The organism is Alistipes sp. An116, from assembly GCF_002161005.1.
GTDB lineage: Bacteria > Bacteroidota > Bacteroidia > Bacteroidales > Rikenellaceae > Alistipes > Alistipes megaguti.
This window is the reverse complement of sequence record NZ_NFLR01000004.1, coordinates 1-115,343: the sequence shown is the minus strand read 5'-3', so window position 1 is coordinate 115,343 and position 115,343 is coordinate 1. Positions and strand designations below refer to the sequence as shown.

General features: G+C 59.1%; 94 protein-coding genes, 1 tRNA gene, 1 other RNA gene and 2 pseudogenes (1 of these 98 running past the window's edge). 65 read left to right on the top strand and 33 right to left on the bottom strand.

Features of this window, described 5'->3' with window-relative positions; all coding sequences use genetic code 11:
- The 3 genes in view from B5E60_RS04055 to B5E60_RS04045 are tightly spaced (at most 2 nt apart) and all read right to left on the bottom strand, a layout consistent with a single transcriptional unit that may run on beyond the window.
- Positions 1 to 9, bottom strand: the beginning of a protein-coding gene (locus tag B5E60_RS04055) for a hypothetical protein (protein ID WP_087309606.1). Its footprint begins 972 nt before the window's first position; 9 of the gene's 981 nt are visible here — the first part of the coding sequence; it begins with the start codon at positions 7 to 9; the stop codon falls past the left edge of the window.
- Positions 6 to 890 (bottom strand): DUF58 domain-containing protein, encoded by an 885-nt coding sequence (locus B5E60_RS04050; protein ID WP_087309802.1) that lies wholly within the window; start codon positions 888 to 890, stop codon positions 6 to 8. The genes B5E60_RS04055 and B5E60_RS04050 overlap by 4 nt, the downstream gene beginning before the upstream one ends.
- Before the next feature lie 2 nt (positions 891 to 892).
- A complete protein-coding gene (locus tag B5E60_RS04045) occupies positions 893 to 1,891 on the bottom strand; it encodes an AAA family ATPase (RefSeq protein ID WP_087309605.1) in 999 nt (332 codons plus the stop codon).
- Positions 1,892 to 2,400: 509 nt separating this feature from the next.
- On the opposite strand from B5E60_RS04045, the gene B5E60_RS04040 reads away from it, so the two are divergent.
- The 7 genes from B5E60_RS04040 to B5E60_RS04010 all read left to right on the top strand — a co-directional run bounded on the left by B5E60_RS04040 (position 2,401) and on the right by B5E60_RS04010 (position 10,537).
- Positions 2,401 to 5,022: a UvrD-helicase domain-containing protein gene (locus B5E60_RS04040; RefSeq protein WP_087309604.1), complete on the top strand. Its 2,622-nt coding sequence runs from the start codon at positions 2,401 to 2,403 to the stop codon at positions 5,020 to 5,022.
- 143 nt (positions 5,023 to 5,165) lie between these two features.
- On the top strand, positions 5,166 to 6,074 hold the full coding sequence (locus tag B5E60_RS04035; RefSeq protein ID WP_087309800.1) for a glycosyltransferase: 909 nt from the start codon (positions 5,166 to 5,168) through the stop codon (positions 6,072 to 6,074).
- Entirely contained in the window at positions 6,071 to 6,754 is a 684-nt protein-coding gene (gene nth, locus B5E60_RS04030; protein WP_087309603.1) for an endonuclease III, read from the top strand. The genes B5E60_RS04035 and nth overlap by 4 nt, the downstream gene beginning before the upstream one ends.
- A gap of 60 nt (positions 6,755 to 6,814) precedes the next feature.
- Positions 6,815 to 7,285: a hypothetical protein gene (locus B5E60_RS04025; RefSeq protein ID WP_087309602.1), complete on the top strand. Its 471-nt coding sequence runs from the start codon at positions 6,815 to 6,817 to the stop codon at positions 7,283 to 7,285.
- 5 nt (positions 7,286 to 7,290) lie between these two features.
- Entirely contained in the window at positions 7,291 to 8,322 is a 1,032-nt protein-coding gene (locus B5E60_RS04020; RefSeq protein ID WP_087309601.1) for a DHH family phosphoesterase, read from the top strand.
- Between the two features lie 5 nt (positions 8,323 to 8,327).
- Positions 8,328 to 9,215 carry a LysR family transcriptional regulator gene (locus tag B5E60_RS04015; RefSeq protein WP_087309798.1) on the top strand — a complete coding sequence of 296 codons (888 nt, stop codon included), beginning with the start codon at positions 8,328 to 8,330 and terminating at the stop codon, positions 9,213 to 9,215.
- A 233-nt stretch (positions 9,216 to 9,448) separates the two neighbouring features.
- Positions 9,449 to 10,537, top strand: coding sequence for a YeiH family protein (locus tag B5E60_RS04010; protein ID WP_087309600.1), 1,089 nt, complete (start codon positions 9,449 to 9,451; stop codon positions 10,535 to 10,537).
- 88 nt (positions 10,538 to 10,625) lie between these two features.
- Here B5E60_RS04010 and B5E60_RS04005 read toward each other — a convergent pair whose 3' ends face one another.
- Entirely contained in the window at positions 10,626 to 11,195 is a 570-nt protein-coding gene (locus tag B5E60_RS04005; protein WP_087309599.1) for a GNAT family N-acetyltransferase, read from the bottom strand.
- A 279-nt stretch (positions 11,196 to 11,474) separates the two neighbouring features.
- On the opposite strand from B5E60_RS04005, the gene rnpB reads away from it, so the two are divergent.
- Positions 11,475 to 11,891: RNase P RNA component class A (rnpB, locus tag B5E60_RS04000), an RNA gene on the top strand.
- 66 nt (positions 11,892 to 11,957) lie between these two features.
- Here rnpB and B5E60_RS03995 read toward each other — a convergent pair.
- Positions 11,958 to 13,220 carry an anaerobic sulfatase-maturation protein gene (locus tag B5E60_RS03995; protein ID WP_087309598.1) on the bottom strand — a complete coding sequence of 421 codons (1,263 nt, stop codon included), beginning with the start codon at positions 13,218 to 13,220 and terminating at the stop codon, positions 11,958 to 11,960.
- A 104-nt stretch (positions 13,221 to 13,324) separates the two neighbouring features.
- Between B5E60_RS03995 and B5E60_RS03990 the strand changes: the two genes are divergently transcribed.
- Both B5E60_RS03990 and B5E60_RS03985 read left to right on the top strand, forming a co-directional pair.
- Positions 13,325 to 15,454 carry a Tex family protein gene (locus B5E60_RS03990; protein ID WP_087309597.1) on the top strand — a complete coding sequence of 710 codons (2,130 nt, stop codon included), beginning with the start codon at positions 13,325 to 13,327 and terminating at the stop codon, positions 15,452 to 15,454.
- A gap of 159 nt (positions 15,455 to 15,613) precedes the next feature.
- On the top strand, positions 15,614 to 16,462 hold the full coding sequence (locus B5E60_RS03985) for a helix-turn-helix transcriptional regulator (protein WP_087309596.1): 849 nt from the start codon (positions 15,614 to 15,616) through the stop codon (positions 16,460 to 16,462).
- Here B5E60_RS03985 and B5E60_RS03980 read toward each other — a convergent pair.
- Positions 16,428 to 16,922, bottom strand: a complete 495-nt coding sequence (locus B5E60_RS03980) for a DMT family transporter (RefSeq protein WP_239403221.1) — start codon at positions 16,920 to 16,922, stop codon at positions 16,428 to 16,430. The genes B5E60_RS03985 and B5E60_RS03980 overlap by 35 nt on opposite strands.
- A gap of 189 nt (positions 16,923 to 17,111) precedes the next feature.
- On the opposite strand from B5E60_RS03980, the gene aspA reads away from it, so the two are divergent.
- Positions 17,112 to 18,545 carry an aspartate ammonia-lyase gene (gene aspA, locus B5E60_RS03975; RefSeq protein ID WP_087309594.1) on the top strand — a complete coding sequence of 478 codons (1,434 nt, stop codon included), beginning with the start codon at positions 17,112 to 17,114 and terminating at the stop codon, positions 18,543 to 18,545.
- Positions 18,546 to 18,704: 159 nt separating this feature from the next.
- Here the strand turns inward: aspA and B5E60_RS03970 are convergent, their stop codons facing one another.
- On the bottom strand, positions 18,705 to 19,247 hold the full coding sequence (locus B5E60_RS03970) for a hypothetical protein (protein WP_087309593.1): 543 nt from the start codon (positions 19,245 to 19,247) through the stop codon (positions 18,705 to 18,707).
- Between the two features lie 438 nt (positions 19,248 to 19,685).
- Here B5E60_RS03970 and B5E60_RS03965 point away from each other — a divergent pair, with 438 nt between their 5' ends.
- The 12 genes from B5E60_RS03965 (at position 19,686) to mobV (ending at position 33,974) form a co-directional block, all read left to right on the top strand.
- Positions 19,686 to 20,873 carry a site-specific integrase gene (locus B5E60_RS03965; protein ID WP_087309592.1) on the top strand — a complete coding sequence of 396 codons (1,188 nt, stop codon included), beginning with the start codon at positions 19,686 to 19,688 and terminating at the stop codon, positions 20,871 to 20,873.
- A 31-nt stretch (positions 20,874 to 20,904) separates the two neighbouring features.
- Positions 20,905 to 22,185: a site-specific integrase gene (locus B5E60_RS03960; RefSeq protein ID WP_087309591.1), complete on the top strand. Its 1,281-nt coding sequence runs from the start codon at positions 20,905 to 20,907 to the stop codon at positions 22,183 to 22,185.
- Positions 22,186 to 22,247: 62 nt separating this feature from the next.
- Positions 22,248 to 23,171 (top strand): helix-turn-helix transcriptional regulator, encoded by a 924-nt coding sequence (locus B5E60_RS03955; RefSeq protein WP_087309590.1) that lies wholly within the window; start codon positions 22,248 to 22,250, stop codon positions 23,169 to 23,171.
- Between the two features lie 418 nt (positions 23,172 to 23,589).
- Positions 23,590 to 25,287, top strand: coding sequence for a hypothetical protein (locus tag B5E60_RS03950; RefSeq protein WP_143260650.1), 1,698 nt, complete (start codon positions 23,590 to 23,592; stop codon positions 25,285 to 25,287).
- A 103-nt stretch (positions 25,288 to 25,390) separates the two neighbouring features.
- Positions 25,391 to 25,705 (top strand): hypothetical protein, encoded by a 315-nt coding sequence (locus tag B5E60_RS03945; protein WP_087309588.1) that lies wholly within the window; start codon positions 25,391 to 25,393, stop codon positions 25,703 to 25,705.
- Between the two features lie 214 nt (positions 25,706 to 25,919).
- Positions 25,920 to 26,966, top strand: a complete 1,047-nt coding sequence (locus B5E60_RS03940) for a hypothetical protein (RefSeq protein WP_087309587.1) — start codon at positions 25,920 to 25,922, stop codon at positions 26,964 to 26,966.
- A gap of 790 nt (positions 26,967 to 27,756) precedes the next feature.
- Positions 27,757 to 29,070: a site-specific integrase gene (locus B5E60_RS03935; RefSeq protein ID WP_087309586.1), complete on the top strand. Its 1,314-nt coding sequence runs from the start codon at positions 27,757 to 27,759 to the stop codon at positions 29,068 to 29,070.
- Between the two features lie 78 nt (positions 29,071 to 29,148).
- Entirely contained in the window at positions 29,149 to 30,474 is a 1,326-nt protein-coding gene (locus tag B5E60_RS03930) for an ATP-binding protein (protein WP_087309585.1), read from the top strand.
- Between the two features lie 2 nt (positions 30,475 to 30,476).
- Positions 30,477 to 30,881, top strand: coding sequence for a hypothetical protein (locus tag B5E60_RS03925; protein WP_087309584.1), 405 nt, complete (start codon positions 30,477 to 30,479; stop codon positions 30,879 to 30,881).
- Positions 30,882 to 31,127: 246 nt separating this feature from the next.
- Positions 31,128 to 31,418 (top strand): helix-turn-helix domain-containing protein, encoded by a 291-nt coding sequence (locus B5E60_RS03920; RefSeq protein WP_087309583.1) that lies wholly within the window; start codon positions 31,128 to 31,130, stop codon positions 31,416 to 31,418.
- A gap of 2 nt (positions 31,419 to 31,420) precedes the next feature.
- Complete coding sequence (locus B5E60_RS03915; RefSeq protein WP_204246440.1) at positions 31,421 to 32,305, top strand: toprim domain-containing protein; 885 nt, start codon at positions 31,421 to 31,423, stop codon at positions 32,303 to 32,305.
- Positions 32,306 to 32,549: 244 nt separating this feature from the next.
- Positions 32,550 to 33,974, top strand: a complete 1,425-nt coding sequence (gene mobV / locus B5E60_RS03910; protein WP_087309582.1) for a MobV family relaxase — start codon at positions 32,550 to 32,552, stop codon at positions 33,972 to 33,974.
- A gap of 842 nt (positions 33,975 to 34,816) precedes the next feature.
- On the opposite strand, the gene B5E60_RS03905 is transcribed toward mobV, so the two are convergent.
- From B5E60_RS03905 to B5E60_RS03885, 5 genes are all read right to left on the bottom strand, one after another.
- Positions 34,817 to 36,124: a TlpA disulfide reductase family protein gene (locus tag B5E60_RS03905; RefSeq protein ID WP_087309581.1), complete on the bottom strand. Its 1,308-nt coding sequence runs from the start codon at positions 36,122 to 36,124 to the stop codon at positions 34,817 to 34,819.
- Positions 36,125 to 36,203: 79 nt separating this feature from the next.
- On the bottom strand, positions 36,204 to 37,805 hold the full coding sequence (locus tag B5E60_RS03900; protein ID WP_087309580.1) for a PKD-like family lipoprotein: 1,602 nt from the start codon (positions 37,803 to 37,805) through the stop codon (positions 36,204 to 36,206).
- A 20-nt stretch (positions 37,806 to 37,825) separates the two neighbouring features.
- Positions 37,826 to 38,626: a DUF4843 domain-containing protein gene (locus B5E60_RS03895; protein WP_087309579.1), complete on the bottom strand. Its 801-nt coding sequence runs from the start codon at positions 38,624 to 38,626 to the stop codon at positions 37,826 to 37,828.
- 15 nt (positions 38,627 to 38,641) lie between these two features.
- Positions 38,642 to 40,069: a RagB/SusD family nutrient uptake outer membrane protein gene (locus tag B5E60_RS03890; protein ID WP_087309578.1), complete on the bottom strand. Its 1,428-nt coding sequence runs from the start codon at positions 40,067 to 40,069 to the stop codon at positions 38,642 to 38,644.
- 10 nt (positions 40,070 to 40,079) lie between these two features.
- A complete protein-coding gene (locus B5E60_RS03885) occupies positions 40,080 to 43,196 on the bottom strand; it encodes a SusC/RagA family TonB-linked outer membrane protein (protein WP_239403220.1) in 3,117 nt (1,038 codons plus the stop codon).
- A gap of 934 nt (positions 43,197 to 44,130) precedes the next feature.
- Between B5E60_RS03885 and B5E60_RS14410 the strand changes: the two genes are divergently transcribed.
- Both B5E60_RS14410 and B5E60_RS03875 read left to right on the top strand, forming a co-directional pair.
- Complete coding sequence (locus tag B5E60_RS14410) at positions 44,131 to 44,424, top strand: nucleotide-binding protein (protein WP_087309577.1); 294 nt, start codon at positions 44,131 to 44,133, stop codon at positions 44,422 to 44,424.
- 149 nt (positions 44,425 to 44,573) lie between these two features.
- The gene (locus B5E60_RS03875; RefSeq protein ID WP_087309576.1) at positions 44,574 to 44,777 is read left to right on the top strand and encodes a DUF2188 domain-containing protein; all 204 of its coding nucleotides are present in this window, start codon (positions 44,574 to 44,576) and stop codon (positions 44,775 to 44,777) included.
- 122 nt (positions 44,778 to 44,899) lie between these two features.
- On the opposite strand, the gene B5E60_RS03870 is transcribed toward B5E60_RS03875, so the two are convergent.
- Positions 44,900 to 44,970 (bottom strand) — tRNA-Cys (locus B5E60_RS03870).
- Between the two features lie 205 nt (positions 44,971 to 45,175).
- Here B5E60_RS03870 and dprA point away from each other — a divergent pair.
- From dprA to B5E60_RS03830, 8 genes and pseudogenes are all read left to right on the top strand, one after another.
- Positions 45,176 to 46,276, top strand: a complete 1,101-nt coding sequence (gene dprA, locus B5E60_RS03865; RefSeq protein ID WP_087309575.1) for a DNA-processing protein DprA — start codon at positions 45,176 to 45,178, stop codon at positions 46,274 to 46,276.
- Positions 46,273 to 47,058 (top strand): annotated as a pseudogene (locus tag B5E60_RS03860) (TatD family hydrolase); the annotation flags it as partial. The gene dprA and the pseudogene B5E60_RS03860, both read left to right, overlap by 4 nt.
- A 137-nt stretch (positions 47,059 to 47,195) precedes the next feature.
- Positions 47,196 to 47,498: pseudogene (locus B5E60_RS14165) on the top strand (TIGR04076 family protein); the annotation flags it as partial.
- 216 nt (positions 47,499 to 47,714) lie between these two features.
- The gene (locus tag B5E60_RS03850; RefSeq protein WP_087309572.1) at positions 47,715 to 48,743 is read left to right on the top strand and encodes an asparaginase; all 1,029 of its coding nucleotides are present in this window, start codon (positions 47,715 to 47,717) and stop codon (positions 48,741 to 48,743) included.
- A gap of 428 nt (positions 48,744 to 49,171) precedes the next feature.
- Positions 49,172 to 49,918, top strand: coding sequence for a MotA/TolQ/ExbB proton channel family protein (locus B5E60_RS03845; RefSeq protein ID WP_087309571.1), 747 nt, complete (start codon positions 49,172 to 49,174; stop codon positions 49,916 to 49,918).
- Positions 49,919 to 49,946: 28 nt separating this feature from the next.
- On the top strand, positions 49,947 to 50,366 hold the full coding sequence (locus B5E60_RS03840; RefSeq protein ID WP_087309570.1) for a hypothetical protein: 420 nt from the start codon (positions 49,947 to 49,949) through the stop codon (positions 50,364 to 50,366).
- A gap of 13 nt (positions 50,367 to 50,379) precedes the next feature.
- The gene (locus tag B5E60_RS03835) at positions 50,380 to 50,985 is read left to right on the top strand and encodes an ExbD/TolR family protein (RefSeq protein WP_087309569.1); all 606 of its coding nucleotides are present in this window, start codon (positions 50,380 to 50,382) and stop codon (positions 50,983 to 50,985) included.
- Between the two features lie 7 nt (positions 50,986 to 50,992).
- Positions 50,993 to 51,475: an ExbD/TolR family protein gene (locus B5E60_RS03830; protein ID WP_446697991.1), complete on the top strand. Its 483-nt coding sequence runs from the start codon at positions 50,993 to 50,995 to the stop codon at positions 51,473 to 51,475.
- 470 nt (positions 51,476 to 51,945) lie between these two features.
- Here B5E60_RS03830 and B5E60_RS03825 read toward each other — a convergent pair whose 3' ends face one another.
- The gene (locus B5E60_RS03825) at positions 51,946 to 52,548 is read right to left on the bottom strand and encodes a ribonuclease HII (protein ID WP_087309792.1); all 603 of its coding nucleotides are present in this window, start codon (positions 52,546 to 52,548) and stop codon (positions 51,946 to 51,948) included.
- 129 nt (positions 52,549 to 52,677) lie between these two features.
- Between B5E60_RS03825 and B5E60_RS03820 the strand changes: the two genes are divergently transcribed.
- Both B5E60_RS03820 and B5E60_RS03815 read left to right on the top strand, forming a co-directional pair.
- Positions 52,678 to 53,682, top strand: a complete 1,005-nt coding sequence (locus B5E60_RS03820; RefSeq protein WP_087309567.1) for a hypothetical protein — start codon at positions 52,678 to 52,680, stop codon at positions 53,680 to 53,682.
- A 157-nt stretch (positions 53,683 to 53,839) separates the two neighbouring features.
- A complete protein-coding gene (locus B5E60_RS03815; protein ID WP_087309566.1) occupies positions 53,840 to 54,766 on the top strand; it encodes a helix-turn-helix domain-containing protein in 927 nt (308 codons plus the stop codon).
- A gap of 263 nt (positions 54,767 to 55,029) precedes the next feature.
- Here the strand turns inward: B5E60_RS03815 and B5E60_RS03810 are convergent, their stop codons facing one another.
- On the bottom strand, positions 55,030 to 55,473 hold the full coding sequence (locus B5E60_RS03810; protein WP_143260648.1) for a hypothetical protein: 444 nt from the start codon (positions 55,471 to 55,473) through the stop codon (positions 55,030 to 55,032).
- Between the two features lie 334 nt (positions 55,474 to 55,807).
- Between B5E60_RS03810 and lipA the strand changes: the two genes are divergently transcribed.
- The 3 genes from lipA to recJ are packed head-to-tail and all read left to right on the top strand — an operon-like array spanning position 55,808 to position 59,306.
- Positions 55,808 to 56,689 carry a lipoyl synthase gene (gene lipA / locus B5E60_RS03805; protein WP_087309564.1) on the top strand — a complete coding sequence of 294 codons (882 nt, stop codon included), beginning with the start codon at positions 55,808 to 55,810 and terminating at the stop codon, positions 56,687 to 56,689.
- Positions 56,690 to 56,691: 2 nt separating this feature from the next.
- Positions 56,692 to 57,531, top strand: coding sequence for a lipoyl(octanoyl) transferase LipB (gene lipB / locus B5E60_RS03800; protein WP_239403218.1), 840 nt, complete (start codon positions 56,692 to 56,694; stop codon positions 57,529 to 57,531).
- 8 nt (positions 57,532 to 57,539) lie between these two features.
- Entirely contained in the window at positions 57,540 to 59,306 is a 1,767-nt protein-coding gene (recJ, locus tag B5E60_RS03795; protein WP_239403217.1) for a single-stranded-DNA-specific exonuclease RecJ, read from the top strand.
- 99 nt (positions 59,307 to 59,405) lie between these two features.
- Here recJ and B5E60_RS03790 read toward each other — a convergent pair whose 3' ends face one another.
- Entirely contained in the window at positions 59,406 to 60,296 is an 891-nt protein-coding gene (locus tag B5E60_RS03790) for an SMP-30/gluconolactonase/LRE family protein (protein WP_087309563.1), read from the bottom strand.
- A gap of 121 nt (positions 60,297 to 60,417) precedes the next feature.
- On the bottom strand, positions 60,418 to 60,945 hold the full coding sequence (locus tag B5E60_RS03785; RefSeq protein WP_087309562.1) for a nitroreductase family protein: 528 nt from the start codon (positions 60,943 to 60,945) through the stop codon (positions 60,418 to 60,420).
- 80 nt (positions 60,946 to 61,025) lie between these two features.
- Between B5E60_RS03785 and B5E60_RS03780 the strand changes: the two genes are divergently transcribed.
- The 8 genes from B5E60_RS03780 to B5E60_RS03745 all read left to right on the top strand — a co-directional run bounded on the left by B5E60_RS03780 (position 61,026) and on the right by B5E60_RS03745 (position 66,797).
- Positions 61,026 to 61,865 (top strand): HAD family hydrolase, encoded by an 840-nt coding sequence (locus tag B5E60_RS03780; RefSeq protein WP_087309561.1) that lies wholly within the window; start codon positions 61,026 to 61,028, stop codon positions 61,863 to 61,865.
- A 5-nt stretch (positions 61,866 to 61,870) separates the two neighbouring features.
- The gene (locus B5E60_RS03775; protein ID WP_087309560.1) at positions 61,871 to 62,458 is read left to right on the top strand and encodes a hypothetical protein; all 588 of its coding nucleotides are present in this window, start codon (positions 61,871 to 61,873) and stop codon (positions 62,456 to 62,458) included.
- Entirely contained in the window at positions 62,445 to 63,101 is a 657-nt protein-coding gene (locus tag B5E60_RS03770; protein WP_087309559.1) for an ATP-binding cassette domain-containing protein, read from the top strand. Before B5E60_RS03775 ends, B5E60_RS03770 begins: the two co-directional genes overlap by 14 nt.
- A gap of 36 nt (positions 63,102 to 63,137) precedes the next feature.
- Positions 63,138 to 63,731: an RdgB/HAM1 family non-canonical purine NTP pyrophosphatase gene (gene rdgB / locus B5E60_RS03765; protein WP_087309558.1), complete on the top strand. Its 594-nt coding sequence runs from the start codon at positions 63,138 to 63,140 to the stop codon at positions 63,729 to 63,731.
- Between the two features lie 9 nt (positions 63,732 to 63,740).
- Positions 63,741 to 64,724, top strand: coding sequence for a Gfo/Idh/MocA family protein (locus B5E60_RS03760; protein ID WP_342394892.1), 984 nt, complete (start codon positions 63,741 to 63,743; stop codon positions 64,722 to 64,724).
- A gap of 19 nt (positions 64,725 to 64,743) precedes the next feature.
- A complete protein-coding gene (gene folE / locus B5E60_RS03755; RefSeq protein ID WP_087309557.1) occupies positions 64,744 to 65,352 on the top strand; it encodes a GTP cyclohydrolase I FolE in 609 nt (202 codons plus the stop codon).
- A gap of 154 nt (positions 65,353 to 65,506) precedes the next feature.
- The gene (locus tag B5E60_RS03750; protein ID WP_087309785.1) at positions 65,507 to 66,148 is read left to right on the top strand and encodes a DUF4136 domain-containing protein; all 642 of its coding nucleotides are present in this window, start codon (positions 65,507 to 65,509) and stop codon (positions 66,146 to 66,148) included.
- 22 nt (positions 66,149 to 66,170) lie between these two features.
- Entirely contained in the window at positions 66,171 to 66,797 is a 627-nt protein-coding gene (locus tag B5E60_RS03745; RefSeq protein ID WP_087309556.1) for an outer membrane beta-barrel protein, read from the top strand.
- An 88-nt stretch (positions 66,798 to 66,885) separates the two neighbouring features.
- On the opposite strand, the gene B5E60_RS14160 is transcribed toward B5E60_RS03745, so the two are convergent.
- Positions 66,886 to 67,206, bottom strand: coding sequence for a hypothetical protein (locus tag B5E60_RS14160; RefSeq protein WP_239403216.1), 321 nt, complete (start codon positions 67,204 to 67,206; stop codon positions 66,886 to 66,888).
- Positions 67,207 to 67,313: 107 nt separating this feature from the next.
- Between B5E60_RS14160 and B5E60_RS14155 the strand changes: the two genes are divergently transcribed.
- Positions 67,314 to 67,649 carry a RagB/SusD family nutrient uptake outer membrane protein gene (locus tag B5E60_RS14155; protein ID WP_239403215.1) on the top strand — a complete coding sequence of 112 codons (336 nt, stop codon included), beginning with the start codon at positions 67,314 to 67,316 and terminating at the stop codon, positions 67,647 to 67,649.
- Positions 67,650 to 67,719: 70 nt separating this feature from the next.
- Here B5E60_RS14155 and B5E60_RS03735 read toward each other — a convergent pair whose 3' ends face one another.
- From B5E60_RS03735 to sppA, 4 genes are all read right to left on the bottom strand, one after another.
- Positions 67,720 to 68,721 carry an aldo/keto reductase gene (locus B5E60_RS03735; protein ID WP_087309555.1) on the bottom strand — a complete coding sequence of 334 codons (1,002 nt, stop codon included), beginning with the start codon at positions 68,719 to 68,721 and terminating at the stop codon, positions 67,720 to 67,722.
- Between the two features lie 81 nt (positions 68,722 to 68,802).
- Positions 68,803 to 71,685 carry a DNA polymerase I gene (gene polA / locus B5E60_RS03730; protein ID WP_087309554.1) on the bottom strand — a complete coding sequence of 961 codons (2,883 nt, stop codon included), beginning with the start codon at positions 71,683 to 71,685 and terminating at the stop codon, positions 68,803 to 68,805.
- Between the two features lie 14 nt (positions 71,686 to 71,699).
- Positions 71,700 to 72,158, bottom strand: coding sequence for a 6-pyruvoyl trahydropterin synthase family protein (locus B5E60_RS03725; protein WP_197714849.1), 459 nt, complete (start codon positions 72,156 to 72,158; stop codon positions 71,700 to 71,702).
- 119 nt (positions 72,159 to 72,277) lie between these two features.
- Positions 72,278 to 74,053 carry a signal peptide peptidase SppA gene (gene sppA / locus B5E60_RS03720; RefSeq protein ID WP_087309552.1) on the bottom strand — a complete coding sequence of 592 codons (1,776 nt, stop codon included), beginning with the start codon at positions 74,051 to 74,053 and terminating at the stop codon, positions 72,278 to 72,280.
- 208 nt (positions 74,054 to 74,261) lie between these two features.
- Between sppA and B5E60_RS03715 the strand changes: the two genes are divergently transcribed.
- The 6 genes from B5E60_RS03715 (at position 74,262) to B5E60_RS03690 (ending at position 82,639) form a co-directional block, all read left to right on the top strand.
- Positions 74,262 to 75,314: an Mrp/NBP35 family ATP-binding protein gene (locus tag B5E60_RS03715; protein WP_087309551.1), complete on the top strand. Its 1,053-nt coding sequence runs from the start codon at positions 74,262 to 74,264 to the stop codon at positions 75,312 to 75,314.
- Positions 75,315 to 75,683: 369 nt separating this feature from the next.
- Positions 75,684 to 76,646 (top strand): quinolinate synthase NadA, encoded by a 963-nt coding sequence (nadA, locus tag B5E60_RS03710; protein ID WP_262481279.1) that lies wholly within the window; start codon positions 75,684 to 75,686, stop codon positions 76,644 to 76,646.
- A 58-nt stretch (positions 76,647 to 76,704) separates the two neighbouring features.
- Positions 76,705 to 76,977, top strand: coding sequence for a hypothetical protein (locus B5E60_RS03705; RefSeq protein ID WP_087309549.1), 273 nt, complete (start codon positions 76,705 to 76,707; stop codon positions 76,975 to 76,977).
- A gap of 25 nt (positions 76,978 to 77,002) precedes the next feature.
- Positions 77,003 to 79,138: a S46 family peptidase gene (locus tag B5E60_RS03700; protein WP_087309548.1), complete on the top strand. Its 2,136-nt coding sequence runs from the start codon at positions 77,003 to 77,005 to the stop codon at positions 79,136 to 79,138.
- A gap of 388 nt (positions 79,139 to 79,526) precedes the next feature.
- Positions 79,527 to 81,569, top strand: coding sequence for a methionine--tRNA ligase (gene metG / locus B5E60_RS03695; protein WP_087309547.1), 2,043 nt, complete (start codon positions 79,527 to 79,529; stop codon positions 81,567 to 81,569).
- A gap of 35 nt (positions 81,570 to 81,604) precedes the next feature.
- Complete coding sequence (locus B5E60_RS03690; protein ID WP_262481278.1) at positions 81,605 to 82,639, top strand: branched-chain amino acid aminotransferase; 1,035 nt, start codon at positions 81,605 to 81,607, stop codon at positions 82,637 to 82,639.
- Between the two features lie 470 nt (positions 82,640 to 83,109).
- On the opposite strand, the gene mnmG is transcribed toward B5E60_RS03690, so the two are convergent.
- From mnmG to pheS, 5 genes are all read right to left on the bottom strand, one after another.
- On the bottom strand, positions 83,110 to 85,152 hold the full coding sequence (gene mnmG, locus B5E60_RS03685) for a tRNA uridine-5-carboxymethylaminomethyl(34) synthesis enzyme MnmG (protein ID WP_087309545.1): 2,043 nt from the start codon (positions 85,150 to 85,152) through the stop codon (positions 83,110 to 83,112).
- Positions 85,149 to 85,580, bottom strand: a complete 432-nt coding sequence (gene ybeY, locus B5E60_RS03680) for an rRNA maturation RNase YbeY (RefSeq protein ID WP_087309544.1) — start codon at positions 85,578 to 85,580, stop codon at positions 85,149 to 85,151. Before ybeY ends, mnmG begins: the two co-directional genes overlap by 4 nt.
- A 178-nt stretch (positions 85,581 to 85,758) precedes the next feature.
- Positions 85,759 to 86,880 carry a murein hydrolase activator EnvC family protein gene (locus tag B5E60_RS03675; protein ID WP_087309543.1) on the bottom strand — a complete coding sequence of 374 codons (1,122 nt, stop codon included), beginning with the start codon at positions 86,878 to 86,880 and terminating at the stop codon, positions 85,759 to 85,761.
- A 10-nt stretch (positions 86,881 to 86,890) separates the two neighbouring features.
- Complete coding sequence (locus B5E60_RS03670) at positions 86,891 to 88,690, bottom strand: tetratricopeptide repeat protein (RefSeq protein ID WP_087309542.1); 1,800 nt, start codon at positions 88,688 to 88,690, stop codon at positions 86,891 to 86,893.
- A gap of 12 nt (positions 88,691 to 88,702) precedes the next feature.
- Positions 88,703 to 89,728, bottom strand: a complete 1,026-nt coding sequence (pheS, locus tag B5E60_RS03665; protein ID WP_087309541.1) for a phenylalanine--tRNA ligase subunit alpha — start codon at positions 89,726 to 89,728, stop codon at positions 88,703 to 88,705.
- Between the two features lie 76 nt (positions 89,729 to 89,804).
- On the opposite strand from pheS, the gene B5E60_RS03660 reads away from it, so the two are divergent.
- Complete coding sequence (locus tag B5E60_RS03660; RefSeq protein ID WP_087309540.1) at positions 89,805 to 92,108, top strand: patatin-like phospholipase family protein; 2,304 nt, start codon at positions 89,805 to 89,807, stop codon at positions 92,106 to 92,108.
- A gap of 297 nt (positions 92,109 to 92,405) precedes the next feature.
- Here the strand turns inward: B5E60_RS03660 and B5E60_RS03655 are convergent, their stop codons facing one another.
- From B5E60_RS03655 to B5E60_RS03640, 4 genes are all read right to left on the bottom strand, one after another.
- Positions 92,406 to 94,445 carry a M13 family metallopeptidase gene (locus B5E60_RS03655; RefSeq protein ID WP_204246439.1) on the bottom strand — a complete coding sequence of 680 codons (2,040 nt, stop codon included), beginning with the start codon at positions 94,443 to 94,445 and terminating at the stop codon, positions 92,406 to 92,408.
- An 88-nt stretch (positions 94,446 to 94,533) separates the two neighbouring features.
- On the bottom strand, positions 94,534 to 95,796 hold the full coding sequence (locus B5E60_RS03650) for a phosphoglycerate kinase (protein WP_087309538.1): 1,263 nt from the start codon (positions 95,794 to 95,796) through the stop codon (positions 94,534 to 94,536).
- 210 nt (positions 95,797 to 96,006) lie between these two features.
- Complete coding sequence (locus tag B5E60_RS03645; RefSeq protein ID WP_087309537.1) at positions 96,007 to 97,335, bottom strand: ABC transporter permease; 1,329 nt, start codon at positions 97,333 to 97,335, stop codon at positions 96,007 to 96,009.
- Between the two features lie 34 nt (positions 97,336 to 97,369).
- Entirely contained in the window at positions 97,370 to 98,296 is a 927-nt protein-coding gene (locus tag B5E60_RS03640) for an ABC transporter ATP-binding protein (protein WP_087309536.1), read from the bottom strand.
- 187 nt (positions 98,297 to 98,483) lie between these two features.
- Here B5E60_RS03640 and B5E60_RS03635 point away from each other — a divergent pair, with 187 nt between their 5' ends.
- The 3 genes from B5E60_RS03635 to B5E60_RS03625 all read left to right on the top strand — a co-directional run bounded on the left by B5E60_RS03635 (position 98,484) and on the right by B5E60_RS03625 (position 102,897).
- Positions 98,484 to 101,000 carry a hybrid sensor histidine kinase/response regulator gene (locus B5E60_RS03635; protein WP_087309535.1) on the top strand — a complete coding sequence of 839 codons (2,517 nt, stop codon included), beginning with the start codon at positions 98,484 to 98,486 and terminating at the stop codon, positions 100,998 to 101,000.
- Positions 101,001 to 101,004: 4 nt separating this feature from the next.
- Entirely contained in the window at positions 101,005 to 102,366 is a 1,362-nt protein-coding gene (locus B5E60_RS03630; protein WP_087309534.1) for a sigma-54-dependent transcriptional regulator, read from the top strand.
- A gap of 294 nt (positions 102,367 to 102,660) precedes the next feature.
- Complete coding sequence (locus B5E60_RS03625; RefSeq protein WP_239403214.1) at positions 102,661 to 102,897, top strand: hypothetical protein; 237 nt, start codon at positions 102,661 to 102,663, stop codon at positions 102,895 to 102,897.
- Positions 102,898 to 103,244: 347 nt separating this feature from the next.
- Here B5E60_RS03625 and B5E60_RS03620 read toward each other — a convergent pair whose 3' ends face one another.
- A complete protein-coding gene (locus B5E60_RS03620) occupies positions 103,245 to 104,237 on the bottom strand; it encodes a GNAT family N-acetyltransferase (protein ID WP_087309533.1) in 993 nt (330 codons plus the stop codon).
- Between the two features lie 37 nt (positions 104,238 to 104,274).
- On the bottom strand, positions 104,275 to 105,108 hold the full coding sequence (locus B5E60_RS03615) for an acyltransferase (RefSeq protein ID WP_087309532.1): 834 nt from the start codon (positions 105,106 to 105,108) through the stop codon (positions 104,275 to 104,277).
- Between the two features lie 94 nt (positions 105,109 to 105,202).
- Between B5E60_RS03615 and rsmH the strand changes: the two genes are divergently transcribed.
- The 8 genes from rsmH (at position 105,203) to B5E60_RS03575 (ending at position 115,135) form a co-directional block, all read left to right on the top strand.
- Positions 105,203 to 106,105 (top strand): 16S rRNA (cytosine(1402)-N(4))-methyltransferase RsmH, encoded by a 903-nt coding sequence (gene rsmH, locus B5E60_RS03610; RefSeq protein WP_087309531.1) that lies wholly within the window; start codon positions 105,203 to 105,205, stop codon positions 106,103 to 106,105.
- 4 nt (positions 106,106 to 106,109) lie between these two features.
- A complete protein-coding gene (locus tag B5E60_RS03605; RefSeq protein ID WP_087309530.1) occupies positions 106,110 to 106,637 on the top strand; it encodes an FtsL-like putative cell division protein in 528 nt (175 codons plus the stop codon).
- Positions 106,638 to 106,643: 6 nt separating this feature from the next.
- Positions 106,644 to 108,902: a penicillin-binding protein gene (locus tag B5E60_RS03600; protein ID WP_087309529.1), complete on the top strand. Its 2,259-nt coding sequence runs from the start codon at positions 106,644 to 106,646 to the stop codon at positions 108,900 to 108,902.
- Positions 108,903 to 108,906: 4 nt separating this feature from the next.
- Positions 108,907 to 110,391 carry a UDP-N-acetylmuramoyl-L-alanyl-D-glutamate--2,6-diaminopimelate ligase gene (locus B5E60_RS03595; RefSeq protein ID WP_087309528.1) on the top strand — a complete coding sequence of 495 codons (1,485 nt, stop codon included), beginning with the start codon at positions 108,907 to 108,909 and terminating at the stop codon, positions 110,389 to 110,391.
- A gap of 40 nt (positions 110,392 to 110,431) precedes the next feature.
- Positions 110,432 to 111,676, top strand: a complete 1,245-nt coding sequence (gene mraY / locus B5E60_RS03590) for a phospho-N-acetylmuramoyl-pentapeptide-transferase (RefSeq protein WP_087309527.1) — start codon at positions 110,432 to 110,434, stop codon at positions 111,674 to 111,676.
- A 10-nt stretch (positions 111,677 to 111,686) separates the two neighbouring features.
- The gene (gene murD / locus B5E60_RS03585) at positions 111,687 to 113,036 is read left to right on the top strand and encodes a UDP-N-acetylmuramoyl-L-alanine--D-glutamate ligase (RefSeq protein ID WP_087309526.1); all 1,350 of its coding nucleotides are present in this window, start codon (positions 111,687 to 111,689) and stop codon (positions 113,034 to 113,036) included.
- Positions 113,037 to 113,297: 261 nt separating this feature from the next.
- Positions 113,298 to 114,653: an FtsW/RodA/SpoVE family cell cycle protein gene (locus B5E60_RS03580; RefSeq protein WP_087309781.1), complete on the top strand. Its 1,356-nt coding sequence runs from the start codon at positions 113,298 to 113,300 to the stop codon at positions 114,651 to 114,653.
- Between the two features lie 80 nt (positions 114,654 to 114,733).
- Positions 114,734 to 115,135 carry an RNA-binding S4 domain-containing protein gene (locus B5E60_RS03575; protein WP_087309525.1) on the top strand — a complete coding sequence of 134 codons (402 nt, stop codon included), beginning with the start codon at positions 114,734 to 114,736 and terminating at the stop codon, positions 115,133 to 115,135.
- Positions 115,136 to 115,343 lie beyond the last annotated feature (208 nt).

Below are 115,343 nucleotides of genomic sequence, written 5' to 3'. Positions count from 1 at the left end.
ACGTTTCATCGCTGTTTGAAAAGTTTCATCAGTTCGGCGACGTAATCGCCGTCGGTGGAGATCGTAGCCGTATCGATGCGGTTGTGTTTGAGCGTGGAGTCGATCCGCTCGCTCAGCTCGCGCCACGAGGCGGCATAGTGGTCGCGCACGGCACGCGACGAGGTGTCGACCCAGACCTTGCGCCCGCTCTCGGCGTCACGCAGCTCGACGATCCCCACGTCGGGAAGCTCCGTCTCGCGGGGGTCGTAGACCCGGATGCCGACCAGATCGTGGCGGCTGCCGGCGATCTTCAGCGCATCGTCCAGCGCCGCACGGTCGTCCGACGAATCCATGAAGTCCGAGAGGATGAAGGTCGTGCAGTGCTTCTTGTTGACGTTCGTCAGAAAGCGGATCGGCTCCGAGAGCTTCGTCCCCGTGGACTGGGGTTGGAAGCCGATCAGCTCGCGGATGATCATCAGGATGTGGCTGCGCCCCTTCTTCGGGGGGATAAACTTCTCGACACGGTCCGAAAAGAAGATGCACCCCACCTTGTCGTTGTTCTGCGAGGCGGAGAAGGCCAGCACGGCGGCGATTTCGGTGATGATGTTCTTCTTCAGACGGTCGGTCGAGCCGAACATGCGCGAGCCCGAGACGTCGACCACGAGCATCATCGTCAGTTCGCGCTCCTCCTCGTAGACCTTGATGTGGGGTTTGCGCGAACGGGCCGTGACGTTCCAGTCAATGTCGCGCACGTCGTCTCCGGCGCGGTATTCGCGGACCTCGGAAAACGACATGCCCCGTCCGCGGAAAGCCGTATGGTACTTTCCGGCAAAGATCTCGTTCGACAGACCCCGGGTCTTGATCTCGATCTTGCGGACGCGTCTGAGAATATCGTTCTCGCTCTCCTGCATCATTAGGGCACGATTACGTTGTTCAGGATATCGGTGATGATCTCCTCGGTGGTGATGTTCTCGGCCTCGGCCTCGTAGGTCAGTCCGATACGGTGGCGGAGCACGTCGTGGCAAACGGCGCGCACATCCTCCGGAATGACGTACCCGCGGCGCCGGATGAAGGCGTAGGCACGGGCGGCCTTGGCCAGCGAGATCGACGCACGCGGCGAACCGCCGTAGGCGATCAGGTTCTGGAGCTTCTGCAGGTTGTACTCGGCCGGTTCACGCGTGGCGAAGATGATGTCGACGATGTACTTCTCGATCTTCTCGTCCATGTAGACATCCTCGACCACCCGGCGGGCCTTGACGATATCCTCCGGCGTAATGACCTTGTTGACCTGGGGCATGCCGGCTCCCGAGAGGTTCATGCGCACGATGTCGCGCTCCTCCTGCTTCTTGGGATAGGAGATCCTGGCCTTGAGCATGAAACGGTCGACCTGTGCCTCGGGCAGCGGATAGGTACCCTCCTGTTCGAGGGGGTTCTGCGTGGCCAGCACCAGGAAGGGCTGCGGCAGGGGGTAGGTGTTGTCGCCAATGGTCACCTGACGCTCCTGCATGGCCTCGAGCAGCGCCGACTGCACCTTGGCCGGCGAACGGTTGATCTCGTCGGCCAGCACGAAGTTGGCGAAGATCGGGCCCTTGCGGACCACGAAATCCTCGCTCTTCTGCGAGTAGATCAGCGTACCGATCAGGTCGGCAGGCAGCAGGTCCGGGGTGAACTGAATACGCGAGAAATCGGCGTCGACGGCCTTGGCCAGCGTCGTGATGGCCAGCGTCTTGGCCAGTCCCGGGACACCCTCCAGGAGGATGTGGCCGTTGGAGAGCAGACCGATCAGCAGCGTGTCGATCAGATGGCTCTGACCCACGATGACCTTGCCCATTTCGGTGCGCAGCGTGTCGACGAATACCGATTCGCGTTCGATGCGCTCGTTGAGTTCCTTGATGTTGATGACTTCGCTCATTGTCTTTTATGTATGTTCGTTGTTTGTTCTGGATCCGTCATGCAGGACCCCGGAGAACCTGTTCCGGCCGCCCTGTCCGGGAGGCGCCGAAGCCGTCGCGAGCGCACTGCGGCCGGGACCGCTCGGGGTCCTCCCGGCACGGGGTGTTGCGGAAGCTCCCGATCGCAGCGGAAGAACGGGTGCTGAGGGTGTCGTTGCAAAAGTTTTAACGATTCGGATGCAAAGTTATTATTTTCTTCGAAAAATATTCCTTCGGAGCCCCGTTTTTCGGCGGGGATCCGGGTGTGGCTCGGGCGCCTGCCGGATGAGAGCCGCCGGTTGTGCGGGGCGGCCGGGCGGGGAGGGCGGTGGCGGAGGTCCGGGACATCCGGCTTCGGGCGAGGGGGGGGGAGGGAGTCGGAGTGGCGCACCGGGAGCTGCGGCTGCATTCCGGCACACCCCGCCCCGCGGAAAGAAATAGTGACCCCTGAGGGAAAATTCTTCGTCGAATTCTTATTACCTTTGCGGTCATGGAATCCAACGAATCACCGATACTGCAGGGGCTCAATCCGGCCCAGCGGGCGGCGGTCGTCAACTACGACTCGCCGTCACTCATCATAGCGGGGGCGGGCTCCGGAAAGACCCGCGTGCTCACCTCGCGCATCGCCTACATGATCGAACAGGGGGTCAAGCCGTGGAACATCCTGGCGCTGACCTTCACCAACAAGGCCGCCGAGCAGATGCGCGAACGCATTGCCGGAATGCTGCCCGACAACCGCAGCCGATACATCCGCATGGGAACGTTCCACTCGGTCTTTTCACGCATCCTGCGCGAGAATGCCGAACGGATCGGATTCTCGGAGTCGTTCACCATCTACGACTCGTCGGACAGCCGTAACCTGCTCAAGACTCTCATCCGCGAGATGAACCTCCCGGACGAACGGTACAAGCCGGCCTCGATCGCCTCGCGCATCTCGCTGGCCAAGAACAAGCTCATTACCCCGGGGACCTATCTGGCCAACGCGTCGCTGGCGGCCGAGGACCGGCAGATGCAGATCCCCGAATTCGGCCATCTGTACAACACCTACTGCCAGCGCTGCAAGCACAACGGCGCGATGGACTTCGACGATCTGCTGCTGCAGACCAACATCCTGCTGCGCGACTGCCCCGACGTGCTGGCCCGCTACCAGGAGTTGTTCCAGTACATTCTGGTCGACGAGTACCAGGACACCAACTACGCGCAGTATGTCATCATCCGGCGGCTGTCGCAGCACCACTCGAAGGTGTGCGTCGTGGGCGACGACGCGCAGTCGATCTACTCGTTCCGCGGGGCAAAGATCGAGAACATCCTCTCGTTCCGCAACGACTACCCCGATGCACAGGTCTTCAAGCTGGAGCAGAACTACCGCTCGACGCGCACGATCGTCGAGGCGGCCAACTCGGTCATCGTCCACAACTCGAAGCGCATGGAGAAGAACTGCTTCTCCGAAGGACCCCGCGGCGAGAAGATCCGCATCCTGAAGGCCTACACCGACCGCGAGGAGGCCGAGATGGTGGTCTCGGACCTGCGCGACAAGGTGCGCGCCGCAGGCGACGAGTGGTCCGAGGCGGTGATCCTCTACCGCACGAACAACCAGTCGGCCGTACTGGAGGACAACCTCCGCCGCCACGGAATCCCCTACCGCATCTACAAGGGCTCGTCGTTCTACGACCACAAGGAGATCAAGGACATGATGGCCTACATCCGGCTGGTGATCAACCCGCGCGACGACGAGGCCTTCCGCCGCATCGTCAACTACCCGGCGCGCGGCATCGGCGACACGACCGTGCAGCGGATCGCCGATCTGGCCGCCGCACACGGCGTCTCGATGTGGGAGGCGGTCGACGCGCTGGCGGCCCGGCCGACGACCGACACCGTGCAGCGGGCCATCGCCCGCAAGGTGACCGAGTTCGTCGGGATGATCCGTTCGCTGTCGCTCTCGCGGGCGGACAAGAGCCTCTACGACTTCGGTCTGGAGGTGGCCACCCGTTCGGGGATCATCGCCGCCTACCGCGCCGAGAACACCCCCGAGGCGACTTCGGCGTTGGACAACATCGAGGAGCTGCTCAACTCGATGCAGGAGTTCAAGGAGCGTTGCGACGCCGAGATCCGCAACGGCGAACGCCAACCCGAGGACGAGGCGACGGTCGAGGAGTGGCTGCAGAACATGATGCTCATGTCGGACATGGACAAGGACGACCCCGAGAGCAGCAACAAGGTAACCCTGATGACGGTCCACTCGGCCAAGGGGCTTGAATACAAATATGTCTATATCGTCGGCATGGAGGAGAACCTCTTCCCCTCGCAACGTGCGGCGGAGTCGCCCGACGGCATCGAGGAGGAGCGGCGCCTGTTCTACGTGGCGCTGACGCGGGCCAAGGTCTCGGCGACGATCTCCTATGCCGAGATGCGCTTCAAGTGGGGCAACATGGAGTTTTCGCGTCCGAGCTGCTTCCTGCGCGAGATCGACCCGCGCTACGTCGAGTATGAGGCGGACCCCGACGAGGAGCAGGAGCGCCGTCCCGGCAGCGACGGCTCGTCGGCCATCGACGAACTGCGCCGCCGCTTTGACTACCGTTTCCAGCAGCAGCGCCAGGGCTTGCGCCCCGGCAGCGGAGCGCCGAACGGCTTCGGCCGCAGCGGAGGCGCCCCCTCGGGCACGTCGGGCTCCTACGGCCGCGGCGGAGGCTATGGCGGCGGATCGGAAGCCCGGCGGGCGGGCTTCGGCGGCGGGTACGGAGCCTCGCGCAGTACCTGCGGCACGCGGCCGGAGGGCGAATCGGGCCCGGCGCGCCACTTTGCCCGGGCCACGCAGCCGCAGCGACCGTCGGGACGTCCCGACCCGGCACTGGTCGAGCCGCTGCGCACCTCGACCGAGGGGATGCGGCGTGTCGGCGTGCGGCCGGCCGCGGCAGCCGATGCGGGAGCCCCCGCAGGCGGCGCCCCGACGGGCGGATATGTCGTGGGGCAGCGGGTCGAACACCCGAAGTTCGGCGTCGGCATCGTCGAGCGCATCGAGACCCTGGCGACGGATCACAAACTGGTGGTGCGCTTCGACAATGCGGGCGAGAAGACCCTGCTGGCGAAGTTCGCCAAACTGACCAAACTCTGAAACCCATGGAGGAGAAGATACGGCAAACGGAGGCGGCCCCGACAATCCCGACAACCCCGGCGGTCCCGGCAACCCCGGCGGCCCCGACAACCCCGGCAACCCCGGCGGCCCCGGCATCACAAACGCCGCTGGTGTCGGTCTGCATGACCACCTACAACCACGAGCGATATCTGGCCCGCGCCATCGAGAGCGTCCTCGAACAGCACACGACGTTCGGCGTCGAACTGGTGCTGGGCGAGGACTGCAGCACGGACTCCACGCGGGAGATCTGCATGACGTACGCCGCCCGCTATCCGGAGCGCATCCGACTGGTGACCTCGGACGAAAACGTCGGCTGGCGGGCCAACTACCGACGCACCTTCGAGGCGTGCCGCGGAGAGTATGTCGCCTATCTGGACGGCGACGACTGGTGGTGCGACCCCTCGAAGCTGCAGCAGCAGGTCGAACGGATGGAGGCGGACCCCGGCTGCGGGATGTGCTACACGCGGGCCTCGAACTACTGGCAGGCCGACGACCGCACGGAACCCGACCATCCGCAGCATTACACCGATTTCGACCACCTGCTCTGCAGCCTGACCATCGCCAACTGCGCCACGCTGGCCCGCCGCGAGCTGATCGCCCGCTACTATGCGGAGGTGCGCCCCGAGGAGCATCCCGAATGGATGACCGACGATGCACCGATGTGGCTCTGGTTCTCGGTCCGCAGCCGCATCGCCTTTCTGCCCGAGATCACGGCGGTCCACCGCCGCCTGCCCGACAGCGTGAGCCACAGCACGGCCTATCGCCGGCGGATCGCCTTCTGCGACTCGCTCATGGAGATCAGCCTCTGGTTCGAGCGGCACTACGGCACGGGGCGCAACCGCTTCCGCATCCTGCGGCGCCGTTCGTCGGTGGCGCTGTGGGTCCTCTCGTGGGAGGGGAGCGTCGGCGAGTATCTGACGCGCTGGTGGAGCGACGTGCGCCGCTGTCCGCGGCTGCTGCTCTGTCCCGAAGGGCCGGGGCTGCTGGTCAAGAAGATCCTCTTCCGACGTCATAAAACCAGAAAACCATGACAACCAAGGAACGTTACGAAGGCATCATCGCCTGGTTCTCGGAGCACATGCCCGTGGCCGAGAGCGAACTCCACTACGAAAACCCCTACCAGCTGCTGGTGGCCGTGGTTCTCTCGGCGCAGTGCACCGACAAGCGGGTCAACATGACCACCCCGGCGCTGTTCGAGGCCTTCCCCACGCCGCAGGCCATGGCCGCCGCCTCGGCCGAGGAGATCTTCCCCTACATCCGCAGCATCTCCTACCCGAACAACAAGGCGCGCAATCTGGCCGCCATGGCACGCAAGCTCTGCGCGGATTTCGGCGGCGAGGTGCCGAGCGATCTCGAAGCGCTGCAGACCCTGCCGGGCGTTGGCCGCAAGACGGCCAACGTGCTGGGAGCCGTACTGTGGCAGAAGCAGGTGATGCCGGTCGACACGCACGTCTTCCGCGTCTCGGAGCGCATCGGACTGACGACGCGTTCGAAAACCCCGCTGCAGACCGAACTGACCCTCGAAAAAAACATCCCCGGGCCGTTGCTGCCCATTGCCCACCACTGGCTGATCCTTCACGGGCGTTACGTCTGCACGGCGCGGGCCCCGAAGTGCACGGAGTGCGGCATTGCGGCGTGGTGCCGGTGGCATGCCTCCGCGCAGAAGAGGCGCACGACCGATGACAAACCGACAAAACAATCCTCGAAATGACGGAAAACACCCTGCTGAAAAAGCTCATCCGGGGAACATCACTGCTGATGCTACTGACCGGTGCGGGATGCACCGATCAGGCCCGCCGGGAAGACTCCGCACAGCAATGACGAAACGGAGATCACGCTCGGAAGCGAACAGGAGCTCAAGGAGTGGATGTTCGACTACATGAAGGGGAATTACCTGGGGAACGATGCCGTGAAGCAGGTGACACCCGATTATGCGCTCGGTTACCAGGCGTTTCTGGAGAGGATTCTCCTGGACGTTGCCGCGCAGGACGATGTCAACCACGACGACGGTCTGACGGCCCTGGCCCTGGAGTGGATCGACTCGGGACAGAAACCCGACGTGAAAACCCGTGCAACAGCGGCTCCCCGGCTCCATGCCCTCCCGATCCCCGGCAGAAGGCTCCAGGGCTCCATCGTGGAGCGGAATCCCGGAAGCCCGACAGGCGGCGGAACACCCCGAATCGGAAGTCGGTTTGCTATGTCTCTCTTTTTTTGTATCTTTGCCGGACCCACCAACGCGTAACTCCGATGGAACTGTCGAAAGAGCATATCATACGCCTGCGGGAACTGCTTGCACGCCCCGCACAGCATGTCGTCATCCTGTCTCATACCAACCCCGACGGGGATGCCGTCGGATCGTCGCTCGCCTGGGCCGAAGTGCTGCGGGAAATGGGACACTCGGTCACCTGCATCGTCCCGAACAAGTACCCCTACTTCCTCGACTGGATGCCCGGCATCGCCGAAGTCGTGGTCTTCAAGACCGATACCGAAGGCCGGGCAGCACGGGCCGTGGCCGAGGCCGACATCCTCTTCTGTTTGGATTTCAACGCCATCTCGCGGCTCGAAAACCTCAGCCAGACCATCGAGGAGAACACCTCGGCCGTGCGGGTGCTGATCGACCACCACCTCTCGCCGACCGAAGGCTTCAACCTGGCCTTCTCACACCCCGATTCGTCGAGCACCTGCTTCCTGGTCTACACCATCATCGAGGCGCTGTGCGGTACGCAGGCCATCACGCGCAGCATGGCCGAACTGCTCTACGTCGGCATGATGACCGATACGGGCAACTTCGCCTTCTCGTTCCTTACGCCCGAACTGTTCCGCGCCGTGGCCGTCCTCATCGAGAAGGGGATCGACATCCCCACGATCCATAACAACGTCTACAACGCCTACACCGAAGGCCGCGCCCGCCTGTTCGGCTACGCCATCAACCGCAAGATGCAGATCATCCAGAACGGCACGGTGGCCTACATGTCGCTGCTCGAAGGTGAGATGCGCCGCTTCCAGTTCCAGCAGGGTGACAGCGAGGGTTTCGTCAACTATGCCTTGACGATCAAGTCGGTCAAGATGTCGGCCATGTTCCTGGCCCACCGCAAGTTCATCCGCGTCTCGCTGCGGTCGCGCGGCGACGTGGACGTCAACCTCTTCGCCCGCAAATACTTCAACGGCGGCGGCCACAAGAATGCCGCCGGCGGCAAGTCGTTCGTCTCGATGCGCGAGACGATCGACCACTACATTCGCTCCGTGGCGGAGTTTGCCGCCGAAGGCCATCTGGGTTGACGGCCATGGACGACTTCCGCCTCAGGGTCTTCATCACGGCGTCCCGGACGCTGAGCTTCACACGCACGGCCGAGCAGCTGGACATCTCGCAGCCGGCCGTCAGCAAACACATCGGCGAACTGGAGGCCCGTTACGAAGTGCAGCTCTTCACCCGCCGGGGAAGCCGGCTGGAACTCACCGACGCAGGCCGTACGCTGCTCGACGCGGCCGAACGCGTGGCCGACGACTACCGCCGTCTGGAGTACGAAATGAGCCTCTGCACGGGCCAGACCGAGGGCGAACTGCGCCTCGGAGCCAGTACAACCATTGCACAATACCTCCTGCCGCCGATTCTGGCGCGCTTTACGGCCCGCTTCCCGAAGGTGCGCCTCTCGCTCCTCTCGGGCAACAGCGGTCAGGTCGAACAGGCGTTGGACGACCATCGGATCGACCTGGGGCTGGTCGAGAGCGTCAGCCGCCGACAGGGTCTCCACTACACGCTGTTCCGACCCGACGAACTGGTGCTGGTGGCGCGTCCCGCAGGGCGTTACGCCCGCACCGAGACGGTAACTCCCGAGGCGCTGTGCCGCATCCCGCTGGTGCTGCGCGAAAACGGCTCGGGGACCCTCGAGGTAATCTCCGCGGCGCTGGCCGAACGGGGCATCCGCCTCTCGCAGCTGCACGTCGTCATGCGGATGGGGTCGACCGAGGGAATCAAGGGCTTCGTGCGCAACAGCGACGCCATGGCCATCGTCTCGGCCTTCTCGGTGGTCGACGAACTGCGCAGCGGTGCGCTGCGGATCGTCGATCTGGAGGGTCTCACGCTGCTGCGCGACTTCGTCTTCGTCCACAGCGAGGCCCATCCGGTGCGGCTCGTGCGCCAGTTCATGGAGTTCGCTCTGGCAAACCTCTGAAGGATCGCCCGGTTCTTCCACCTCTCGAGTCCCCGTCCAGCACGAACCGGCCGTCCCGGCAAAACCGCCTCACCACGACGCCTGTTTTCGTCCCGGCAAATCGCTCCGCTTCCGGCCTTTGTCCGTTCTGTTCGACCTCGTTATAACCTGAAGTTATCAAAGATAACTCCCACTTGTTTGGTATCTCGATAAAAGATGCGATCTTTGCGGCCGGAAAAAGAAAAAGTTATCGCATGTTGGAAAAAGGCAATCGGGCAAACACCCTCCACGGCATTCTGCTGATCGCATTGTTCTCGTTCGCGGCGTTCTATATCGCCAGCTTCCCCATCGTCAAGCGGCTCTCGTTCAGCCCGCTGATCGTCGGTATCGTGCTGGGCATGCTCTATGCCAACAGCCTGCGCAACAAACTCCCCGAAACGTGGGTCCCGGGCATCAAGTTCTGCACGAAACAGGTGCTGCGCTGGGGTATCATCCTCTACGGTTTCCGTCTGACGCTGGCTCAGGTGGCCGCCGTGGGCGTTCCGGCCGTGGCCGTCGACCTGGTGGTGGTTGTGGTGACGATCCTCGGCGGCGTACTGCTGGGCCGTCTGCTGAAGATCGACCGCGACACGGCGCTGATGACCTCCACGGGAAGCGCCATCTGCGGTGCGGCCGCCGTGCTGGGCGCCGAACCCGTAGTCAAGTGCGAAGGCTACAAGACCGCCATCGCCGTCTCGACGGTGGTTATCTTCGGAACCCTCTCGATGTTCCTCTACCCGATCATGTACCGCACGGGAATGCTCGACGGACTCTCGGATACGGGCGTGGCCATCTACACGGGCAGCACGCTCCACGAGGTGGCCCACGTCGCCGGGGCGGGCAACGCCATGGACCCGACCGACTCGCTGGGCATTGCCGGCACGGCCACCATCACGAAGATGATCCGCGTGATGATGCTGGCTCCGGTGCTGGTGGTGATGAGTCTGGCGCTGGCCGGACGCCGCCGGGAGGATGCCGCCGCCGTTGCCGAGGGCGCCAAGGCCGAAAAGAGCCGCATCACGATTCCGTGGTTCGCCTTCGGATTCATCGCCGTCATCTGTCTCAACTCGCTGCTGCAGCACTGGTGCGGCGTGGAGAGCGTGCGCGAGATCCCGCTCAACGGCACGATCGAATACATCGACACCTTCATGCTGACGATGGCCATGACGGCACTGGGCACCGAGACGAGCCTCGACAAGTTCCGCCAGGCGGGTGCCAAACCCTTCGTACTGGCCGGGCTGCTCTACGTATGGCTCGTCGTGGGGGGCTACTTCCTCACGAAGTGGGTCGTCGGAATGATGTAGGCGGCCCCGCACCACTGCGCAAATCGCGAGAAGTCCGACAGAGAGTCTGCCGGACTTTTTTTGTGGCCGTACCCCCTGCTGCCGCCGTTCAGTCGATGCGCGGCAGTGCGGGATTCTCGTGATCGGAGTAGCTCAGCACGTGCCCGCGGATGAAGTCGGCGAAGCGGCGCGCTTCCCGGTCGGTGAGCGGCTCGGGACGGCTCATCAACACCAGACGGTGGGGATGGAACGGACTCCGGTACGAAGGATGGACGTAATTGTAGGGATTGGCGACGAAGCCCAGCCGTTCGTAGAAGTGCAGCCGGCGGATCGAGACCGTATCCTCGGGCGGATCGATCTCCAGAATGACCCGCCGGTCGCGGCAGAAGGCCTCCAGGGCCCGCGATCCGAGATGCTGCCCGCGCAGATGCGGCGACACGGCCAGGTGCTCGACGTAGTGGAATCCGTCGGACGTCCAGTGGAAGAGCAGCCCGACGAAGGCTCCGTCGAGGAGGATGGCGTCGGCTTCGAAGGCCGGATCGGCGAAAGCCCGGTCATAGGACGAAGCGTCCCAGCGTTCGCAGGCGGGAAACGAGGCTTCGTAAAGGGCCCAGGCTTCGGACCACGACCGGTCCTGCCGCGAGCGGAAGGGGATGAATTGCAGTTCGGAGTGATGCATGATGGCTCGTTTTTCCGCTAAGATACATCAAATTTTCCGAAAAACCAGAAACCGGCCGCCTATACGCCGGTTCCGGCCCTGGGGCTCTCGTTCGACATGAAGTATGACCGGGGGCACATGGAGAACCGGCTCTTCCTCGATGGCGGAGCGGGAACCTGGATCGACATCGAGTCGGCGCTGGGAAGCGATTGGTCCAACATGACCAATGCAGACGAAAGGCAAAAGGCGAAAAGAGCACGTTCCGCCGCAGGAATTCCCCGAAAAATCCCTATCTTTGCCCCGCAGGTCCGCTCTGTCGCTGCCGGCCGTCGGCCGGGGGAGGAAAGTCCGGGCAACGCAGAGCACCACGCAAGCTAACGACTTGATGGCCGTGAGGTCATGGGAGCGTAACAGAAAATAACCGCCGGTAAAGGCGTCCGGGCAAGGCCCCGTCCCGCAGGGAGGGGTGCCCGCGATCCGGAATTTCCGACCGGTAAGGGTGAAAAGGCGGGGTAAGAGCCCACCGCGGAGGCAGTGATGTCGTCCGGCCGTACGTCCCGTGGGTTGCAAGACCGTGTATACCGGCAATTAAGGGTTGCTCGCCCGATGCCGGGGGGTAGGTTGCTGGAGGCGGCAGGTGACTGCCGTCGTAGATAAATGACAGAGGCCCGGGGCTCGCTCCGGGAACAGAACCCGGCTTACAGGACCTGCACGTACAAAGGGCGCCTCTTCGGTGTGAAGAGGCGCCCTTTTCGATTCCGGACCGACTCCCGAAGGCCCGGGTCACATCAGCCCCATCCGCTTGCGGGCAAAGGGGATGACCCACGCCGGTGACTGCTGTCTGGACAGCAGATCGCGCATGTAATCCATATAGGGCTCCACGTGGCGGAAGTAGCGGAACAGCCCCTCGCAGAGCGAATTCTTGCGGCAGCCGTCCGCGCCCGTCTCGAAGCGGTGTTTCGGGCACTCGCCCCGGCAGGCGAAGTAGTATTTGCAGCGCAGGCATTCGGCCGGCAGCGCGTTGCGCTTCGCCAGGCCGAAGTCGCGGCGCTTCTTCGAGCGGTAGATCTCCGCAAGGGTCGTCTCGCGGATGTTGCCCAGCAGGTATTCCGGGTAGACGAAATGGTCGCACGAGTAGACGTCGCCGTTGTGCTCGACGACCAGCGCGTCGCCGCACGTCTCGCCCATCGAACAGACCCCCGGCTGCACGCCGCACCACTGCGCCAGCGTGGCGTCGAACATCTGCACGAAGGTACGCCCCACGTCGCTCACAACCCATTCGTCGAAAATATCACACAGGAAGCGGCCGTATCCCCCGGCCGTCACGGACCATTCGGCCAGCCGCGCCCCCTCGCGCTCGGGCGAAACGATCAGCGGGCGGTGGAAACCCTCGACGTCGACGACGTGTTCGACGGCCGGCAGGAACTGCATGTAACGGCTGTGCACCTCGTCGCGGAAAAAGCGGTAAATCTCCGCGCCACGCCCCTCGCACAGCCGGTTCACGACACTCAGCGTATTGTACTCCACGCCGCCGTGCCGGAACATCGAAATCGTCTGCATGACCCGTTCGAAGGTCGGCCGACCGCCCTTCGTCACGCGGAACGCATCGTGGATATCCTGCGGACCGTCGAGCGAGATCCCCACCAGAAAGTTGTTCGCGGCGAAGAGTTCGCACCACGCCTCGTCGACCAGCGTGCCGTTGGTCTGCAGCGTATTTTCGATCCGCTTGCCGTCGGCATACTTTTCCTGAAGGGCCATGGCTTTCCGGTAGAAATCGATTCCCAGCAGCAGCGGCTCGCCGCCGTGCCAGCAGAACTGCACCGTATCGACCTCGTTGGCCTCGATATACTGGCGGATGTAGCGTTCGAGCAGTTCGTCGCTCATGACGGCCTGCCGGCCGCCGTACTGCACGGCCTTGTCCAGGTAGTAGCAGTAGTGGCAGTCGAGGTTGCAGGTCGAGCCCGCGGGTTTGAGCATCGTCGTGAAGGCCACCGGCCCCACCTGCTTCTCGGCATCCCGGAAGGTGAAGATATCCTTGTTTTTCATCGACGGAGGTCTTTTCGGTGTCGTTTTTCCAGCCCCAAATATACGAAAAAGGAGGCGACGAACCCGCAAAAAACGCTATCTTTATCCCCTCAAAAACGCCAATCATGCCGCAAACCACCCTTGAGGAGATCATCTCCCGTCAGTTGCAAATCGCCCTGCCCCGGGTCGAAGGGGCCGTCCGCCTGCTGCGCGAAGGGGCCTCCATCCCCTTCATCAGCCGCTACCGCAAGGAGGCCACCGGCTCGCTCGACGAGGTGCAGGTGGCCGCCATCCGGGAGCAGCTCGAACGCCTCACCGAACTCGAAGCCCGCAAACGCACCATTCTCGAGACGATCCAGAGCCAGGGTGCCCTGACCGACGAACTGTGCCGCCGGATCGAGGAGTGCTGGGAGGCCGCTCCGCTCGAGGATCTCTATCTCCCGTACCGCCCCAAACGCCGCACGCGGGCCACGATCGCCCGCGAACGGGGGCTCGAACCGCTGGCCGACCTGCTCCAGGGACAGCGCACCCCGTCGCTCGAACGCGAAGCCCGGCGATTTGTCACGGCCGAGGTGCCGACCGTGGAGGAGGCCCTGGCCGGGGCCTGTGACATCGCGGCCGAACGCATGGCCGAGGACGACCACGCCCGGGCCGCCCTGCGGCGGATCTTCGCCCGCGAAGGGGTGATCCGTTCGCGGGTCGTACGCGGCAAGGAGGAGGCCGGTGTCAAGTATGCGGACTACTTCGACGCCTCGGCCCCCCTGCGCAGCATCGCCTCGCACCGCTATCTGGCCATGCGCCGCGGCGAGGAGGAGGGCTTTCTGCGTGTCGGGATCGAGGTCGATGCGGAGCGCTGCACCGGAGAGCTGTGCCGCCGCTTCATCCGGCAGGGATCAACCACCCGCCGATGGATGGAGGCGGCCGTCGCCGATGCGTTCAAGCGGCTGATCCGCCCCTCGCTCGAGACCGAACAGCTCACCGCGGCCAAGGAGCGCGCCGACGACGAGGCAATCCGGATCTTCGCCGAGAATCTGCGCCAGCTGCTGCTGGCTTCGCCCCTGGGGCAGAAGCGCGTGATCGCCCTCGATCCGGGTTTCCGCACCGGCTGCAAGGTGGTCGTTCTCGACTCGCAGGGCAACCTGCTCCACCACACGGCAATCTTCCCCCATCCGCCGCAGAACCGCCGCGAAGAGGCCGCCGCGACGCTCCGCACACTGGCCCGACGCTACCACACGGAGGCCTTCGCCGTGGGCGACGGAACGGCCGGCCGCGAAACGCTCCAACTGGTGCGCGAACTCGGGATCGAAGGGGTTGAGGTCTTCGCCGTGAGCGAGGACGGCGCCTCGGTCTACTCCGCTTCGGCCACGGCCCGCGAGGAGTTCCCGGATCAGGACGTCACGGTGCGCGGCGCCATCAGCATCGGACGACGGCTGATCGACCCGCTGTCGGAGCTGGTCAAGATCGATCCCAAGTCGATCGGCGTGGGGCAGTATCAGCACAGCGTCGACCAGACGAAACTCCGCAACCGACTGCAGGCCGTCGTCGAAAGCTGCGTCAACAGCGTCGGGATCAACATCAACACGGCCTCGAAACACATCCTCACCTACGTATCGGGGCTGGGACCGGCGCTGGCCGAGAAGATCGTCGCCTACCGCGCCGTCCACGGCGACTTCCCCACACGGCGGGCGCTGCTGCAGGTGCCGAGGCTCGGAGCCCGGGCCTTCGAACAGGCGGCCGGGTTCCTGCGGGTGGTCGGCAGCGAGAATCCGCTCGACAACAGCGCCGTGCACCCCGAATCGTACCGCATCGTCGAACGCATGGCCAAAGACCGGGGCGTCAGTGTCGAACGCCTGCTGGAGGATCGTTCGCTGCGCGAGGGAATCGAGCCCGAACGGTATGTCGACGAGCGCGTCGGGCTGCCCACCGTGCGCGACATCCTCGAGGCGCTGGACAAACGCGGGCTCGATCCCCGTCAGCCGCTTCACGGCTTCGCATTCGCCCCGGACGTCCACTCGATCGACGACCTGCGCCCCGGAATGGTGCTGCCCGGCATCGTCACGAACATCACCGCCTTCGGAGCCTTCGTCGACGTGGGGGTCAAGCAGGACGGACTGGTTCATGTCTCGCAGCTGGCCAACCGCTACGTCGCCTCGCCGGCCGATGTCGTCCGGCTGGGACAGCAGGTCGAAGTGCGCGTCACGGGGGTTGACACCCTCCGCGGGCGAATCTCGCTCTCGATGCGCCGCAACGGCTGACACCCTCTCCGCGCCCTCGAGAAGAGGAGTCGGCGCACGGAAGAAACTTCCGGAAACCACCTGTCGGAAGAGTCAAAAGATCAGCCATTTTTTGAAAAAGAGCCTCTAAACAAAATGTTTCTCATTCCGGCTCTCTATTTTTGTAAAAAAGAGCCCAGGATGGAACGACTCGACGTTTTCAAGGATTCGAACGTATGGATCGCAAGCTACTTTTCGGATGATTGCAGTTGCGCCCACGAGAATAACGAGCACACGCTGATCTATCTCTGTTCGGGATTGCTCGAAATCGAAGAACGCGGACACAGAACGCCTCTTCGCACCGGGGAGTGCGCCTTCATCCGTCGGGACAACCGTATCCGGCTTTGGAAACACGCCAACCCCCAACACCCCTATCACTCCATCGCCCTGAGATTCACGCGGAGTTTCCTGCGCGAATTCTACCTCACGCTCGACCCCTCGCAGATCCCCGCCGAATCCCGCCGCGACAAAACCAGTCTGCGGATCCTGCCCGCCCAAAGACCCGATATCCGGAATTTCTTCGAGTCGATCCAACCCTGTTTCAAAGCGGAAACCAAACCTTCGGAAGAGAAACTCAAACAGAGAATGGCCCAGGGTGTCCACCTCCTTCTCGAAACCGATCCGGCTCTCTACGCCTCACTCTTCGATTTCGTCGAACCCTGGAAGATCAACATCCTCGACTATCTGAACGAGAACTACATGTACGATCTATCGATGGGTCAGATCGCCGCCTACACGGGCCGTTCGCTGGCCACCTTCAAACGCGACTTCGCCAAGGTGAGCGAACTCACTCCCCAGAAGTGGATCCTCGCCCGACGCCTCGAAGCCGCCCGCGACCTGATCCGCAAGGGAGGCCGCAAGATCTCGGAGATCTGTTTCGACGTGGGGTTCCGCAACCTCTCCCACTTCTCGAAGCTCTACAAGACAACCTACGGCGTCGCTCCGAGCCGCGAGATCATTCCCGATCCCCAGCCTCTTCCCGAACCATAGCCTGTGCATCGCGTTCGAGCCCCGCACGGCTCTTGCTGACCGACACCAGGTAGACCCCGCCGAAGAGCAGACAGACGGCCAGCCCCTTGGTCAGGTTGAACGTATCGAGCCCCAGGCTGACGGTGACGATGCACGCCACCAGCGGCTGGATGTAGTTGTACATGCCGGCCACGGTCGGACACAGGTTCTTCTGTCCGACGACGATCAGCATGTAACTGATGAAGGTCGCACAGACGACGATGAAGAGAATGCCCAGCAGCACACGTTCCTTCAGGGCCTCCCATCGGGTGGCCATCAGATCGTCGTACGAGAAGGGCAGCGTGCAGAGAAAGGCGTAGAGGTGTCGCGTACGGCAATGCCGCCATGAGGCGCATTCGCTCTTTCTGATCCCGCCCGACACGGTCCACTGCTTCACGATCGACACCTGCAGCGGGTATCTCTTCCGGCGCTTCCACGACATGACGCCGCTGGAGTTCCGCCGCCGGCACCGGAACACTCCGCCGGACATTGCCGGAGAGCCGGCGGAAACCGCTTCCCGGGACAAATGAACCGTTGATTGAAAATCGGCGCCGGGCATTGTTTTGTTACCCGACTTGATGTATATTTGCTGAAAGCTCGATTTCGTTTTTTCGACATAAACACAACGATCATGGACATCGTGAACATCAAGTTGTCGGGCAAGACCCGGCGCGAACACGACCTGCTGGGCGAAATGGAGATCCCCGTCGAATACTATTTCGGCATCCAGACCATGCGGGCCGCGGACAATTTCCACATCAGCCGCGTACGGCTCAACTTCTTCCCCGAACTGATCCGCGCCCTGGCCGAGGTCAAGGAGGGGGCCGCACGGGCCAACCGGGACCTGGGGCTGCTCGATCCGCAGATCGCCGAGGCCATCGTCCGCGCCTGCGAGGAGCTGCGCGAGGGCAAACTCCGCGAACAGTTCGTCGTCGACATGGTGCAGGGCGGCGCCGGAACATCCACCAACATGAATGCCAACGAGGTAATCGCCAACCGCGCCCTCGAACTGCTGGGCCACACCAAGGGCGAGTACCAATACTGCCATCCGAACAACCACGTCAACCTCTCGCAGTCGACCAACGACGCCTATCCCACCTCGGTACGCATCGCCACGGTGCGCAGCATCGAGAAGCTCGTCGAGGCGCTCCGCCGGCTGATCGACGCCTTCCACGCCAAGGGCGCAGAGTTTGCCGGCGTCATCAAGATGGGCCGCACGCAACTGCAGGATGCCGTCCCGATGACCCTCGGGCAGGAGTTCGAGGCCTATGCCGCCACGCTGACCGAGGAGATCGACCGTCTCGAATCGAACATGCACCTCTTCTACGAGATCAACATGGGCGCCACGGCCATCGGTACGGGCATCAATGCAGACCCGGACTATGCCGCCCTCTGCACGAAACACCTCTGCCAGATCACCGGACTGCCGCTGCGCGAATCGTCGAACCTCGTCGAGGCGACGAGCGACACCGGCGCCTTCATCATGAACTCCTCGGCTCTGAAGCGGCTGGCCGTCAAGCTCTCGAAGATCTGCAACGACCTGCGGCTGCTCTCGTCCGGCCCGCGCTGCGGTCTGAACGAGATCAACCTCCCGCCACGTCAGCCCGGATCGTCGATCATGCCCGGTAAGGTCAATCCCGTCATTCCCGAGGTGGTCAATCAGGTGGCCTTCCGCGTCATCGGCAACGACCTGACCGTGACCTTCGCCGCCGAGGCCGGACAACTCGAACTGAACGTCATGGAGCCGATCATCGTCTATGTCCTCTTCGAGAGCATCGAGATGCTCATCCACGCCATCGACACCCTGCGCGAGAAGTGCATCGTCGGCATCACGGCCAACGAGGAGGTCTGCCGCCGCATGGTCCACGGCAGCATCGGGGTAGTCACGGCCCTGAACCCCTATCTGGGCTACGAGACCTCGAGCATGCTGGCCAAGGAGGCCCTCCAGACCGGCAAGGGTATCTACGAACTGGTGCTCGAGCACAAGCTGATGAGCCAGGAGGAGCTCGACAAGGTGCTCAGCCCCGAGCAGATGATCCATCCCCGCAAGCGCGTCGAAGAGTAGACGCCGGCAGGCCTGCATACGAAAAAGCCACGCCTATCCCCCCGTCGGGGAAGGGCGTGGCCTGTCGCCGCTGCAGTCGTAGACCAGGAGGTTGCCATTGGCCGTGCGCGCCTCGTTCAGATCGGCGAAACCGAGACGCAGAGCAGCATCCGCTCCGGATCAGCCACCACGTTGCAGGTCCGATAGCGGGCTTCGGGGACGTCGTCCTGGACGTGTATACTCCTCGACCTGCCACGTCGTGAGCGACACGCGGCTCACGGTCAGTGTCCCGGCCGCAAAGCAGAGGTAGTCGCCCGCCCGCATGATGCCCGACGAGGTCATCAGATCGGCCGAAATGTCGGCATTGATCGACTTCTTGCGCGTCTGGGTCATCGTCTCCGTATCGACGAAGGTCAGGCAGCTCTTCGTCTCGCCCGTGCGGCCACAGGTGCCCACCACGATCTCGTGGTCGCCCGTGCGACAGATGCCGCTGATGAACTCCCCCGAAAGGGGCAGCGAACTCGTCACCTCGTCGCGGCGCTTCGTGAATTCGAAGAGCCGGGTCTCGACCCAGAAACCGCCTCCGGCGCAGTAGAGGCGGTCACCGATGAGCGTCATGCCGCGCGTCGCCACAACGGTCTCGATCGTCTGCCCCTGGTTGCCGAAGTGGTAGCCCCCCTTGACCAGCGTCAGCACGCCGGTCTCGGTGTCGGGGCGGAACATCCCCTGCCCGTCGGCCAGGAAGAGGTTGTGTTCGTCGATGACGGCCAGATTCTCCGATAAATTGTGAGATTAGCGTGTATATGTGTATAAAAGAAAAATTGCCATCGTAAACTATTGATTTACAACGGAAATCTCAGAAATCTGAGGTCTGAAGCGAAGCTCACTATTCGTTGATTATATGATATTTACGATATTTTACCCTGTTGAATAATTGAATATAAGAACTATTGTAAAGTAAAGATACACTGAAAAATAGGGCCATTTATACCGGTGCGCCCCTATTTGCGCCCCCGAATCTTAAATCGGTCTATATCTCCTCGATTGGCCTTCTGCTTGTCTTTTTTAAGGAAAAGATAATTATTTATTGTAAATTCTTTATAATCAGATATTTTGTAACTTATTTAGTCCCTGAATATTACACTTGTTTTGGGGATTTAAATGGCGAACTACTCGATTTGTAAATGTATCCGAAATGATAAGCCCTTGAAACGGAACGGAAAGTATCCGATTTACCTGCGAATAAGAGTCGGAGACCGAAGTACGAAAATTCCGACGGGCTTGGAGGTATGGGACGGTCGCTGGGATGCTAAACGGATGGAACCGAAGGATAAAACCCTCGCTATCCAGTTGAACCGGAAAATTATGGAGCTCGATCTCTATATCAATCGGCTGTTGGCCGACGGTACGGAGTTGTCGATGGATCTGGTAAAAGAGTTCTATGACGGGAAACGGCGTGTGAAACCCGAAAATAGATCATTCTACGACTATTACCTCGACTTTGTAGAACGAAAACGAAAAGAGGGCTTGAATCCCGAAACGATCCGGGTCTATATGACGACCTTTCACGTCTTGAAAGCGTTTCGATCGGAGCTCCGCATCTCCGATATTTCGCTCCCGTTTATCGAAGATTTTGATAACTATATGCGCGAAGTAAACGGGAATTCGGCCGGAGGTCGGAACCCGAAGCATAAAAACCTGCGGACGGTGATTCTCGATATGCTTAAACGGAATATCCCGGTTGAAAACCCGTATAAGTGGTTCAAGATGCCGAATTTCGCGGTAAAAGAGGTCTATTTGGAGAAAGACGAACTCCTGCATTTGATCGACTACTCCGATAAGTTTGCGAGAGATACGAAAGAGTACCGGATTTTGAAAATGTATCAATTCTCGTGCTTCTGCGGTCTCCGCTTCTCCGACGTGCGCGACTTATGTTGGAAAGACGTGGATTTTTCGAACGGATTGATAAAAAAGCGGATGATTAAGACGAAATCCGAGGTGATAACCCCGCTTTTCCCGATGGCGCGGGAGATATTGGAAGAAAAATCCGAAAACGGGCGTTTGTTGGGAAGCGGTGATAAAATCTTCTATCCCTATACCGAACCGACCGTAAATCGAACGCTTCGTGAACACGTGAAACGGGCCGGAATCGATAAGCACGTAACCTACCATTCATCCCGCCACACCTTTGCTACGCTGTTAGTGCTGGATAAAGTGGATATATATACGATTTCGAAGTATTTGGGTCATAAGTCCGTGAATATGACCCAGCGCTATCTGAAATACGACCTCTCGATAGCCAAGGAATCGGCGAAGAATATCAAAACGTTCTCTGGTAGAAAAGGATAAAAAAGCTATCTTGTGAGAAAATTCTACCGAAATGATTAAACTGCCGACCCCGACTTTATATCTTCGGAGCGATAAACGGAAAAAGAACGGCCGAATGCCGTTATATATCCGATTCCCTCGAATTGATGGCGAAGAGCCGAAATATCCGATGGGTATCGACTTATTGCCCGAAGAGTGGGATGATAAGACGAAGGAACCGATCGACGACGCGCTGAAACTGATTATCGAGAAGGAGTTGACGCGAATTAGAACCCGGATATATAATGTTCTGGTAAATGGCGAAAAGTTGACGAAAACGTGCCTGCGCGAGATTGTAGCGAATGAAGAGCCGAAAGATCCGGGCGATGCGTCATTCTACGAATATTTCGATAAATACGTCTTGGAGCGGAGACAGGCCGGAAAGATGACCCGCTCGACGGAAAAGGGGTATGATACGACCCGGCGAGCCTTGAAAGAGTTTCGCGAAAAAATCCGGATAAAGGATATTGACGCGAAGTTTATCAATGATTTCGAACGCTTTTTGATAAAGCGGGGTCGTGAACACGGCCTTGGAGATGTTTTGGGAACGAGAGCGAACCGGTTGAAGCACGTCCGGACGATTGTTCTTGATATTGAACGTCGAGGTATTCCGATAAAGAATCCGTACCGGACCCGTGAATGCGAGGTTCCCAAAGCTGCCGAAAACGATACGTTCCTCGAATATGACGAACTGAAAAGGATGTACCAGCTTTTGGGACTCGATGCCGAAATCGGATCGACCGAGTTCCGGGTATTGGTCATGTTCCTGTTTTCTTGTGCCGTAGGAATCCGATTGAGTGATGCGCTTTGTATAACCTGGGGCGCGCTGGACGTAACGCAAGAAACGATTATCGTACACTTGATTCCTAAAAAGGGGGATAAGCCGTGGAAACGGAACCGCGAAGTTCATATCCCTCTATCGACCTTCGGCGAAAGAATGATCGAATGGATTGCCGCCGATGATGACGGAATCCCTTTAAGTCAGGTCGAACGTGAAAACCGAATGTTCCGAATTTCATCGGCGTCGACGGTAAATCCGACGTTGAAAAAGCTGGCGAAAATGGCAGGGATAGATAAGAACCTGACTTATCACGCCTCCCGAAGAACCTTTGCGACCTTAACTGCAGCGGAGGGTGCGGATACCTATACGATTAAGAACTATTTGGGACACTCGAGCGTAACGATGTCTGAACGCTATATGAAATGGAGCAAGCAATTGGCTCTTGAATCGGCGGAGAAAAACCACTTGATTGATATAAAGAAGATCGTACACCGGACGAAAAAAAAGAAATAGGTCGAAGCTTCCGCCGAGTTCTGGCGGAAGCTGTTTTTATCTTTGTCGAAAACCTTTGGACGATGAATGCCTTGACGAATAATACGGCGACGCTGCTGCGCCGTTACCTGTGGCTCCTGGAGACGATCTATTCCGCGGGAAGAATCACGCTGGATGAAATCCGCCGCCGCTGGCTCCGGAACGAATGGTCGGGCGGAGAGGAACTTCCTCGAAAGACCTTCGAGAATCACCGGAAAGCCGTCGAAACGCTCTTCGATGTCAATATTGCCTGCGACCGCCGGACGAACGAATACTTTATCGAATACGGCGATGATCTCGAACGGGACGATCTGCGACGCTGGTTGTTGGAAACCTTCGCTGTAAACGATCTCTTGGTAAATAGTAAACGCCTGCGCCGACGGATCGCATTGGAACCGATTCCCTCGGGCTACACCTACCTGACGACCGTTCTCCGGGTGATGAAAGAGAACCGATGCCTGGAAATCATCTATCGTCATACCTACGATGAAAAGCGGGAAAAGCGCTACGAGGTTGAACCTTACGGGTTGAAGGCCTTTCGACGGCGCTGGTATCTGATCGCCGAAAGCGTGGAGATGGGCGGAATTTATGCGTTCGCCCTCGATCGGGTAGTTGATATAACTCCGACGGCGAAAGAGGCTGAAATCCCCTTGGATTTTGATTGCGCGGAGTTCTATGCCGACGCCTTCGGAATTATCCGGATTCCGGGGCAATCCGCCGAACGGATTGAAATTCGGGTCTATGGGAAGCAGGCGAACTATGTTCGGGCCCTGCCACTGCATCCTACCCAGCGGGAGATTGAACGGACCGCGGAATATTCGGTGTTCGAATACCGGCTGGCCCCGACCTATGACTTCCGGATGGAACTGCTCTCGCACGGTGCCGACGTGGAGGTACTGCAGCCCGCGTGGTTTCGGGAAGAGGTGAAAAAGATCGTGGATGAGATGTCAAAACGATACGACGGATGAGTCTTTGTGAAAGATGAAATAATCAGAGAAAAAGGCTTCGACGACTTGGGATCGAAGCCTTTTTTGTTGGAAATCCGCGAAATCTTCGTACTTTTGTCTATGACATATCGATAAACGCGAAAGCGTAAGTTTATTCTCTACGGCGAATCTGGAAAATTCTTACGAATACGAGAATAAGCGCGATTATTCCCGTGTCCTTGAAAAAGGGCGTGGGCTGTTGCTTATTTTAGTATTCGGGTATTCCAGAACCTGCCGTATGAAATAAGCCTTCAGCGCCACGCTTTCTTTGTTTAATCCCCTGCCGGTTCGGGCGTTGGGCAGGAATGGTTCGATGGCAAAAATAGGCGGACCTTGCGCCGGGAGTTGGCGGAAGCGACTGATAATTTTGCCGGAAAGAGACTGTAATCGGGATCGAATGATGAAAAAGAGTGAACTTTCGACGAGGAACCGGATGTGTTCCGTGGCCGGTGGAATGGCCCGATGGTTTATAGACCGGGAAGTTCCCTCCCGGCTGATCCCTTTCCGGGGAGAATTTCCCCTGCTGGATACGATCGAGACGAAGCGATTCCGGGAGGCGATCCGTTCGACGATGTGGATCGAGGAGTTGCCGCCGAAACTGCGGTATGCCGCTGCCGAAGGGAGTCGGATGGCACGGCTGGAGGAAGATTTCCGCCACTACCTGTCGAGATACGAAGTAACGGGGGACGATTTCGAAACGTGGGACGAGGCCGAAAAGTCGAGGTGGCTGCGGGATTGGATGAAGGCCGCTTCCGTCAGCGAGGACGACCTGACCGTTAAAAAATACCGGGAAGAATCGGCCTCGGCTCCGGAACCCGTTGGCGATCCGACGATACCGGACGTCGAGAAGCGGGAAATTGATGACGATAGGATCGCGCGACGGGCCTATTGGGACGATTTGTGCAGTGAGTTCGGACGGATCGGCTGGGAGGAGAAACTGCGGGACCTGGCCTTGTATATTCACTACGGTGGGGATTTGGAGGCCGTTTTGACCCGCTATAAAGCGAGTCACCCCGATTACGCCGACCGGGTTCCCTTCTCGTTGGCGTATTATATCAGCTACCTGCGGACGGGCCGTGCGATCTCCGTGTTGAATGATTTTCTATGGAGAGGCGTTGCTCTTCCCGAGCGGCGGTTGGCGGCTCTGCTCTCCGCCGAGTTACACGAACGGCTGGAGGAGTTTTTCCGATGGGACGGTGCGGCGAACCGTGCTTGGACGGTGCGGATCGACTACGAAGGCGAAAAAAGGATGATGGAGAAAGCGATGGCTTTGGGTGTGGAGCGAGGCCGTGAATTTCTAATCTTTGGGAACCTGACTATAAAACCTTTTACTATGGAAACGAAAGAGATCTTATTGAAGGAGAACCCTTGGCTCGAACTGGCTGAAAAATTGAAGGATAGCGATTACCGCGGATCTCCGGATGTTCTCGTTTGCAGCGGCGACCGGACCGCGATCGAAGCCTTTAACGAAACGGCCGACGAACTGCATAAAATCCGGCTCGAAGGGGTTCCCGAACCGGTGCATGGTCGTTTCTTTAACGCGAAAGTGGCCCTTCTGACACTGAATCCCGGGTGGGTAGAGCGCACTGATAAGCAACTCGGGAACGATGGCACGTTGAAAGAAATGAACCCCGAAGACCGGCAGTTTTTCCTGCAACAGAAGGCCGAAGCGATGTTGTTGAAAGGGCGTCCCTTCCCGACTAAAAATAAAACGCTGCGTGCCATTGATACCAGCTATTGGAATAAACTGCTTAACGAGGTGCTGAATAGATGCCCCGATGCTCCGAACTACCTGACGATTATTCAATACCTTGGGTATCACTCTAAAAAATATAAGGATATCGGGAAACGGCGGATTCACTCGGAATCGGGGCTGCTCCCCACCCAGGAGTTTGCCGTAAAGCTGGTTCGGTATCTGATGAATAAGGGGGTGCTGATCGTGATTTGCCGAAGTAAAAAAAGATGGTTTGCTGCCGTTGAAGGGTTGGAGAACTATTCGAATCTGGTGCTCCTGAATAATTACCGACGGCCCTATCTTTCACCGAATAATTGCGCGGATGACGGATTCGATGCTGTCATAAAAGCGCTGAAAGAATAGGATATTTCCGATCTCGCTGCGACCGCCCGAATAGTTTCCGGGAAAGGGCTTCGGGACGTATAAAAGAACCGACTAATCTCTATAAACTAATTTTTATAAAACGATGAACTACTTCGCTTTGGTTGATCTCTTCGGAGGCTTTTTTATCGCTTGGTGTATCATTGGGATACTCGTTTGTATAAGTATTGTCTGCCGAATGGCTAAAAACTACGGCCGCTCGGTAGCCGAATGGCTGCTGATCGCGATTTTCTTCTCGCCGATAGTTGCCATTATCGGGTTGGCGGCCCTGGGTAAGACGCTCGAAAAGAGGTTTGAAGAGTGGGAGTGGATGGAAACCCAGAAAAGGATGGCCCGAAAGGAGATGGATGAGGATAACGATTATATGAACGTATCGGAAGCGGATTTGAAAGAGGTATAATGCCCGCTGCCCGTTTGCGCCTCTCTTCCCAAAATATAATCGCGCGAATAGTTAATGGTTTTCCGGTTTTATATAAGAAAATATAATAGGCCTCGAAAACCAGCTATTCATAGGGATTCTGTAAGCGGAGGAGCCCGATTTTTCTCCTAAACGGTTGAGAAATAGAAAATAAGAGGTATAGAATCGTTATCTTTGCAGAAAAGCTATTTGTGTTATGATAGATAATTTAACGATTCGTTTGGAAGGATTTTCGGGCTCCTTTGAGAACTGCGAGCGTGTCAAGGAGAACGGTAATATCGCGATATATCGACTGAAAGGCCTCTCCTTGACCACTCCGCACCCGCTTGCCTTGATTTTGGCGAAACGGTCGGGAACTCTCTATATCGTAAATAGCCTCCGGAAGTGGTATTATGGAAGAGCGTCCCTGCTCGACTTTACCTCCGAAACGCTTCTTCACGCCTTTAAGCTGTTGGCCGAACGCTTGAAGATCTCCTACGAAGAATTGAGCCGCGGCCGTGTTACCCAGGTCGAGGCCGGGCTGAATCTACGCACGCGAATCTCGTGTCAGCGGTTATTCGGTCTGATAGCCGGATATAAGACCCGCCCGCGAAACTCGATTAAGAATGAAACCCTCTACTTCGGAGATCGAACCCGCGGCGTAGGTTATAAGAAGGTGATGCTCTACGATAAAACCGCCGAGATTGTTGCCAGGATGCTGCTTCGGAAGCGTTTCCGTCAAGAGGAGATTTTTGAGGTGCTGGCCCGGCACGGTTACTTCTTCCCGCGGTATGAATTCAAACTCGCCGACCGTCAGGCCCTTTCTCAAAACGGCCTCGATATCCGTACCGTCTCCGACCTCGTAGCCCGATACGGAGAACTCTACCGGTTTCTGGCACGCGAAGCCCGGAATTTCGTGCTGTTCGAACGAATCGGAATTACGGAGCGAATGACCCCGAAAGAGCGTCAAATCGCCGAAGGACTGAACGAATACGGATATACGGAATATCTTGAAAGATGCCGGGAAACGTGTCGTTCACGAACGGTTAAGGGATTGAAATCCGCACGCTATAAAGTTCGGAAGGATTTAATCCGCGTGATCGACCGCTACGATACGGGAGATTACGGAAGCCGTCAGTTCCGAATCGACCTCGGGCGGAATCTCGTAAGAATAAGTAAGCACGATCCCGCACTGAACCTGCCTGAAACCCTCCGGGAGCTCTTTATCGGCCGCCCTGCCTCTAATAATAAGAGGAATAAGTAAGCTATACCTAAAAGGGTAGATAATGGATAGCTTATAATAACGAGAAGTAAATTAGTTATTACGAAGATACTCTAATAGGCGAAACCCGAAATCCTGTTCGACCGATTGACCGGGGAGTTCGGCGTGCCGCTGTTCGGCCGAATTCGACCTGTCTCGATTATTCTTATGGCGGGACCGATTTCCGGATTCCGCTCCCGTCGGGCGAATACGCGCCTATCCCCCCCCCGTCAATAATGCTTGGATATCGGCGCTTTTTCCGTTGAAACAGAATGTCGGCGAAACCGGCAATGCGATTGGATCGGGAATAAGTCCGGCTGCTATTGCTGCTATTCAAGCGATGCCGGGGAATCGGGGATAATAGCGGAGCGATGATCGGTCGCTGGCCTTGTCAGTTATTAGTGGGCGGCGGAAATTCGGGAGGATGGTCTATGAACTGTTCCGTGAATAAGAGGCCGAAAATCCTTTCAAGCCTCGATTATTCAATAGTGCAGTGATTGACTGTATATTGAAAATTCGGACCGCTTGCGCCCCTATCTGCGCCCCCGTAAATGAAAGAAGGCCTCTTAATCGCTAATAATTAGCTGATTAGAAGCCTTCTTTGAGGTCTGAAGCGGACGCCATGAATTTGAATCGAATTTTACCGATTTTAATTTTATTTTATCTATATATCAATATTTTACAGCCGTTTTTCATCAACTGTGAGGTCTGAAAGTTTTCGAAAATTCGGCCGATGTATGACAAATGTATGACAAAAATGATTACATTTGCAGCAGACAAAACCTCCTGACCTATGGCTTCATTCTGCTATCGCATCCGCTCGACCCAGAAAAACAAACTGGTCAAAATCCAAATTCTCTTCACGGTTGGCCGTGGCAACCAGTTCTACGTCGACAGCCAATATATGGTGTTGACAGATGCCTGGGACAACAAGCGGCAGACAGTCAAAAGCCGCTTCACCTTTACCGACGATTTCACCGAACAGCAGGGGCGCGAGCTGACCAAGAACCTCTCCGAACTGCGCAGCCACATCCTCGGAGAGATTGCCAAGGATCCCGAGCACGCAATGACGAAGACGCGGCTGGAGAAGATCATCTACAGCTTCCACCACCCGCGCAGTCTCACCACCGGGCACCGTGTCCGCAGCCGCGAATCGCTCGGCGACTACATCGCCCGCTTCACGCGCGAAATGGAGGAGGGCACCCGGCTGAACATCCACAAACTTCGCTACGGCCCCTCGACCATCAAGAACTACAAGGGGTTCGTCGTGCAGTTCGACGAGTACTGCAAAGCCAAACGCAAGCAGTTCGACTTTGCCGACATCGACCTGAAGTTCTACGACGACTTCGTCGCCTGGTTCACCGCCAAGAACTACTCCGTCAATACGATCGGACGCCACGTCAAGGAGCTGAAGATCATCATGCGCGCGGCCCGCGAGGAGGGGCTGCACGACAACGGGGCGATCGAGAGCCGCAAGTTCCGCGTGCTGACGGCCGACGTGGAGAACATCTACCTGACGGAGTCGGAGATCCGGGCCATCGCCGCGCTCGACCTCTCGAAAAACCGGCACAAGGATGTTGCCCGCGACATCTTCCTGGTGGGGTGCTACACGGCGCAGCGCTTCAGCGACTACTCGACCATCAACGAAGGCAACATCCGCACGCTGGAGAACGGACAGCAGGTCATCGACCTCAAGCAGCAGAAGACCGGCAACCACGTCGTCATTCCGGTCCGGCCCGAGCTGCAGGCCATTCTGGAGAAGTACGACAACCGGCTGCCGAGAACCTACGAGCAGAAGGTGAACCACCTCATCAAGGAGATTGCGCGCGAGGCGGGCATCACGGAGAAGGTTGAGGTCTCCTACATCGAAAATGGCGAGAAGAAGAGCCGGCTGGTCGAGAAGTGCGACCTGGTGAAGACCCACACGGCACGCCGCAGCGGCGCAACGAACATGTATCTGGCGGGGATCCCGACCATCGCCATCATGAAGGTTACGGGCCACAAGACCGAACGGGAGTTCATGAAGTACATCAAGATCACCGAGGAGCAGACCGCTCTGGAGCTGATGAGCCACCCCTATTTCAGCGGGAAGCAGGCAAGTGAGTGAAAATTTGGAGATTTGCCAATTGTTTTTTAACTTTGTTACGGCGGTAAAATTTACAGCCATAACAAAACAGCTCGGATTATGAAATTCTACAACCGCGAGACGGAAACAGCCAAGCTGCGCGAAATCCGCACCTTGTCATACGAAGACCATTCGCGACTGACCGTTCTGACGGGCCGCCGCCGGATTGGCAAGACATCGTTGATTCTCCGGGCCATGGAGGACGAACCGCTGGTCTACCTCTTCGTCGGGCGCAAGAACGAGGCATCGCTCTGCGCGGGCTACTGCAAGGAGATTGCGGCAAAACTGGAGCTCTTCGTACCGCCCATGACGAGTTTTCAGGATGTCTTCACCTTCCTGATGCAGCAGGGAGAGAACCGCCGATTCACGCTGGTTGTGGATGAATTCCAGGAGTTCTTCAACATCAACCCGTCGGTCTACAGCGACGTGCAGAACGTCTGGGATCAATACCGACTGAAGACCCATGTGAACTTCATCGTCAGCGGCTCGATCTATTCGCTGATGGTCAAGATCTTCCAGAACTACCACGAACCGCTGTTCGGACGGGCGGATGTCATCATGAAACTCACGCCGTTCGCATTGCCGGTGCTGAAGCAGATCCTCGCGGAGCACGCCCCCGGCTACACGAACGACGACCTGCTGGCTCTCTATACCGTTACGGGCGGCATTCCGAAGTATGTGGAGCTGCTGGTGGATGCAAAGGCCCTGTCGGTCAAAAAGATCATCCATGCGGTATGCGACCCCGATTCGCCCTTCAAGGACGAGGGCAAGACGCTGTTGATTGACGAATTCGGCAAACAGTACGGCACCTACTTCTCGATTCTCGACGCCATATCGAACGGCATCAACACCCAGTCGGAGATTGCCGCGGCGCTGGGCGAGAAAAGTATCGGCGGGCAGCTGAAAAAGCTGGAAGAGACCTACGGAATTACGAAGAAGATGCGCCCCATCCTCTCAAAAGAGGGGACGCAGACCGTACGTTATGAGATTGCCGACCTCTTCCTCCGCTTCTGGTTCCGCTACTTCGAAGGCAACCGGACGCTGGTTGAGATGAACCAGTTCGAGGTGCTGGAGAAGATAATTGCGGCCGACTACACGACCTACTCGGGCCGAACGCTCGAAACCTACTTCAAGCAGCAATTCATCGAAAGCCATGAATACCGTGACCTTGGCTCCTACTGGGAAGCCAAGCGGGGCAAGGAGCAATACGAGATCGACATCGTCGCCCTGCGGCTGGAGAAGAACAGGGCCGTGGCCGTCGAGGTCAAGCGTCAGCGCAAGGAATTCAAGCCCGAAGTCTTTGCCGAGAAGGTGCAGCACCTCAAGGAGAAGGTGCTCCCGAAATATGAGATCGAGCAGCGCTGCCTGACGCTGGAAGATATGTAGCCATGCCGCGCCGTCGAAAAATAACGATCCGGGCCTCCGAGCTGGAGTGCTTCGAGACGCTCGTCCGGGAGTTGCACCAGCGGCCGGAGTTTGCCGGATTCGATCCGTCGAGCCTGCACGTCTGGGCTTACGAACAGTATGAGCCGAAGCTGAAGGATGCCGACGCAATCCTGCGCCGCTTCGACTACTGGCTGGGCGTACACAAGAGCGAGCGCTATCTGATGGCAAACGGCAGCCGGCTCTTCAACAAAAAGGAGCTTGCCGAGGCGCTGGGCGTCGCACGTCCGACACTCGACCGGTGGATTGCGAACGGATGGCTGGAGCCGTGCCGCGTTCAGATCTCAAGCAGCGGCGACATCCTCTTTGCAGCCAATGCCGTTCGGGAGGTATTGGAACGGTTCCGATAGGCTCGAAAATCCACATCACCAACAAGGACGGCACCCGCCGCCCTCTTTTTTTTCGCCCCGAACAGAATCCTATTACACGGCAGTGCCAACCGAAGCAACCGAATGCCAAAATCCGGAAACGGGCGGCAGAGAGTCTTCGGTGTGGCACCAGTTGGCATCGGTTGGCGCTGATTTGTAACGCCATTCGCCGTTTTCGGGAGGGGTTCGGAAAGCCTTTCTTTGCGTCATCAACCAAATTCGAATCTTATGACCAAAGAAATCTTTCTGAGCGGCATGACCGCCGACCAGCTCTCGGAGATGATTCGCAAATCGCTGCGCGACGAGTTGCGGCAGCTCCACCCCGAACCCTCCGCCGAGACACCGAACTATCTGACCCGCCGCGAAACGGCCCGCCGCCTGCGCATCTCGCTCGTGACGCTCAACGACTGGGTGAACCGCGGGCGGATCCGCGCCCACAAGATCGGCGGGCGCGTGCTGTTCCGCGACAGCGATGTCGAAGCGGCACTGCACCGGATTGTCCCCATCAAAAACCGATAGCCATGAAGACGACAACAGATTGCATCGGCATCCGGGAGTATCTCCTCCGCCGGGGACTGCACCCCCACCACGAAACCGCCACCCATGGCATGTTCCTCTCACCGCTACGCGAGGAGCACACCCCCAGTTTCAGCGTCCGCTACGACAAGGGGCTCTGGTACGACTTCGGGCTGGGTGAAGGGGGCACGCTTCTTCAGCTGGTCATGCGCCTCGAAGGGTGCGGCATGGCAGAAGCCATTCGGAGCCTGTGCAAAGGATCCGCAGACGAAGTTCCCTTCCAGCCCCTCCCGACCGCCTCGCCGCGCGAAGACTCCCCGCTGCGGATTCTCGGCGTCGGGGAGATTCGCCATCCGGCATTGATCGGCTATCTGCGCGAGCGCGGCATCGACCCCGCCGTGGCCGGAGCGCTGTGCCGCGAGGTCCACTACGCCGTCGGCGAGCGGCGCTTCTTCGCCATCGGCTTCCGCAACGATGCCGGAGGCTGGGAGCTGCGCAGCCCGCAGTTCAAGGGGAGCAGCACCCCGAAATCCATCACGACCTTCGACCGGCACGGCGACACGGCGCTGCTCTTCGAGGGCTTCTTCGACCTGCTCTCCTACCTGACGTTGCAGCACGAGCCGACACCGACCGTCGATACCGCCGTACTCAACTCCGTGGTCAACCTTCCCCGCGCCTTTCCTTTTCTCACACGCCACGCGACGATCCACACCTTCCTCGACAACGACGAGGCGGGGCGTCTCGCCCTCGAACGGCTGCGCAACGCCCTGCCCGATGCGACCGTCATCGACCGTGCGGAGAGCTACCGTGCCCACAAGGATCTGAACGAATCGCTCCGACCGTCCGCGAAGGTTTCCCGCATGCCGCGTCGTCGCGGCCGCAAGTTGTAACGTCACCCGGAATGACACCGGAACCGTCGCCCACCCATCGGCCGCTTCGCGCCCGCGGCTTTTCCCCCAAGGAAAAAGCCATAGCCTATTAGGGCTTTTTCCGACGCATCGGCCCGCCGACGCTGAAAAAGCCCCAATAGGCCAAAGGGTCAAGCCCTCTGGACACCCCCTGTCGTGCTGCGCACGCCGACCGCCGAGGCGGTCCCTTCTTCAACCACACAACCCTCCGAAAAACGACCGTACCATGGGATATACCGTCCTGCATCTCGACAAAGCCCCGGGCAACGAGGCTGCCATGACCGCCCACATCGCCCGCACGAAAATACCCGCCAACGCTTCGCCCGAACGCACCTGCCTCAACGAGGAGCTCGTCGAGTTCCCCGAGGAGGTAGCCGACCGTACGGAGGCGATCAACTACCGACTCGAACACGCCGGCCTCACGCGCAAGATCGGAACGAACCAGGTGCGGGTGATCCGCGTCATGCTGACCGGTTCGCACGACGCGATGAAGCGCATCGAGGAGGAGGGGCGGCTTCCGGAATGGTGCGCCGACAACCTCGCCTGGCTGCGCGAAACCTTCGGGGCGGAGAACGTCGTCTCGGCCGTCGTGCACCGCGACGAATCGACCCCGCATATCCACGCCGCCGTGGTGCCGATCGTCACGGGCGAGCGCCGCAAGGCCCGCACCGCCGCATCCGAAACACCCGGCAAACGGCACTACCGCACGAAATCCGCCGCCCGGCCCCGCCTCTGCGCCGATGATGTCATGTCGCGCGTCCGTCTCAAGCAGTATCAGGACAGCTACGCTGCGGCGATGTCCAAATACGGACTGGAGCGCGGCATCGACGGTTCGGAGGCGCGCCACATCACCACGCAGGAGTTCTACCGCCAGGCCATCGCCCAGCAGCAGGATCTGCAGGAGAACATCGACGCACTGCTCCGTCTCGAAGAGCAGAAGCGGAAGGCCGTCGAGCAGCTCAAACAACAGGAGCGGCAAGTGCGCACCGAATACGAACAGACCGCCACGCTCCAGGCGCAGAAGAGCGCCGAACTGAACCGCACCGAGGCCGAGCTGAAGAGCGTGAAGGGCGAGCTGAAGGGAGCCAGGTTGAAAAACGCCGCGGCGGAGGTCGGATCGAACATCGTCGAGGGGATCGGGGCGATGATCGGCACCTCCCGCGTCAAGCGGCAGCAGCAGGAGATCGACCGCCTCAACGCGGAGAACGCCGCCCTGCACGAACAGATCGGAAAACTGAACCGCGCCAACCGCGAGGAGAAGGCCCGACATGAGCAGGCCGAACAGCAGCTGCAGGCAAAGCTCGACCGCATCGAACACTGGCTGCCCGACACGCAGACGCTCCTCAGCTGGGGCGAATACTGCCGCGACATGGGAATCCCGGAGTCGGGCGCCCGCGAGATTATCGCCATGAAGCCCCTCTACGTCTCGGGCGAACTCCGCACTCCGGAGTATTCGCACCGCTTCGACGTCTCGAATACCGAAATCCGCCTGCAACGCGACCCGAACGGCCCCGGAGGCTTCCAGCTGCTCATCGACCACCAACCCGCACACGCCTGGTTCCGCCAACGGTACGTGGAGCTCATGACCCGCCTGGGCTACCCCGTCCGCCCCGAACGCCCCGTCATCCGACGACATACCATCAAGCGATAAATCGAGTGCCAAACAAATTGCCTTTGAATGCCATCATTTTTCATCAAGCAATATGATTTAGACAGACCTTATCCTACTGATGAATATATGACTAGCAATTGTTTGAAGTGGTCAGGCAAAAGTTATATGGATTAGCACGATATTGTAACTTTTCCTAAAAACCGGACTGTTCTGAATTAGACAAAATGATAACGTTGTCAAAAGAGGAACAAATAAAAAGGATATTGTCAAAGAACTTAAAAACGGAGTATCTACAGAGGCAGTAGCTCAGGATTACAGAGTAACGGGATCCTCATTATATAACTGAAAATCTAAGCATAGTGGCATAGATATAAATCAGATTAGGAGACCTAAGAAACTGGAGGAGAGAACCAACGGCTAAAGCAGATATCGGTATCCTTCAAAGGCTAGGGAAGTCCGTACTATTCCCACGCATAAAGGGAATTTCCAATCCTGCGAGATCAGATACGGATGGCTGTTTGGTGTCATGGATGGGAATTCCTGAGTTGAGACCACTGAAATATAAATCCTTGCGGATAGCAGGGCTGTGTATAAACTTCACTGGAACTGATGCGTTTAATCGCATCATCTTAAACCAATAGCGTTATTTCAAGAAGAGCGTCTCCAAAAAGGATGGTTATATACGCAAAACGAAGAGTCCGGGTAAAGACTCTTCGTTTTGACATGGTGCGAGGACGAGGGGATCGTCCTGAGATTTCGGGATACGACATTTTCGGGCTTGTCCTTTTTCAAGAACGTCTTCTGACATCGAACATGAATCCGGATTCGAACTGTACCCCGATTCCCTCCGTCCAGCCAACTGACACCGTTGCGAGAAAGGCCTATTCGTTCAGCAGCATTCGGATTGTATCTTCCAGTTTCTGTCCGCGCAGGTTTTGTCCGACAATCCGATTCTCGGCATCCAGTACGTAGATTGCAGGAACGCTCCGCACCCCATACATCCGTGCTACAGCATTGTCCCAGCCCTTCAGATCAGACGTATGAATCCACTCCATTTTGTCGGTTTCGATGGTCTGCAGCCAGTTTTCCCGTTTCGTGTCCAGCGATACGCTGATGATCTCCAGCCCTTTGTCCTTGTATTTGTCGTAGATGCGTCGCACATTGGGCGTCTCGGCCCGGCAAGGTCCACACCACGAGGCCCAAAAATCGAGCACCTTCACTTTGGCCTGAATGCCATAAAGAGATACGGGATTGCCATCGGGATCGTTTTGGGTGAAGTCCGGAGCAATGTTTCCGTTTTCCGTACAGCTCATCGCTTCGGCCATTCGCTTGACGGCCTGTCCCGGAGGTGTCTGTAAGGCATTCGGACCCAACAACGCCACCTTTTCGCCAATTTTGCGTGCTGCGGCGAGTTCACGGCTGCGCAACCATACGAGGGTTGCCGCTACGATATTGTCGTTCTGGCGCAACAGGCTGTCTTCGTATTGTTCCTGAGCAGTTTTGAGATCTTCATAGATTGCCCAGTGATGCATTTTTCCGAAAAGATCGTCTCTTTTTGCCGCCTCCCGGTAAGCGGTTTCGATCTTCTTTTTTTCTTGGTCGAAGGCTTTGTTCCGGGCGGAATAAGCGTTCCAGATCTCCTGCAACGCTCCGCCTTTCACCTGCATCGAGCCTTCGGCATCGACTTCGAGTTTATAGGAATGGATGCCCGGTTCGAAAAAAAACGGAATACGAGGCAGCACTTCCGGGATGCGCAGACAAGCCATGGTGCATTGCCCGGTCACCGGAATTTCAAAATTCCCGTCCGTCACGACTCCGGCAACCAGCAGGGAATCCTGACCGTTCGTATCGATTCCGGTCAATTCGATTTGGGTGCCGTTCTCAATCTCCGGCAGAGTACCGGTGATTTGATAGCCCTCCGACGTGTTGCAGGCAGCTCCGACCGTCAGTAGGATTCCTGCCATCATTGCTTTTTTCATTGCTTTTTTCATTGCTTTCTTCATGCCTTTTTTCATTCTCACGTTTCTCGGCAACATGTTTTCCAGTTTTTTTGAAAATGAATGTTTAATGAGTCCCTTTTTGCAGTTGGAGACTCTCTTTTTGTTGACTTGTTTTTGGATCGCCAGGTCCAGTGCGGCCCCGGATGCCGAATATCTCGCCCCGACATCCGGGTCTGCACAGGACTTCATGCTTCAAAACCGCCTCTTTTATCGGCAGCCAGCAGCAACGGACCGATTCTGGCACATCTTTCTGGAATGGATCCGGCCCTTACAACTCTTCATACTCTTTGTAGACGACATCCACGATCTTGCCCAGTCCATCGATCTCCTCGGCGAGCGTAAGTTTGTCGGTTGCAAATTCCGGAACCTCGTAGAGCCGGAATGTTCCGACATTCGGATCATCAGGCGATGCCATCTTCTTGTTCGTACAGACGACCAGTTTGTACATGTTGTCACTCATGCCTTCAGGCCCGTTCAGATATAGCATCTTGTTGAATTTGCAGACGGCAATCTCTTCTCCGGGATCCAGGGCCAGAACTTCGGTGACATTCATGGTTGTTTGATTGCCTATATCTACCCGGTATACTTTGTTTTCCGTGGCGTAGAAGAGCACGTTGAGACTGGGGTGTAAAGCAAAGAATTTGGCGTTTGCCATGTCCGGCCCTTCGATTTTGCCATAGCAGAACTGTTCGACTTCTGCAAGCTTCAGCATCATGCCGTAGAGGTAGTATTCCGGGCTGGCCGGTTCCTTCAAGACAGCCACAACCAGTTCATCGATATCGTAATGGGAGTCCATGAATACCATGTCCCTGCCGGTAACAACGTCGAACAATTGAGTGCCTGTACATTGCATTACTGAAGGGTAGTTGCTGGAATCGTATTTGGTCAGAAATTGTTTGCCATCCGAGTCGTAGAATATTGCGGCGTAGTTATAACCCCAGGTTTCCGGATCTGTATATGCATAGGAGTAGGAGACTCCGACAAACGGTGCGGCCCTGAACGGTGTTTTCCCGTTCACCATATTGATGGGATAGGAGAAGAACGCCTGGTCGGAGCATTCGGTTTTGTAGATTTCGCCCTCGTTGTTGATGACCCACCAGTATCCCACGTAATTGGGTGATGCCGTGTATATGTCATTGACGCTGCTTTCAATCAGGATATGGTCGCCGGCCGTTCCGAAATACCATTTCAGGTCCGTATCTTCGCCGATATGGAAGTTGCTTCCGGTGATGGCGAAACTGCCCTTGTCCGTAGCCAGAAAGGGGAATCCGATAGTACCGTAGTTATCCCCTACGAAGAAGAGTCTTTTGGGCGACCCCATATCGAAATCGAGGTTTTTCCACAGGTCGGGATAGAGCACGTCCTCCTTCCCTTCGCTGTCCTTGCCGATCAGGTCCAGGCGGGTCCGGCCGTTATCATCGCAGGCGACCAGCCATCCGTTGCTGCCCTGGCTGGTTACGTGCAGGTAGAAGTCCTCGATCCAGGTGACACCCGTCGCGGGGTCTTTGACCTCGAAGAATCCCGTGTAGTCGCCATCGGACAGTTGTACGGGATATACGAGATCCTTCTCGCGGCTGACGATGAACTCATCCAACGAGGCTCCGCTGTTCGTGTCGGCATTCCGAGGGATGATCCGCCACGTGTACTCGTAGTTGTCCGCCTCGCTCATGGTCGAGTGGATGACGGGGGAGATCTTCAGCGTTGTCTGAAAGGCATAGGCCTGGTATACATTTTCCCGGTCGATACCTTCGATTGTCACTTCGTTGATGTCGTGATAGTCGTAGTTGCCCTTGTCGCTGTAACAGGCCGTCAGAAACAGGGCTGCCGCACAGCAGACGGCTGCAATCTTGTATAATGAACGGAATTTCATACGGTTCAGTTTTTAGGGTGTTAATTTTGCGAATCGGGTCCCATGGTCATCAGGGTCTCGCCATCCTCTTCATAAATGGGCGGGTTCTGTTCATTCAGCCAGCGCTGCATGTATTGGCCGATGAAGATCAGATAAGCCGTGCGGTTTCCGTAGTCATTGCTGATCCACTCGGTACGGTCGATTCCCATGACATCGCAGATCGTGATGGATTTTTTCATCGAATATTCTCCGAAAATCGCTTCGTGCCGATACCACCAGTCCGGTTTTGCCAGGTTCTCGTTCATGACGATCACCCGTTGCAGGTCGATCCGGCGGCGGTTGTTCTCCTTGTCGGTGATCTCGCGCGAGTAGAGGAATTTCAGCTCTTCGGTCTCCTGCAAGGCGATGGTCAGCGCGCGGCTTTCGGTTTGCAGAGCTTCGGTGCGCAGAAGCGTGATGTCGAGGTTCGTGCTTACTTCATGAGCCGGGATCATGCATTCGGTTTCGAAGGCCCGGTAATCGACCCCTTCGACGGCCGCCTCCATTTTGCCCTTCAGCTCTTCGGGTATGATCGTCTCCGTAACCAGGACCTGGAATTTCCGGTCGTAATCGACCACATCCCCGATCAGATTGATCCGCAGGGATATTTTCGTTTCGAGGATGTCTCCGTCGATTTGTCCCCATCCGAAGGAGAGCGTGTCTGCGCGGAGGTTGTTTTGCGTCTCTTTCTCCTGATGGTCGAAATAGATTCCGCTTTCACCCTGATAGGTATCGAGATCTTTCTGGCACCCGCTCCAGAAGAGTCCCGAGGCAATGGCTGCTATGATAAGAATTCGTTTCATGATGATATCTCCAGATTAATTGTATTGGGTCTCACCGTCCGGGATGGGCAGGACGTATGCTGCACTGTTCATGCTCACGGTGCCGGACGTGCTGGTTGCATTGGGTATCGAGGATCGATTCAGGCGCTTGTAGTAGAAGAAGAGCTGCCCTTCGCCGAAGAACTCCTTGCGGTATTCGTCATCCAGCAGCGCTTGCGGCGTGAGTATGCTCGGGGAGTCGACACCCCGGTGTTTCAGGAACTCCGTCAGGGTCTGCATGGCGTCCGTCTCCAGACCTTTTTCCAATTGAATCTCGGCCTTGATGTAATACATTTCGCTGATGCGCAGCATCGGAATCATCTGCATGTAGAGCGAATCTCCGCCCATGTATTTCTGGAACACGGAGAAGATTGTACCACCGACTTCGGCCGTCGTGCGGAGCGAAGTCCGGTAGCGGTAGTCGTTGATGTTCGTATAGAGGCTGGAGATGATGGAGCTTCTGGGCGCCAGCAGGCTTTCGGACTTCAGCCGGGAGGCATCGAACAGCGAGGAGTAGAGCAGATCGACATTCAGATTCTGCAGTCCGAAGAGGATCTCGGTCGAGAAGACCCGGTCCGGCTCCGAAGCCGTGATCTGCTGACTCGTAATGAACGGGAAATGAGTGCTTCTGTCGTGCTTGTCGATGATGTCCTGGCTCAACTCTTCGGCCCGCTTGGTGTCGCCGACGTACATCGAGGCTCGGGCAAGAAGAGCTTCTACGGCGTAGTAGTTCATCCGCAGGTTCCGGTAAGCGAGGAACGTGTCTCCGGTTTTTCCGCTCACGCCGTTTGCGATCACAGGATCATCCTTCAGCTCCACGAGTGCATTTTCGAGGTCCGTAATGACGTTCGTCATGAATTCGGCCGCCTGCAGGCTCGGGGCGACATTCAGCGAAAATTCGGAGTAATAGGGGATCGACGTCAGGTTTTCGTTTCCCTCGTATACGGGTCCGAACAGCCGGAACAGGTCGAAATGCAGCAAGGCTCTCAAGGCCAGAGCCTCACCCTTGATGATGTGGTAATACTCGTCGGAGAGGACCGACCCCCGGCGTTTTTCGCAATTTTCCAGGATTTTGTTGAGGTTGGCAATCAGCGTATAGGCGGTCTCCCAGATATTGGAAATCTGGTCCTGCGCCGTGGCTCCCGTGTAATCGTAGGTCGTAAAGGGGTAATAACGGGTGAACTCATCGCTGACGTCATAACGCTGCGCCAGCACCTCGATCATTCCGCAACTGAGGGCACGTCCGTACAGGTTGTCCGAGTTCAACTCCACATATACGCCGTTCAGGGTCTGCCTGAAACCGGCCACCGAACTGAAAGCCGTCTCTTCGGATACCTGGTCGCTGGGCTGTACATCCAGCCAGTCGGCACACGAAACCGCCATCAGAGCCGTCAGGACAACCAAGATATGTCTATACTTTTTCATTGTAGTGTTCTTAGAAATTAACGGTTAACGACAAAGATACGCTTCGGGCAAATGGGTAGCTGATACCGCGTTCGTCCTCGATGGACGAGAAACGACAAATGTCGTTCATGTATGCGCTCAGAATCAGGCCCGATATTCCGACCTTGCTCATCCACTTCTGCTGGAATTCATACGATACGCGTACGGATTCGAGTTCGATGTAGTTGTTCTTCTGGACGAAGCGCGACGACATCGGCGTGTATTCGGTCAGGGATATACCCTTGAACTGAGCGATGTCGCCCGGCTTCTGCCAGCGGTCGTAGAGCGCCCGTTTGTCCTGATTGACCTTCAGGCCCTCCTCGGAAATATTCTCCACCTTGTTGTAGAGCGTCGAGTTGAACTGGTCGGCGCCCCAGCTGTATCGCAGGTAGAAACTGCACGAGAATCCTTTCCAATAGAGCGAGCTGTTGATCGTCCCCTCCATATCCGGGTTGGTATCACCGACCAGCACCTCGTCGTTGTAACTGTGGGTGAAGGTTCGTTTTCCGGAGGCCGTCAGGAAGATTTCGCGACCCGTTGCGGGGTCGATACCCTCCGAACGCACGGCATAGAGCGCCGTGGGGCTGCCGCCGTCGTAGTAACGCATCAGGCTCTTGGTCTGATTCTCGGCATTATACTGGCTCAGTTTGTCTCCGATGCCGTCGTAGTAAGCCCGATTGTGCCGGAAATCGACACCGACAGTCCAGTTGATGCGCTGTTCAGGCCTGTAAAGGATCGCATAGCGAATACTTCCGTCGAAACCCTTGTTGATCTGCTGTCCGATGTTCATCAGGCGCGATGAGGTTCCCACCGACAGCGGAATACCCACACTTGCCAGGAGCGGATCGGTGTGTTTGTTGTAGTAGTCGAAGGTCAGGTGCAGGCGGTTCCGGATGCTGAGGTCGATACCGACATTGAGGTTTATGGTCTTCTGCCAGTCGAGATCCGGGTCTCCGAAATCGTTGATCAACAATCCGGTGCCGAAATTGTTCATCATCCAGTTGTTGAACCGGTAGGTGGTAATCGAGGTAAACGATCCGAAGTTCTGGTTTCCGGGGTTACCGATCGACGATCGGAGTTTGAACATCGAGAATGCGTCGGTGAGATTCTTCAGGAAGGGTTCATTGTGGAGGTTCCAGGCCACACCGACGGCCCAGGTTGTTGTAAAGCGCTTGTTCGTTCCGAACACCGACGAACCGTCCGAGCGCAGGTTGACATCGAGCAGGTAGCGGTTATCGAACGAGTAGTTTCCGTTGAAGTAGAAGCTGGCGCTTCGTTTTTTGTAGTCGGAGTAGCTGGGTTTTCCGCCTTCGGCGTACTGATTCGAGAAGGCGGGAGTCGTGAAGTCGCCTTCCGGGAAACCGATAGCCTCAAACCCTTTGGTCACACTGGTGGCCTCCGAGATGCTCGAACCCAGCACGGCATTCACCTGATGTTTTTCGTCGAACAGTTTACCGAAAGTGACCGTCAGATCTCCGTTATAGTTGATTCCTTTGTCCGAATCGTTTCGGTACCAGCCTTTCATCAGGAGGTCTTCGCCATCGAACTGCGTGTCCGTCGGGGAGGTGAAAGCTTCGGTTTCGTCGATGCTTTTCTGGACGCTGAAACGACCTCTGACGTACAGATAGTCGAGCGGTCGGTATTCCAACTGGAAATTGTTCTGTACGGAGAGTCCGTTTCCCTTGTCATAACTGTTCTGCGAATCGTTCCACAGGGGATTCCCGACCCAGATTTCGGTATAGCCGACATTGGCGGGATTGCTGTACGTGCGGGCTTCGAGCCACTGGTCGATACCCCCGGTTTCGTTGTATTTCCGATAATAGGGGTTTGCCTCGGCGTATTCCGAGAATGGAACCACCGGATTGCTCAGGTTGGTAGCGTCGATCGTCAGTTTGTTCGAGAAACTCAGTTTGCCGACGCGGTAGAGCAGGTCGACGTTTCCGCTGAACACCCGGCGGTCGGAGTTTTTCATGACACCCTGCTGATTGTTGAGGTTGAGGCCGACTCCGTAACGCATTCGTTCGTCGCCACCCTCGACATAGAGGTTGTGTCGCTGGTTAAGACCCAGCCGGAGGGGTTCCGACATCCAATACGTGTCCACGCCTCGTTCCACTTCCGCCAGCAGATCGTTGTAGCGTTGCTGCAGCATACCTTCGCTGGCCACCAGGTTGGATTCGAAGCGGCCGGCCAGTCTTTCGAATTCCAGTTTTTCCCGGGCGTTCATCAGGTTGTAGTCGCTCAGGTCGGCGAACGAGATATCGAAGTTGCCGCTGTAGGAGACGCGCAGACGTCCGGGTTCCGGGGATTTGGTTTCGACGACCACGACACCGTTTGCGGCCTTGGCGCCGTAGATGGCCGTAGATGCGGCGTCCTTCAGCACGGTCACCGATGCCACCCGGTCCAGGCTCAGGTCCATGATGGTCTGGAGGGTTGTTTCGAAACCGTCGAGGATGAACAGCGGCTGGTTCGGGTCTTCCCCGAACACCTCCTTGAATCCGACGATGCTTGTTTTTCCGCGGATCTCGACATCGGCCAACTGGTTGGGGTCGGATCCGAACATGTTGTTTTCGAGCAGAGCGAAGGACGGGTCGATTGTCTTCAGACTCTGAATGATGTTGATGTTACCGGCATTTTTCAGTTCCTTAACGTCGTAGGTTGCATACGAGCCGGTAAAGCTCTCCTTGGTTCGGTTGTAGATACCCGTCACGACGACCTGATCGATCGAGGTTGTGTCCTCCTCCATGACGAACTTCAGAGGCTGTTTGATCTGGGCGAAATTGATTACCTGATTCTGGCGTTTCATGCCCAGATAGGAGATTACGAGCGTCTCCTGGTCTCGTTTGGTCTTTATTTTGAGGGTAAAGTTTCCGTTCACATCGGTGACGACTCCGGCCCCTGTTCGTTGGCAGGCGATGCTTGCACCGATGATCGGAACTCCTTGTTTGTCACAGACATGACCGGTTATAACCTGTACCCCCCCCCTTGAGGATGAGTCGGTTTGCTGAGCTGACTCCTTCTCCTGTCCATGAACGAACGACACGGGGAAGGCCATCATCAGCCACAACACGGCGACGATCTGCCATCGAGAGTAAAATTTTCCTGTTTTCATTCGAATGAGATCTTTTAGTTAAACATTGACTTATATTGGCACAACCTTTTTTATTCGTCAGGCAACCACAATATCCGGCAACGTTTTGCGTTGATATAACAAGGGCCTCTCCCGTCAGTGAGGGAGTATGGTCGGGAGGCATGAACCCCGCCAGAAAGATACGACCATTTTTAATCCGATTTCCCGGAAGAGAAAGAACTCATTCCGGGTTACATTTGATTCGGTGTGTCTTTATGTTGTCTAACCAAGAGTGTGATTGCTATTACAAATATAATAAAAAAATCATAAAAACCATATCCCGAGAGGCTCAATCAGAGCCGGTAACGGCCCGAAAATAGTGAAAACGGGCCGTAAGAAGCTTGTTTTCTGTTGTAATTCAGTTCATTACAGATGTCTTATCCGGTTGCACCGACACCGTATTTTTTTCATTTTTTCTTGTAAATAGTTCAAAAGATTACGCATCCGTACAATAATAGCTTTTCTAATGTAATAAAATTGGGCTCAGAATAGACAAATCTTTTCGAGAAGAGGCAAAGGGATGCTTGGAGATTCTTTTCACCTTACTGAACCCAATTGCACAAAACACCCGGTATTTGACTCACTCATACAGCCTGTTCATTTTTTCAGATGATATCCTTACGTCGTTCGAATCCGGAATTGAGTTCCGTTTCGGAAACAGTATGGCGAGAATTCGATGCCGAGCATAAGAAACAAGGACAATCGGAGTCTGTTTCCGACCGTACCCTTCAACCCTCTTTTTGAGATTACTTCCACATAAGCCTACCGTTTAATTTGGTTAACGCTGTTCACTCAACCGACAATTCCTAAATATTTAATATCCAGATATTGACATCAGGGGGGGGGTTAGATTTGATACTGCAAACCAACTAAAAACGAGTAGACTTCCGATCAACAAACATCCGATTCTTGGAACATCTCCATCATCTGCAATCAGAAGGGAGGTGTAGGCAAGCCGGCTCTTACGACGCTTCTCGCCAGCTATCTGCACTACGTCTGCAAATGCAAAGTGCTGGTCGTCGACTGCGACTATCCCCAATGGTCGATCTACACGCAACGCATCCCGAGAACTAGGAGCTTCCGATTACATCGATTATTACAACTAGAATCACTTCGGAAGTTGACGAATTCGGAATTATCGACGTATTGCATCTTTGTTGGCGCATTAAATCTTATTAAAAAAGCATTGCTGCCGACTTTAGAGTCGTAGTGAATAATTTTTATCTATACTATAATAGTTCGAATGAAAACATTATTCCGACATCCAGGGACCTCCAATCGAACATGGAAGATCTCCGAATTGCCAGCGAACAGATTGTCGAGCTTTGGAACGTTGCCTAAAATGGGGAAAACTAACATATTGTTCCCCATGACGGTCCATTGGTCGTCAGAGAAGAAAGAAATCAACGAGAGACTGTAATTACTCGTACTCGACAAGAGGCAATTGAGATAGCCCGCGAAATCGCTCGCAGCCAAAGGTCTGAATTACTTATTCACCGACCCAATGGCCAAATACGAGATCGCGATAGCTATGGGAACAATCCTTATCCACCCCAAGGATAAAAAACGTCAAGAAAGGAGGATGATTAAATCATCCTCCTTTCTTAATCTAATTGTTGTATGACAAATGTATGACAAAACAAAATGAAAACCGCGTTGTAGATATCTACAACGCGGTTTCTGTGAGGTCTGAAGCGGACTCGAACCGCTGTATAAGGTTTTGCAGACCTTTGCCTAGCCACTCGGCCATCAGACCATGTCGCACCTCCTAACTAATCCAACTCCCCCCCCCTTCTTTTCCCAGCCCCACTTCTGAGACCGTTTCGGTGCTTCGGGAGTGCAAATATACAAACTTTTCCGTTCCCTCCAAAACTTCCTCGCAACTTTCATCCATTTTCCCCGAATTTCATCGTTTTTCTCCTAAAAATAGTTACCTTTAGTCCCGGATTTCAGCTCTTAGCATGACCATCGAGGATATCGCCCTCCAGATGACCCGCGGAATCGGGGTGAAAGGTGCCGTCCATCTGCTCGAAATTTTCGGCAATGCACGGAACATTTTCGACGCATCCCTCGACGAACTCTCCGTTCGAGCCCAGCTCAAACCCGATATCGCCCGGAATATCATCCAGAAACAGGCCTTCCACGCCGCCGAACGCGAAATCGAATACTGCCGCCAGAACGGAATCAGCATCCTCGCATCAACCGACCCCGAATATCCCGCCCTGTTGCGCGAAATCCCCGACTTCCCGGCCGTCATCTACGCAATGGGAAACCTCAGGATCCTTTCCAAACGCTGCCTCTCGATGGTCGGAACCCGTCAGGCTTCGCCATACGGACAAATCATGTGCAACCGACTCGTCGGCCAGCTCGCCGAACAGGTCCCCGGCCTCACGATCGTCAGCGGACTGGCCTTCGGGATCGACGTGGCCGCTCACCGGGCGGCTCTGGAGGCCCATGTCCCGACGGTGGCCGTACTGGCCAATGCCCTGCCAGAAGTGACCCCCGCCCAACACGCCGGAGTTGCCCGCGAGATCCTCGATCAGGGCGGAGCGCTGATTACGGAACTTCACTCGCAATCGCGTCAAAACGGCAACTTCTATCTCGCCCGAAACCGCATCATCGCCGCCCTGAGCGCCGGATGCATCGTCGTCGAATCACCCGACAGCGGAGGTTCGCTCGTCACGGCACACTACGCCGACGGGTACAACCGCTCGGTGATGGCCGTCCCCGGACGCGCTACGGACCGCTCCTCGGCCGGAACCAACCACCTGATCCGAAACCGCAAGGCCCAGCTGGTCATGAATGCCGATGACGTTATCCGCGAACTGATGTGGGATTTCGGGGAGGATCCCGCTGGGTTCCGAACCCAAGTACCCACCCCGTCGCTGACCTCGGACGAGGAGCAACTGCTCAAACTCTTCCCGTCGAGCGATCCGCTGCCGCTCGAAATCCTGGCCGAACGAAGCGGACGGAATCCCGGAGAGCTGGCCGTACTGCTCATCGGACTCGAGTTGTCGGGAGCCATCCGACAACTCCCCGGAAACCGTTACATGAAGCTATGAATCTGATCGATACACACTCACATCTCTATGACGAAGCGTTCGACGCGGACCGTGAGGAGGCACTGCATCGTGCCCTGGCCGCCGGGGTCGGGCGGCTCCTGCTGCCGGCCATCGACTCCCGGAGCCACGAACGCCTCTTCGACCTCTGCCGCCGCCATCCGGAGTGCTGCTCCCCGATGATGGGGCTGCACCCCACGTCGGTGAACGACATCCCGCATTGGCGCGAAGAGCTGGAACTCGTACAACAATATCTGGACAATCCACCCGCAGGAATCGGACGCTTCTGCGCCGTCGGTGAGATCGGGCTGGACCTCTACTGGAGCCACGACTTCCGCAACGAACAGATTGAGGCCTTCCGCCGTCAGATCAACCTCGCGCTGCAGTACGGACTGCCGATCGTCGTCCACACGCGCGATGCCTGGCCCGAGACGCTCGAGATCATGCGCGAATATGCGGGCCGCGGCGTCCGAGGGGTCTTCCACGCCTTCTCGGACGGTGTGGAGAGTTACCGCGAACTGAAAACCTGCGGCGACTTCCTCTTCGGCATCGGCGGAGTGGTCACCTTCAAGAAGAGCCGCATCGCCGAGGTGGTACGCGAGATGGAGCTGCAGGATCTGCTGCTCGAGACCGACTGCCCCTATCTGACCCCGGCGCCCCATCGCGGCCAGCGCAACGAATCGGCCTATGTACGCTACGTATGCGAGAAGGTGGCCGAACTGAAGGGAATTTCGGCGGAAGAGGTGGCCCGCATCACGACGGCCAATGCCGAACGCATGTTCGGCGTGACGGTTGGCCGGGATCCCGGGACGGAGAGAGCACTCCAGGGCGAAGAGTCCGGTCCGAAGAGCCCAGCCCAAGACGGAGTCTCCGGTTCGGAGGGACCGACCGATAAAACAGGCAAAACCAACGAACCGCACCGATGAAACGCGTACGCATCACCGTCATCCGCAAGGCACACTACCCGGATCTGATCGAACGGTATGAGAATCCGATCGAAGAGGCCTGCGACCTGCGGGAGGGGCAGGTATTCATCGCCGAAGGGTGGCAGAAGCCCGACGGGCTGTGCGAAAGTGCCTGGCAGACCCTCTCGCCCTTTGTCATGGCGCTGGCCCACGGCGCCACGAACCTCTATGAGGGGTGGATGAAGAATCCCGCCTCGGCCCTGCTCTCGTGCAACGACGGATTCCGCCCGGTCAGTTTCCTGGTGGAGGCTCTCGATGAGACCGAAAGTGCGGAGCCGACCTCCGGCCGCCGCCCCGACAGGGCTCCAAGCAAGGGCGACGCTCCGGACACCCCCCCGGGCAGCCTGCCGGACGCCGCCGCTCCGGAGACAACGGGCGACTCCCCGGAAAAAAGCCCCGTGGCAGGCAGACAAACCCGTCGGACAGACCTCTGAAAACCAAACACCGACAACAAGCGACATGAATTTCAAAAACATATGCGATCTTCCATTCTGATCATCTACACGGGCGGAACCATCGGCATGAAGACCGATGCCGCTACGGGTGCACTGGTTCCCTTCGATTTCAGCGGCATCTACGAGGAGTTCCCCTCGCTCAAACGCCTCAACGTCGACATCGATGTCCATACGGTCGACCCGGTGATCGACTCCTCGAACGTCGAACCCGCCCACTGGATCGCCCTGGCCGAACTGATCCGCGACAACTACGCCCGCTACGACGGTTTCGTCGTCCTGCACGGCACCGACACGATGTCCTACTCCGCTTCGGCCCTGAGTTTCCTGCTGGAAAACCTCGCCAAACCGGTCGTCTTCACCGGCAGCCAGATCCCCATCGGCGTCCTGCGCACCGACGGGCGCGAAAACCTCATCACGGCCATCGAAATCGCCGGCGCACGCGAAGAGGGACATCCCGTCGTTCCGGAGGTCTCGCTCTACTTCCAGAACCGCCTCTTCCGCGCCAACCGCACCACCAAACGCAGCGCCGAAGCCCTGAGCGCCTTCCAGTCCGACAACTATCCGCCGCTGGCCGAGGTCGGCGTCAACATCACCTACAACCGTCAGGCCATCCTCCACCCGGCGGAGTATCCCTCGACGCTGCGCATCGCCACCCGCCTGTCGGGCGGTATCGCTCTGGTGAAGCTCTTCCCGGGACTGGGAGAGGAGATCCTCGAAGCCACCTTCGCCGCCCCGGGACTGCGCGCCGTGGTACTCGAGACCTACGGCGCCGGAAACGCCCCCACGTCGGAACGCTTTATCCACGTCCTGCGCGAGGCCGTCGACCGCGGAATCATCCTGCTCAACATCACCCAGTGCGGCGCCGGATGCGTCTCGATGGGCCTCTACGAAACCGGACTGATCCTTCAGAAAACCGGCGTGCTCTGCGGCTACGACATGACCTGCGAGGCCGCCGTCACCAAACTCATGTACGTCCTCGGGCTCGGACTCCCCCAAAGCGAGACCCGCGATCTGCTGCGCAAACCCCTGCGCGGAGAATTTACCGTCTGAGACGTTGCACGAAACGATTTTTTTTCCTATATTTCGCACTGCTAAAGTGCCCGTATGTCAGGGTCCACAGCCTGGACAGACGCGCGCAGGACAGGCAAAACAGTTGATTGATAAATGATTACCCGATTCCGAATCACTGTATCCGGGATTCGAAAAGATGTGTGAAAGTCGTCTCCCGGCACGGCCCGCAGCCCCCGAAAAGAGCCCGGACCTACCCGGAACCGAAAAAAAATATGTTATTAGTAATTTTTTAACCGACCCAAAAAAAAGTTCCGAAGCGGCTCCCGTTCCGGTCTCCGGAAACCCGGAAACCCCGGCAATGCCCAAACCGGAAACGCACACGGCGGACCTGCAGCCAAAGAAACCTTTAAAAAAGACACAAACAAATAATAATCAACTAATCAAATTTAATCTTATCCAACACAACTATGAAAAAACTTTTTTTGATCCCGTCGGTTGCCCTTCTGGGTACCGTTAGTGCCTTCGCTCAGGACGCCGCAGCAGCCGCTGAAACGGTTGTAGCCGAAACCCAGATCGCTGGCGACAGCCTGCACCACGTGCTGATGCAGAAGTTCCTCGAGGGCGGTTGGGCCTGGATGCTTCCGATTTTGGTATTCCTCGTACTCGGTTTGGCTGTAGCCATCGAACGTATCCTTTACCTGTCGCTCTCGACGATCAACTCGAAGAAATTCATCGCCAAGGTCGAAGAGACCCTGAAAAATGGCGGCATCGAGGCTGCCAAAGAGATTTGCCGCAACACCCGTGGCCCGATCGCTTCGATCTACTATCAGGGCCTCGACCGCTACGACCAGGGTCTCGACTCGGTTGAAAAAGCCGTCGTTTCCTACGGATCCGTACAAACCGGCCAGATGGAGTCGGGACTGACATGGATTGGCCTGTTCATCGCCCTCAGCCCGATGCTCGGATTTATGGGTACCGTCGTCGGTATGGTCGACGCATTCGACGCCATCCAGGCTGCCGGCGATATCAGCCCGACGCTCGTTGCAGGCGGTATCAAGGTCGCCCTTCTGACGACCCTCATGGGTCTTATCTCTGCGGTTATTCTTCAGCTGTGCTACAACTACATCGTATCGAAGATCGACTCCCTCGTCAACACGATGGAGGATTCCTCCATCACGCTGATGGATATCCTGACGGCTTACAACAAGAAATAATCGAACTCTGTAAAAATCTTTAGCAATCATGAAAAAAATAATGAACATATTGCTGGGGGTTCTGATGGTAATCTCCGTGGCCCTTCTGGTCTACGCGATCGCCACCGGAGGCTCGGAAGCCGCGATCAGCGTAAACCTCATATGGTGCTACCTCCTCATCGTAGCCGCCGTCGCTGCCGCTCTCTTCTGCGCCGTCTTCGGAATGGCCCAGAACCCGGCAGGCATCAAGGGAGCCTTATTATCCTTTGTGCTGATAGTCGGCATAGTCGGCATAGCATACTTTATTTCCGCCAGCCACTCAGTTCAAATTCCCGACCTCGCAAACAACAGCGTATTCGACCATGGTGCAACCGTGCTGACTGAAACCAGCATCCTGGTGACGTACGTAGCCATAGTTGCTGCAATCATAACGGTCGTAGTTACCGAAATCTGGGGAGCACTTAAATAATAAATGAGCGGTTATGGCAAGAAACGCAAGAAAAACACCGGAAGTAAGAGCTGACTCCCAAGCCGACATCGCCTTCCTGCTGCTCATTTTCTTCCTGGTCGCCACGACCATGAATACCGATACGGGTATCGCGCGTGTGCTTCCCCCGATGCCTCCTGAGGACCAACAGCAGGAGGAGATCAAGGTGAAGGAGCGCAACCTCTTCCTCGTATTCATCAACGGCCGCGGAGATATCATGGCCGGAGCAGCCGGCAAACAGGAGCCCATCGACCTCAGCCAGCTCAAGGAGCGGGCCAAGGAGTTCATCGTGAACCCGATGGACGACCCCGATCTGCCCGAGCGGATCGACAAGGAGATCGAGCTTGCCAACGGCGGCAAATGGGTATATCCCGTCAGCGAAGGCGTGATCTCGTTGCAGACAACCCGCGATACGAACTACCAGTCCTATATCATGGTGCAGAACGAACTCACCCGCGCCTTCAACGAGGTGCGCGATGAGGTCGCTATCCGCAAGTTCGGATCCAAATATAGCGAACTCACCGAGGACGAGCGCAATGCGGTAGCAAAAGCTGTGCCCTTGAAGATTTCGGAAGCAGAACCACGTAATATTAAAAGGTAAGTAAGCCATGGCAGTAATGAAAAAGACGGGTGACAAAAAAGAAGTCCCCGCTATCTCGACCGCTTCGCTTCCCGACGTGATCTTCATGATCCTCTTCTTCTTCATGGTCTCCACGACCATGCGTGATCAGGAACTGCTCGTGAGATACAAGCTCCCGGAAGCTACCGAAGTGCAGAAGCTCGAGAAAAAATCCCTCGTCAGCTTCATCCACATCGGTCCCCCGTCGCTGCTGATGCAGGCAAAGTTCGGTACCGCGCCCCGCATCCAGTTGAACGACTCCTACAAATCGACCCGTGACATTCTGGATTTCGTAGCCGCAGAACGCGACAAGCTCAGCGAAGCAGACCGCGCATCGATGACCATCTGCCTGAAGGCCGACCAGGCCACCAAGATGGGTATCATAACCGACGTCAAGCAGGAGCTGCGCCGTGCCAACGCGCTGAAGATCTCCTATGCGGCATCCAAGACGCTGGGATATCAGTACCAATAGAATCCGGTCTCGATCGAATGTTGAAAAACGGCTCTCCACATGGGTGGAGGGCCGTTTTTGTTGGAGGAGCGGTGCAGGGTAAGGAGCGGGGAGAAGAGGGGTCGAGGCAAAAGAAATGAGTGGCCAAGGCCGTAGAGGGCAGAGGAACAGCAGGGCTGAGGAACAGCAGAGCTGCGGGACAGCAGAGCGGCGGGACTGTGAAGCCGCAGAGCCTTGAGGCCACGGGGCAAGAAGACTGCCGAGCCGGAGAACCTTGAGGCCACGGGGCAAGAAGGCAGCCGAGCCGGAGAACCTTGAGACCACGGGGCAAGAAGGCAGCCGAGCCGGAGAACCTCGAAGCAGGAGAACCGGAAAGAAAAGGTACTCCAAAGCAAGCAAGCTGCAGAACCAAGGCGGATACGACAAGCCGGCCGATGCGAACATCGGCAGAAAGGACCGGACCATAGACCGGATTCAACGGAGGAGGGACATCACCCGAACGGCAGCTCCAACTGGTCGATCTCGTGGTTGAAGGTCAGCCGATGATAGGGGGTAAGACCATACTCCCGGATGGCAAGGCGGTGTTCACGCGTCGGGTAGCCCTTGTTCTTCGACCACCCGTATTGGGGATACTCCTCGGCCAGATGCCGCATATACTCGTCGCGATGGGTCTTGGCAAGGACCGAGGCCGCCGCAATGTCGGCATACTTCCCGTCCCCCTTGACTATGCACTGCCACGGAATCTCCAGACACGTGCGGAACCGGTTGCCGTCGATGGCCAGAAACTCCGGGGCCGGATCGAGCCGGGCCGCGGCCAGCGACATCCCCTCGAAAGAGGCGTTGAGAATGTTGATCTCGTCGATGCGCGCCGCCGAAACCGCCTCCACGGCCCACGCTATGGCTTCACGCTCGATGATGACACGGAGTTTGTCCCGGTTACGCTCGGTCATCTGCTTCGAATCGTTCAGCAACGGATCGTGAAAATCGGGCGGAAGAATCACGGCCGCCGCAAAAACCGGCCCCGCAAGACATCCCCGACCGGCTTCGTCACAACCGGCCTCGCGCTTTTCGTACTGATACTGATTCTCCAACATGATCACACGGTTCAATCCGTTCGGCAACAGGGCGTGCGCACACGGCGAAGACCCGCCACATACCGAATCGAACAAAGTTACGCAACTTTCAGCTTTTTTCGCTAATTTTACCCCGAAAAACACATCGACATGAAATTCAACATCGCACGGCAGCCGCTTGTCCCGGCCTTTCTGACGCTTGCGGCAATCACGGCCCTCGCGATGTGGAAGGTCCCGTTAACGGGCGAATTCAACCCCGAAAACCTCGCCATCCCGACCCACGGAGTGTTCGCCGTCAAGACGCTTGAGGAGTTGCTCGGGGAGTTTCAAGGCGCCTTCCCGGGGTGGACCCGCGCAATCGGGGCGCTGCTGATGCTCTTCACGGGCATGAGTCTCGGACGCCTGACCCTGCGCTACAACCTCTACTCCGTCGGGACCTGCCTGGCCATCCCGCTCTACGCCGCATTCACCGCGGGGCTCGCCCTCGAAGGGGGACTACTGCAGATGCTCGTTGCCAATACGCTGCTGGCCCTTTCGGTGAAGAACTTCGCACGCTCGTTCTGCAACGGATATGCTTTCGATGCCCTGTTCCGCGCATCACTCTATCTGGGCATCCTGCTGCTCACCGCTCCCGCGGCACTGCCCCTTGTCGCACTGTTGCCGCTGGCCATCATCCTCTTCCACCGCACACTGCGCGAATCGGTCGTCGCCCTGGCCGGATTCCTGCTGCCGATCCTTGCCTTCGGATATGTCAACTGGGGAGCCGGAGGCGATTTCACCGCCCCCTTTGAACAGGCCGTCGAAGCCTTTACGAACGGATCGGCCCTCGAGGCCGCACGAGCCATCCCGATCCCGAATCTCATCCTCCTCGGAGCGCTCCTGCTGCTCGATCTGCTGGCCCTCTTCTTCTTCCTCGCCGACAGCTACGCCGCCGGAAACAAACCCCGGGCCATCTTCATCTTCCAGATCTTCCTGCTGATTCTGCTCATCCCCACACTGCTCAATCCCGTATCGACGTCGGGCGAAATCCTGCTGCTGGCCGTGCCGTCGGCCATTCTGATTCCCTTCCTTCTCGTTCGGATCCACCGACTTCCGACGCTCATTCTCTATCTCCTGCTCACGCTCGGAAGCTTGAGCACCCTCTTATTACAATAATATATTTAGTCTGAAACATAGCAAAAACTGTCCTATTTCACCATTTGTGCCTAAATATGCTATTCATTATAGTAGATTGAAAAGTTTTAATTGTATATTTGAGTTCGGACAAATGTGACGCAACGCTTTGTTCCAAAAAACTTAAATTACAATTAACATGAAGAATTCAATGAATTCATCGGGCCAACAACCGATGATTGTGAAGTACATGGAACCACTTCACAACGGAATCCAAACACAGGTCCTCTCCCGCTACGCCATCGGCTACATCCTTCGCGGAACCAAGAACATCTACGACGGCGACAAACGCCAAACCCTCTCCCGCGGCGACGTCTTTTACCTGGGTATCGGCCACCACTACACCGAAAACTGCCCCGAAGGCGGACAACCCTTCGAACAGATCCTCTTCTACTATACGCCCGAGAAGCTGCAGAAGATTCTCATGCACCTGAACATCACCTACGGGCTCAACATCTCGAACGACCATTCGTGCGAAAACTGCCGCAACCGTAACGAAATCTTCATGCCCGCCTGGAACTCGCTGCGCAACTTTTTCACCAACACGAACAACTATCTGCGTGACGAGGAGTTCCGCCACGACGAAACGGCCGAGAATATCAAAATGACCGAACTGATCTATCTGATCGCCTCCCACGAAGACTGCTGCCTGAAGAGCAAACTGCTCAACAACGTCGATACGGCCCGGGAGAATTTCGAACAGATCGTCTACGACCACATCTTCAAGGATATCTCGATCGAGGAGCTGGCCAAACTCACCAATCGTTCGCTCACCTCGTTCAAGAAGGAGTTCCGGCGCCATTTCGAAATGCCGCCGCACAAGTGGTATATCCGCCAGCGGCTGATGCATGCCCGCCTGCTGCTGATCTCCACCTCGAAATCAATCTCCGAAATCGGTAACGAGTGCACCTTCCCCAACACCTCGCATTTTATCAAACTCTTCAAAAAGGAGTATCAGATGACCCCGGCCACCTATCGCCACCGACACCTGGCCTCCTCGGCCGAGGAGAGTCTGCAAAACGAGGTGCAGGCCGCCGAAGCCGGCGAAATCCGGCAGGCGCTTTAAACAAAAACTTATAAAATCGAGCAAAATTAATTTTTTTTAATTACGAATTGTAAAATATTTTCTGCGCCTTTGAAAAAAATGTTACAAAATATTTGGATCATCGTAAAATTTGGCCTACATTTGTGTATCAAACGTGGGGTTCTCCCACTCTCATTAACCTAACTAACCTAACCTGAGTGGCCCGATACGATGTATCGGGCCACTTCTCTTTTCCCGGAAAGGGAACCGGAGGATTCTGTCTGAAGTTCATTACCGGCTGACACTCAGAGGTATCTGCCGCCCAATCGCCGGGCGTCGGCGACCAGTTGCGGATCCAACGGCACGGCCCGAAGCCGGGTGTCGGAGGCCCGGCAGGCGATGAGCCGATCGAAGAGATGGTAGAAACGGATCCGAAGAAAACGGGCGGGAAACGACTCGGCATCGTAGCCGTACTCCTCGCCGCAGAGAGCAGCCAGAGCAGCCTGTTCGAGGCAACGGAGTGCCGCGGCAGGTGATCCAAGCAGAAGATAGAGATCGGCCAGCCGTTCGAAGGCGCGGCTCGCGTCGAAGGCCCTCCGGTCGGCCTCCGCACCGAAGCCGCCGAGGCGGACCGGACGGTAAGAGGCGGCGACGATCTCCCGCCGCAGATCGGGCGACAGCATCAGGCGGTCGCTCCGCAGCCGGGCCACCAGGCGGTGACCCAAGCTCAAAGGTCGTTGATTTTCCATGGAGACAAAATTTCAAAAAACGGACTCAAGATTCCGGACCGGAGCTGTACGCATGGACGCAATAACCCCGCAAATGCGATCGCAACGGACCGGAATTCGGCAGAATGTCTCTATGGAATCGGCTTGAAATGAATCACATGGCGCGACAAAAGGTATTTCGGGCAATCGAAAGGCCCCGCATACAGGATGCAACAAAGATAATACAAAAAAGTCGCAGTTCCAAAACCCGGGCTCCGGCCGGAAGGGCGATTCGCTGAGCAGGAGCAAAAAGATACATTGGGAATTGTCAATTATTTTTTCTATTTTTGCAACAATAGGAAAATAATGAACTTAAATGCCGAAGTTTCATGACAAGGTAGATGTTCTCAAAAAACCCGGATGGCTGAAGATCCGACTCCGCCAAACTCCAGAATGGGCCGAGGTGCACGACATCGTCGAAAAACACGGGCTGCATACCATTTGCAGCAGCGGTCGCTGTCCCAATCAGGCCGAATGCTGGAGCCGCAGAACCGCGACATTCATGATCCTGGGTGAGATCTGTACCCGCGGCTGCCGCTTCTGCGCCACCCGAACGGGGCGTCCCGAGGCTCCCGATGCCGACGAACCCCGCAAGGTCGCCGAAAGCGTCGCCCTGATGAAACTGAAGTATGTCGTCGTCACTTCCGTGACCCGCGACGATCTCCCCGACGGCGGCGCCGCCCATTGGGCCGCTACCGTGGAGGCGATCCGGTCGCAGAACCCCGACGCCGTAATTGAGCTCCTTATTCCCGATCTCGACGCACGACCCGACCTGTTGGATACGGTCATCGCGTCGAAGCCCGACATCATCGGGCACAACATCGAAACCGTCGAGCGATTGACCCCGCTGGTCCGTTCCCGGGCCAGGTATCGGACCAGTCTGGCGACCCTGCGCTACCTGAGCAGCCGGGGTGTCGTGACCAAAAGCGGTCTGATGGTCGGACTCGGCGAAAGCGATGATGAAGTTTTACAGACCCTGCACGACCTGCGTCAGGCGGGCGTCAGGATCGTAACGCTTGGTCAGTACCTTCGGCCTACTCTGGAGCACTACCCCGTTGCGGCGTATATCACTCCCGAAAAATTCGAATGGTACAGACTTCAGGCGCTGGAGATGGGTTTCAGCTATTGCGCGAGTGCACCCCTGGTCCGCTCGTCGTACATGGCCGAAGAAGCCCTGCGTAGCGTAAAAGGTTTGTAGCAATGAAAGCCCTGCTGAGGGATCTCGGAACCCTGGAGTATGCCGCCTGCTGGAAACTGCAGCAGGAGCTCTTCGACGCCCTTCTGGCCCGGAAACGTTCCGGTAGCCGGGAGTGTGGCGAGAGGGTAGCCGCCGAATGCGCTTCGGAGGCGAAAACAGCGGACGAAAGTACGTCCGCCGGGCACGCATCGGAGACAAATACGGACGCCGGAGGGGCGTTTGGTCCGATGTTGGCAGCCGACTGCGCACGTCTGGCCGACCCGCACGGGCGGGAACTGGCCGGCGAAGTGCTGCTCGTCGAGCATACGCCGGTCTACACGCTCGGCAAGAGCGGACACGCCGAAAACCTGCTGGTCAGCCGCGAAGCGCTCGAGGCGGCCGGCGCCGGGTTCTTTCACATCGACCGCGGCGGTGACATCACCTTCCACGGTCCCGGACAGCTGGTCGGCTATCCGATTCTGGATCTCGAATGCCTCGGAATCGGACTGCGCGACTACATCGACGCTCTGGAAGAGGCCGTCATCCGCACGGTGGACCGCTACGGCATCCGCGGCGGACGCATCCACGGGGCCTCGGGCGTCTGGATCGATGCCGAAGGGCGCCGTCCGCGCAAGATCTGCGCAATAGGAGTCCGCTCGTCACGTTATGTTACCATGCACGGGTTTGCGCTCAACGTGACAACCGACCTGAGTTGGTTCTCACGCATCAACCCCTGCGGATTCACCGACCGCGGCGTCGCCTCGATCGCCTCGGAAACCGGCTCGACACCCTCGATGGAGGAGGTCAAACGTCTGGTTGTGAAATTTTTAAGTGAAGAATTAAATGTTGAAATATATAAATAACAACTCGTATGCCTATCGAAAAACGCTGGGTAGTGAAGCCTCAGGGCGACCCCGCGACGGTAGCCATGTTGGCTGCCGCTCTGCGGATCTCGCCCGTACTGGCCAATCTGCTCGTACAAAGAGGCATAGACACGGTAGAGAAGGCGGACAAGTTCTTTAGACCCAACCTCGCCGATCTGCACGACCCCTTCCTGATGAAGGACATGGACCGTGCGGTCGAGCGGGTCGAACGGGCCGTCGCCAACCACGAGAAGATCATGGTCTACGGCGACTACGACGTCGACGGCTGTACGGCCGTTGCGCTGGTCTACAAGTTCCTCCGCCAGATCGGGCACAAAAACCTGATGTTCTACATCCCTGACCGATACACCGAAGGTTACGGTATCTCGATCAAGGGTATCGACCTCGCAGCCCGAAAGGGCGTGGGGCTGATCATCGCTCTGGACTGTGGCATCAAAGCCATGGAAAAGGTGGTCTATGCAAAAAGCAAGGGCGTGGATTTCATCATCTGCGACCATCACCTCCCGGCCGAGGAGATTCCTCAGGCCGTAGCCGTTCTGGACCCCAAGCGGGTCGACTGCTCCTATCCGTTCGACGAACTCTCGGGATGCGGCGTGGGCTTCAAGCTCGTGCAGGCCTATGCCCGCAAGAACCACATCCCCGCCGAACAGGTTCTCAACCTGCTGGACCTGCTCGTCGTCTCGATCGCCTCGGACATCGTCCCCCTGACGGGTGAGAACCGCATTCTGGCCTATTACGGCCTGAAAAATCTCAACCGCGAACCCTCGAAGGGGTTGCTGTCGATCATCAAGATCTGCGGACTGGACAAACACAACATCACCATCGACGACATCGTCTTCAAAATCGGACCGCGCATCAACGCCGCAGGCCGCATGCGCATGGACGAGAACGACGAAAATGCCTCGCCTTCGGGCGGTCATGCCGCCGTCGAGCTGCTCATCGAGGGTAACGAAAGCGTCGCCGCCGAATTCGGCAACGTCATCGACTCCTACAACCGTGACCGCAAGTCGATCGACCGCCACGTCACGCAGGAGGCCCACGAATACATCGAGCAGAATCCCGAACTCAAGCGCCTGAAGAGCACGGTGATCTACAACCCGCGCTGGATGAAGGGCATCGTCGGAATCGTCGCCTCACGGCTGATCGAGACCTACTACCGCCCAACGGTCGTACTGACGATGAGCAACGGATTCGTGACCGGTTCGGCCCGCTCGGTGCCGGGATTCGACCTCTATCAGGCCGTTGAGTCGTGCTCGGACCTGCTCGAAAACTTCGGCGGACACATGTATGCCGCCGGTCTGACGATGCGGCCCGAGAACGTCGGGGAGTTCATCCGGCGCTTCAACGAGTTCGTCGAGAAGAACATCGACCCGCAGATGCTCATCCCGCAGGTCGACATCGACAGCGAGCTCCTCTTCTCGGACATCACGCCCGCCTTCCGTCGGGACCTGAACCGCTTCCAGCCCTTCGGTCCCGGCAATACGGCCCCGGTCTTCGTGACCTACGGCGTGATCAACCACGGTGAGGCCAAGCTTGTCGGCATGGAGAGCGAACACCTCCGCATGGACCTCATGCAGCGTCAGAAACCCAATACGAAGCTACAGGCCATCGCCTTCCAACAACCGACGCACTATGAATGGGTCCGCGCCGGCAAACCGATCGACGTCTGCTATCAGATTGTCGAGAACCACTACCGCGGTACGGTCTCGACGCAGCTGCGCGTGAAGGACATCAAGCCCGTCACGGGGCGATAGCGCAAGGACGGCCGGAGACGGTATCGGCCGAGATCAAAACAGGGAAAGCAAAAAGTCCGGAGAAAACTCCGGACTTTTTGCTTTCGGGCAGGCGGCGGTCTACTCTTCGAAGATCACCACGCGGCTGTTGGGCAGGTCGGGTACATAGATCTTGCCCTCGGCAACGGTCATGTCGGCCGGGCCGATAAGGGGCTGCTCGAGCGGAAGTTCCACGGGCGTGATCTCCCGCGTCTGCATGTCGATGCGCGAGATGCCGGCCGGAGCCCAGTTCGTCACGTAGAGCGACTTGCCGTCGCCCGAGAAGGCAATGCCGTCGTACTGGCCCGGAACCGTCACGAAAGGCTCCGCAACGGGATTCTGCAGGTCGGCGATGCGATAGATGACATGCTCGCTTCGGGCCTGGCCGTCGGGCGAATAGCAGGCCACATACATCGCACCGTCGCGGATCACCAGACCGTTGGGGCCGGCAATCTCCAGCCACAGCTCGGGTTCACCGGGCTGGGCCGGATCCGTGATGTCGAGGCGGAAGATATGGCCCGTATTGGTGACCGAAGCGTAGAGGCTGTTGCCCTCGGCAGCCAGGTCGTTGACGAAGGCCTCACCCTCGGGGAGTGCAATCACCCGGGGTGCCTCCTCGCGGTTGGAGAGGTTGTAGACGACGATCTTGTTCACGTCGCAGATAAAGAGGCGGCCGTCACGCAGGTACATGCCGCGGGGGCCCGACAGGTTGCCGTCGGCCGGAATCAGCACCTCCGAGGCGCCGTCCTTGTAGCGGACGATATAGCCCTTGCCCTCGGTGTTGAGCGGGTCGAGCTGCGTGGAGCCGAAGTTGGCAATGAGAATACCGCCCTCATAGGAATAGGTGCTCTCGCAGTAACGGAGCCCCTCGTTGAAGATCTCGACGGAAACGGTCTCCTTCCGCTGCGATCCACAGCTCGTGAGGATCAATGCGGCCATCAGGGAAAGGCTTGTCAGAATGGTCTTTTTCATGGTCTTTCTGATTAGGTTAAAATATTCTCTCTCAGTCTCTCGGAAATGTTCTCTCTCAGTCTCTCGAAATGTTCTCTCTCAGTTCACTCAGTCTCTCGGGAGCGGGGCGGTCTCAGCCCGCTCACAGGCGGATGACCCGCGACCAGTCGTCGTACTCGGGCAGCGGCGCCGGCACGAAGTCGGAGTAGCCGATGGCGATGGCGCAGAGCGGTTCGCACGACTCGGGAATGGGCAGGAAACTCCGCAGGAAGTCGGCGGCCTTCTCCCCCTCGGGGTCGTCCTTGCGCCGCGGGCGCCCGCAGATGTGGACCCAGCACGAGGCAAGCCCCTCGTCGACGCAGGCCAGCTGGAGCACCGTGGCCGAAATGGCGGCATTTTCCCGCCACAGATCACTCGTCGTGGTGTCGCCCAGGATGACGATCGCCAGCGGGGCGTTCTTCAGAAATCCCGAACCGTAGTCGCGCATCTCGGCCATGCGGGCCACCAGCGCCGGATCGTCGACCACCAGAAAGCGCGTCGTACGCGTATTGCGGGCCGAAGGGGCCGTCAGTGCCTCCGCGAGGATGCGGTCGACCACCTCGCCGGGAACCGGACGATCCGTAAACTTGCGGACCGAACGGCGTTTGGCAATCAATTCCTTGAAATCCATACTCTCAAACTTCGCTATGTATTACCACGTGCAAAAATAGGAAAAAAACGTTATCTTTGAGAAATCAAATCCCGAAAACCATGGATTACCGTTTCACCATAGCCCTGATCTACGATTTCGACGGGACGCTCGCCCCCGGAAACATGCAGGAGTACGACTTCATCCCGGCCGTCGGGAAGAGCAACAAGGAGTTCTGGTCGGAGGCCAATTCGCTGGCCGAGACCCAGGATGCCGACATGGTCCTTACGTACATGGCCCGCATGATCCAGGAGGCCAAATCCAAGGGACTGTCGCTGCGTCGCGAAGCCTTTCAGGAGTCGGGACGCCGCGTCACGCTCTTCAACGGTGTCAAGGAGTGGTTCGCGCGGATCAACCGCTACGGCGAGGAGCGCGGAATCCGCATCCTGCACTACATCAACTCCTCGGGACTGAAAGAGATCATCGAGGGGACGGAGATCGCCCACGAATTCCGCAAAATCTACGCCTGCTCGTTCCTCTACGACGTCGACGGAATCGCCTACTGGCCCGCCGTAGCGGTCAACTACACCAACAAGACACAGTTCATCTTCAAGATCAACAAGGGGGTCGAGTCGGTCTTCGACTCGAAGCTGGTCAATCGCTACATCCCCGAAAACGAACGCCCCGTGCCGTTCAGCCACATGATCTACGTCGGCGACGGAACGACGGACATTCCCTGCATGCGGCTGGTGAAGAATTACGGCGGACACTCGATCGCCGTCTACAACCCCGACCAGAAGGGCGCCCGCAAGGAGCTCTCGTCACTCATCCACGACAACCGCGTCAACCACGTCTGCCCGGCCGACTATGCCGAAGGCTCGGAGATGGACCTCGTGGTGAAGACCATCATCGAGAAGATCGACCTCGACGACCGGCTCGCCAAACTCGGCGTCGTCCGCTGACCGCCATGTCCTCGCCCCACGCAAAACATCTCCACACCGCACGCTGGATCCGTCCCGAACGGCTCGCCGGTTCGCCCGAATGGACCGTCGGACTGCGGCGCCACCTCACGGCCGTGTGGTTCGCCGCCGCAGGACTGATTCTCTGCATCCTGCTGCCCGCGGCCGGATTCCCGGCCCTCTACGTCGCGGCCATTGCGTGCGGCGGCTTCTACCACGACTGCGAACCCCTCCGGATGCTGCAGCTCCCGGAGATGAACGCCAGCCGGCTGCTCGTGCGCAAGGTCCTCACCGCCTGGCGCAACTACTTCCTGCTGGCCATCCCCTTCGCCCTGCTGGCCATCCTGGCCCATCCCCGTACGGCCTGGATTGCCGTAGCCTGGGCGCCGCTTTCGGCCCTGGCGCTGCTCTACGCCGTAGTGGCCAAATACGCCCGCTACCACCCCGGACAGACTCCCCGGCGACCCATGGCCGAACGCTTCGGACTGGCGGGCTTCATCCTCCCCGTGCTGCTGCCCCTGAGCCTCGGCCTCATGGTCAGCTACGCCCTGCGGGCCGAACGCAACCTGAACCGTTACCTCCATGATTACGATTGATTCGCTTCGGATCCGCGACGGTAAGCGGATGCTGCTCGACGGCGTGACAATGCACCTGCCCCAGAGTGCCGTGCACGGCATTGCGGGCGAGGGGCGCGGGGCCCTGTTGCGGGCCATCTACGGCGACCTGAAACCCGAAGTCGGGACAATCTCCGAGGCCGGACACCCGCTGCAACGCCGCGAAATGGTCCTGCTCGAGGCCGATCCCCGCTTCTGGCCCGGACTGACGGCCCGCGACTGCATCGGACTGGTCCGCTGGTTCGACCGCAAGGTCAACCCCGAGGCGCTGCTCCGCCGCTTCCCCGTGCCGCTCGACACGGAGGCCGCCTCGCTCGGCGCCGAGGCCCGAAAACACCTCGGCATCATCCTCACACTGATGCGCGGCAAACGCATCCTGCTGCTCGACGAACCCTTCCGCGAACTGACGCCCGAGCGGATCTTCGTCATGCAGCAACTCCTGCTCCACCTCGGCAGCGAGGGGTGCACCGTGATCCTCACCTCGACGCGCATTCCGTTGATCGAGGGGGTCTGCGACGACCTCTACCTGCTGGGCGGCGGCAAGGTCCTCGCCCGCTACGAACACTACGAACTCGGACATCTGGGCCGCGACGCGGAGTCCGGTTCGGGATTTCCGGAAAATTGACTACCTTCGCAGCCGAATCGAAACCAAACACACACCATGAAGATCATATTCGCCACCAACAATGCCCACAAGCTCAGCGAAGTACAGGCCGTACTGGGCGAGGGCTTCACCCTCGTGACACCGCGTCAGTGCGGCATCACCGAGGAGATTCCCGAAGAGCAGGAGACCCTCGAGGGCAACGCCTCGCAGAAGGCCCGCTACATCCACGACCGCACGGGTGAGAACTGCTTTGCCGACGATACGGGACTCGAGGTGGCCGCACTGGGCGGCGCCCCCGGGGTCCACTCGGCCCGCTACGCCACCGACGGTCACGACTTTGCGGCCAACAACCGCCTGCTGCTCCGCAATCTGGAGGGAAAGAGCGACCGAAGAGCCCGCTTCCGTACGGTCATCTCGCTGATCATCAACGGCGAAGAACACCTCTTCGAAGGGGTGGTCGAGGGGCGCATCATCGACCACGAGGCCGGTCACGAAGGGTTCGGCTACGATCCGCTGTTCATCCCCGACGGCTGCGAGCGGACCTTCGCCGAGATGTCACCCGAGGAGAAGAACGCCGTCTCGCACCGCGGTCGTGCCGTACGCAAACTGGCCGAATACCTCCACTCGCTGGAGGCGGCAACCGAAAAATAGCCGTACGTCATGAAACCGTTGGAGACCGTACACTGGGGCATTCTGGGATGCGGCGCCGTCTGCGAACGCAAGAGCGGCCCGCCGATGTACCTGCTGGACCACTCGCAACTAGTGGCCGTCATGCGGCGCGACGAGGTCCGGGCGGCCGATTTCGCCCGCCGACACGGCGTCGCCCGCTACTACACCGACGCCGCGGAGCTGATTGCCGATCCCGAGGTCGACATCGTCTACGTCGCCACGCCGCCCGTCTCGCACCGCGAGCTGGCCATCAGCGTCCTGGAGGCCGGCAAACCCGTCTACGTCGAGAAGCCCATGGCGATGAACTACGCCGAGTGTCTGGAGATGATCGCCGCCTCGGAGCGCTGCGGCGTGCCCCTCTATGTGGCCTACTACCGCCGTGCGCTGCCCTATTTTCTGAAGGTAAAGGAGCTGATCGGGAGAGGGCGGATCGGTACGCCGCAACGCGTCGAGGTGCGCTATCTGCGCCCTGCAGGGCCCGAGGACCGCGATCCGGCCCACCTGCCGTGGCGCCTGCGCCGCGAGGTCGGCGGCGACGGATACTTCTACGACATGGCCCCCCATACGCTCGACATTCTCGATTTCCTGCTCGGCGAGATCTCGGCAGCCGAGGGGACGAAGAGCAATCTCGGAGGACTGTACGAGGTGGCCGACACGGTCTCCGCACTGCTGCAGTTCTGCTCGGGAGTCCGCGGAACCGGGCTCTGGAGCTTCGTCTCGCAACCCGACGAGCAGGAGGATTCGGTGCTCATCGCCGGCACCCGCGGCTCGGTGCGCTTCGCCACCTTCGCCTTCTCGCCCATCGAACTGCAGACGCCCGAGGGCACGGAACGCTTCGAAATCGCACCCCCGGAGCATATCCAGGGACCGTTGATCCGCACGATCGTCGACGAACTCCGCGGCGTGGGACACTGCCCCTCGACCGGACACTCCGCCGCCCGGACTTCGCGGGTCATCGACCAGATCATGAAATAATTCGTATCTTTGCCCCATCATGGAGACAAAACTGTATGAAAAGGAGGAGCGCTTCGACGCCGCGACGATCGAAGCCCTCAAAGGCCACTATACCGAAATCCTGCGCCTGCTGGGCGAGGATCCCGCACGCGAAGGGCTGCTGAAGACCCCCGAACGCGTGGCCAAGGCCATGTCGTTCCTCACGAAGGGGTACGACGAAAATCCGCTGGAGATCATCCGCTCGGCGACGTTCCGCGAGGAGTACAAACAGATGGTCCTCGTCAAGGACATCGAGCTCTATTCGCTCTGCGAACACCACATGCTGCCCTTCTACGGCAAGGCCCACGTGGCCTACATCCCCAACGGTTACATCACCGGACTGTCGAAAATCGCCCGCGTGGTCGAATGTTTCGCCCGCCGGCTGCAGGTCCAGGAGCGGCTGACGGTCCAGATCCGCGACTGCATCCAGGAGGCGCTGAGCCCGATGGGCGTGGCCGTTGTCATCGAGGCCAGCCACATGTGCATGCAGATGCGCGGCATCGAGAAGCAGCAGTCCGCCACAACGACCTCCGCCTTCACGGGCATCTTCCTCTCGGACCACCGCACCCGCGAGGAGTTCATGACCCTCATCTCACACAAGTATCGGTAACAGACCCGTTTCCGAACCACAGGAGCCAACCGGAAATCCCGTTTTGCGGATTTCCGGTTTTTTCGTGTCCCGTTCGGACCGCAAGGCCGTTTGCGGCCCACCCGGGAACGAAATTTGGGGTAGGGTGAACAGCAAACCAAAAATCAAAAACATCATGAACGTCAAACAACTCCGTTACCTTGCGTTCGCACTCGCCGCAGTAGCGTTCTGCTCGTGCCAGAAAGACCCCTCGACGTCGGATCTCCACGAGGATTATCTGGTCTACACCGCCCACGATTCGGGAACCGACTTCTCCGCAATCGACACCTACTTCCTCCCCGACAGTATCCTCATCATCGGCAACAACAACCGGACCGAGTACTGGAAAGACGACGACGCCCTGACGATCATCGACGCCGTGGCCGCCCGGATGAACAACGCCGGCTACACGCGAACGGATGACAAAACATTGGCAGCCGTCGGCCTGCAGCTCAGCTACGTGCGTCAGGAGACCTACTTCGTCGGCTACAACAACCCCTACTGGTGGTGGTACTATCCCTACTACTGGGCCCCCGGATACTGGGGAAACTGGAACGGCTGGCACTACCCCTACAGCGTCTACTACGGCTACACGGCCGGCTCGCTGCTCATGGAGATGGTCAACCTCGAGGCCGAAGAGGAGAACAACCGAAAACTCCCCATCGTCTGGGATACGTTCATCGGCGGTCTGCTGACCAACGACTCGGAACTCAATCTGCAGCGTACGATCGACGGCGTGGATCAGGCCTTCGTTCAGTCACCCTATCTGACCAAATAGTCCAACTCAAAATCTTCCGATCATGAAAACAGCCAAATACCTCAAAACCCTTGCATGCTGCGTCGTCCTGCTGGCAGTCGCCCTGCCGGGCAAAGCGCAGTTGATCCCCAACACCTACATCAATGTCGACTGGCAGATGGGCGTACCCCTCGACAACGGTCTGGCCGACAAGACCTCGGGCTGGGGCATGAACTTCGAAGGCGGTTACTTCGTCACGCCGGCCATCACCGTAGGTCCCTTCCTTTCGTACCAGACCAATCTGGAGAGCATCGACCGTCAGACGCTCGATCTGGGCGACGGCGCAGCCCTGACGACCAATCAGAAACATGCGCTGTTCCAACTGCCGTTCGGCGTTGCGAGCCGTTACAACTGGCTTACGGACAGCATCTTCCAACCGTACGTCGGCATGAAGCTGGGTGCCAGCTACGCCGAGCTTTCGTCCTACTACTACGTCGTGCGCCAATACACCGAGACGTGGGGATTCTACCTCTCGCCCGAGGTCGGCGTCTCGATCTTCCCGCGTCCGGACTACCGCATGGGCATCCACGTGGCCCTCTACTACAGCTACGCCACCAACGAGGGCGACGTACTGGTCTACCGGGTCAACAACCTCAACAACTTCGGACTGCGCGTCGGTATCTCGTTCTGACGCCCGAAGCCGATCCCCGCACCACGCAGAAGCCGGACCTTGTTCCACACAAGGCCCGGCTTCGTTTTCATGCTCCGACGGGGTGGCGTCACTGCGCTTCGAAGGTCACGGTCATGGTCGTCAGATCGGCCGTGATGTCGCAGCTCCCCGACCCGAAACCCATCAGCAGCGGATAGAACTGCGAATCGCCGTCGTTCTCCGTCGCGAAAGCCTGGATCTGGCCGAACTCGCCCTGACCACTCCGCCCATGGCCACGAGTCTCGACCAGCTCTACGATCTGATCCTGGGCGACCTGACCCGCGCCGACGCGCTGCTTGAGGTCAACAGGGTCTTCGGCCGCGCCGACAAGGTCGCCGCCGAATCGCTCATGGCCAAGGCCTACCTGACGATCGCCTCCTCGAAGGAGCACAACGTATACCGCTACACCGAGTCGCGGCGTGAACCGCAGATCATGTACGACAGCGCCGCACGGAACTCATCCACCGCGATATATACGACGAGGATGGAAATGCGATCGTGCCCAACCAGATCAAGGGCTACTTCTCGAGCAAATACGTCGATCCCGACTTCATCGGCGAGCGAACCAGCGCCCGACCCTATCTGATCCGCTTCTCGGACATCGCGCTGGTCTATGCCGAAGCCGTCGGTCCCGAAGAGGGGCTGGCCTACGTCAACCACATCCGCGAACGGGCTGGCATCACGCCGCTGCCGGCAGGGATGTCCCTCGACGAGTTCCGCAAGGCCGTCATCAAGGCGCGGATCATCGTCCGCTCGCAGAGCGGCAAACAGGTGCTCTGGACCGTCTATCTGAAACCCTACGACCTCTTCTACATCGTCCACACCGCGGAATGATCCCGGCTCTCAGGACATGAAAAAAGAGCCGCCTCTTTGCAGGGCGGCTCTTTTTTTGTTCCGGCCGGAATCACGCTCCCAGCAGCTCCTCGATGCGCGCAAGCTCCTCGGCGGAGAACTTCAGATGCTCCATCGCCCGGAGATTGTCCTCGATCTGCGCCGTGGAGCTGGCGCCGATGATCACCGAGGTGATGCGCTCGTCGCGAAGCAGCCACGCCAGCGACATTTCGGCCAGCGACTGTCCGCGTTCGCGCGCCAGGGCATCGAGCCCCCGCAGACGCCGCAACATCGTCTCGTCGAGCACCTCGCTGTGAAGCGTCCGGTTCTCAGCCATACGCGAATCGGTCGGTATGCCGTTCAGATAGCGGTTCGTCAGCAACCCCTGCGCCAACGGCGAGAAGACGATGAAGCCCGAACCCTCGGCAACCGTGAGATCCAGTACGCCCGATTCCGCCGGCATGCGATCGAGCAGGTTGTAACGGTCCTGAAAAAGCAGGCAGGGTACGTCGCGCCGCTTCAGATAGTCGAAGGCAAACCGCGCCGCCTCGAGCGGATAACGCGACAGCCCCACGTAGAGCGCCTTGCCGCTGCGAACGATGTCGACCAGGGCCTGCAGCGTCTCTTCGAGCGGCGTCGCGGGATCGAAACGGTGCGAATAGAAGAGATCCACGTAGTCGAGCTTCATGCGGCGCAGACTCTGGTCGAGGCTCGCCATGAGGTACTTGCGCGAACCCCAGTTGCCGTAGGGACCCGGCCACATGTCATAACCGGCCTTGGTCGAGATGAAGAGTTCGTCGCGGTAGGGGCGGAACGAGGTCTCCATCAGACGCCCGAAATTCTCCTCGGCCGTGCCGTACTCCGAGCCGTAATTGTTCGCCAGATCGAAGTGGACGATGCCCCGGTCGAAGGCGTAATGGGCCATCTCGCGAACCTTCGAGAAGGTCTGCCGACTCCCGAAATTGTGCCACATCCCGAGCGACAGCAACGGCAGCAGAATTCCGCTGCGGCCCGCCCGCCGATAATGCATGCCGTCGTAACGCGACGGCGAAGGGTTGTAAATCGGTTCGATCATACCATTCGTTTTACGGTTGTTTACGATTTGTTTGCTCCGTGCGGGAGGTCTCTTTCTTTCCCCCCCCCTCACCCGGCCGGATCAGTGGGCTTCGAGCCAGTTTTCGCCCACGCCGGCATCGGCGATGAGCCGTACGCGGAGCTTCGCGGCCGTCTCCATGCACTCGGTGACGATGCGCACGACCCGATCCTGCTCCTCGCGCAGCATGTCGACCACCAGTTCGTCGTGCACCTGCAGGATCACCCGCGAGCGGATCCCCTCGGCGGCAAAGCGCCGGTGGACGTTGATCATGGCGATCTTCATGATGTCGGCCGCCGAACCCTGGATCGGGGCATTCACGGCGTTGCGCTCGGCCAGACCCCGCGCCACGGCGTTGTGCGACGTGATGTCGTTCAGATAGCGGCGGCGTCCGAAGATCGTCGTCACGAAGCCGTCCTCGCGGGCCTTCACCACCACCTGCTCCATATACTCGCGGACCTTGGGGTAGGAGGCGAAATAGCCGTCGATGATCTCTTTGGCCTCCTTGCGCGGGATCTCCAGCCGCTGGCTCAGCCCGAAGGCCGAAATGCCGTAGATGATGCCGAAATTGGCCGTCTTGGCCCGACGCCGCTCCTCGGGAGTCACCTCGTCGATGGATTTGTTGAAGAGCCGGGCGGCCGTCGCGGCATGGACATCCTCGCCGTGTTCGAAGGCGGCGATCAGCGCCTCGTCACCCGACAGATGGGCCATCAGCCGCAGTTCGACCTGGCTGTAGTCGGCCGACAGCAGCAGATGGTCCTCATCCGAGGGGATGAAGGCCTTGCGGATGCGGCGCCCCATCTCGTCGCGCACGGGGATGTTCTGCAGGTTGGGATTCGTCGACGAGAGGCGCCCGGTGGCCGTCACCGCCTGGTTGAACGACGTATGGATGCGTCCCGTACGGCGGTTGACCAGCTGCGGCAGCGCCTCGACGTAGGTCGACAGCAGCTTCTTCACACCGCGGTACTCGAGAATCAGATCGACGATGCGGTGTTTGTGGGCGAAGCTCTGCAGGTACTCCTCGTCGGTGCAGAACTGCTTCGTGCGGGTCATCTTCGGCTTCTCGGCAATGCGCATCTTCGCGAAGAGCACCTCGCCCAGCTGACGCGTCGAGTTGATGTTCAGATTCGGCTCGCCGGCCTCGGCCCGTACGGCCGCCTCCAGCTCCGCCAGCTTGCGGTTCAGCTCCACGGCATAGAGCGCCAGCGCCTCGGTGTCGATCCGAACACCCGCCATCTCGATGTCGGCCAGCACGGTGATCATCGGCTCCTCGATCTCGAAGTAGAGGTCGTGCATGCCGATCTGTTCGACCATGGGGTAGAGCACCTGCTTCAGCCGCAGCGTCACGTCGGCATCCTCGGCCGCATACTCCTTCACCCGCTCGACGTTGACCAGATCCATCGTCAACTGTTTGGAGCCCTTGCCGATCAGCGTCTCGATCTCGATCGGGCGGTAGTTCAGATAACGCTCGGCCAGCACGTTCATGTTGTGGCGCGACTCGGGGTCGAGCAAGTAGTGGAGGATCATCGTATCGTAGAAGCGGCCGCGGATCGTGATGCCCAGCTGCCGCAGCACCATGAGGTCGAACTTGACGTTCTGGCCGATCTTGGCGATGTGTTCATTCTCGAACAGCGGGCGGATGATCTCGACGTATTCGCGCGTATTGGCCTCGTTGAAGGGGATGTACCACGCCCGGAAGGGTTCGACGGCCAGCGAAAGACCCACGATGCGGTCGTTGAAGACATCGAGGCCCGTGGTCTCCGTATCGAAGCAGAACTCCTCGTAGCGGCCCACGGCGGCGATCACCTCGCGCAGCCGGTCGGCCGTCTCGACGAGCGTATATTCGTGGGGCGTGGTCTGGGCCGTGGCAAAGGGCTCCTCCTCGGCCTCGGCCTGCAGTTCGGCCGCCGGAACGGGCTTCACGCTCGGCAGCGGCGGGATGACGGGCGTCTCACCGAACAGACTCCCCTGACCCGCCATGGCGGCCCGGCGCGCCGCAGCCGACTTGGCCCGCGCCATGTCCGACAACTGGGTCTGCGCCTCCTGGCGCGGAGCATCCGATAGGGGCTCGGCCGGGGCCAGATTCGACAAATCGTTCAGAAAAGCCTTGAAGTCCAGTTCGGCAAAGACCGTCCGAAGATCGTCCAGACGGGGTTCGCTCACCGCAAGCTCCTCCTCGCTGAGGTCGATCGGCACGTCGAGGCAGATGGTCGTCAGCCGTTTGGCCAGCCGCAGATTGTCGGCCCACGCGGCGATCTTCTCACCCTGTTTGCCGGGGATCTTCGCCACGTTCTCCAGGATGTTCTCCACCGGACCCCACTCGCGGACCAGTTTGCAGGCCCCCTTCTCGCCGATGCCCGGCACGCCGGGGATGTTGTCCGACGCATCGCCCCACAGGGCCAGAATATCGCGCACCAGCTGCGGGTCGTCGATGCCGTACTTCTCGCGGATCTCGTCGCGGCCGACGATCTCGATGCTCCCCTCGGATCCGCGCTGCTTGTAGATGCGGCAGTGGTCGCGCACCAGCTGTCCGTAATCCTTGTCGGGGGTCACCATGTAGACGTCATAACCCGCCTCGGCCCCCTTCCTCGAAAGGGTGCCGATCACGTCGTCGGCCTCGTAGCCCTGAACCTCGAGGATCGGGATACGCATCGCCTCCAGCACCCGTTTGACGTAGGGCACCGAGAGCAGGATGTCTTCAGGGGTCTCCGTACGGTTGGCCTTGTATTCGGGGAAGATCTCGCGCCGGAAACTGCCGCCCGGAGGATCGAACGCCACCCCCAGCAGATCGGGATGTTCGCGCTTGAGCATGTCGCGCAGGAACTTCACGAAGCCGAACACCACCGAGGTGTTCATCCCCGCACGGTTGCGCATGGGCCGCCCCAGAAAGGCGTAATAATACTTGAAAATCAACGCATAGGCGTCTACCAAAAAGAGTTTTTTCATCGTCTGCGGGCTCTTTATTGTCGGATGTTGTCTTCGGCAAACCACTCGGCAAACGAGGTGGCCGTCTCGTGCAGCCGCAACGAATGGAGCGTCACACCCTGAGGCAGACGCGCCGAAATGCGTGCGGCAAAGTCCTCGAGCATGTTCTCGCACGTGGGCTGGTAGTCGACGGTGATGATGTTGCCGAAGCGCGCCGACAGAACCCGGTAAAGCTCCTCGCCGGTCTCGGAGGCCTTGAGGACGAGCGAATGGTCGAAGCGCGAAACGATCTCCTCGTTGACGATGCGTTTCAGCACGCCGAAATCCATCACCATGCCGCATTTGGGGTTCGACGCATCGCAGAGGGGAGTTCCCTTCACCGTGACGAAAAAGCGATAGGAGTGCCCGTGAATCTCGCGGCACGGGCCGTCGTAACCTTCGAGCGCGTGTGCCGCCTCGAAGGAGAATTCCTTGGTCAATCGAATTACTGCCATATTGCAAAGATAGCGAAAGCCGAAAGAATTCCGCTCCGCCGCGCAAAATTATTCCCGAAAAAGAGAGGGCGCCCCCTTTCGGGACGCCCTCTCTGAGGATAAATTCTGTCAGCAGGCCGTTACTGCATGTCGACCCGGACAGGAGAGTACATCACCACTCCCTGCTGGCTCAATGCCTCGCGGACCTCGCCGTACTCCTTCATCATCTCGCCCAACTCCGAACGCGTGAAGGCCATCCGCAGACTGGCGTTCAGCGACGAAAGGATGGCCGACAGACCCGTCGGTTGGTCGAGAACCTCCACCACCCGGTAATTGTCACCCAATCCGGCCTTCTCCACGGCAACGGCAAGGGCCGTCTTCAAACCTCCGCAGCCGTCGATCAGTCCGATGCCAAGGGCATCCTCACCCGACCAGACCCGGCCGCCGGCAATCTCCAGCACCCGTTCCAACGGCAGATTGCGCCCCTCGGAGACATCCTGCGTGAAGGTCTCGTAGACTTGGTCCACGCCACGCATCAACATTGCCCGCTGGACCGAAGTCAGCGGTCCACGGCCCATGAAATCCGACGAGGTGTTGCTCTGCACGCCGTCGACCGTGATGCCCAGTTTGTTCTTCAGCGCCTCCCGCGAATCGAGCACCATGCCGTAGACTCCGATCGAGCCGGTCAGCGTCAGCCGGTTGGCCACAATTGCATCGGCCGGACACGAAATGTAGTATCCGCCGCTGGCCGCATAGGAGCCCATCGAAACGATCACGGGTTTCTCCTCCCGCAGCAGCTCCATTTCACGCCAGATGACATCCGAAGCCAGTGCGCTGCCTCCGGGGGAGTTGACCCGCAGCACGACGGCCTTGATCCGGTCGTTGCGACGCACGTCGGCCAGCGTCGCGGCCAGCGTATTGCCATAGACCGCACGGCCGGAACCCTCGCCGTCGACGATCTGTCCGTCGGCATAGACGATCGCCACCTGATCGGCCGAGATATTCTTCAGATCGGCGCCCACCTGGGCCGCATACTGTCCCAGCGTCACGAAGCGGTAGTCATCCCCGTCGGCCTCCACGCCCAGTTCGGCAAAGACGTCGTTCATCTGGTCCTCGTAGAGGAGCCCGTCGACAAATCCCGCCTTCAGCGCCTCGTCGGCCAGCGAAACCTCCAGGTTGTCGGTCAGACGGCGCATCTCCACGGAGTCGATTCCGCGTGCCGCGCAGACATCGCCCGAGATGGTCCGCCACATCGAATTGATGAGCTCCTGCATCTGTTCGCGGTTGGCCGGCGACATGCGGTCGAGGATAAAGGGCTCGACGGCACTCTTGTAACGGCAGGCCGTCGGACGAAAGACCTCGACCTTCAGATCGAGTTTGTCCAGAAGCCCCTTGTAGAAGGTGACATTCGAAGCCAGTCCCGTCCAGTCGATGCCCCCCTGCGGCTGCAGATAGATGCGGTCGGCCACCGAAGCCAGGTAGTACTGTCCCTGCGAATAGGTCTCGTTGTAGGCCACGATGAACTTGCCGCTCTGGCGGAACTCCTCGAGGGCCGTGCGCAGCTCCTCGAGCAGGGCCGTTCCGGCAATCCCGCCCGCACCGTTCATCCGCAGGTAGATGCCCCGGATACGGTCGTCGGCCGCCGCCGCCTCAAGCGCCCGCAGTGCCTTGAACAACGCAAGCTGCGGCGTATTCTGCAGCGTCAGCACGTCGATGCCCGCCAGCGGATCGTTCGACGGAGCATCGGTCAACAACTCCGAAAAGTCGATCTTCAGAATCGACCCGGGGGCGACCGTCACGCTCTTCTCCATCGACCCGGCGATCCCGAGCAGCAGAAAAATCCAAAACAAAAAGACCAGAATCGTACCCGCCACCACGGCAAGCACGCCGGCCAAAAAGGTTTTCCAGAAATTCATGTTGCGATTATTTTTCGTTCGAGTTTCCCGTATCGAGATCCGACCGACCCGGCAACGGCCCAGCGATCGGATATGCTTCCCTTGCAAAGATAAGGATCTTTTACGAAAAACAAATAAAATTTATCGTTTTTCGATAAAATAAATCCACACCCTATATTTAATACTGAAAATATACGTTATCTTTGCGAAAAAGTAACTTTTCGCAACCATGGAGGAAAAAATAAGGCAACTGCTCGCCTCGATCGTCCATCCCGAAACCGGAAAGGATATCGTCTCGAGCGGATTCATCGAACACCTGGCTACGGCCGAGGACAAGGTGACCGTCGTGCTGCGCTTCGCCAAGCCGCGCGATCCCTTTGCCGTGAAGATCAAAAACCAGGCCGAAACGCTGCTGCGTGAGGCGTTCCCCGGCGCCGAAGTGCTCGTCGTCATCAAGGAGGGCGGCGCCGCACCGCGTCCCGAACCCAAACTCTCGACCACCACGGGCGGCATCGCCAAGGTCATTGCCGTGGCCTCGGGAAAGGGTGGGGTAGGGAAGTCGACCGTCACGGCCAACCTGGCCATCGCCCTGCGCAACATGGGATTCCGCGTCGGAGTGCTCGATGCCGACATCTACGGACCCTCGCAGCCCAAGATGTTCGGCGTGGAGGGCTACCTGCCCGAAGCCGTCGAGGAGAACGGCGCCGAACACATCGTCCCGGCCGAATCGATGGACATCAAGCTCATGTCGATCGGCTTCTTCATCAAGCCGACCGATGCGCTGCTGTGGCGCGGTGCCATGGCCGTGAGCGCCCTCAAGCAGATGATTCACCAGACGCGGTGGGGGACGCTGGACTTCCTGCTGGCGGATCTGCCTCCCGGAACGGGCGACGTGCATCTGTCGATCATCGGCGAGCTGAAGATCGACGCCGCGGTGATCGTCTCCACGCCGCAGCAGGTGGCCGTGGCCGACGTGGTGCGCGGCGTGGAGATGTTCCGCAACGAGAATGTCAACATCCCGGTGGCGGGCATCATCGAGAACATGGCGTGGTTTACGCCGGCCGAACTGCCGCAGAACCGCTACTACCTCTTCGGACGGGGCGGCGCGCGGGCCTATGCCGAGAAGAGCGGGGTGGATTTCCTGGGTGAAATACCGATCGTTCAATCGATTATGGAGGGTGCCGAGGAGGGGCGTCCGGCTACGGCGACGCATCCCGAAGTGGAGGAGCGCTACCGTTCGATTGCGGAGAAGATTGTCAGCAAAGTGATGAAAAACGGTTGACAAAGTGTCGACAACCGGTTCAACAACGGATGATAAAAAAGGAAAAGTCGGGGCCTGAAAATTTGCTTTTCGAAAATCAGGCAGGGTATATACAAGAAATCCCCGAAACCAAAAATTTTTATAAAAAGTTGTCCGCCGCGAAATCCTCACGAAACGGGAAGCGGATGTTGAAAGTTTCAGGCTGTCGAAATGTCGAAAACCGTTGTCAACAATTGTTGAATAATTTTCTATTTTCTTGTATTTCAAATAACAAAGAAGAAAAATAAAGAAAAGAAAACCGAGAAAATGTTGATAGAGAACTAACAGTGGAAGTTGTAAACAGTATCAACAGCTATTATATTTCTTCTTCTTTCTTATTTATTAAAATTTATTAAAGGAATAAAAAAGAAAATGAACGTCGAAAACTCCGCCGAACTCTCCCGCCGCATCGAGGCGCTCAAACGCGAGAAGAATGCCGTGATCCTGGCGCATTACTATACGACACCCGAAGTGCAGGCCGTAGCCGACTTCCTGGGGGATTCGCTGGCCCTCTCGATCCAGGCACAGAAGGTCGATGCGCAGATCATCCTCTTCGCCGGCGTCCACTTCATGGCCGAAACGGCCAAGGTACTCTGCCCGGAAAAGAAGGTGCTCATCCCCTGCCCCGAGGCGGGCTGCTCGCTGGCCGAATCGTGCGACGCAAAGGAGTTTGCCGCCTTCAAGGCCCGCTATCCCGGATACAAGGTGGTCTCGTATGTCAATACAACGGTCGAGGTCAAGGCCCTGACGGATATCTGCTGCACGTCGTCCAACGCCCTGAAGGTCGTTCAGTCGCTGCCCGACGACCAGCCGCTGATCTTCGCCCCGGACCGCAACCTGGGCTCCTATATTCAGAAGCTGACCGGGCGGAAGAACATGGTGCTCTGGAACGGCGCCTGCCATGTCCACGAGGAGTTCTCGCTCGAAAAGCTCCTGCAGCTCAAGCGGGAACATCCCGAGGCAAAGGTGGTCGTCCACCCCGAATGCCGCGACTATATCGTGCAGGTGGCCGACTACGTGGGTTCGACGGCCGGGATTCTCGACTACTGCGGACGCAGCGACGCCCGCGCGTTCATCGTCGTTACCGAGGCCGGCATCCTGGCCGAGATGCACAAGCGCTATCCCGACAAGCTCTTTATCCCGGCGCCGCCCGACGACGAGGCATGCGGCTGCAACAACTGCCGCTACATGAAGATGGTGACGCTCGAAAACATCTGTTCGGCTCTCGAAAAGGAGTCGCCCGAAATCCTCCTCGACGAGCAGGTGCGCCGTGCCGCCGAGCGTTCGATCCGCAACATGATTGCCATCCGGTAAGGAAGACCCGGGGGGCCGACAAGAGGGGGGAGTTGGCGTGGAACACACCGGTAATGGGGTGAAGACGGAAGGGCTGAAGTTGGAAGGATTGGAGACCGAAGGGTTGAAGACGGATGCGGTGCCGCAGGGGAGGCCGACGGAGGAGTCGGAGACGGGACACTTCCGGTTCGACAATGCGGAGGTGCGCCGCCGCGACCGCCTGCTGCTCGAAAAGTATGCCTCCGGCGAGTGTGAAACGGGCCTGCACTATGCCGAACGCTCCTTTGCGCGGACCGAGATCCTGCGGCTCGAGATCCTTGCGGTGAGCGCCAAGGGCAAGCGTGTCAAATGATGAAAACAAACTTTATCCTTATTGTATGAAAAAATTCCTGTTACTCGCAGCGGCCGTGGGGATGACCCTCTCCGCCGCTGCCGATGAAGGCATGTGGCTGCTGCCCTACCTTCAGAAGATGAACATCAAGCAGATGAAGGAGCGCGGCTGCAAGCTCTCCGCCGAGGAGATCTACAGCATCGACCACTCCTCGCTGAAGGATGCCGTCGTGATCTTCGGCGGTGGCTGCACGGGCGAGATCGTCTCCCCCGAAGGCCTGCTCTTTACGAACCACCACTGCGGTTACAGCTCGATCCAGAGCCTCTCGTCGGTCGAACACGACTACCTGAAGTACGGCTTCTGGGCCATGTCCCGCCAGGAGGAGCTCCCGGCTCCCGGCCTTGAAGTGCGCTTCATCCGCAAGATTTCGGACGTGACGCCCGAGGTGATGGGCAACGTCCCCTCGATCGCTTCGCAGGAGGAGTACCAGCGGCTGACGCGAGAGAACATTCGGGCCGTCAAGGAGCGTCTGCGCAAGGAGAACCCCGGCATGGAGGTTGCCGTCGAGTCGTTCTTCGGCGGTAACCAGTTCTTCGCCTTCGTCATGGAGGTCTATACGGACGTGCGTCTGGTCGGTACGCCCCCTTCGTCGATCGGCAAGTTTGGCGGCGACACCGACAACTGGATGTGGCCGCGTCATACGGGCGATTTCTCGATCTTCCGCGTCTATGCCGGCAAGGACAACCGCCCGGCCGACTATTCGCCCGAAAATGTCCCCTACAAGGCCGAGAAGTTCCTCAAGGTATCGCTCGACGGTTACGACGAGGGCGACTTTGCCATGATCATGGGATTCCCCGGCTCGACGGAGCGTTACGCTACCTCGTACGAGATCGACAACCTGCTCAAGGTCGAGAATCCCCAGCGGATCTTCATCCGCGGCGAGCGGCAGGCCATCCTCTGGCAGGATATGCTCTCGAGCGATGCCATCCGCATCCAGTATGCCTCGAAATACGCCCGATCGTCGAACTACTGGAAGAATTCGATCGGTATGTCGCGCGGCATCGAGAAACTCGACGTAAAGGCCCGCAAGGAGGCGCAGGAGGCTTCGTTCCAGGCCTGGGCCGAGAAGAACACGCTGCCCGAGGAGGGATATACCGATGCGCTGTCGAAGATCCGGCTGGCCGTCGAGAAAATGTCGCCCATCGGAGCTGCGCGTCAGTATCTGTCGGAGGCTTTCCTGGCTTCGGTCGAGCTGCTCTCGCCGGCACGGCGCTTTATCGGCAGCATGCGTACGATGGAGGTCAAAAAAGAGTTGGGTAATACGGACGAGCTGAAGTCCGAACTGGCTGACTGGTACAAGGATTACAGCCCCTCGACCGATCGCAAGGTGGCCAAGCGCATGCTCCGCATCGCACGTGAGAACATGAAGGTGTTGCCGTCGTTCTACGCGGAGATTGTCGACAAAGAGTTCGGCGGTGACATCGACGCCTATGTCGACGACCTCTACGACCGTTCGGTCTTCGCATCGGAGGAGCGCTTGATGGACCTTATCGACCATTATGATCCCGAGAAGGTGGCCGCAGATCCGGCCGTGGCACTCTCCAAGTCGGTCATGGAGCTCTTTGCGAAGCTCTCGGACGAGCTGAAGGAGCCGCAGACGCTCTACAAGGAGGGTCATCGCAAGTACATTGCCGGTCTGATGCTGCAGAATCCCGGCAAGGCCTGGGCTTCGGATGCCAACTTCACGATCCGTCTGACCTATGGGCGTGTACTCCCCTATTCGCCGGCCGACGGTATCGAATATAACTACTACACGACGCTGAAGGGTGTCATGGAGAAGGAGGATCCGAAGAATCCGCAGGAGTTCTACGTGCCCGAAAAGCTCAAGGAGCTCTATGCCGCCAGGGATTTCGGACGCTACGCCAACCGCAAGGGCGAACTGCCGGTTGCCTTCCTGGCCGACTGCGACATCACGGGCGGAAACTCCGGCTCGCCGGTCCTGAATGACCGCGGCGCGCTGATCGGTCTGGCCTTCGACGGCAACTGGGAGGCCATGTCGGGTGATGTGGCCTTCGAGCCCGCACTGCAGCGCACGATTTCGGTCGATATCCGCTACGTGCTCTTCATCGTCGACAAGTTTGCCGGTGCCGGCTGGCTGCTCGACGAGTTGCAGTTTGAATAGTATTTGGGGCGATTTTACCTCGGGGGCTGTCTTTCAGACGGCCCTCTTTTTTTGTTGCCGTTTTCCTGCCGCAGGCTTATTTCCGGGCTCTCCGTGATGTCCTTCGCACCGCCTTCGGCAGTTGCTTCTCTCTCCGGTTTTTCACCTCTGTTGCGGTCGGCACCTGCGAGGGTTGCACCCTTTCCGGCTTCCGTTTCGCCGGAGATGATCGCGCTCTGTCTGCAGGCTTTCGACCGCCTTGTTCCACCGGTTGTTGCTTCCGTTTCAGGCACTTCTTTCCCGGCTTCGCGGCTTTTTCCCCGGAGGGATGACAAATTCTCCCCTTTTCGTTCCGGATTCCCTCAAAAATTCGTACTTTTGACGGAAATTAGCAATATTCTACCTGTTTATGGCCAAAGAGTTCAAACGTTATCTCGTTACATCGGCGCTCCCCTATGCCAACGGCCCTGTCCATATCGGTCACCTGGCGGGAGTTTACATACCTTCGGATATCTATACGCGCTACCTTCGTCTGAAGGGGTGCGACGTCATTTCGGTCTGCGGCTCCGATGAGCACGGTGTGCCCATCACCATCAAGGCCCGCAAGGAGGGCGTTTCACCCCAGCAGATCGTCGATCGTTACCACGAGCTGATCAAGCGTTCGTTCGAGCGTCTGGGCATGTCGTTCGACATCTATTCGCGCACCTCGTCGCCTGTCCATGCCAAGACGGCTTCGGACTTCTTCCGCAAACTCTACGACGACGGCAAGTTCATCGAGAAGACCTCGATGCAGTATTACGACGAGGAGGCCCGGACCTTCCTGGCCGACCGCTACATCGTCGGTACCTGCCCCAAGTGCGGCTACGACCGTGCCTATGGCGACCAGTGCGAGAAGTGCGGGTCGACGCTCTCGCCCGACGAACTGATCGAGCCTCACAGCGCCGTCTCGGGTTCGGTGCCCGTCAAGCGTGAAACCAGGCACTGGTATCTCCCGCTCAACGAGTATGAGGGATTCTTGCGTCAGTGGATCCTCGAGGGTCACAAGGAGTGGAAATCGAACGTCTACGGTCAGTGCAAGAGCTGGCTGGACGGCGGTCTGCAACCCCGTGCCGTGAGCCGCGACCTGGATTGGGGTATTCCCGTTCCGGTCGAGGGGGCAGAGGGAAAGGTGCTCTACGTGTGGTTCGATGCTCCGATCGGTTATATATCTGCTACCAAGGAACTTACGACCGATTGGGAGAAATATTGGAAGTCGGATGACACGAAGATGGTCCACTTTATCGGCAAGGACAACATCGTCTTCCACTGCATTGTCTTCCCGTCGATGCTGAAGGCCCATGGCGGCTATATCTTGCCCGAAAACGTGCCGGCCAACGAGTTCCTCAATCTCGAGGGCGACAAGATCTCCACGTCGCGCAACTGGGCCGTCTGGCTGCACGAGTATCTCGACGAATTCCCCGGCAAGGAGGATGTGCTGCGTTACGTGTTGTGTGCCAATGCCCCCGAGACTAAGGACAACGACTTTACGTGGAAGGACTTCCAGGCCCGCAACAACAACGAGTTGGTGGCCATCCTGGGCAACTTCGTCAACCGGGCGCTGGTGCTGACCAAGAAGTATTTCAACGGCCGTGTGCCTGCCTGTGGCGAGTTGAATGATTATGACCGTCAGACGATTGCCGATGTGGCTGCCGTCAAGGCGTCGCTTGAGTCCAATATCGAGAACTACCGCTTCCGCGAGGCGTTGAAGGATGCCATGAACGTGGCCCGCATCGGTAACAAGTATCTGGCCGATACGGAGCCCTGGAAGGTGATCAAGACCGATCCCGGGCGTGTGAAGACCATTCTTTACGTAGCCCTGCAGATCACCGCCAATACGGCCATTGCCATCGAACCCTTCATGCCCTTCTCGTCGGCGAAGATCCTCCGGATGCTGGCCGTTGACAAGTTCAGATGGGAACGTCTGGGCGCGGTCGATCTGATTCCTGCCGGCCACGAGATTGGTGAACCCGAGCTGCTCTTTGAGAAGATCGAGGATGACGTTATTCAGCGTCAGTTGGACAAACTGGCGGCCACGAAGGCTGCCAATATGGCTGCTGAAGCCGCTCAACACGTTGAACCACAGAAAGATACAATTCAGTTCGATAATTTCCAGAAGATGGATATCCGTGTTTCGACCATTTTGGCGGCCGAAAAGGTGGCAAAAACCAAGAAATTGTTGAAACTGACTGTTGATACGGGAATCGACAAGCGCGAAATCGTCTCGGGTATTGCCGAGCACTTCTCGCCCGAAGAGCTCGTCGGCAAACAGGTGTTGGTGCTGGTCAACCTGGCTCCGCGCGAATTGAAGGGAATTCTTTCCAAAGGAATGATTCTGATGGCTGAGGATGCCTCCGGAAAATTACGTTTGCTGCAGCCCGGCGATGTGACCAACAATGGAGCCATTGTCGGATAAGCCCGAGATTTTTTGATTTATTTTCAGTAGTGAAAATCGTTAAAAACAGCAAAAATATGGAAAATACGGATTGGAGTGCACTCGGTTTCGACTATCTCAAGACGGATTACAACGTCCGCTATGTCTACAACGATGGGAAGTGGAGCGATATGATCGTTACACAGGATGAGTACATCCAGATGCACATGTCGGCTTCGTGTCTGCATTATGGCGTCGAGCTCTTCGAAGGTCTGAAGGCTTTCCGGGGTGTCGACGGCAAGGTACGGCTTTTCCGTGTCGAGGAGAATGCCCGTCGCATGCAGTCGTCAGCCAAGCGACTCTGCCTACCGGTTCCTTCGGAGGAGATGATCGTCAAGGCCTGCATCGAGGTGGTCAAGCTCAACGAGCGTTTCATTCCGCCCTACGGGACAGGGGCTTCGCTGTATCTGCGTCCTGTGATGTTCGGAACGACGGCAGGTCTGGGTGTGAAACCCGCCAAGGATGCCCTGCTGATTGTCTACTGCTCGCCCGTGGGCGCCTATTTCAAATCGGGCATCAAACCGATCCGTGTTGCCATTGACCGTGAACAGGACCGTGCTGCTCCACGTGGAACAGGCGACGTGAAGGTCGGCGGCAACTATGCTGCCAGTCTGATGTCGGGCGAAAAGGGTCACGAACTCGGCTACTCGAATATCATGTATCTGGATGCGGCCGAGCATAAGTACATCGAGGAGTGTGGTGCCGCCAACTTCTTCGGTATTAAGGATGGCAAGTATATTACGCCGAAATCGCAGTCGGTTCTTCCCTCGATTACGAACAAGAGCCTTCGCCAGCTGGCCAAGGATATGGGTCTCAAGGTTGAGGAGCGTCCTGTTCCGGTTGATGAACTGCCTACTTTCGAAGAGTGCGGTGCCTGTGGTACGGCTGCCGTGATCTCCCCTATCGGTTATATCTACGACATGCAGACCGGTGCTTCGTACAGTTATGGAGATGAAGTCGGCAAGACCTGTATGAAACTCTACAACGCTTTGCAGGACATTCAGTATGGTCGTGCCGAGGATAAATACGGCTGGTGCACGATTATTCTCTAAACAGCATTTTCTTGTTTTGATTTTTTGTTGAATTTTTTAGTACTAAGTTCCGCTCTTTGGTGCGGAACTTTTTTATTATACTTCTCTTTCTTGTAGTCTTTTTTACCTTCTTTTCTACTTCTCGTTTTGTTCCACGTGGAACACTTTTTAGTTATCTGATTTATAAACTGCTTTTTGATTTTTTTATGCTGAATACTTTATCTTCTCTTTTGTGTGTTTGCTTTATCTTGTATGCATATATTTTGCTCTATGGAGTGTTTATTTATTCATATTTGAAATCGTTTTTTAAGTTTGTATGAATAAGATATGAAAATGTTCCACGTGGAACATTTTTATATGTGTGTGTTTATACCGAGGTGGTTTTTAACGGGTGTTTTTATGTTTCAGTTAAGATTATTGTTTCTTTGTTTTGTTGTAAAATAAAAGGAGTGTTCCACGTGGAACACTCCTTTGGATTTGCGGCGTGTGTTTTATCTGCCGAATTTGATCAGTAATACATTTACATCGGCGGGTGATACGCCCGGGATGCGTGAGGCCTGTCCAATCGTCTTCGGACGGATTCGACTCAACTTTTGGCGGGCTTCGATAGTCAGTGAATTCATTGAGAAGAAGTCGAAATCACCCGGGATGCGGATGTTTTCGAGTCGGCGTAGCTTCTCGGCTATGAATTTTTCACGTTCGATATACCCTTTGTACTTGATCTGAATCTCGGCCTCCTCGATTGCTTCGGCATCGATTCGGCGCGATTCGATAAAACGATGCAGCTTCGGAAGTACCTTTTCCAGCGATTCGAAGGTCACGTTGTTGCGCATCAGAATGTCGTGCAGCTTCCGACCTTGGGTCAGAGGCTCCGATCCGACCGATTTCAGGTAGTATGAAATTTCGGCTGCCTTGACACTTGTCTCACGCGCAAAGGCTACAAGCGATTCTACATTCGATTTTTTTTGTTCGAAATGCGCGTATCTTTTCTCGGAAATCAACCCGATTTTATACCCCAGTGGAGTGAGCCGCATGTCGGCATTGTCCTGTCGGAGCAGAATCCGATACTCGGCCCGCGAGGTGAACATCCGATAAGGTTCGTCCACGCCTTTCGTCACCAGGTCGTCGATCAGCACTCCGATATAGGCTTCGTCGCGCTTCAGTACGATAGGCTCCTCCCCTTTCAGCTTCCGATGGGCATTGATGCCGGCCATCAGACCCTGGGCTGCGGCCTCTTCGTAACCGGTCGTTCCGTTGACCTGTCCGGCAAAAAAGAGCCCTGAAACGAGCTTCGTTTCGAGCGAATGTTCAAGCTGTATGGGCGGAAAATAGTCGTATTCGATGGCATATCCCGGTCGGTAGATGTGCAGATCTTCGAACCCACGGATCTTGTGCAGCGCCTCCCATTGCACTTCCCACGGAAGCGACGACGAGAAGCCGTTCAGGTAGTATTCGTTGGTCGACCGCCCTTCGGGTTCGAGGAAGAGCTGGTGCTGATCCTTGTCGGCAAAGGTGCGCAGTTTATCCTCGATCGAGGGACAATAGCGCGGCCCGATGCCGTGGATCGTGCCGTTGAAAAGCGGCGAACGGTCGAATCCCGAGCGCAGAATGGCGTGCACTTCCGGTGTCGTGTAGACCAGATAGCACGGCATTTGATCCTTGACCGGTTCGGTTTCGGGCGAAAAGGAGAATTTCGAAGGTTTTTTGTCGCCGTATTGCGGCTCGAACTCTTCGAAATGGATCGTTCGGGCATCGAGCCGGGCCGGGGTTCCGGTCTTCATGCGGCCGGTTTCGAAGCCGATCCGTACGAGACATCCGGTGATTCCGTGCGAGGCGGCATCTCCGGCCCGTCCCCCCTCGGCATGCGCCGCACCGCAGTGCATCATGCCGTCGAGAAACGTTCCGGCCGTCAGCACTACGGCCCGGCAGCTGAACTCTACCCCCATACGGGTTCGGACTCCACGGATCCGGAGTCGGCTGGTTTCGGAGAGTCTTTCGGCGGCTGGATCGGATTTCAAGGTGTTCTCTTCCGGATGACCGGTGGTCGGACGAACTGTTTTTTGACTCTCTGCAGCATGCGGTTCGGAGGCCTCCGATGTGTTGTGTCTTTTCTCTTCAAGGTCTGCTGACGAAGCCTCATCGGCTTTTGCGAAGAGAAGTTCCGTAGCGGCATCCTGCCAGATATAGAGGTTCGGCGTATTCTCCAGCGTATGGCGCCACTCCTCCGAGAAGCGGGTCTTGTCGCATTGGGCGCGCGGACTCCACATGGCCGCCCCCTTCGACATGTTCAGCATCCGGAACTGGACGGCCGTACGGTCGGTAATGCGCCCCATTTCTCCGCCTAATGCATCTATCTCTCTGACTATCTGTCCTTTAGCTACTCCGCCTACGGCTGGATTGCACGACATGGCGGCCATTTTCGTCATGTCCATCGTCAGCAGCAGCGTCCGCGAACCGAGACGGGCGGCTGCTGAGGCCGCCTCACATCCGGCATGTCCGCCTCCGATGACGATGATATCATAATCAAGAGTCATTGTTTCTCCCAGAATTTCAGATATTTATCCTCCTTGCGATGCATTTGTGCATTGGTTCGCGGCGTCTTGTCGTTCTGGCCGCACAGGTGCAGCACGCCATGGACCACCACGCGGCGCATCTCCTGCAGTGTCGTGGCGCCGTATTGACGGGCGTTGTCCGCCACGGTCTCCACGTCGATGAAGATGTCGCCCGAGACCACGCGCAGCTTTTTGCGGTCGCTGTAGTCGAACGTGATGACGTCGGTAAAGTAGTCGTGACCGAGGTACTGGCGGTTCATCTCCAGCAGTCGCTGCGACGAGCAGAAGATGTAGCAGACGTCGCCCAGCGTATAGCCTTCGGCCCGGGCCACCTCGCGCAGCCACTCGGCCGTTAGCCGTTTTTGCGGGTAGCGGTAGCTGCAATCATCGGTATAGTATTTTACTGCCATTTTCGTTGAATCTTTATTGGAGAGGCTGGGGAACCCGTATTGCGGAAGAAACGGCAAAATCGAGCCCTTTCCGGCCTTTCTGAGACTTTTTTTGATCTTGTGCCTCCGTCCGATCAGTCGTTTGGCTTCTCACCCCCCCCGTTCGGGTGTTTCCCTTCGGACGGGTGCGGATGGGGCCTTATCGCTTGAAGCAGTTCTCGGCGCGCATCTTCTGGTTCGGATCGGGCGGGTAGATACCGAAGACGAGTTTGTACTCCGTCTCCATGGTCATCACGTCAACGGCCGAACCGATGGTTCCCAAAGCCTGGTTTCTGGCCACTTTCTGGCCCTTTTCGACGCTGATCGTCCCCAGGTTGGCATAGGAGGTCAGATACTCGCCGTGAGCCACGTAAACGTCGTATTTGTTCGTTATGCGGTTGCTCTTGATGTCGATCACCTTGCCCTCGTAGATCGAGATCACCTGCGCACCGCGCGGTCCCGTTACCTCGGCCATGTTTTCGCGGTAGCGTTTCACCCGTCCCCCGACCACCGGAAGCCGCAGTCCCGTGGTCTTCGACGAAAAGGAGGCTCCCTCCCTGTTGCCCTTCGTCAGCTTGCGCAGTTCGTTGATCGCCACGTCGAGCTTCTGCTCCTGGGCGATCTTGCGCTGCAGGGCCGACTTCTCCTGCCGTGTCATCGACTGGATCGAGGCCCGCGCATTGCGCGAATCCCGCTGGAGCTTCTCGCGCTGCGCCGAGAGCTTCTGCGTCACCGAATCGAGCGAACGGTGACGGCGGTCCAACTCCTCCTTTTCCGTGCGGACCTGTTCGGTCAGGGCCTCGATGTCACGCATCTTGCGTTCGCGCACCGAGGCTATCTCGCGCAGGGCGGTCAGTTTACGCGCCACGTCGGCGAAATCCCGCGACGAAAAGAGGTAGGTCAGGTAGTTGTTCTGACGGTAGTTGCGGTAGGCTTCGCGCACCATTTCGGCATACTGGGCGCGGTTGCGCTCGAGCATCGAGGCCAGATCCCCCGCCATACTGTCCCTGCGGGCGATCTCCTCACGCAGCAGCGAGGCCTCTTTTTCGGTCTCGTCGAGCAGCTGGCTCCGCGAGTCGATCTGCCGGGCCAGGCGCCGCACCCGCTCCTCGGTGGCCGCACGTCCCTTCTGGAGCTTCGAGATCTCCCGCTCCTCGTTGGCAATGCGCTTTTCGAGGTCGGCAATGACCCGTTTCTGCTTCTCGATGCGGCTGTCGGTCTGGGCCGAGGCGCCGAGCGTGAAAAGCAGCATACCAAGGGTCAACAGAAGTGCTGGTTTCATGGTACGGCGGTTATTCTGCGGATTTGGTTTGGGCGGGCTGCTTGAGCCGCTCGTCAATCAGTGCGGCGTTGTAGCCCTTCTCGCGGGCCATCTGCCAGTAGATCTCCGCCATGAACTGTTCGCCCAGTTGGTAGAGCACATCCCCGTAGTGGACCATCAGCTCGGGACTCTGCTGACCGTCCAAAGCCACGGCCCGTTTCAGGATCTGGCGGGCCTCCTCCATGCGCCCCATCTTGTAGAGCACCCAGGCCCGCGTATCGAGGTAGGTGGGGTTGTTGTCCGTGAGATCCGTCACGCGCGTTGCCATGGCAAGGGCCCGCTCCAGATCCCGCTCCTCCAGCGAGAGGAAGTAGGCGTAGTTGTTCATTACCAGCGTGTTGTCCGCCCAATAGCGAAGACTGCGGTCGTAGGCCTTGTAGCACTGTTTCATGTCGCGGCGGTTGATGCCTCCGCGGCCGGCCTTCGAGCGGGCGAAGAGCTCCTCTTCGGGGATCGAATCGTTGCCGACGGCCTTCAGATGCCACGTGTCGCCGACCATGCCCCAGATGACGCTGCGCAACGAGTCCGTGGCGGCGTAGCGCAGCGATTCGCGGTAGGCGCGGATCGCCTTGTCGTACTGTTTCGTCTGCACCATGGCGTGGCCCCGCGCCAGATGGAAGTCAATCTTCTCCGGAAAGATCGACAGCGCCTTTGTCACGTAGTGTTCCACGGAGTCCGGATGTTGGAGATAGCTCTCGATGTCGATCACCATGCGGTAGTACTGCTCGACGGGCGGCCGGTCGTTCAGATGGCGTTTGTAGAGCGCCAGCGCCTGCTCCAGTTCGCCCGAGGCGATCAGGTGTCCGGCGTAGAGCTCCACTACCCGCGGATCGTTCGGATAGCGGATCGCAAGTGTGGCGGCCAGATCGTTGAGCTGGAAGTAGTATTCGCGGTAGAACCGCGTGTCGGAAGTGAGGTTCTCGAAACGTTTGACCTTCAGTTCGAGGGGCATCTCCTCCGAGAGGAAGATCTTGCGCGTGACCGAAAGCAGCGACCGGTAGTCCTGACTGCGGGCGTAGTAATCGCTCAGCGCAGCCAGCGTCTGCACGTTCGTCGAGTCGATCCGCAGGGCCGCCCGGTATTCGACCATCGCCAGCGAATCCTGCTTGTCAGCCGCGTAGAGATTGGCCAGCACCACGTGGTTGTCGGCGTCGTAGGGGACTTCGTCGACCAGGGCCCGGGCTTCGTCAATGGCCTTGTCGATCTGGTTCGTGGCCACCAGCAGCTGGCGTTTCATGCTGCTCAGCAGCGGTATGCGCCCGAATCGGACCTCGGCCGAATCGAGCGTGATGAGCGCCGTGAAGGGTCGGTCGGCCTGCTCGTAGAGGGCGGCCACCAGACGGTAGTTGTCCGGATCCTTCGGGTCGGCGGCCAGCAGCTGCCGGTAGACATTCAACGCATCGTTGTAGTGTTCGGTCACGAGCAGCGTCTGGGCGTAGAGCCGATGGTACCAGAGGTTGGCCGTGTCGAGGCGCCAGGCGCGGCGTGCCGCATCGATGGCCCGGTCGGGCAAGGTGTGCAACAGCATTCCGGCCAGTTCGAACCAGGCCGGAGCGTAGGATGAATCGCGTCGGATCGCCTCCCCGAAGAGTTCCCGGGCCCGGGTCGTATCCCCGAAGATGGTGTTTTGCTTGATCCCCTCGGTGTAGAACCACACGCTCGGCAGCGTATCGGAATACCCCGGGGTCGTTGTCCGCAGACTCTTCCCCGAGACGAAGGCCGCCGAGAAGAATGCCACGCAGCAGATCGTGATCACCGGGAGTCGTTTCATGGGCAAGCGGGTTTAGAGCGCCTGGTCGAACTGGTGGAGGAAACGCACGTCGTTCTCGAAGTAGAGGCGCAGGTCCTTGACGCCGTATTTGAGCATGGCGATGCGCTCAACACCCATGCCGAAGGCGAATCCCGAATACTTCTCGGGATCGATATCGTTGGCTTTCAGAACGTTCGGGTCGACCATGCCGCACCCCATGATCTCGAGCCAGCCCGTCCCCTTGCAGACGGCGCAGCCCTTGCCTCCGCAGAGGTTGCACGAGACGTCGACCTCGGCCGAGGGCTCCGTGAAGGGGAAGTACGACGGACGCATGCGGATGGCCGCCTGCTCGCCGAAGATCTCCTTGGCAAAGTAGAGCAGCGACTGCTTCATGTCGGCAAACGAAACCCCCTCGTCGATGTAGAGACCCTCGATCTGGTGGAAGATGCAGTGGGCGCGGTAGGAGATGGCCTCGTTGCGGAAGACGCGGCCCGGGCAGATGACCCGGATCGGCGGCCGCTGGTGCTCCATCGTGCGCACCTGGATCGACGAGGTGTGCGTGCGCAGCAGAATGTCGGGATTCTTCTCGATGAAGAAGGTGTCCTGCATGTCGCGTGCCGGATGTTCGGGCGGGAAGTTCAGGGCCGAGAAGACGTGCCAGTCGTCCTCGATCTCGGGGCCGTCGGCCACGGTATAGCCCAGTCTCGAAAAGACCTCGACGATCTGGTTGCGCACGAGCGTGATCGGGTGGCGCGAGCCGAGGTGTTCGGCCGAGCCCGGGCGCGTCAGGTCACCCGACGAAGAGGTCTGCTCCTCGGCGGCATGCTGCAGCTCCGTGCGCAGCGAGGCGATGCGCTCCGTGGCGGCACTCTTCAGGCGGTTGAGCTGCTGGCCCAGTTCGCGCTTGAACTCCGGAGCCACCGTCTTGAACTCCTCCATCAGGGCGTTCAGTTCGCCCTTTTTGCCCAGAATCCGGATGCGGAACTCCTCGAGTTCCCCGGCTGCCTTGGGTTTGAACTCCTCGACTTGTCGCAGAAGTTCATTGATTTTCTCGATCATATTTTGCGGGTGTTTCTTTTTTGTCTACTTTTGAAGGACATCCTTGTAACGTGCAAAGTTATAAAAAAATTGAGATATGTTGCGTAAAATAGGCTCATTTGTGGCGTTGCTGCTGCTCCTGGGGCTTCGTGCCGAGGCCCGGGGCGGCGTCGGAGTGGTGATGAGCGGAGGCGGTGCCAAGGGCCTTTACCACATCGGCGTACTGGAGGCTCTCGAGCAGAACGGCATCCCGATCGACTACGTGGCCGGGACCTCCATGGGGTCGATCATCGCCGCCATGTACGCTGCCGGGTACGCCCCTGCCGAGATGAGGGCCATCGTCAGTTCGGGCGTGGTCAAGGAGTGGGTCTCGGGACGCATCGATCCCAACCGCTACATGAGTTACTACCGGCAGTTGGGCAGCAACCCTTCGTTTTTTCTGAACGTGCGCGTGAATCTCGGCAATCCGGCCGGCGAACGGCTCCAGTTCCCGACCAGTCTCATCTCCTCGACACAGATCGACCTGGCGCTGATCGATCTCTTTGCCCCGGCCACGGCCGCTTCGGGAGGCGATTTCGACCGCCTGATGGTGCCGTTCCGCTGCGTGGCCAGCGACATGAACCACCGCCGGCCGGTGGTCATGCGCAGCGGCGATCTGGGAGGGGCCGTCCGTTCGTCGATGTCCATTCCGCTGGTCTTCAAGCCCATGGAGATTGATTCGATGCTGCTCTACGACGGCGGTATCTACGACAACTTCCCCTGGCGGCCCCTCGACGAGGAGTTTCATCCCGATCTGATCATTGGGTCGATCTGCACCGGCGGAAATACCCCGCCCAGCGCGGAGAACAGCATCCTCGATCAGGCCTTCATGCTCGCCATGCAGGAGACCGACTATACGCTGCCCGAGGAGCGGAGCGTCACGATTCGGCGTGCCGTGGAGGTTTCGATGCTTGATTTTGACCAGGCCGAGATGATCATGGACCTCGGCTACCTGGATGCCATGGCCGCCATGCCGCAACTGCTCGAAAAGGTTGCCGAACGCCGCGATTCGAGCTGGTATGCCCAACGCCGCGAGGCCTTCCGCAAACGGTCGCCCGAACTGGTCTTCGACAACTACCGCATCGAAGGTTTGCAGCATGATCAGCGCGAATACATCCGTGATTTCCTCCACATGGACCGTCGTACGCCCGGCGTGCAGCGTCCCATGGGTTTCTCCGAGTTGCGCGACAACCTCTTCGAGATTCTGGCCGACGGAAACCTTACGATGGATTTCCCCACGGTCGCCTATGATTCGCTCTCGGGGCGCTACTCCTTTGCCACACGGCTCCACACACGACCCAGCTTCAAGATCACCATCGGCGGAAACGTCTCCTCGACGGCCTTCAACCAGGCCTACATCGGCATGAGTTACCGCTGGATCGGGCGCGTCTCGCAGCAGTTGGGGGCCGAACTCTACCTCGGACCCCTCTACACGTGGGGCTCGCTTGGCGGCCGGACCGATTTCTATGCCATCGAACCGCTCTTCATCGACTACGCCTACAATTTCTCGGTAAGCAACTTCCGCCATGGTTACTTCGGCAATATCTCGCGCATCAACAATGCCGAACAGGTCAAGAGCAGCGAGAGCTTCTTCTCCGTGGGGGTCGGAATGCCGCTCACCCACCGCAGCGTCTTTACCCTGCGCTTCAACGGCGGACACGTCAACTACCGCTACGATGCGGAGGATCTCTTTGCCGACGACACCGATCTGTCGCGTTTCGTCTTCTACGGTCTGCGCGCCGGGCTGGCCCGCAATACGCTCGACAAGTTCCTCTATCCGCGCCGCGGGTCGGAGCTCTACCTCTCGGCCATCTACGTCAACGGTCGCGACAAGTTCAAACCCTGGGATGCCGAGGTCTTCATGTCGCGTGAGCGGAGGCAGTGGTTCGGCGGGCGTTTCACCTGGAACAAGTTCTTCGACATGCCCCAGAGCGGCTGGTTCTCCTTCGGGGTCAACGTCGATGCCGTCTACACCAACCAGCCCGCCTTCTCGACCCAGAGCGCCACGCTGATGGCCATGCCCGAGTATGCACCGATCTCCCATGCGCGGATGATCTTCATGCCCGACTTCCGTTCGGACCGTTTCGTGGCCGGGGGCGTCATGCCCACCTTCGATCTGATGCCCGACTTCTTCTTCCGCACGGGTTTCTACACGATGTTCCGCCGCAAGCGCGACTTCAATCCGTTGGGCGTTCCCGACGAACGCTGGCACTACATTGCCGAGGCGTCGCTGGTCTACCATTCGCCGATCGGGCCCGTCAGTCTCTCGCTGACGAAATACGATCTGAAGAGCTGGAAGAACATGTATCTGACCTTCAACTTCGGATACGCCATTTTCGCTCCCAAAGGCACCTTTTATTGAACCGCGGACTTTTTACGCTTTGTCTCTACAGTGCGGTATTTCAAGGCTCAAAAGGCTTTGTGGTGCCGTGTTTTCTTGAACCGGACCCTCATTCCGCACTCCACCTTCCGGCGCGGTAGTCCGGCGCGTGAAATGGCTCGGAAACGGCGTGTTTTCTTGAACCGGACCCTCATTCCGCACTCCACCCTCCGGCGCGGTAGTTCAACGGTCCGAAAACCCACAAAAAAACCGTCCGATGAAAGTCGGACGGTTTTTTCATTCGGGTTGGTTTGGGGAGCCCCCACACCGCCTCCGGAGTTACCAGATGATCACGCGCTCCTCCTCGGGCAGGAACATCGCCCCGTCGGTGATGTTGAAGGCGTCGTAGAAGTCCTGGATATTGCGCAGCGTGGCATCGACACGCCACTTGCCCAGCGAGTGTACGTCGAGTTTGGTCAGACGCGCGATCTCCTCATCGCGGATGTTCTGGGCCCAGAGCGTGGCGTAGGCCAGGTAGAAGCGCTGGGCATCGGTGAAGCCGTCGATCGGGGCCGGATGTCCCTTGCCCTCGAGCGAGTTCTGGTAGGCCGTCCAGGCCACGCGCAGACCCCCCTGATCGGCGATGTTCTCTCCCAGGCAGAGGGCTCCGTTGGCATGCAGCGCCGGCTGTCCGTCCTTGGCCGGAAGCACCTCGATGGCGTCGAACTGCTTGACCAGCACCTCCGTCTTGGCCTTGAAGGCTTCGGAATCCTCCTCGCTCCACCAGTTGTTCATGTTGCCGTCCTTGTCGAACTGACGGCCCTGATCGTCGAATCCGTGGGTCATCTCGTGGCCGATCACCACGCCGATGGCTCCGTAGTTGACGGCATCGTCGGCATCCGGGTTGTAGAACGGCGGCTGCAGAATGGCGGCCGGGAAGCAGATCTCGTTGGTCGTCGGGTTGTAGTAGGCGTTTACGGTCTGCGGCGTCATGCCCCACTCGGCGCGATCCACCGGCTTGCCGTATTTCGAGAGGTTGTCCTTCGTGGCCCAGATGCTGGCGTCACGCAGGTTCTCGTAGTAGCTCTTCGCGGGGTCGATCTCGAGCGTCGAGTAGTCCTTCCACTTGTCCGGGTAGCCGATCTTCACGGTGAAGGCGGCCAGTTTCTCCTGCGCCTTGGCCTTCGTGGCGTCCGACATCCAGTCCAGGGCGGCGATGTGCTGCGAGAGCGACGTCTGCAGGTTCTTCACCAGCTGCGTCATGCGCTGCTTGTCCTTCTCGGGGAAGTACTTGGCCACGTACATCTCGCCCACGGCCTCGCCCAGCAGTCCGTTGGGCACCGACATGGCGCGTTTCCAGCGGGGTTTCTGCTCCTGCTGGCCCGACATCGTGCGGCCGTAGAACTCGAACGAGGCGGTCTGGAAGTCGTCGCTCAGCGACGAGGCGCCGCCGTTGATGATCTGCGCGGCCAGGTAGTGGCGGATCTTTTCGAGCGGAAGCGTCTTGAGCATCTCGTTGACGCGCGCCATGACGCGCTTCTGCTCCACGATCAGCCGGTCGACCTGCTCCAGACCCATGCCCTTGAAGTAGACGTCCCAGTCCAGCGCGTCGTACGTCCGGGCGAACTCCTCGCGCGTCATCGGGTTGTACTGCGCCGGGATGTCGCGCTGTTCGACGTTCGAGAAGAAGACTTCGGCCAGCGAATCCTCGATCTCCAGCGCATCGGCTGCGGCCGTGGCGGCTGCCTCGGCCTCATAGCCGCACAGCGTGAAGAGTTTGACCAGATAGGCCTTGTAGGCCTCCTTGATTTTGGCGTTCTCCGGGGCCACGTAGTAGTCGCGGTCGCCCATCGAGATGCCCGACTGGCCGACGTAGAGCGTATTGACGTTGCTGTCCATCAGGTCGGCCATCACGCCGATGCCGAAGAAGGGATTGCCCAGTGCCATGTGGATCCGGGCCAGCAGGTCGGGAAGCTGGGCGCGGTCGGTCAGACCCTCGACCATCTGCAGGTCGGAGGCCAGCGGTGCGGCCCCTTCGGCGTTCAGACGCACGGAGTCGAGTCCCATCTTGTAGAGGTCCGAGATCTTCTGCTCGACGCTCCCCTTCACGGCCTCGGTTTTGGCCATGGCCTGGAAGAGTTCGTTGATGCGTTTTTCGTTGTTCTCGTGCAGGACGTCGAACGATCCGTAGCGCGAGAATTCGGGTTTGAGCGGGTTGTTCTTCTGCCAGCCGCCCGTGGCATACTGGTAGAAGTCGGCGTTCGGGGCTATCGACAGGTCGAAGTTGTTGAGGTCGATGGCCGGAACCTTGTTGCTGTTATTGTTTTGACAGGCTGCCATACAGGCGACGGTTGCTGCTAAAAGAATGATACGTTTCATATCGTTGTGTTCGGGTTTTCGATGAGAAACGGAGACTTCCGGAGTTCCGGAAATCTCCGCTTCAGGATTGCGTATTTGTCGCTCCGTTCTATTCGCGGATGGCCTCTACGCCGGGCAGCGTGCCGAACTCGATGTACTCGAGCAGGGCGCCGCCGCCGGTCGAGATGTAGGATACCTGGTCGGCCAGACCGAACTTGTTGATGCAGGCTACCGAGTCACCGCCGCCGATGAGCGAGTAGGCGCCCTTCTTCGTAGCCTCGGCGATGGCCAGAGCCACCTCCTTCGAACCCGTGGCGAACTTGTCGATCTCGAAGACGCCTACCGGGCCGTTCCACAGGATGGTCTTGCAGCCCAGGATGTGCTCGCGGAAGATCTTCTTGCCTTCGTCGGCAATGTCGACACCCTCCCAGCCGTCGGGGATGTTGTCGGCCGGAGCCGTCGAGGTGTTGGCGTCGGCCGAGAAGGCGTCGGCGATCAGCGCATCGGGCGACATGACGAGCTGTACGCCCTTCTTCTTGGCCAGTTCGAGGATCTCCAGCGCTACGGGGAACATGTCGGGCTCGCAGATCGAGTTGCCGACCTTGCCGCCCTGGGCTGCGGCGAACGTGTAGGTCATGCCGCCGCCGATGACGATCGAGTCAACCTTCTCGATCAGCGACTTGATGACGCCGATCTTGGTCGAAACCTTCGAACCGCCGATGATGGCGCAGAACGGGTGCTGCGGAGCCTCCATGAGCGACGAGATGGCCTTGACCTCCTTCTCCATCAGGTAGCCGAACATCTTGTCGTTGGGGAAGTACTTGGCGATCAGGTAGGTCGAAGCGTGCTTGCGGTGTGCCGTACCGAAGGCGTCGTTGATGTAGCAGTCGGCATACGAGGCCAGCTTCTTGACGAACTCCTTCTGCGGACCCTCCTTCAGGGCCTTCTTGGCGGCATCCTTTTCCTCCTTGGTGGTGTCCTCGGCCAGACCGCGGGGTTTGCCCTCCTCCTCGGCGTAGAAGCGCAGGTTTTCCAGCAGCATCACTTCGCCCGGCTTGAGGTTCTTGGCCATCTCGGCGGCCTTCTCACCCATGCAGTCGCCGGCGAACTGAACCTTTACGCCCAGGTTCTTCTCGATGGCGGGGATGATCTGCTCGAGCGAATATTTCGGATCGGGGTTCTTCTTCGGGCGACCCATGTGCGACATGAGGATCACCGAACCGCCTTCGGCCAGGACCTTCTTGATCGTCGGCATGGCGGCACGGATACGCGTGTCGTCGGTTACCTCGCCCTTCTCGTTGAGGGGCACATTGAAATCCACGCGGATGATCGCGCGTTTGCCTTTGAAATCGTAAGTGTCAATCGAGTTCATAGCTCCTTGATTTTAAGTATTTTGTAGAAATCTTACTCTTTTTCGTGATCCGGCCGGCGGCAACCGCCTTCCGAATCCGCGACAAAATTAGAAAAAATTTTCAGGAAAACTGTTATTCGGATAACAGAAAAAAGGGGTTTTCCTGAAGAAAGCCTTCGTTTTCGGGCGGCGCGGCGGGTTTTTCGTCGCCGGAGGGCCTTTTCCGGCGGGTCAGTATTTGTACCGCACCCACTTGGCGAGCTCCTTCAGGGTCGGTTTCTTGCCGTACATGAAGATGCCCACGCGGTAGATCTTGGCCGCCAGCCAGACCATTCCCACGAACGAGGCGTAGAGCACCGCCAGCGAGAGGCCGATCTCCCACCAGGGGATGTCGTAGGGGATGCGCGCCATCATCACGACGGGCGACGTGAAGGGAATGATCGAGAACCAGAACGAGAGCTGCGAATTGGGGTCCTCGATGACGGCCAGCATGGCCAGCAGGGCGAGGATGATCGGCAGCGTGATGGGCATCTGCAGCTGCGAGGCGTCCTGGATGTTGTCGACGGCCGACCCCACGGCGGCGAACATCGCCGAGTAGAGCAGGTAGCCCCCCACGACGAACAGCAGCAGACAGCCGAAGATCTTGAGCATGTAGCCCAGATCGGTCATTGTGGCCAGAGCCTGCATCATCTCGGGATCCAGACCGCTCATCGAGGCGGCGTCGGGCATCCCCTGCTGCATGGCCTGCACCCCGGCCAGCGCATCGGCGGGCAGCAGTCGGGGCATCACGACCCCTCCGACCACCGTCACGAGAAGCCCCCACAGCAGGATCTGCACCACGGCGACGGCCGCCACGCCGAGAATCTTGCCCATCATCAGGTCGAAGGGCCTTACCGACGAGACCATCACCTCCAGCACGCGGCTGTTCTTCTCCTCGATGACCGACTGCATGACCATCGAGCCGTAGGTCAGCAGGAAGATGTAGAGGATGAATCCCAACACGTAGCCGATGGCCGTGGCGGCGACCGACGACTGCGCCTGTGTATCCTCCTCCTGCGACTTGTCGTTGCGGAAGGTTTTCATCGTGACCGTGGTCTTCACCTCCGCGAGGATCCGGTCGAGATCCTTGATGTCGTAGGCCTTGAGCTTTTCGGTCTCGAGGATCTTGGCGATCTGGTCGGTGATGTCGGTTTCGAGCGAAAGCGATGTCGAGGCGTTGGCGTAGAGCTGCACGTCGTTCGGGTTGGTGAGGATGTCCCGACCGATGCACAGCACGCCGAAGAGGTCGGTCAGCTCCCGGCGGGCCGTTTCGGGGGACAGGTCGGTCGGCTCGAAGCGGATCCCGTCGCTGCTTTCGAGGTGCGGGGCCACCACGCCGCTGTCGTCGATGACGGCGATGTGCTTCTGTTCCCCGCGCGAGTACTTCATGATGAGGGCCGGGGCGGCCATCAGCGCAATCATCAGGATCGGGGTGATGAGCGTCGAGAGAATGAAGGTCTTTTTGCGGACGCGTTCGTTGAATTCGCGCTGGATGATCAGCAGTATGTTGGATCGGGCCATGGTGTGTTTCGTATTTTTGGGTGGATCGTTCGGATCAGAGGGTGCCGTTGACGGCGCGGATGAAGATGTCGTTCATCGAGGGGATCAGTTCGCGGAACGAGCGCAGGTCGACCGCCTCGTTCACGGCCGCAATGACGCCGCGCACCTCGTCGTCGCCGGCCACATGGAGCTTCAGCGTCCGGTAGAGGGACTCCTCCCCTTCGGCGCCGTCGAGGATCTCGCAACGCCCCTCGACGGCGCGGCGCAGCGCCGCCTCGTCACCGCGGAAGGCCACTTCGAAGAGGTTCGAACCGTGGCGGCGGCGGATCTCGTCGACGCGTCCCGAGAGGATGTTCTTCGAACGGTTGATCAGCGTGATGTGGTCGCAGATCTCCTCCACGGACGACATGTTGTGGGTCGAGAAGATCACCGTGGCCCCCTCGTCGCGCAGGCGGAGGATCTGCTCCTTGAGCAGGTTGGCGTTGATCGGGTCGAAGCCCGAGAAGGGTTCGTCGAAGATCAGCAGCCGCGGCCGGTGGAGCACCGTGACGATGAACTGCACCTTCTGGGCCATCCCCTTCGAGAGCTCCTCGACGCGCTTGTCCCACCACGCCTCGATGCCGAACCGCTCGAACCACTCCCGCAGGCGCGCCGTCGCCTCGCGGCGCGACAGCCCCTTCAGCCGGGCGAAGAAGAGGGCCTGTTCGCCCACCTTCATCTTCTTGTAGAGACCGCGCTCCTCGGGCAGGTAGCCGATGCGGCGGACATCCTCGGGGGCGATTTCGCGGCCGTCGAAGAGGACGCGGCCGCTGTCGGGAGCCGTAATGCGGTTGATGATGCGGATGAGGGTCGTTTTGCCGGCGCCGTTGGGGCCGAGCAGTCCGTAGACCGATCCTTCGGGGATCGAGAGCGAGACGTCGTCGAGGGCCGTATGTTCGGCGTAGCGTTTCGAGACGTGCTCGACCGTGAGTAAATCCTTCATGTTGATTTGCGTGGCTGTTTTCGGATCGTTATCCCTGCAAATATACGGACAAATCGGAAAGGTCAAAAGATTTTTTATCGTTTTTCGATATGCCACGGGGACTTTCCCCATGCGGTGAGCGGTGGAAAACGGGCCTTGCCCGGCCGGGAAGTTGTCCGTTGGCGGAACTTTCCCTATCTTTGGTGCCGTGAAGGAGTCGAAATTCGTCAAAACCAAGATCGTGGCGGGCTACGTGCTGCTGGTGGCCGTCAGTATCCTCGCCGTCGCCTATGTCTACCGGGCGGTGGTGCGTTTCTCGGCGCCCGATCGGGATTATGCCCTCCTCCATACCAAGCGTACGGCCGTCAACCGCACGCTCTATCACCTCTATCAGGCCGAGAGTTACGGCCAGCTGATGATTGCCGGCTACCTCTCCTACGAGAACCGCTACCGCAGCGAACTGCGCACCGTGCAGGGCTGCATCGACTCGCTGCGTGCGCTGACCGGGCGTGAGGATACCCTGCAGCGGCTGCGGCTGGACAGCATCACGCGGCTGCTCGGGGACAAGGAGCGCCGTACGATGCGTCTGCGGCAGACGATCCGTGCCGGATCCACGGCCGGACTGCTCGACAAGAACATCCGCGAACTGATCGGCCCGCAGACGAGTATCGTGGCCGATACGACCCCCTTGCGACGGCTGCAGCAGGTCTCCGGGCTGTTCGGTGCGCCGGCGGATTCGGGAGAGATGGTCCCGCGCCGCGGGGCCGGCAGGCCGATGCTGCCCGTGGGGGTGGTCCGGGATACCATCGAACTGGTGCTCCAGGCCCTGCAGGACAGCGTCACGAGCAACCGCCTGCTGATCTACGACCGCGCCTGGCAGGAGGGGCTGCGCCTCAGCTACAGCAACGATCTGGTGAACATGAAGATCTACAGCCTGATCCTCGACTTCGAAGCCGAGGATACGGCGTTGCTGATGCGGCGCATCCGTCGTTCGGAGGGGATCCGGCGCCGCGCGTCGCACATCCTGGGCGGGGTGACCGGCGGTTCGATCCTGCTGATGCTCTTCTTCGTGGGGATCCTCTGGCGCGACGTCAACCGCGGGAACCGCTACCGCCGCGAACTCGAACGCGCCAACCGCGAGAAGGAGTCGCTGCTGGCCGCCCGCGAACAGCTGATGCTGGCCATCACGCACGACATCAAGGCTCCGCTGGGGTCGGTGATGGGTTATATCGACCTCCTGTCGCGACTGACCGACGACAAGCGCCAGGAGCTCTATCTGCACAACATGAAGGACTCGTCGGAGCACCTCCTGGCGCTGGTCAACAGCCTGCTGGATTTCTACCGGCTGGATATCAACAAGATCGAGGTCAACCGCGTGGCGTTTTGTCCGGCACAGCTCTTCGAGGCCATCCGGGCGGGATTCGCCGCTTCGGCCGCGGCCCGGGGGCTCGACCTGCGCTTCGAAACCGGTGAGGGGGCCGCCCGCACGGTGGAGGGGGATGCCTTCCACATCCGGCAGATTGCCGACAACCTGTTGTCCAATGCCTTGAAATTCACCGACCGGGGATGGGTGAAACTGCGGGTCGACGTCGTCCGCGGCGAGCTGATCTTCTCGGTGCGCGACACGGGCCGCGGCATCGGCCGCGAGGAGCGCGAACGGATCTTCGGTGAATTCGTCCGGTTGAGTTCGGCCCGCGGGGTCGACGGCTTCGGACTGGGCCTTTCGATCGTCGACCGGCTCGTGAAGCTGCTCGGCGGGCGGATCTCGCTCGAAAGCCGGCCCGGCGAAGGAAGCCGCTTCATCGTGACGTTGCCCGTCCGCGAAACGGGACTGGCGGGCGGGGGCTGTGAGACGGTGAGGGATGCTGCCGCCGGCGCGGAGGCGGATCGGCCCGCGGCGTGTCCGGCCGCGGTGTCGGCCGAAGGGGGCGAATGGCGCGTGCTGCTGGTCGATGACGACCCGCTGCAGCTGGAGATGACGGCGGTGATGTGCCGCCGGGCCGGGATGACGGCCGAAAGCTGCCAGTTCCCCGAATATGTGGGCAAACTCGTCGCCGAGGGCCATTTCGACCTGGTGATGACCGACATACAGATGCCGTCGGCCGACGGATTCACCGTGCTGAAGACCGTACACGGGGTCGATCCCGAACTGCCCGTGGTGGCCGTCTCGGCGCGTGGCGAACTGGATGCGGCCGACCTCACGCAGCGGGGCTTTGCCGGGTGTCTGCGCAAGCCCTTCACCTCGCAGGAGCTCGTCGAGGCGATCCGGGCGGCGGTTCCGGCGGCTTCGGCGGCCGGTCTGACTGCCGGTTCGGAGCGGCATGGCGGTGTCTTGCCGGACGGGACGACGACGCCAACCGCCGCCGCAGCGATTGCCGACGGGACGGAGCTACCGGCTGGCGGGGCGGATTTCCGAGCCCTGACGGCCTACGCCGGCGACGACCGCGAGGCGGCCCGGAGCATCCTGCACTCCTTTGTCGAACAGACGACGGCCAACTTTACGGCCCTCTCCGAGGCGCTCGACCGGCAGGATGCCGCCGCCGTGAAGGCCCTCTCGCACAAGATGCTGCCGATCTTCACGATGCTCCGCGCGCGGGAGATTGCCGAGGAGCTGCGCCGGGCCGAAACCGCCGACGAACCCCTGATCCGCTGTGGCGAACTGCGGCAGACGGCGGCGAAAATCCGCGCTCTGGTCGCAGAAGCGGAAAAAATCTTATCTTTGTAATACGATGAAACGAATTCTGATTGTTGACGATGATATCACCTTTGCGCTGATGCTGCGGACGTGGCTCTCGAAACGCGGTTTCGAGGTGGCGGCCGTATCGACGGTCGCCGCGGCGCGCAAGAGCCTCTCCGAAGAGGCCTTTTCCCTGGTTCTGTGTGATATGCGGCTCCCGGACGAGGATGGGATCTCCCTGCTGCAGTGGATGGCCGGACAGGGCATGACGGCCCCGGTGATCGTCATGACGAGCTATGCCGATATTCAGAACGCCGTGCGCTGCATGAAGCTCGGGGCGCGGGATTACGTGGCCAAACCGGTCAATCCCGACGAACTGCTCAAGAAGATCGGCGAGGCGCTGGAACCCTCCACCGAAGCGGAGCCGGCCGGAAAACCCGCACGCCGCGGCGGCTCCGGCTCCACGTCGGCCGTTGATGCGAAGCGTGCGAAACTCAACTACATCGAGGGGCGCAGCGATGCCTCGCGACGTCTGTACGAGTATATCCGGCTGGTGGCCCCGACCAACATGTCGGTGCTCGTCAACGGCGCCAGCGGTACGGGAAAGGAGCACGTCGCGCAACTCATTCATCAGAACAGCAAACGCGCCGGGAAACCCTTCGTGGCGGTCGATTGCGGCGCCATTCCCCGGGAGTTGGCCGCCTCGGAGTTCTTCGGTCATGTCAAGGGTTCGTTCACCGGTGCGGTGGGCGACAAGAAGGGTGCCTTCGAGCTGGCCGACGGCGGAACGCTCTTCCTCGACGAGGTGGGCAACCTCACCTACGAGACGCAGGTCCAGCTGTTGCGCGCCCTGCAGGAGCGGCGGATCCGTCCCGTGGGCGGGAATCGCGAAATCCCGGTCGATATCCGGCTGGTGGCCGCCACGAACGAGGATCTCGAGGCTGCCATCGTGCGCGGAACGTTCCGCGCCGATCTCTACCACCGCATCAACTCCTTTATGCTGCGGGTCCCCTCGCTGCGCGAACGACGCGAGGATATTCCGCTCTTTGCCGACTTCTTCCTCGACCAGGCCAACCGCGAACTCGACAAACGGATTGTCGGTTTCGATGCGTCGGCCTTGCGGGCGCTGATGGCCTGTGACTGGCCGGGCAACCTGCGCCAACTGAAGAACACGGTGATGTCGGCGACGCTGCTGGCCGCGGGCGAATACATCACTGCCGAAGATCTTCCGCGCGAGATTACCGGGGCGTCGGGACCGGTTCCGAGCTATTCGCTCCACGACCCCGTCACCGAAGAGGAGCAGATCCGGCGGGCGCTGGCTGCGGCGGCCGGCAACAAGTCGCAGGCCGCCAAACTGCTCGGCATCGACCGCAAGACGCTCTACAACAAACTGCATCTGTACGGCATCGAGTGACATCGCGTACCTTTGCCGCTCTTGTTTGCGACCAGGGTTCCGGGGCCGAGCTCCGGAACTTTTCGTTTTTCGGCCCTTTCGGCCGGATTGTGGAAAAATGCCACACCTGCGACCGCTTTTCCACACCTCCGACAAATGGTCCCAGGGTGTCGCCAAAGTTTATTGTTCCTGATAAGCAGCGAGTTGCAATCTTGCTGAATTTTTGGCACCGGGCTTGAACTTCAGGGAGACAGAACGTAACTGAGACACCGTTCACCGAAAAATGATTGTCCAACCTGTTAAAGATTGTGAGTTATGAAAAAGACAATGGTAATGTTGGCAGTGATGATGTTGATGGCTGGAGGTCTGGTAATGGCTCAGGAGCCCGAGAAGCAGGAACCCCCGAAGAAGGATTGCCCGGTGCCCGACGAGCAGCCTGCGCCCGACCAGAAGCCCGAGGAGGAGCCTTCGGCGCCTGATCAGAAACCCGAGGAGGAGCCTTCGACTCCCGATCAGACTCCTGCAGACCCTGTATCGCTGTCGATTGAATAATATTTGATCTGGACGGGCTCGGCGAAGATCCCTTGTGTGGAGAGTGAGCTTGAGAAGGATCGTCGCGGACCTCCGTCCTTTTTAGTTTTCATTTAATTTATTTTTAGTTAAACAATTGTTTGCCTGGTTCCCTGCCTTCGGGCAGGGATTTTTTTGGGTATGGGGTCTGGGATGGACAAGGCCGGTGACCGGGAGGCGGGTTGCCCGGAGCCGATGGCCGGACGGGGAAGGTGCGGTCGTGGCGGAGTGTAGATCCCGGAAGTGGGCGACAGAGTCGGTGGAGGATCAAAAAACAGGCTCCGGACACTCCGAAGCCTGCAGATGGAATGAAACGGTTGTCGGGACGTTCAGACGTCCCGTTTTTTGGTGATGCGCCCGAGATGCTGGCGCAACTGTTCGCTGAACTCCTCGCGGCGGTGCTTCAGGTTGGCCCGCCACCCCTGCCAGCGCGTATAGCGAAGCCTCTTTTCGGGGTAGATGTCCCGGATCGTCACCAGGATGCCCGTCTCCTCCACGCCGCCGAAGTCGGGATTCGACACCGTGTCGAAGACCCGCATCGTCGGCGAGAGATTCATGTAGGCGTTGATCAGCGGCGGAATGTTCTCGTTGAACTCCCGCACCTTCTGGATCAGAATGCGGTAATTCTCCATATAGGTCTCGCCCGAAAAGAGCTCCTCGTAGTAGGGGTCGTCCAGATCGAGCCGGAGCGGGTGAATCCCCTCGACCAGCCCCTCGCGGTCGGGGAAGTAGCGGCGCAGAAACCAGATCAGCGCATTGCGCGCCACAGCCTTGTAGGTGGTGTACATGGTGACCTTGCCGAAGAGGTATTTCGCCTTGGGATTCAGCACGATCAGCGCCCCCAGTCCGTCCCAGAGGTTGTCCAGCGCATAGATGCTCTTCGAGTTGCCGCGCGCCTGGTAGGAGGGCTGGATGAACGAACGCCCCAGTTCGATGGTGCGGGGCAGGTATTTGCGGCGGAAACGCTCGCTGAAGCGGAAGTAGTGCTCCGTGGAGAGGTGGCGCGGATTGGGCGTCGTGCAGATGATAAAGCGGTAGCCGCCGATGATCTCGCGGGCGGCCGGGTCCCAGACGATGAGCTGGTAGTAGCCGTCGGGGGCGAGATCCTCCTCGTCGATGTCGACCTCGTGGCCCGTGCCGCCGCCGGCGCTCCGGAAGGCCACTTCGCGCAGTCGTCCGATTTCGCGCATCAGCGCCGGACACTCCGCAGCCGGGAAGATATAGATTTCGTTGCCGGCCCGATGGGTGTCGCGGACTTTGCGGGCCGGGGTCAGTTCAGCCAGCAGCAGCTCCCGGTCGACGGGTTCGATGATGGGTTCCATGCTTTTCTGTTGCTTTGACGCGGCAAAAATACCACAATTAGCGGGATTTTGCCGGTTCTTTGAGCTTTTTTTCCAGAAAATACGCCTTTTTGCGTACCTCTTCGGCCTGTTCGCGCAGCGAGCCCAGGTGCTGGAGTTCGCTCACCGGAATCGGGTCGCCCACGACGATGCGGAAGTGGCGCCCCTTCTGCGAGAACATCTCGTCGGGAAGCCACAGCATCTCGATGTTGAACTTCACGCCCAGCGCCTTGCGCAGGTGGTAGAGGCGGTAGAAGAAGTTCGACAGACGCCCCTCGACGAAGACCGGGACGATCTGCCGCTGCGAGGCGTAGGCCTTTTTCAGAAAGCTCACCTTCCATTCGGGGTCGGTGACCCGGCCGTTGACCGTCCGCGAGCAGAGCCCTGCCGGGAAGGTCAGGATCGGAAGGTCGCCGAAGAATTCCTCGTCGAACTTGCGGGCATAGGCCGCATTCTGCGCGCCGTGCTTGTTGACCGGGATCCAGAGCGGCCGCAGCGGTTCGAGGTGCATCAACAGGTCGTTGACCACCACGCGGGCATCGCCGAAACGTTCGATCAGCTTGTCGGCCAGCATCATGCCGTCCATGCCTCCGAACGGGTGGTTCGAGACGAAGAGGTAGCGCCCGCGCGGGTCGAGACGTTCGAGCCCCTGCGCGGAGTAGGTGACCTGCCACTCGCGGAAGGCCGCACGGATGAACTCCTGCGGCGGCAGCGTCCAGTAGCTGGCGAGAATGTGGTTGATCTCCCGTTCGTGGATCGTACGGCGGAGCCATCCGACTATCGGGCGGGGAATCCAGCGGGCCGCACGCGGGGCCTTTTCCCGCAGCACGGCGCCGATGTCTATCTGAGGCATGGAGTCTTCGAAAATTTAATCGAACAAATATAGGCATTCTTTTTCAGAAAAGCACTAACTTTACACCCCAAATAGACCTTTGTCAACCGCAATCATGTCTGCCTACCATACACCCGTACTGCTGGAAGAGTCTGTGGCCCTGCTGGGTATCCGTCCCGACGGCATCTACGCTGACCTGACGTTCGGCGGCGGAGGCCATTCGCGCCGCATCCTGGCCGACCTCGGACCCCAGGGGCGGCTCTATGGTTTCGACCAGGACCGCGATACCCGCGAAAACTGCCCCGACGACGCGCGGTTCCACTACGTGGAGAGCAACTTCCGCTTTCTGCGCGGGGCGCTGCGGCTGCGCGGCGTGACCGCGGTTGACGGTATTCTGGCTGATCTGGGGGTCTCGTCCCACCACTTCGACGATCTTGAACGCGGCTTCTCGTTCCGCGGCGACGCCCCGCTCGACATGCGCATGAACCAGCGCGGACGGTTAACGGCCGCCGATGTGGTCAATACCTATCCGAGCGGGGATCTGACCCGCATCCTGGGCGACTGGGGCGAGCTGGAGACTCCGTGGAAGGTGGCCAACTGTCTGGTGAAGGCCCGGGCGGAGGCTCCCCTGACGACCACGGCCGGACTGGTTGCGGCGGTGAAGCCCTGTACGCCGGCCCGGGATCCCTCGAAATTCCTCACGAAACTCTTCCAGGCGCTGCGCATCGAGGTCAACGGCGAGATGGAGGCGCTGAAGATGGCCCTCGAACAGAGTCTGAAGGTCCTCAAACCCGGCGGACGGCTGGTGGTCATCTCCTACCATTCGCTCGAAGACCGGCTGGTGAAGAACTTCCTGCGCAGCGGAAACTTTACGGGCGAGGTCGAAAAGGACTTTTACGGGCGTCCGCTCGCCCCGTTCGAGGCGCTGACCCGCAAGGCCGTCACCCCCTCGGACGAGGAGCTGGCGCGCAATCCCCGATCCCGTTCGGCGAAACTCCGGGCGGCCGTAAAACGCTGACATCATGTATCAGGACCACGAATTCGATCCCATCACTCCCGAGGAGCAGGCCCGGCGCGACGAGGAGGCGGAGTTCGCCCGCCGCGTGCGCCGCGAGGTGCGCCGCATGGAGCGTGGCGAGGTCGACGAGGAGATCCGCGCCGAGGAGGAGGCCGAAGCGGCCGAGGAGGAGGCCAGGCAGGCCGAAGCACGCCGGCGCGAGGCCCGCGAACGCCGCCGACGGTCGAGCACCCTGTGGCAGCTCTTCTCGGGGACGATTCTCGTGCGCCGCGGGGTGTCGCGCTACTACCCCTATCTGCTGACCATCGCCGGGATGTTCTTCCTGAGCATCGTGGTGATGTTCTGGTCGCTGCACCTCGACATGCGCTACACGCGTCTCGAACGCGAGGTGCAGAAGTTGCGCGAACGCTCGATCCGCCTGCAGGAGCAGCGTTTCCAGCGCACGACCCACTCGGCCATCATCGAAGAGCTCCATGCCCGGGGCATCGACCTCTACGACCCGCTCGCACCGGGTGAAATCATCGAAAACTGATCGGCCATGAAGGAGGAACGTTCGAAAGTCAAAAGCGATATCCTGCTGCGGGTGAGGTTGTTGTACGTGCTCTTCATCCTCGCCGGGGCCGTTGTGCTCACCCGGATCGTCTGGGTGCAGCTCTTCAGCCGCGAGGTGGCCTACAACGCCGACCGCCTCTCGAGTCGCATCTTCACCCGCGAGGAGATCAAGGCGCAGCGCGGCAGCATCCTCTCGCGCGACGGCGAACCCCTCGCCACGTCGATCTTCCGCTATCAGGCCGCCTTCGACTTCGCCTCGCCCGGTCTGGATTCGCTCGACACCTTCCGCGAACAGGCCGATTCGCTCTCCAAACTGCTCGCCGCCTTCTTCCGGGACAAATCCGCCTCGGCCTATGCCCGCATGTTCCGCGAGGAGCATGCCCGGCGCTATCGGCTGGTGCGGCCCCGCGATACAACCTGTCTGCGCTCCGAGGGGCGCATCGCCCGCTTCTTCGACCGCCTGCGCGGCGAGGAGTACATCACGCGGCGCATCTACGACACGCTGCGCGACCATACGCCGGTGAACATCTTCCCCCGCGAGGTGGACTATGCCGAATGGGAGGTGCTGCGCCGCTATCCGCTGCTGAACTGGAACATGGGCATGGTCTACACGCTCGTCGAACGCGACGAACGCATCTACCCCCAGGGCGAACTGGCCCGACGGACGATCGGTCTGACGGGCAACCGCGGCAACTACGGCATCGAGGAGGCCTACCGTACGGAGCTGGCCGGCCGCGACGGACAGGCCATCCGGCAGCGCATCGCCCGCGGATTCTACGGCCGCGTGGCCGGGGCCGATCATGTCGATCCGGTCGACGGCTGTGATGTGGTGACGACGCTGGATCTCGATCTGCAGGATGTGGCCGACAAGGCGCTGCGCCGGCAGCTCGAACAGCAGAATGCCGTCTGGGGCACGACGATCGTCATGGAGGTCCATACGGGCGAGATCCTGGCGCTGGCCAACCTCGGGCGCGATCCCGGCGGCGGCTACTCCGAACGCGAGAACTACGCCCTGAGCCGCTCGATGGAGCCCGGATCGACCTTCAAGCTGGCCACGATGCTCACGCTGCTCGACGATGCGCGGATGTCGCCCTCGACCGTCTACGATACCCACAACGGCGATCCGGTGACCGTCGGTCCGGCCCGCAACATCCGCGATTCGCACCGCGGCGACCACGAAATCGACTTCCGGCGGGCCGTGGCCTCGTCGTCGAACGTCTACTTCGCCGAGGCGGTCTGGGACCGCTACGGCATCACGGGCAAGAAGTTCGACTACAGCCGCTACCTCCACGAAACGCTGCATCTGGGTCAGACCGTCGGCCTCGAACGCCTCGGCGAGCGTCAGCCGTCGATCACCACCGACTGGAAGGTCCCCGATCCCGGCGTGATGTTGGTGAAGATGGCCTACGGCTATCGCGTGCGGCTGGCGCCGATTCAGATGATCACCTTCTACAACGCCATCGCCAACGGCGGGAAGATGATCTCGCCGGTGCTGATCCGCGAGCTGCGGCGCGGCGATCGGGTCGAGGAGCGTTTCGAAAGCCGCACGATCGCCTCGTCGATCGCCTCGCGGGCGGCCCTGCACGAGGTGCAGCAGTGTCTGCAGGCGGTCTGCACCGAGGGTACGGCCAGCGCCTTCTTCCGCGACACGACGCGCGTGAGGGTCGCCGCCAAGACCGGTACGGCCCAGATTACCGCCCCGTCGGAGGGCGGCCGCCCCTATCTGGGTTCGATGATCGCCTACTTCCCGGCCGATGCGCCGCGCTATACGGTGCTGACGACCATCGAGACCCGCGCCCAGCCGGGCAAGGCCTATTACGGAGGTCCGTTGGCGGGTCCCGTCGTCAAACGCATGGTCGACTACATCTACAACCGCGGCAACGACTGGTACGGAAGGGTCGAGGCGGACGGTCCGCGCCGCTATCCCGACCGCATCAAGGGGGGTGACATCGCCCAGATCCGTCGTGTGGCCGGCAAGTTCTCGCCCCGCACCGAGTGTGAGGAGCGTCGGGGATGGGGCCGTACGCGCGTCGACAGCCTCTCGCGGGTGGTGGTCACGGCGATCGACGAGACGCCCGGCGTGATGCCCGACGTGAGGGGCATGGGGCTGAAGGATGCCCTCTTCCTGCTCGAAAGCCGCGGCCTGCGGGTCCGCTTCTCGGGCCAGGGGGCCGTCATACAGCAAACGATTCCCGCCGGATCCCGCATCACTCCGGGGACGGCGGTAACCATAACGTTGAAATAGAGAGATGAAGAAAATTTCGGAACTGATACGTCATACGCCCGTCGTGGCGGTGACGGGTGATCCCGAAACCGCGGTCGGGGGGCTGACCTACGACTCGCGGCACGTGAACCCCGGCGACTGCTTCTTCGCCATCCGGGGCACGCAGAGCGACGGCCACGACTATATCCCGATGGCCGTCGAACGGGGAGCTGCGGCGGTGGTCTGCGAGCGGTGCCCCGAGGAGCCGGCTGCCGGCGTCGTCTATGTCGTGGTGGGGGATTCGTCGGGGGCGATGGCCGATCTGGCCGCGGCCTTCTACGACTTCCCGAGCCGCGAACTGCGGCTGGTGGGCATCACGGGAACCAACGGCAAGACCACGACCGTCACGCTGCTCTACGACCTGGTGCGCGGTCTGGGCTGCCGTGCCGGACTGATCTCGACGGTCGTCTACCGCATCGACGGACGCGAGATCGAGGCCACGCACACGACGCCCGATCCCATTCGCCTGAACGCCATGATGCGTGAGATGGTCGACGCCGGTTGCGAGTACTGCTTCATGGAGTGCTCGTCGCACGCCATCGTCCAGGAGCGCATCCGCGGTCTCGACTTCGCCGGCGGGATCTTCTCGAACATCACCCACGACCATCTGGACTACCACAAGACCTTCGCCGAGTATATCCGGGCCAAGAAGCTCTTCTTCGACCACCTGCCGGCCGGGGCCTTCGCCCTGACGAACGTCGACGACCGCAACGGCCGCGTCATGGTACAGAACACGGCGGCCGCCGTGAGCACCTATTCGCTGCGCGAGATGGCCGATTTCCGCTGCAAGATCCTCGAGATGCACGTCGACGGCATGCTGCTGCGCATCGACGGACAGGAGCTCTGGACGGGGCTCCTCGGGCGGTTCAACGCCTACAACCTGCTGGCCGTCTACGGCGCCGCCGTGCTGCTGGGGCTTGACCGCGCGGAGGTGCTGCGCGTCCTGTCGACGCTCCACCCCGTGAGCGGGCGCTTCGAGATCGTCCGCGCCGCCAACGGCACGGTGGCCGTGGTTGACTACGCCCACACGCCCGATGCACTCGAAAACGTGCTGCGGACGATCGAGGAGCTGCGCCAGCCCTCGCAGCAGCTGCTGGTCGTATGCGGCTGCGGCGGCGACCGCGACCGCACGAAACGTCCCGAGATGGCGCAGATCGCCGTCCGCTACGCCACGACGGCCATCTTTACGTCGGACAACCCGCGCCACGAGTCGCCCGAGGCGATTCTCGACGAGATGGTGGCCGGCCTGCAGCCCGGCACGCGCTACGTGCGCATCACGGACCGCGCCGAGGCCATCCGCACGGCGGTGCTGATGAGCCGTCCGGGCGATCTGATCCTCATCGCCGGCAAGGGCCACGAAACCTGCCAGATCATCGGCGACGTGAAGCACCACTTTGACGACCGTGAGGAGGTGCGCCGCGCCTTCGGACTCTTGTCTCCGACCGACGGACCCGCCGCCGCGAAATGTTGAAACACTTTGACTTACAGAACATACTGACTCGATAGACATCATGCTTTACCATCTTTTCAAATACCTGGACGAAGCCTACGACCTGCCCGGTTCGGGCATGTTCCAGTACATTTCGTTCCGCGCGGCGGCGGCCATCATCCTCTCGCTGCTGATCGTCATCATCTTCGGCCGGCGGATCATCGACTTCCTCCGCCGGCGCCAGATCGGCGAGGATATCCGCGACCTTGGACTCCAGGGCCAGCTTCAGAAGAAGGGAACCCCGACCATGGGCGGCGTGATCATCCTTGTGGCCATTCTGGTGCCGATGCTGCTCTTCGGCAAACTCGACAACGTCTACGTGCAGCTGCTGCTCGTTTCGACCGTCTGGCTGGGGCTCATCGGCGGTCTGGACGATTACATCAAGGTCTTCCGCCACCGCAAGGAGGGGCTCAAGGGGCGTTTCAAAATCGTCGGACAGGTCGGGCTGGGCATCATCGTCGGAACGACCATGTGGCTCTCGCCCCAGATCGTCGTCCGCGACAAGGTGACGCAGCCCGTGCAGACGGTCTACATGAATCCCGACGGTTCGGTCATCGAGAGCGTCCAGCGCAACGTCGTGCTGAGCTCCGAGAGCCTCAAAACCACCCAGACGACCATCCCCTTCGTCAAGAACAACGAGTTCGACTACGGCTGGCTCACCGGAGGCAACGAGACGGCCACCTGGCTGCTCTACGTGCTGGTGGCGATCCTTGTCGTCACGGCCGTCTCGAACGGCGCCAACCTCACGGACGGTCTCGACGGACTGGTGACGGGCGTCTCGGTCCCGATCGTGGCGGTACTTGGCGTGCTGGCCTATCTCTCGGGCCACATCGTCTATGCCGACTACCTCAATATCATGTACATCCCGGACAGCGGCGAGCTGGTGGTCTATGCCGCGGCACTCGTCGGAGCGCTGGTCGGCTTCCTCTGGTACAACTCCTTCCCGGCGCAGATCTTCATGGGCGATACGGGCTCGCTGACGATCGGCGGCGTGATGGCCGTCTTCGCCCTCTGCATCCGCAAGGAGCTGCTGCTGCCGATTCTGTGCGGCGTCTTCCTGGTCGAGAGCCTCTCGGTGATGCTGCAGGTCAGCTGGTTCAAGTACACCAAGCACAAGTACGGCGAGGGACATCGCCTGCTGCTCATGTCCCCGATCCACCACCACTACCAGAAAAAAGGCATCTTCGAGACGAAGATCGTCACCCGCTTCTGGATCATCTCGCTGCTGCTGGCAGCCATTACGCTGGTTACGTTGAAGATTCGATAATCCCGATATCATGAAAAACATTGTCGTACTGGGCGGAGGCATCAGCGGCTACGGCTCCGCGATCCTCGCCCGCAAGAAGGGCTTCGGAGTCTTCCTCTCCGATGCCGGAAAGATTGCCGACCGTTTCCGGGCCAAACTCGACGAGTGGCAGGTCCCCTACGAGGAGGGCGGACATACCGAGGAGCGCATCCTCGCCGCCACGGAGGTCGTCAAGTCGCCGGGGATTCCCGATTCGGCTCCCATCGTGCGCAAGATCCGCGAGGCGGGCATCCCGCTAATCTCCGAGATGGAGTTCGCCGGCCGCTACATGGGCCGCGCCAAGTGCATCTGCATCACCGGCTCGAACGGCAAGACCACCACCACGTCGATTATCTACAAGATCCTGCGCGACGCGGGCTACAACGTCGCCCTGGGAGGCAACATCGGCGAGAGTTTCGCCTATTCGGTCGCCACGGGCAACTACGACTGGTATGTGCTGGAGCTGAGTTCGTTCCAGCTGGACGGCATGTACAAGTTCCGTGCCCACATCGGCGTGCTGATGAACATCACGCCCGACCATCTGGACCGCTACGACCACTGCTTCCAGAACTACATCGACGCCAAGATGCGCATTACGCAGAACATGACCTCGCGCGACTGGTTCATCTATTCGGGCGACGACGAGGTGATCCGCGAGCAGCTGCCGAAGTACGACCTGCGGATGCGCCAGCTCCCCTTCATGGCCCACAGCGCCGTGGCCAGCGGGGCGGGCGACGCTTTCCTGTGCGACGGCAAGTTTACGGCCGCAGTCGGTCGGCACGCCGTGGAGATCGACACCGCAAAGCTGCAGATCAAGGGGCTGCATAACGCCTACAACGCCATGGCCGCTTCGCTGGCGGCACTGGCCGCCGGGGTTGCGCCGACGAAGATCCGCCGCTCGCTCTACGACTTCGCACCGGTCGAGCACCGGCTCGAACCCGTGCTCGAAAAGGATGGCGTGCTGTGGATCAACGACTCGAAGGCGACGAACGTCGACTCGGTCTTCTACGCCCTGGAGAGCATGACGCGTCCCGTGGTGTGGATCGCCGGCGGGACGGACAAGGGCAACGACTACGAACCGCTCAAGAAGTTCGCCCGCGAGAAGGTCCATACGCTGGTCTGCATGGGGTTGGACAACGCCAAACTGGTGCGTGAGTTCACCGGCGTCATCCCCGAGATCGTCTCGACCGATTCGCTCGATGCGGCCCTCACGGCCTGCAAGCGGGCGGCCCGTCCGGGTGACGTGGTGCTGCTCTCGCCGGCCTGCGCCAGCTTCGATCTGTTCCACAACTACGAACAACGCGGCGAACTCTTCAAGAAGTGGGTCCGCGAGCACGCCTAAACGATGGAGCGCGACGCATACGATGAGCGTACGGCGGCCGAATGGGCCCGTGATGCCGCGCCGCGCGGTGAAGACCGTGCGACGGGACGCACGGCTCCGGCCAGAGGCGCCTTTGCGCGCGATCCGGGGCGTCTGCCCCGCGAGCTGGAGCGCGAAGATGCCTCTGCTTCACGCGGGGAGGATCCGCTGCGGAATGAGGGTCGGACAACCCTTCGCGAAGGCCGCCGGGAGGCTGCCGGAAGGGCTTCGGCCTTGAACGGTATGGAAGCCGGGGCCGCAGACACTGCCGGTGGAGGTATGCGGAGGCGGAGCGGTTCCGCCCGGTCGACGGCCGCAGGGTCCACCGGGGTTGCGGGCTCAGTCGCCGGGGTCGGGGAGGCCGGGAAGAGTCGCTTCCGCCTCTTTACGGGTGACCGCGTGCTGTGGATCATCATTGCGGCGCTGGCGGTCATCTCCGTGCTGGTTGTCTACTCCTCGACGGCCAAGATGGCCTACGACGCCCATACGGCCCGTACGACGGCCCATTTCCTGCGTCAGCAGCTGATGATCCTCATCGTCAGTCTGGGTATCATGATCGCCGTGCAGAAGATCAACTGCCGCGTCTACAACCTCTTTTCGCGCCCGATCTACTATGTCTCGGTGGCGCTGACCGTCGCCGTCTACTTCATCGGCGCCACGACCAACGGCGCCGCCCGCTGGATCCCCCTCGGACCCTTCCAGTTCCAGCCCTCCGAAGCGCTGAAGGTCGCTACGGTGCTCTTCCTGGCGCGTCAGCTGGCCGGCCGGCAGTCGAAGATCGACCGCCTGCGCATCGTCCCGAGCTGGAAGTTCTGGACCTGGCGTTCGTCGGCCCTGCAGCGCAAGATCTGGAAGGAGGGAACATGGCCCATTCTGATGCCCGTGCTGGTGTCGTGTCTGGTGATCTTCCCGGCCCACACCTCTTCGGCCGTGCTGGTCTTTCTGGCCTCGTGGGTGATGATGCTCATCGGGCGCGTGCGCTTCAGCGAACTGATGAAGCTCGTCGGCTGGGCGCTGGCCGGCGTGGTCCTCATCATGGTCCTCAATCTGGGCCGCAGCGAGACCGCCGAAGGACGTGTCTCGACCTGGATCCACCTCTGGACCCAGTCCCAGACCGAAAAGCCCATCGAACACCTCTCCGATACCGAACGCTCGATGATCGCCATCCACAACGGCGGCCTGCTGGGCGAAGGGGCCGGGCAGAGCGCCATGCGCGTGGAGATGATCCACCCCGAAAGCGACTATGCCTATGCCTTCTTCGTCGAGGAGTACGGCATCATTCTGGCCGTGGTGCTGCTGATGCTCTACCTGTGGATCTTCTTCCGGGCGATCGAGATCTTCCGCCGCTGCGGTACGGCCTTCCCGGGGCTGCTGGTGCTGGGTCTGGCCCTGCTGATCACCTGTCAGGCGCTGCTGCACATCATGGTGACGGTCAACCTCATCCCCGAGACGGGGCAGACCCTGCCGCTCATCTCGCGTGGCGGTTCGTCGGTGCTCTTCACCACCATCGCCCTGGGGATGATCCTCAGCGTCAGCCGCCAGAACGACGAGCAGTCGCACGACCGGCCGAAGAACGAGGAGCTGCCTCTCGGCGACTGATGCCGCCGAGAGGCGCGAAGCTGACCCCTCCCCGGAGCGCGGGAGGAAAAACAATTGCAACCATAAAAACAGAAGATTCAATGGACGATATCCGTCTCGACAAATACCTTTGGGCCGTGCGCGTCTTCAAGACCCGCAGTGATGCCGCCGATGCCATCCGCACCAACAAGGTGACGGTCAACGGCTCCTATGCCAAACCCTCGCGCGAGGTGAAGATCGGCGACGTGATCGCCGTGCGCAAGATGCCGGTGACCTACTCCTACAAGGTGCTCGATCTGGTTTCGAGCCGCCAGCCGGCCAAGAATGTCCCCGCCTACTGCCTCAACATCACCCCGCAGGAGGAACTCGACAAGCTGAACGTTCCGCGTGAGACGATCTTCGTCTTCCGCGACCGCGGTACGGGGCGTCCTACCAAGAAGGAGCGCCGTGAGCTCGACACCCTGATGGACGAGGTCTATTACGGCGACGACGAGGAGGAATAGAGGAATAGCCCCCCCCCTGGCCCGGTCTGCAGGACGGGTCGTCGGTCTGTGGGGCAATTGTTATCCCGTGGGGCGGAAACGGCCCGAAACAGGCCTGTAATCGGGCTTCGGTGTCGGTCTTATCGGCTGAATGCGGGGAGTGGGCGTCGTGCGGACGGGGAGCCTTGTTGCCGGGGGGCTGTCAGGGCGCCGTGGAGCCTTGTTGCCG

What these genes read in the sequence shown, in the direction of transcription:
- B5E60_RS03995 (WP_087309598.1), bottom strand. Translation starts at nt 13,220, where the DNA reads ATGAAAAACAAGGATATCTTCACCTTCCGGGATGCCGAGAAGCAGGTG.
- B5E60_RS03945 (WP_087309588.1), top strand. Translation starts at nt 25,391, where the DNA reads ATGAACTACTTCGCTTTGGTTGATCTCTTCGGAGGCTTTTTTATCGCT.
- polA (WP_087309554.1), bottom strand. Translation starts at nt 71,685, where the DNA reads ATGAAAAAACTCTTTTTGGTAGACGCCTATGCGTTGATTTTCAAGTAT.
- B5E60_RS03850 (WP_087309572.1), top strand. Translation starts at nt 47,715, where the DNA reads ATGCGATCTTCCATTCTGATCATCTACACGGGCGGAACCATCGGCATG.
- B5E60_RS03780 (WP_087309561.1), top strand. Translation starts at nt 61,026, where the DNA reads ATGGATTACCGTTTCACCATAGCCCTGATCTACGATTTCGACGGGACG.
- B5E60_RS03840 (WP_087309570.1), top strand. Translation starts at nt 49,947, where the DNA reads ATGAAAAAAATAATGAACATATTGCTGGGGGTTCTGATGGTAATCTCC.
- B5E60_RS03785 (WP_087309562.1), bottom strand. Translation starts at nt 60,945, where the DNA reads ATGGATTTCAAGGAATTGATTGCCAAACGCCGTTCGGTCCGCAAGTTT.
- B5E60_RS03725 (WP_197714849.1), bottom strand. Translation starts at nt 72,158, where the DNA reads ATGGCAGTAATTCGATTGACCAAGGAATTCTCCTTCGAGGCGGCACAC.
- B5E60_RS03820 (WP_087309567.1), top strand. Translation starts at nt 52,678, where the DNA reads ATGAAATTCAACATCGCACGGCAGCCGCTTGTCCCGGCCTTTCTGACG.
- B5E60_RS03600 (WP_087309529.1), top strand. Translation starts at nt 106,644, where the DNA reads ATGAAGGAGGAACGTTCGAAAGTCAAAAGCGATATCCTGCTGCGGGTG.
- B5E60_RS03835 (WP_087309569.1), top strand. Translation starts at nt 50,380, where the DNA reads ATGGCAAGAAACGCAAGAAAAACACCGGAAGTAAGAGCTGACTCCCAA.
- B5E60_RS03950 (WP_143260650.1), top strand. Translation starts at nt 23,590, where the DNA reads ATGAAAAAGAGTGAACTTTCGACGAGGAACCGGATGTGTTCCGTGGCC.
- B5E60_RS03905 (WP_087309581.1), bottom strand. Translation starts at nt 36,124, where the DNA reads ATGAAGTCCTGTGCAGACCCGGATGTCGGGGCGAGATATTCGGCATCC.
- B5E60_RS03620 (WP_087309533.1), bottom strand. Translation starts at nt 104,237, where the DNA reads ATGGAACCCATCATCGAACCCGTCGACCGGGAGCTGCTGCTGGCTGAA.
- B5E60_RS04050 (WP_087309802.1), bottom strand. Translation starts at nt 890, where the DNA reads ATGCAGGAGAGCGAGAACGATATTCTCAGACGCGTCCGCAAGATCGAG.
- B5E60_RS03810 (WP_143260648.1), bottom strand. Translation starts at nt 55,473, where the DNA reads ATGGAAAATCAACGACCTTTGAGCTTGGGTCACCGCCTGGTGGCCCGG.
- B5E60_RS03930 (WP_087309585.1), top strand. Translation starts at nt 29,149, where the DNA reads ATGAAATTCTACAACCGCGAGACGGAAACAGCCAAGCTGCGCGAAATC.
- B5E60_RS04010 (WP_087309600.1), top strand. Translation starts at nt 9,449, where the DNA reads ATGTTGGAAAAAGGCAATCGGGCAAACACCCTCCACGGCATTCTGCTG.
- B5E60_RS03735 (WP_087309555.1), bottom strand. Translation starts at nt 68,721, where the DNA reads ATGATCGAACCGATTTACAACCCTTCGCCGTCGCGTTACGACGGCATG.
- B5E60_RS03990 (WP_087309597.1), top strand. Translation starts at nt 13,325, where the DNA reads ATGCCGCAAACCACCCTTGAGGAGATCATCTCCCGTCAGTTGCAAATC.
- B5E60_RS03985 (WP_087309596.1), top strand. Translation starts at nt 15,614, where the DNA reads ATGGAACGACTCGACGTTTTCAAGGATTCGAACGTATGGATCGCAAGC.
- B5E60_RS03790 (WP_087309563.1), bottom strand. Translation starts at nt 60,296, where the DNA reads ATGAAAAAGACCATTCTGACAAGCCTTTCCCTGATGGCCGCATTGATC.
- B5E60_RS03775 (WP_087309560.1), top strand. Translation starts at nt 61,871, where the DNA reads ATGTCCTCGCCCCACGCAAAACATCTCCACACCGCACGCTGGATCCGT.
- B5E60_RS03815 (WP_087309566.1), top strand. Translation starts at nt 53,840, where the DNA reads ATGAAGAATTCAATGAATTCATCGGGCCAACAACCGATGATTGTGAAG.
- B5E60_RS03750 (WP_087309785.1), top strand. Translation starts at nt 65,507, where the DNA reads ATGAACGTCAAACAACTCCGTTACCTTGCGTTCGCACTCGCCGCAGTA.
- B5E60_RS03895 (WP_087309579.1), bottom strand. Translation starts at nt 38,626, where the DNA reads ATGAAACGAATTCTTATCATAGCAGCCATTGCCTCGGGACTCTTCTGG.
- rdgB (WP_087309558.1), top strand. Translation starts at nt 63,138, where the DNA reads ATGAAGATCATATTCGCCACCAACAATGCCCACAAGCTCAGCGAAGTA.
- B5E60_RS03655 (WP_204246439.1), bottom strand. Translation starts at nt 94,445, where the DNA reads ATGAAACGTATCATTCTTTTAGCAGCAACCGTCGCCTGTATGGCAGCC.
- sppA (WP_087309552.1), bottom strand. Translation starts at nt 74,053, where the DNA reads ATGAATTTCTGGAAAACCTTTTTGGCCGGCGTGCTTGCCGTGGTGGCG.
- B5E60_RS03650 (WP_087309538.1), bottom strand. Translation starts at nt 95,796, where the DNA reads ATGAACTCGATTGACACTTACGATTTCAAAGGCAAACGCGCGATCATC.
- B5E60_RS03940 (WP_087309587.1), top strand. Translation starts at nt 25,920, where the DNA reads ATGATAGATAATTTAACGATTCGTTTGGAAGGATTTTCGGGCTCCTTT.
- B5E60_RS03675 (WP_087309543.1), bottom strand. Translation starts at nt 86,880, where the DNA reads ATGAAACCAGCACTTCTGTTGACCCTTGGTATGCTGCTTTTCACGCTC.
- B5E60_RS03770 (WP_087309559.1), top strand. Translation starts at nt 62,445, where the DNA reads ATGATTACGATTGATTCGCTTCGGATCCGCGACGGTAAGCGGATGCTG.
- B5E60_RS03915 (WP_204246440.1), top strand. Translation starts at nt 31,421, where the DNA reads ATGAAGACGACAACAGATTGCATCGGCATCCGGGAGTATCTCCTCCGC.
- B5E60_RS03955 (WP_087309590.1), top strand. Translation starts at nt 22,248, where the DNA reads ATGAATGCCTTGACGAATAATACGGCGACGCTGCTGCGCCGTTACCTG.
- dprA (WP_087309575.1), top strand. Translation starts at nt 45,176, where the DNA reads ATGACCATCGAGGATATCGCCCTCCAGATGACCCGCGGAATCGGGGTG.
- B5E60_RS03645 (WP_087309537.1), bottom strand. Translation starts at nt 97,335, where the DNA reads ATGGCCCGATCCAACATACTGCTGATCATCCAGCGCGAATTCAACGAA.
- B5E60_RS04045 (WP_087309605.1), bottom strand. Translation starts at nt 1,891, where the DNA reads ATGAGCGAAGTCATCAACATCAAGGAACTCAACGAGCGCATCGAACGC.
- recJ (WP_239403217.1), top strand. Translation starts at nt 57,540, where the DNA reads ATGCCTATCGAAAAACGCTGGGTAGTGAAGCCTCAGGGCGACCCCGCG.
- B5E60_RS03625 (WP_239403214.1), top strand. Translation starts at nt 102,661, where the DNA reads ATGAAAAAGACAATGGTAATGTTGGCAGTGATGATGTTGATGGCTGGA.
- B5E60_RS03920 (WP_087309583.1), top strand. Translation starts at nt 31,128, where the DNA reads ATGACCAAAGAAATCTTTCTGAGCGGCATGACCGCCGACCAGCTCTCG.
- B5E60_RS03890 (WP_087309578.1), bottom strand. Translation starts at nt 40,069, where the DNA reads ATGAAAAAGTATAGACATATCTTGGTTGTCCTGACGGCTCTGATGGCG.
- nth (WP_087309603.1), top strand. Translation starts at nt 6,071, where the DNA reads ATGACAACCAAGGAACGTTACGAAGGCATCATCGCCTGGTTCTCGGAG.
- mobV (WP_087309582.1), top strand. Translation starts at nt 32,550, where the DNA reads ATGGGATATACCGTCCTGCATCTCGACAAAGCCCCGGGCAACGAGGCT.
- B5E60_RS04035 (WP_087309800.1), top strand. Translation starts at nt 5,166, where the DNA reads ATGACCACCTACAACCACGAGCGATATCTGGCCCGCGCCATCGAGAGC.
- aspA (WP_087309594.1), top strand. Translation starts at nt 17,112, where the DNA reads ATGGACATCGTGAACATCAAGTTGTCGGGCAAGACCCGGCGCGAACAC.
- B5E60_RS03965 (WP_087309592.1), top strand. Translation starts at nt 19,686, where the DNA reads ATGGCGAACTACTCGATTTGTAAATGTATCCGAAATGATAAGCCCTTG.
- B5E60_RS03970 (WP_087309593.1), bottom strand. Translation starts at nt 19,247, where the DNA reads ATGTTCCGCCCCGACACCGAGACCGGCGTGCTGACGCTGGTCAAGGGG.
- metG (WP_087309547.1), top strand. Translation starts at nt 79,527, where the DNA reads ATGGCCAAAGAGTTCAAACGTTATCTCGTTACATCGGCGCTCCCCTAT.
- B5E60_RS03760 (WP_342394892.1), top strand. Translation starts at nt 63,741, where the DNA reads ATGAAACCGTTGGAGACCGTACACTGGGGCATTCTGGGATGCGGCGCC.
- B5E60_RS03825 (WP_087309792.1), bottom strand. Translation starts at nt 52,548, where the DNA reads ATGTTGGAGAATCAGTATCAGTACGAAAAGCGCGAGGCCGGTTGTGAC.
- B5E60_RS04040 (WP_087309604.1), top strand. Translation starts at nt 2,401, where the DNA reads ATGGAATCCAACGAATCACCGATACTGCAGGGGCTCAATCCGGCCCAG.
- folE (WP_087309557.1), top strand. Translation starts at nt 64,744, where the DNA reads ATGGAGACAAAACTGTATGAAAAGGAGGAGCGCTTCGACGCCGCGACG.
- lipA (WP_087309564.1), top strand. Translation starts at nt 55,808, where the DNA reads ATGCCGAAGTTTCATGACAAGGTAGATGTTCTCAAAAAACCCGGATGG.
- B5E60_RS03980 (WP_239403221.1), bottom strand. Translation starts at nt 16,922, where the DNA reads ATGTCGTGGAAGCGCCGGAAGAGATACCCGCTGCAGGTGTCGATCGTG.
- B5E60_RS03640 (WP_087309536.1), bottom strand. Translation starts at nt 98,296, where the DNA reads ATGAAGGATTTACTCACGGTCGAGCACGTCTCGAAACGCTACGCCGAA.
- B5E60_RS03595 (WP_087309528.1), top strand. Translation starts at nt 108,907, where the DNA reads ATGAAGAAAATTTCGGAACTGATACGTCATACGCCCGTCGTGGCGGTG.
- B5E60_RS03615 (WP_087309532.1), bottom strand. Translation starts at nt 105,108, where the DNA reads ATGCCTCAGATAGACATCGGCGCCGTGCTGCGGGAAAAGGCCCCGCGT.
- mraY (WP_087309527.1), top strand. Translation starts at nt 110,432, where the DNA reads ATGCTTTACCATCTTTTCAAATACCTGGACGAAGCCTACGACCTGCCC.
- ybeY (WP_087309544.1), bottom strand. Translation starts at nt 85,580, where the DNA reads ATGGCAGTAAAATACTATACCGATGATTGCAGCTACCGCTACCCGCAA.
- pheS (WP_087309541.1), bottom strand. Translation starts at nt 89,728, where the DNA reads ATGATCGAGAAAATCAATGAACTTCTGCGACAAGTCGAGGAGTTCAAA.
- B5E60_RS04015 (WP_087309798.1), top strand. Translation starts at nt 8,328, where the DNA reads ATGGACGACTTCCGCCTCAGGGTCTTCATCACGGCGTCCCGGACGCTG.
- B5E60_RS03660 (WP_087309540.1), top strand. Translation starts at nt 89,805, where the DNA reads ATGTTGCGTAAAATAGGCTCATTTGTGGCGTTGCTGCTGCTCCTGGGG.
- murD (WP_087309526.1), top strand. Translation starts at nt 111,687, where the DNA reads ATGAAAAACATTGTCGTACTGGGCGGAGGCATCAGCGGCTACGGCTCC.
- B5E60_RS03605 (WP_087309530.1), top strand. Translation starts at nt 106,110, where the DNA reads ATGTATCAGGACCACGAATTCGATCCCATCACTCCCGAGGAGCAGGCC.
- B5E60_RS03900 (WP_087309580.1), bottom strand. Translation starts at nt 37,805, where the DNA reads ATGAAATTCCGTTCATTATACAAGATTGCAGCCGTCTGCTGTGCGGCA.
- mnmG (WP_087309545.1), bottom strand. Translation starts at nt 85,152, where the DNA reads ATGACTCTTGATTATGATATCATCGTCATCGGAGGCGGACATGCCGGA.
- B5E60_RS03845 (WP_087309571.1), top strand. Translation starts at nt 49,172, where the DNA reads ATGAAAAAACTTTTTTTGATCCCGTCGGTTGCCCTTCTGGGTACCGTT.
- B5E60_RS03745 (WP_087309556.1), top strand. Translation starts at nt 66,171, where the DNA reads ATGAAAACAGCCAAATACCTCAAAACCCTTGCATGCTGCGTCGTCCTG.
- B5E60_RS04005 (WP_087309599.1), bottom strand. Translation starts at nt 11,195, where the DNA reads ATGCATCACTCCGAACTGCAATTCATCCCCTTCCGCTCGCGGCAGGAC.
- B5E60_RS03630 (WP_087309534.1), top strand. Translation starts at nt 101,005, where the DNA reads ATGAAACGAATTCTGATTGTTGACGATGATATCACCTTTGCGCTGATG.
- B5E60_RS03580 (WP_087309781.1), top strand. Translation starts at nt 113,298, where the DNA reads ATGGAAGCCGGGGCCGCAGACACTGCCGGTGGAGGTATGCGGAGGCGG.
- lipB (WP_239403218.1), top strand. Translation starts at nt 56,692, where the DNA reads ATGAAAGCCCTGCTGAGGGATCTCGGAACCCTGGAGTATGCCGCCTGC.
- B5E60_RS03715 (WP_087309551.1), top strand. Translation starts at nt 74,262, where the DNA reads ATGGAGGAAAAAATAAGGCAACTGCTCGCCTCGATCGTCCATCCCGAA.
- B5E60_RS03700 (WP_087309548.1), top strand. Translation starts at nt 77,003, where the DNA reads ATGAAAAAATTCCTGTTACTCGCAGCGGCCGTGGGGATGACCCTCTCC.
- B5E60_RS03925 (WP_087309584.1), top strand. Translation starts at nt 30,477, where the DNA reads ATGCCGCGCCGTCGAAAAATAACGATCCGGGCCTCCGAGCTGGAGTGC.
- B5E60_RS03670 (WP_087309542.1), bottom strand. Translation starts at nt 88,690, where the DNA reads ATGAAACGACTCCCGGTGATCACGATCTGCTGCGTGGCATTCTTCTCG.
- rsmH (WP_087309531.1), top strand. Translation starts at nt 105,203, where the DNA reads ATGTCTGCCTACCATACACCCGTACTGCTGGAAGAGTCTGTGGCCCTG.
- B5E60_RS03830 (WP_446697991.1), top strand. Translation starts at nt 50,993, where the DNA reads ATGGCAGTAATGAAAAAGACGGGTGACAAAAAAGAAGTCCCCGCTATC.
- B5E60_RS04020 (WP_087309601.1), top strand. Translation starts at nt 7,291, where the DNA reads ATGGAACTGTCGAAAGAGCATATCATACGCCTGCGGGAACTGCTTGCA.
- B5E60_RS03935 (WP_087309586.1), top strand. Translation starts at nt 27,757, where the DNA reads ATGGCTTCATTCTGCTATCGCATCCGCTCGACCCAGAAAAACAAACTG.
- B5E60_RS03885 (WP_239403220.1), bottom strand. Translation starts at nt 43,196, where the DNA reads ATGAAAACAGGAAAATTTTACTCTCGATGGCAGATCGTCGCCGTGTTG.
- B5E60_RS03575 (WP_087309525.1), top strand. Translation starts at nt 114,734, where the DNA reads ATGGACGATATCCGTCTCGACAAATACCTTTGGGCCGTGCGCGTCTTC.
- B5E60_RS03960 (WP_087309591.1), top strand. Translation starts at nt 20,905, where the DNA reads ATGATTAAACTGCCGACCCCGACTTTATATCTTCGGAGCGATAAACGG.